Annotated in this window: 104 protein-coding genes, 1 tRNA gene, 1 other RNA gene and 1 riboswitch (2 of these 107 cut by a window edge); of the genes, 57 read left to right on the top strand and 49 right to left on the bottom strand. The window is 40.8% G+C overall.

Annotated features, from left to right (window positions below; translation table 11 throughout):
- The 6 genes in view from AB669_RS17220 to AB669_RS21630 are tightly spaced (at most 1 nt apart) and all read left to right on the top strand, a layout consistent with a single transcriptional unit that may run on beyond the window.
- On the top strand, nt 1-239 hold the 3' portion of the coding sequence (locus AB669_RS17220; RefSeq protein WP_047800583.1) for a methyltransferase domain-containing protein. Its footprint begins 469 nt before the window's first position; 239 of the gene's 708 nt are visible here — the last part of the coding sequence; the start codon falls outside the window, past its left edge; it ends in the stop codon at nt 237-239.
- Nucleotides 236-1,288, top strand: a complete 1,053-nt coding sequence (locus tag AB669_RS17215) for a type III polyketide synthase (protein WP_047800582.1) — start codon at nt 236-238, stop codon at nt 1,286-1,288. The genes AB669_RS17220 and AB669_RS17215 overlap by 4 nt, the downstream gene beginning before the upstream one ends.
- Before the next feature lies 1 nt (nt 1,289).
- Nucleotides 1,290-1,736 carry a 3-hydroxyacyl-ACP dehydratase FabZ family protein gene (locus AB669_RS17210; protein ID WP_047800581.1) on the top strand — a complete coding sequence of 149 codons (447 nt, stop codon included), beginning with the start codon at nt 1,290-1,292 and terminating at the stop codon, nt 1,734-1,736.
- Entirely contained in the window at nt 1,729-3,009 is a 1,281-nt protein-coding gene (locus AB669_RS17205) for a beta-ketoacyl synthase (protein WP_047800580.1), read from the top strand. Before AB669_RS17210 ends, AB669_RS17205 begins: the two co-directional genes overlap by 8 nt.
- Entirely contained in the window at nt 3,002-3,265 is a 264-nt protein-coding gene (locus tag AB669_RS17200) for a phosphopantetheine-binding protein (RefSeq protein ID WP_047800579.1), read from the top strand. The genes AB669_RS17205 and AB669_RS17200 overlap by 8 nt, the downstream gene beginning before the upstream one ends.
- Complete coding sequence (locus tag AB669_RS21630; protein WP_053058453.1) at nt 3,252-3,818, top strand: 4'-phosphopantetheinyl transferase superfamily protein; 567 nt, start codon at nt 3,252-3,254, stop codon at nt 3,816-3,818. The genes AB669_RS17200 and AB669_RS21630 overlap by 14 nt, the downstream gene beginning before the upstream one ends.
- Nucleotides 3,819-3,898: 80 nt before the next feature.
- On the opposite strand, the gene AB669_RS17190 is transcribed toward AB669_RS21630, so the two are convergent.
- Nucleotides 3,899-4,231 (bottom strand): import component protein, encoded by a 333-nt coding sequence (locus AB669_RS17190; RefSeq protein WP_047800578.1) that lies wholly within the window; start codon nt 4,229-4,231, stop codon nt 3,899-3,901.
- A gap of 229 nt (nt 4,232-4,460) precedes the next feature.
- Between AB669_RS17190 and AB669_RS17185 the strand changes: the two genes are divergently transcribed.
- From AB669_RS17185 to AB669_RS17175, 3 genes are all read left to right on the top strand, one after another.
- Nucleotides 4,461-6,305 (top strand): LuxR family transcriptional regulator, encoded by a 1,845-nt coding sequence (locus AB669_RS17185; RefSeq protein WP_197082428.1) that lies wholly within the window; start codon nt 4,461-4,463, stop codon nt 6,303-6,305.
- An 89-nt stretch (nt 6,306-6,394) separates the two neighbouring features.
- A complete protein-coding gene (locus AB669_RS17180; protein WP_047800762.1) occupies nt 6,395-6,964 on the top strand; it encodes a Crp/Fnr family transcriptional regulator in 570 nt (189 codons plus the stop codon).
- A 76-nt stretch (nt 6,965-7,040) separates the two neighbouring features.
- Nucleotides 7,041-7,904 (top strand): SDR family oxidoreductase, encoded by an 864-nt coding sequence (locus AB669_RS17175; RefSeq protein ID WP_047800576.1) that lies wholly within the window; start codon nt 7,041-7,043, stop codon nt 7,902-7,904.
- Nucleotides 7,905-8,074: 170 nt separating this feature from the next.
- On the opposite strand, the gene AB669_RS17170 is transcribed toward AB669_RS17175, so the two are convergent.
- The 6 genes from AB669_RS17170 to AB669_RS17145 form a co-directional block, all read right to left on the bottom strand.
- Nucleotides 8,075-8,260, bottom strand: a complete 186-nt coding sequence (locus AB669_RS17170; protein WP_047800575.1) for a hypothetical protein — start codon at nt 8,258-8,260, stop codon at nt 8,075-8,077.
- A gap of 40 nt (nt 8,261-8,300) precedes the next feature.
- Nucleotides 8,301-8,549 (bottom strand): hypothetical protein, encoded by a 249-nt coding sequence (locus tag AB669_RS17165; protein WP_047800574.1) that lies wholly within the window; start codon nt 8,547-8,549, stop codon nt 8,301-8,303.
- Between the two features lie 225 nt (nt 8,550-8,774).
- Nucleotides 8,775-9,422 (bottom strand): hypothetical protein, encoded by a 648-nt coding sequence (locus AB669_RS17160; protein WP_047800573.1) that lies wholly within the window; start codon nt 9,420-9,422, stop codon nt 8,775-8,777.
- A 464-nt stretch (nt 9,423-9,886) separates the two neighbouring features.
- Nucleotides 9,887-12,013: a xanthine dehydrogenase family protein molybdopterin-binding subunit gene (locus tag AB669_RS17155; protein ID WP_047800572.1), complete on the bottom strand. Its 2,127-nt coding sequence runs from the start codon at nt 12,011-12,013 to the stop codon at nt 9,887-9,889.
- A gap of 14 nt (nt 12,014-12,027) precedes the next feature.
- Nucleotides 12,028-13,008, bottom strand: coding sequence for a xanthine dehydrogenase family protein subunit M (locus AB669_RS17150; protein WP_047800571.1), 981 nt, complete (start codon nt 13,006-13,008; stop codon nt 12,028-12,030).
- A gap of 12 nt (nt 13,009-13,020) precedes the next feature.
- The gene (locus tag AB669_RS17145; RefSeq protein WP_047800570.1) at nt 13,021-13,803 is read right to left on the bottom strand and encodes a 2Fe-2S iron-sulfur cluster-binding protein; all 783 of its coding nucleotides are present in this window, start codon (nt 13,801-13,803) and stop codon (nt 13,021-13,023) included.
- Nucleotides 13,804-14,027: 224 nt separating this feature from the next.
- Between AB669_RS17145 and AB669_RS17140 the strand changes: the two genes are divergently transcribed.
- The 4 genes from AB669_RS17140 to AB669_RS17125 all read left to right on the top strand — a co-directional run bounded on the left by AB669_RS17140 (nt 14,028) and on the right by AB669_RS17125 (nt 17,530).
- Nucleotides 14,028-14,777, top strand: coding sequence for an SDR family NAD(P)-dependent oxidoreductase (locus AB669_RS17140; RefSeq protein ID WP_047800569.1), 750 nt, complete (start codon nt 14,028-14,030; stop codon nt 14,775-14,777).
- Between the two features lie 80 nt (nt 14,778-14,857).
- Nucleotides 14,858-15,442 carry a TetR/AcrR family transcriptional regulator gene (locus tag AB669_RS17135; RefSeq protein WP_047800568.1) on the top strand — a complete coding sequence of 195 codons (585 nt, stop codon included), beginning with the start codon at nt 14,858-14,860 and terminating at the stop codon, nt 15,440-15,442.
- Between the two features lie 94 nt (nt 15,443-15,536).
- Nucleotides 15,537-16,325, top strand: a complete 789-nt coding sequence (locus tag AB669_RS17130) for a hypothetical protein (protein ID WP_047800567.1) — start codon at nt 15,537-15,539, stop codon at nt 16,323-16,325.
- A gap of 194 nt (nt 16,326-16,519) precedes the next feature.
- Nucleotides 16,520-17,530 (top strand): zinc-binding alcohol dehydrogenase family protein, encoded by a 1,011-nt coding sequence (locus AB669_RS17125; protein WP_047800566.1) that lies wholly within the window; start codon nt 16,520-16,522, stop codon nt 17,528-17,530.
- A gap of 92 nt (nt 17,531-17,622) precedes the next feature.
- Here the strand turns inward: AB669_RS17125 and AB669_RS17120 are convergent, their stop codons facing one another.
- Entirely contained in the window at nt 17,623-20,691 is a 3,069-nt protein-coding gene (locus tag AB669_RS17120; protein WP_047800761.1) for a beta-L-arabinofuranosidase domain-containing protein, read from the bottom strand.
- A 226-nt stretch (nt 20,692-20,917) separates the two neighbouring features.
- Between AB669_RS17120 and AB669_RS17115 the strand changes: the two genes are divergently transcribed.
- The 4 genes from AB669_RS17115 (at nt 20,918) to AB669_RS17100 (ending at nt 23,521) form a co-directional block, all read left to right on the top strand.
- The gene (locus AB669_RS17115; protein WP_047800565.1) at nt 20,918-21,703 is read left to right on the top strand and encodes a carbon-nitrogen hydrolase family protein; all 786 of its coding nucleotides are present in this window, start codon (nt 20,918-20,920) and stop codon (nt 21,701-21,703) included.
- Nucleotides 21,704-21,791: 88 nt separating this feature from the next.
- On the top strand, nt 21,792-22,565 hold the full coding sequence (locus AB669_RS17110) for a DUF2490 domain-containing protein (protein WP_197082427.1): 774 nt from the start codon (nt 21,792-21,794) through the stop codon (nt 22,563-22,565).
- Between the two features lie 105 nt (nt 22,566-22,670).
- Nucleotides 22,671-22,982, top strand: a complete 312-nt coding sequence (locus tag AB669_RS17105; protein WP_053058452.1) for a hypothetical protein — start codon at nt 22,671-22,673, stop codon at nt 22,980-22,982.
- Nucleotides 22,983-23,005: 23 nt separating this feature from the next.
- Nucleotides 23,006-23,521 carry a 2'-5' RNA ligase family protein gene (locus AB669_RS17100; RefSeq protein WP_047800563.1) on the top strand — a complete coding sequence of 172 codons (516 nt, stop codon included), beginning with the start codon at nt 23,006-23,008 and terminating at the stop codon, nt 23,519-23,521.
- Nucleotides 23,522-23,606: 85 nt separating this feature from the next.
- On the opposite strand, the gene AB669_RS17095 is transcribed toward AB669_RS17100, so the two are convergent.
- Nucleotides 23,607-23,679: transfer RNA gene (locus tag AB669_RS17095), tRNA-Lys, on the bottom strand.
- A gap of 188 nt (nt 23,680-23,867) precedes the next feature.
- On the opposite strand from AB669_RS17095, the gene AB669_RS17090 reads away from it, so the two are divergent.
- From AB669_RS17090 to AB669_RS17080, 3 genes are all read left to right on the top strand, one after another.
- Complete coding sequence (locus AB669_RS17090) at nt 23,868-24,980, top strand: formylglycine-generating enzyme family protein (RefSeq protein ID WP_047800562.1); 1,113 nt, start codon at nt 23,868-23,870, stop codon at nt 24,978-24,980.
- 243 nt (nt 24,981-25,223) lie between these two features.
- Nucleotides 25,224-26,507 (top strand): sugar MFS transporter, encoded by a 1,284-nt coding sequence (locus AB669_RS17085; RefSeq protein ID WP_047800561.1) that lies wholly within the window; start codon nt 25,224-25,226, stop codon nt 26,505-26,507.
- Between the two features lie 161 nt (nt 26,508-26,668).
- Nucleotides 26,669-27,175, top strand: a complete 507-nt coding sequence (locus AB669_RS17080) for an HAD-IIIA family hydrolase (RefSeq protein ID WP_047800560.1) — start codon at nt 26,669-26,671, stop codon at nt 27,173-27,175.
- Between the two features lie 137 nt (nt 27,176-27,312).
- Here the strand turns inward: AB669_RS17080 and fsa are convergent, their stop codons facing one another.
- Nucleotides 27,313-27,972, bottom strand: a complete 660-nt coding sequence (gene fsa / locus AB669_RS17075; protein WP_047800559.1) for a fructose-6-phosphate aldolase — start codon at nt 27,970-27,972, stop codon at nt 27,313-27,315.
- Between the two features lie 87 nt (nt 27,973-28,059).
- Nucleotides 28,060-28,159, bottom strand: an RNA gene (ffs, locus tag AB669_RS21830) — signal recognition particle sRNA small type.
- A 424-nt stretch (nt 28,160-28,583) separates the two neighbouring features.
- Between ffs and gltB the strand changes: the two genes are divergently transcribed.
- The 3 genes from gltB to AB669_RS17055 all read left to right on the top strand — a co-directional run bounded on the left by gltB (nt 28,584) and on the right by AB669_RS17055 (nt 35,775).
- The gene (gltB, locus tag AB669_RS17065) at nt 28,584-33,083 is read left to right on the top strand and encodes a glutamate synthase large subunit (RefSeq protein ID WP_047800557.1); all 4,500 of its coding nucleotides are present in this window, start codon (nt 28,584-28,586) and stop codon (nt 33,081-33,083) included.
- 3 nt (nt 33,084-33,086) lie between these two features.
- On the top strand, nt 33,087-34,553 hold the full coding sequence (locus AB669_RS17060) for a glutamate synthase subunit beta (RefSeq protein WP_047800556.1): 1,467 nt from the start codon (nt 33,087-33,089) through the stop codon (nt 34,551-34,553).
- A gap of 130 nt (nt 34,554-34,683) precedes the next feature.
- Entirely contained in the window at nt 34,684-35,775 is a 1,092-nt protein-coding gene (locus AB669_RS17055; RefSeq protein ID WP_047800555.1) for a metallophosphoesterase, read from the top strand.
- Here AB669_RS17055 and AB669_RS17050 read toward each other — a convergent pair.
- A complete protein-coding gene (locus tag AB669_RS17050) occupies nt 35,768-36,916 on the bottom strand; it encodes a sensor histidine kinase KdpD (protein ID WP_047800554.1) in 1,149 nt (382 codons plus the stop codon). The two genes, AB669_RS17055 and AB669_RS17050, sit on opposite strands and share 8 nt — an antisense overlap.
- A 152-nt stretch (nt 36,917-37,068) precedes the next feature.
- On the opposite strand from AB669_RS17050, the gene AB669_RS17045 reads away from it, so the two are divergent.
- Complete coding sequence (locus tag AB669_RS17045; RefSeq protein ID WP_047800553.1) at nt 37,069-38,541, top strand: glycoside hydrolase family 130 protein; 1,473 nt, start codon at nt 37,069-37,071, stop codon at nt 38,539-38,541.
- Nucleotides 38,542-38,611: 70 nt separating this feature from the next.
- Here the strand turns inward: AB669_RS17045 and AB669_RS17040 are convergent, their stop codons facing one another.
- Nucleotides 38,612-39,727 carry a PLP-dependent aspartate aminotransferase family protein gene (locus AB669_RS17040; protein ID WP_047800552.1) on the bottom strand — a complete coding sequence of 372 codons (1,116 nt, stop codon included), beginning with the start codon at nt 39,725-39,727 and terminating at the stop codon, nt 38,612-38,614.
- Between the two features lie 122 nt (nt 39,728-39,849).
- Between AB669_RS17040 and AB669_RS17035 the strand changes: the two genes are divergently transcribed.
- The 4 genes from AB669_RS17035 to AB669_RS17020 all read left to right on the top strand — a co-directional run bounded on the left by AB669_RS17035 (nt 39,850) and on the right by AB669_RS17020 (nt 43,214).
- On the top strand, nt 39,850-40,344 hold the full coding sequence (locus tag AB669_RS17035; RefSeq protein WP_047800551.1) for a lipocalin family protein: 495 nt from the start codon (nt 39,850-39,852) through the stop codon (nt 40,342-40,344).
- 236 nt (nt 40,345-40,580) lie between these two features.
- Nucleotides 40,581-41,774: an aminofutalosine synthase MqnE gene (gene mqnE / locus AB669_RS17030; RefSeq protein ID WP_047800550.1), complete on the top strand. Its 1,194-nt coding sequence runs from the start codon at nt 40,581-40,583 to the stop codon at nt 41,772-41,774.
- 37 nt (nt 41,775-41,811) lie between these two features.
- The gene (locus AB669_RS17025) at nt 41,812-42,435 is read left to right on the top strand and encodes a histidine phosphatase family protein (protein WP_047800549.1); all 624 of its coding nucleotides are present in this window, start codon (nt 41,812-41,814) and stop codon (nt 42,433-42,435) included.
- A 38-nt stretch (nt 42,436-42,473) separates the two neighbouring features.
- The gene (locus AB669_RS17020) at nt 42,474-43,214 is read left to right on the top strand and encodes a menaquinone biosynthetic enzyme MqnA/MqnD family protein (RefSeq protein WP_047800548.1); all 741 of its coding nucleotides are present in this window, start codon (nt 42,474-42,476) and stop codon (nt 43,212-43,214) included.
- 63 nt (nt 43,215-43,277) lie between these two features.
- Here the strand turns inward: AB669_RS17020 and AB669_RS17015 are convergent, their stop codons facing one another.
- Nucleotides 43,278-43,595 carry an HPF/RaiA family ribosome-associated protein gene (locus tag AB669_RS17015; RefSeq protein WP_231582701.1) on the bottom strand — a complete coding sequence of 106 codons (318 nt, stop codon included), beginning with the start codon at nt 43,593-43,595 and terminating at the stop codon, nt 43,278-43,280.
- A 370-nt stretch (nt 43,596-43,965) separates the two neighbouring features.
- Here AB669_RS17015 and mutS point away from each other — a divergent pair, with 370 nt between their 5' ends.
- A complete protein-coding gene (gene mutS / locus AB669_RS17010; protein ID WP_197082426.1) occupies nt 43,966-46,545 on the top strand; it encodes a DNA mismatch repair protein MutS in 2,580 nt (859 codons plus the stop codon).
- 26 nt (nt 46,546-46,571) lie between these two features.
- Nucleotides 46,572-47,102, top strand: coding sequence for a C40 family peptidase (locus tag AB669_RS17005; protein ID WP_231582700.1), 531 nt, complete (start codon nt 46,572-46,574; stop codon nt 47,100-47,102).
- Nucleotides 47,103-47,259: 157 nt separating this feature from the next.
- Here AB669_RS17005 and AB669_RS17000 read toward each other — a convergent pair whose 3' ends face one another.
- The 3 genes from AB669_RS17000 to AB669_RS16990 all read right to left on the bottom strand — a co-directional run bounded on the left by AB669_RS17000 (nt 47,260) and on the right by AB669_RS16990 (nt 50,013).
- A complete protein-coding gene (locus AB669_RS17000; RefSeq protein WP_047800544.1) occupies nt 47,260-48,099 on the bottom strand; it encodes an SDR family oxidoreductase in 840 nt (279 codons plus the stop codon).
- Nucleotides 48,100-48,182: 83 nt separating this feature from the next.
- Nucleotides 48,183-49,016 carry an SDR family NAD(P)-dependent oxidoreductase gene (locus AB669_RS16995; protein ID WP_047800543.1) on the bottom strand — a complete coding sequence of 278 codons (834 nt, stop codon included), beginning with the start codon at nt 49,014-49,016 and terminating at the stop codon, nt 48,183-48,185.
- A gap of 82 nt (nt 49,017-49,098) precedes the next feature.
- Entirely contained in the window at nt 49,099-50,013 is a 915-nt protein-coding gene (locus AB669_RS16990; protein WP_369799775.1) for a helix-turn-helix domain-containing protein, read from the bottom strand.
- Nucleotides 50,014-50,191: 178 nt separating this feature from the next.
- Between AB669_RS16990 and AB669_RS16985 the strand changes: the two genes are divergently transcribed.
- Nucleotides 50,192-50,803: a TetR/AcrR family transcriptional regulator gene (locus tag AB669_RS16985; protein WP_197082425.1), complete on the top strand. Its 612-nt coding sequence runs from the start codon at nt 50,192-50,194 to the stop codon at nt 50,801-50,803.
- A gap of 226 nt (nt 50,804-51,029) precedes the next feature.
- Nucleotides 51,030-52,280 carry a beta-ketoacyl-ACP synthase II gene (gene fabF / locus AB669_RS16980; protein ID WP_047800540.1) on the top strand — a complete coding sequence of 417 codons (1,251 nt, stop codon included), beginning with the start codon at nt 51,030-51,032 and terminating at the stop codon, nt 52,278-52,280.
- On the opposite strand, the gene AB669_RS16975 is transcribed toward fabF, so the two are convergent.
- On the bottom strand, nt 52,281-52,931 hold the full coding sequence (locus tag AB669_RS16975; protein ID WP_047800759.1) for a YceH family protein: 651 nt from the start codon (nt 52,929-52,931) through the stop codon (nt 52,281-52,283). It abuts the gene before it with no gap.
- A 174-nt stretch (nt 52,932-53,105) separates the two neighbouring features.
- On the opposite strand from AB669_RS16975, the gene AB669_RS16970 reads away from it, so the two are divergent.
- From AB669_RS16970 to AB669_RS16950, 5 genes are all read left to right on the top strand, one after another.
- Nucleotides 53,106-53,729, top strand: a complete 624-nt coding sequence (locus AB669_RS16970) for a (2Fe-2S)-binding protein (protein ID WP_047800539.1) — start codon at nt 53,106-53,108, stop codon at nt 53,727-53,729.
- Complete coding sequence (locus AB669_RS16965; RefSeq protein WP_047800538.1) at nt 53,726-54,709, top strand: xanthine dehydrogenase family protein subunit M; 984 nt, start codon at nt 53,726-53,728, stop codon at nt 54,707-54,709. The genes AB669_RS16970 and AB669_RS16965 overlap by 4 nt, the downstream gene beginning before the upstream one ends.
- A 2-nt stretch (nt 54,710-54,711) precedes the next feature.
- Nucleotides 54,712-56,841: a xanthine dehydrogenase family protein molybdopterin-binding subunit gene (locus AB669_RS16960; protein WP_047800537.1), complete on the top strand. Its 2,130-nt coding sequence runs from the start codon at nt 54,712-54,714 to the stop codon at nt 56,839-56,841.
- Nucleotides 56,842-56,914: 73 nt separating this feature from the next.
- Nucleotides 56,915-57,967, top strand: a complete 1,053-nt coding sequence (locus AB669_RS16955; protein WP_047800536.1) for an NAD(P)-dependent alcohol dehydrogenase — start codon at nt 56,915-56,917, stop codon at nt 57,965-57,967.
- Nucleotides 57,968-58,076: 109 nt separating this feature from the next.
- Nucleotides 58,077-58,412: a Dabb family protein gene (locus AB669_RS16950; protein ID WP_047800535.1), complete on the top strand. Its 336-nt coding sequence runs from the start codon at nt 58,077-58,079 to the stop codon at nt 58,410-58,412.
- A 76-nt stretch (nt 58,413-58,488) separates the two neighbouring features.
- Here AB669_RS16950 and AB669_RS16945 read toward each other — a convergent pair whose 3' ends face one another.
- From AB669_RS16945 to AB669_RS16935, 3 genes are all read right to left on the bottom strand, one after another.
- The gene (locus AB669_RS16945) at nt 58,489-59,733 is read right to left on the bottom strand and encodes a homoserine dehydrogenase (protein ID WP_047800534.1); all 1,245 of its coding nucleotides are present in this window, start codon (nt 59,731-59,733) and stop codon (nt 58,489-58,491) included.
- Nucleotides 59,734-59,864: 131 nt separating this feature from the next.
- Nucleotides 59,865-60,923 carry a homoserine O-acetyltransferase gene (gene metX / locus AB669_RS16940; RefSeq protein ID WP_047800533.1) on the bottom strand — a complete coding sequence of 353 codons (1,059 nt, stop codon included), beginning with the start codon at nt 60,921-60,923 and terminating at the stop codon, nt 59,865-59,867.
- Between the two features lie 27 nt (nt 60,924-60,950).
- Nucleotides 60,951-62,282 carry an O-acetylhomoserine aminocarboxypropyltransferase/cysteine synthase family protein gene (locus tag AB669_RS16935; RefSeq protein ID WP_047800532.1) on the bottom strand — a complete coding sequence of 444 codons (1,332 nt, stop codon included), beginning with the start codon at nt 62,280-62,282 and terminating at the stop codon, nt 60,951-60,953.
- Nucleotides 62,283-62,568: 286 nt separating this feature from the next.
- A riboswitch (SAM riboswitch) is annotated at nt 62,569-62,679 on the bottom strand.
- A gap of 213 nt (nt 62,680-62,892) precedes the next feature.
- On the opposite strand from AB669_RS16935, the gene AB669_RS16930 reads away from it, so the two are divergent.
- On the top strand, nt 62,893-63,900 hold the full coding sequence (locus AB669_RS16930; RefSeq protein WP_047800531.1) for a hypothetical protein: 1,008 nt from the start codon (nt 62,893-62,895) through the stop codon (nt 63,898-63,900).
- Between the two features lie 52 nt (nt 63,901-63,952).
- Here AB669_RS16930 and AB669_RS16925 read toward each other — a convergent pair whose 3' ends face one another.
- A complete protein-coding gene (locus AB669_RS16925; protein ID WP_047800530.1) occupies nt 63,953-66,223 on the bottom strand; it encodes a glycosyltransferase family 4 protein in 2,271 nt (756 codons plus the stop codon).
- A gap of 140 nt (nt 66,224-66,363) precedes the next feature.
- Here AB669_RS16925 and AB669_RS16920 point away from each other — a divergent pair, with 140 nt between their 5' ends.
- On the top strand, nt 66,364-67,134 hold the full coding sequence (locus AB669_RS16920; protein ID WP_047800529.1) for a Ku protein: 771 nt from the start codon (nt 66,364-66,366) through the stop codon (nt 67,132-67,134).
- Nucleotides 67,135-67,195: 61 nt separating this feature from the next.
- Here AB669_RS16920 and dnaB read toward each other — a convergent pair whose 3' ends face one another.
- Nucleotides 67,196-68,761, bottom strand: coding sequence for a replicative DNA helicase (gene dnaB / locus AB669_RS16915; RefSeq protein ID WP_047800528.1), 1,566 nt, complete (start codon nt 68,759-68,761; stop codon nt 67,196-67,198).
- Nucleotides 68,762-68,957: 196 nt separating this feature from the next.
- Between dnaB and rlmB the strand changes: the two genes are divergently transcribed.
- Nucleotides 68,958-69,725: a 23S rRNA (guanosine(2251)-2'-O)-methyltransferase RlmB gene (gene rlmB, locus AB669_RS16910; RefSeq protein WP_047800527.1), complete on the top strand. Its 768-nt coding sequence runs from the start codon at nt 68,958-68,960 to the stop codon at nt 69,723-69,725.
- A gap of 82 nt (nt 69,726-69,807) precedes the next feature.
- Here rlmB and AB669_RS16905 read toward each other — a convergent pair whose 3' ends face one another.
- The 3 genes from AB669_RS16905 to AB669_RS16895 form a co-directional block, all read right to left on the bottom strand.
- A complete protein-coding gene (locus tag AB669_RS16905) occupies nt 69,808-70,020 on the bottom strand; it encodes a hypothetical protein (RefSeq protein WP_047800526.1) in 213 nt (70 codons plus the stop codon).
- A 157-nt stretch (nt 70,021-70,177) separates the two neighbouring features.
- Nucleotides 70,178-70,555 carry an SRPBCC domain-containing protein gene (locus AB669_RS16900; protein ID WP_047800525.1) on the bottom strand — a complete coding sequence of 126 codons (378 nt, stop codon included), beginning with the start codon at nt 70,553-70,555 and terminating at the stop codon, nt 70,178-70,180.
- Nucleotides 70,556-70,631: 76 nt separating this feature from the next.
- Complete coding sequence (locus tag AB669_RS16895) at nt 70,632-71,822, bottom strand: acyl-CoA dehydrogenase family protein (protein WP_047800524.1); 1,191 nt, start codon at nt 71,820-71,822, stop codon at nt 70,632-70,634.
- A gap of 112 nt (nt 71,823-71,934) precedes the next feature.
- Here AB669_RS16895 and AB669_RS16890 point away from each other — a divergent pair, with 112 nt between their 5' ends.
- Both AB669_RS16890 and AB669_RS16885 read left to right on the top strand, forming a co-directional pair.
- Nucleotides 71,935-72,303, top strand: coding sequence for a dihydroneopterin aldolase (locus AB669_RS16890; RefSeq protein ID WP_047800523.1), 369 nt, complete (start codon nt 71,935-71,937; stop codon nt 72,301-72,303).
- Between the two features lie 3 nt (nt 72,304-72,306).
- Nucleotides 72,307-73,716 carry an FAD-binding oxidoreductase gene (locus tag AB669_RS16885; RefSeq protein WP_047800522.1) on the top strand — a complete coding sequence of 470 codons (1,410 nt, stop codon included), beginning with the start codon at nt 72,307-72,309 and terminating at the stop codon, nt 73,714-73,716.
- Nucleotides 73,717-73,771: 55 nt separating this feature from the next.
- On the opposite strand, the gene AB669_RS16880 is transcribed toward AB669_RS16885, so the two are convergent.
- Nucleotides 73,772-74,212 carry a thioesterase family protein gene (locus tag AB669_RS16880; protein ID WP_231582699.1) on the bottom strand — a complete coding sequence of 147 codons (441 nt, stop codon included), beginning with the start codon at nt 74,210-74,212 and terminating at the stop codon, nt 73,772-73,774.
- A 116-nt stretch (nt 74,213-74,328) separates the two neighbouring features.
- On the opposite strand from AB669_RS16880, the gene AB669_RS16875 reads away from it, so the two are divergent.
- Together AB669_RS16875 and AB669_RS16870 are read left to right on the top strand one after the other, a co-directional pair.
- Nucleotides 74,329-74,763, top strand: coding sequence for an Hsp20/alpha crystallin family protein (locus AB669_RS16875; RefSeq protein WP_047800520.1), 435 nt, complete (start codon nt 74,329-74,331; stop codon nt 74,761-74,763).
- Between the two features lie 239 nt (nt 74,764-75,002).
- Nucleotides 75,003-76,319 (top strand): hypothetical protein, encoded by a 1,317-nt coding sequence (locus AB669_RS16870; protein ID WP_047800519.1) that lies wholly within the window; start codon nt 75,003-75,005, stop codon nt 76,317-76,319.
- A gap of 57 nt (nt 76,320-76,376) precedes the next feature.
- Here AB669_RS16870 and AB669_RS16865 read toward each other — a convergent pair whose 3' ends face one another.
- From AB669_RS16865 to AB669_RS22215, 8 genes are all read right to left on the bottom strand, one after another.
- Nucleotides 76,377-77,075, bottom strand: a complete 699-nt coding sequence (locus tag AB669_RS16865) for a LytTR family DNA-binding domain-containing protein (RefSeq protein ID WP_047800518.1) — start codon at nt 77,073-77,075, stop codon at nt 76,377-76,379.
- The gene (locus AB669_RS16860) at nt 77,072-78,139 is read right to left on the bottom strand and encodes a sensor histidine kinase (RefSeq protein WP_053058451.1); all 1,068 of its coding nucleotides are present in this window, start codon (nt 78,137-78,139) and stop codon (nt 77,072-77,074) included. The genes AB669_RS16865 and AB669_RS16860 overlap by 4 nt, the downstream gene beginning before the upstream one ends.
- A 136-nt stretch (nt 78,140-78,275) precedes the next feature.
- A complete protein-coding gene (locus AB669_RS16855) occupies nt 78,276-79,499 on the bottom strand; it encodes an ABC transporter permease (protein WP_047800517.1) in 1,224 nt (407 codons plus the stop codon).
- An 11-nt stretch (nt 79,500-79,510) separates the two neighbouring features.
- Nucleotides 79,511-80,257, bottom strand: a complete 747-nt coding sequence (locus AB669_RS16850) for an ABC transporter ATP-binding protein (protein ID WP_047800516.1) — start codon at nt 80,255-80,257, stop codon at nt 79,511-79,513.
- Complete coding sequence (locus AB669_RS16845) at nt 80,257-81,450, bottom strand: efflux RND transporter periplasmic adaptor subunit (protein ID WP_047800515.1); 1,194 nt, start codon at nt 81,448-81,450, stop codon at nt 80,257-80,259. Before AB669_RS16845 ends, AB669_RS16850 begins: the two co-directional genes overlap by 1 nt.
- 42 nt (nt 81,451-81,492) lie before the next feature.
- Nucleotides 81,493-82,785 carry a TolC family protein gene (locus tag AB669_RS16840; RefSeq protein WP_047800514.1) on the bottom strand — a complete coding sequence of 431 codons (1,293 nt, stop codon included), beginning with the start codon at nt 82,783-82,785 and terminating at the stop codon, nt 81,493-81,495.
- Between the two features lie 326 nt (nt 82,786-83,111).
- A complete protein-coding gene (locus AB669_RS16835) occupies nt 83,112-84,134 on the bottom strand; it encodes an LD-carboxypeptidase (RefSeq protein WP_047800513.1) in 1,023 nt (340 codons plus the stop codon).
- Nucleotides 84,135-84,526: 392 nt separating this feature from the next.
- Nucleotides 84,527-84,697: a hypothetical protein gene (locus tag AB669_RS22215; RefSeq protein WP_156166772.1), complete on the bottom strand. Its 171-nt coding sequence runs from the start codon at nt 84,695-84,697 to the stop codon at nt 84,527-84,529.
- Nucleotides 84,698-85,046: 349 nt separating this feature from the next.
- Between AB669_RS22215 and AB669_RS16830 the strand changes: the two genes are divergently transcribed.
- Nucleotides 85,047-86,342 (top strand): DEAD/DEAH box helicase, encoded by a 1,296-nt coding sequence (locus AB669_RS16830; RefSeq protein ID WP_047800512.1) that lies wholly within the window; start codon nt 85,047-85,049, stop codon nt 86,340-86,342.
- A 61-nt stretch (nt 86,343-86,403) separates the two neighbouring features.
- Here AB669_RS16830 and AB669_RS16825 read toward each other — a convergent pair whose 3' ends face one another.
- Complete coding sequence (locus AB669_RS16825; RefSeq protein ID WP_047800511.1) at nt 86,404-86,814, bottom strand: organic hydroperoxide resistance protein; 411 nt, start codon at nt 86,812-86,814, stop codon at nt 86,404-86,406.
- 357 nt (nt 86,815-87,171) lie between these two features.
- Between AB669_RS16825 and AB669_RS16820 the strand changes: the two genes are divergently transcribed.
- The 3 genes from AB669_RS16820 to AB669_RS16810 are packed head-to-tail and all read left to right on the top strand — an operon-like array spanning nt 87,172 to nt 91,013.
- Complete coding sequence (locus AB669_RS16820; RefSeq protein ID WP_156166771.1) at nt 87,172-89,577, top strand: gliding motility-associated C-terminal domain-containing protein; 2,406 nt, start codon at nt 87,172-87,174, stop codon at nt 89,575-89,577.
- On the top strand, nt 89,577-90,572 hold the full coding sequence (locus tag AB669_RS16815) for a PorP/SprF family type IX secretion system membrane protein (protein WP_047800509.1): 996 nt from the start codon (nt 89,577-89,579) through the stop codon (nt 90,570-90,572). Before AB669_RS16820 ends, AB669_RS16815 begins: the two co-directional genes overlap by 1 nt.
- The gene (locus AB669_RS16810; protein ID WP_047800508.1) at nt 90,573-91,013 is read left to right on the top strand and encodes a hypothetical protein; all 441 of its coding nucleotides are present in this window, start codon (nt 90,573-90,575) and stop codon (nt 91,011-91,013) included.
- Here the strand turns inward: AB669_RS16810 and AB669_RS16805 are convergent.
- Entirely contained in the window at nt 91,003-93,204 is a 2,202-nt protein-coding gene (locus AB669_RS16805; protein ID WP_231582698.1) for an FUSC family membrane protein, read from the bottom strand. The two genes, AB669_RS16810 and AB669_RS16805, sit on opposite strands and share 11 nt — an antisense overlap.
- 767 nt (nt 93,205-93,971) lie before the next feature.
- Here AB669_RS16805 and AB669_RS16790 point away from each other — a divergent pair.
- Complete coding sequence (locus tag AB669_RS16790; RefSeq protein WP_047800504.1) at nt 93,972-95,324, top strand: PhoH family protein; 1,353 nt, start codon at nt 93,972-93,974, stop codon at nt 95,322-95,324.
- Here AB669_RS16790 and AB669_RS16785 read toward each other — a convergent pair.
- Nucleotides 95,321-96,532 carry a TCR/Tet family MFS transporter gene (locus tag AB669_RS16785; protein ID WP_047800503.1) on the bottom strand — a complete coding sequence of 404 codons (1,212 nt, stop codon included), beginning with the start codon at nt 96,530-96,532 and terminating at the stop codon, nt 95,321-95,323. The two genes, AB669_RS16790 and AB669_RS16785, sit on opposite strands and share 4 nt — an antisense overlap.
- Nucleotides 96,533-96,856: 324 nt before the next feature.
- Here AB669_RS16785 and gyrA point away from each other — a divergent pair, with 324 nt between their 5' ends.
- From gyrA to AB669_RS16770, 3 genes are all read left to right on the top strand, one after another.
- Nucleotides 96,857-99,445 (top strand): DNA gyrase subunit A, encoded by a 2,589-nt coding sequence (gyrA, locus tag AB669_RS16780; RefSeq protein WP_047800502.1) that lies wholly within the window; start codon nt 96,857-96,859, stop codon nt 99,443-99,445.
- A gap of 25 nt (nt 99,446-99,470) precedes the next feature.
- Nucleotides 99,471-100,559 (top strand): tetratricopeptide repeat protein, encoded by a 1,089-nt coding sequence (locus AB669_RS16775; RefSeq protein ID WP_047800501.1) that lies wholly within the window; start codon nt 99,471-99,473, stop codon nt 100,557-100,559.
- Between the two features lie 99 nt (nt 100,560-100,658).
- Nucleotides 100,659-101,807: a lipopolysaccharide assembly protein LapB gene (locus AB669_RS16770; protein ID WP_053058450.1), complete on the top strand. Its 1,149-nt coding sequence runs from the start codon at nt 100,659-100,661 to the stop codon at nt 101,805-101,807.
- 173 nt (nt 101,808-101,980) lie between these two features.
- On the opposite strand, the gene hemF is transcribed toward AB669_RS16770, so the two are convergent.
- Nucleotides 101,981-102,874, bottom strand: coding sequence for an oxygen-dependent coproporphyrinogen oxidase (hemF, locus tag AB669_RS16765; protein WP_047800756.1), 894 nt, complete (start codon nt 102,872-102,874; stop codon nt 101,981-101,983).
- A gap of 146 nt (nt 102,875-103,020) precedes the next feature.
- Entirely contained in the window at nt 103,021-104,247 is a 1,227-nt protein-coding gene (locus AB669_RS16760; protein WP_047800500.1) for an MFS transporter, read from the bottom strand.
- 481 nt (nt 104,248-104,728) lie between these two features.
- Between AB669_RS16760 and AB669_RS16750 the strand changes: the two genes are divergently transcribed.
- From AB669_RS16750 to AB669_RS16740, 3 genes are all read left to right on the top strand, one after another.
- A complete protein-coding gene (locus tag AB669_RS16750) occupies nt 104,729-105,214 on the top strand; it encodes a DUF4442 domain-containing protein (RefSeq protein ID WP_047800498.1) in 486 nt (161 codons plus the stop codon).
- A gap of 9 nt (nt 105,215-105,223) precedes the next feature.
- On the top strand, nt 105,224-105,853 hold the full coding sequence (locus tag AB669_RS16745; RefSeq protein ID WP_047800497.1) for a helix-turn-helix domain-containing protein: 630 nt from the start codon (nt 105,224-105,226) through the stop codon (nt 105,851-105,853).
- A 68-nt stretch (nt 105,854-105,921) separates the two neighbouring features.
- Nucleotides 105,922-107,301, top strand: coding sequence for an MATE family efflux transporter (locus tag AB669_RS16740; RefSeq protein WP_047800496.1), 1,380 nt, complete (start codon nt 105,922-105,924; stop codon nt 107,299-107,301).
- Here AB669_RS16740 and AB669_RS16735 read toward each other — a convergent pair.
- The 8 genes from AB669_RS16735 to AB669_RS16700 form a co-directional block, all read right to left on the bottom strand.
- The gene (locus AB669_RS16735; protein ID WP_047800495.1) at nt 107,282-108,016 is read right to left on the bottom strand and encodes a hypothetical protein; all 735 of its coding nucleotides are present in this window, start codon (nt 108,014-108,016) and stop codon (nt 107,282-107,284) included. The genes AB669_RS16740 and AB669_RS16735 overlap by 20 nt on opposite strands.
- A gap of 38 nt (nt 108,017-108,054) precedes the next feature.
- A complete protein-coding gene (locus tag AB669_RS16730) occupies nt 108,055-108,738 on the bottom strand; it encodes a pseudouridine synthase (RefSeq protein ID WP_047800494.1) in 684 nt (227 codons plus the stop codon).
- Between the two features lie 33 nt (nt 108,739-108,771).
- Nucleotides 108,772-109,674, bottom strand: coding sequence for a histone deacetylase (locus tag AB669_RS16725; RefSeq protein WP_047800493.1), 903 nt, complete (start codon nt 109,672-109,674; stop codon nt 108,772-108,774).
- Nucleotides 109,674-110,534, bottom strand: a complete 861-nt coding sequence (locus AB669_RS16720; RefSeq protein ID WP_047800492.1) for a bestrophin family protein — start codon at nt 110,532-110,534, stop codon at nt 109,674-109,676. Before AB669_RS16720 ends, AB669_RS16725 begins: the two co-directional genes overlap by 1 nt.
- Nucleotides 110,535-110,540: 6 nt before the next feature.
- Complete coding sequence (gene kynU, locus AB669_RS16715; RefSeq protein WP_047800491.1) at nt 110,541-111,836, bottom strand: kynureninase; 1,296 nt, start codon at nt 111,834-111,836, stop codon at nt 110,541-110,543.
- Nucleotides 111,837-111,901: 65 nt separating this feature from the next.
- Nucleotides 111,902-112,390, bottom strand: coding sequence for a pyridoxamine 5'-phosphate oxidase family protein (locus AB669_RS16710; protein WP_047800490.1), 489 nt, complete (start codon nt 112,388-112,390; stop codon nt 111,902-111,904).
- A 50-nt stretch (nt 112,391-112,440) separates the two neighbouring features.
- Entirely contained in the window at nt 112,441-113,046 is a 606-nt protein-coding gene (locus AB669_RS16705) for a DNA-3-methyladenine glycosylase (RefSeq protein ID WP_047800489.1), read from the bottom strand.
- A 13-nt stretch (nt 113,047-113,059) separates the two neighbouring features.
- The gene (locus AB669_RS16700; protein WP_047800488.1) at nt 113,060-113,536 is read right to left on the bottom strand and encodes a GAF domain-containing protein; all 477 of its coding nucleotides are present in this window, start codon (nt 113,534-113,536) and stop codon (nt 113,060-113,062) included.
- Between the two features lie 81 nt (nt 113,537-113,617).
- On the opposite strand from AB669_RS16700, the gene AB669_RS16695 reads away from it, so the two are divergent.
- Both AB669_RS16695 and AB669_RS16690 read left to right on the top strand, forming a co-directional pair.
- Nucleotides 113,618-114,304, top strand: coding sequence for a DUF3291 domain-containing protein (locus AB669_RS16695; RefSeq protein WP_047800487.1), 687 nt, complete (start codon nt 113,618-113,620; stop codon nt 114,302-114,304).
- Between the two features lie 45 nt (nt 114,305-114,349).
- Entirely contained in the window at nt 114,350-114,601 is a 252-nt protein-coding gene (locus AB669_RS16690; protein WP_047800486.1) for a hypothetical protein, read from the top strand.
- Nucleotides 114,602-114,838: 237 nt separating this feature from the next.
- Here AB669_RS16690 and AB669_RS16685 read toward each other — a convergent pair whose 3' ends face one another.
- Nucleotides 114,839-115,343 carry the 3' portion of a queuosine precursor transporter gene (locus AB669_RS16685; protein ID WP_047800485.1) on the bottom strand. The gene runs 266 nt beyond the window's last position, so 505 of the gene's 771 nt are visible here — the last part of the coding sequence; its start codon lies off the right edge, out of view; the stop codon is at nt 114,839-114,841.

The following is a 115,343-nucleotide window of genomic DNA, read 5'->3' as shown; positions in this document are numbered from 1 at the left end:
GTGTATCCGTAGGTATAGTGGTAAACGACCTGGAGCGGAGCGGGATTGCCTACCGGCTTTTTACGGCTTTAAGTTTTGTATTCAGGTTGAACCACATGTCGAGGGAGGATGGTTTGGTTTCCATTCTGCGGGGATTTAAAAAGGCTGATTTAGAGCGATATGCAGCAGCTGTTCACCTCAGTTCGAGTATTGGCTGGCGATGGGCATTCAGGTATTTATGGGTTATAGAAACACGATGAGCGTAAAAATAAAAACAGTAAGCAAAGCTTTACCTGAGTTTTCAAGGACAACAGCAGAAATACTGCCTTTTCTGGATGTATGGTTGGCGGGACAAGATGAACGTTTCATCAGAAAAGTTAAAAAGATATTTGAAGGTGCTGCGGTTGATAAACGGTACTCCATCATGGCGCCTGAAGAGGTATTTTCTGATTTGAGTTTTGAAAAGCGAAATGATATTTACGTCCGCGAATCCATCAAGCTGGGTAAACAATGTTTGTCTGCCGCGTTGGAAAAGGCAAACTGGAAAGCTACCGATCTGGACTTTATCATTACGGTAAGCTGTACCGGGATCATGATTCCATCGCTGGATGCTTATCTGATTAATTCCCTTGGTCTTAGACAAGATGTTGTGCGCCTTCCGGTAACAGAAATGGGTTGCGCCGCAGGCGTTTCGGGAATGATTTATGCCAAAAATTTTTTAAAGGCAAACCCCGGAAAAAGAGCAGCTGTAGTTGCTGTAGAATCACCAACGGCGACATTTCAGCTCAATGATTTCTCTATGGCAAATATTGTAAGTGCTGCCATTTTTGGAGATGGTGCCGCTTGTGTCCTATTAAGTTCGGCTGAGTCAGACCAAGGCCCGGAGATGGTGGACGAAGAAATGTACCACTTTTACGAGGCCGAAGATATGATGGGCTTCAAACTCACCGATTCCGGGCTCCAAATGGTGCTTCATGTGGAAGTGCCTGAAACCATTGCCAGCCATTTCCCTGATATCATTCATCCTTTTCTGGCGAAAAACGGGTTGGATATTTCAGATGTCGACCACCTGATTTTTCACCCAGGTGGCAAGAAAATCATTCAGGTGGTGGAAGAACTTTTTGGTCGGCTTGGTAAAAATATCGACCAAACGAAAGCGGTATTGAGACAGTATGGCAATATGAGCAGTGCAACTGTGCTATACGTTCTACAGCAATATATGGAAAGCCATCCCGCCCCGGGCGATATAGGTTTAATGCTGAGTTTCGGTCCGGGCTTTTCTGCCCAAAGAATTCTTTTAAAGTGGTAGTATGACGAAAGATGAAATATTAAGCAAACTCCCTTATGGCCCGGGCTTTTTATTCGTTGGAGAGCTGCTTCATGTTGATGAAAACGGCGTAAAGGGCACTTACACCTTCGATCAGGGGCTTCTGTTTTACCAGTCGCACTTTAAGGCTTTTCCGGTAACCCCGGCAGTAATACTGACTGAAACTATGGCTCAGATTGGATTGGTTTGCTTAGGGATATATCTGCTCAGGGGAAACACTATTGGTGAAGGCACCGGACTGGCGATGACCTCGAGCTGTATTGATTTTATAAAACCGGTTTATCCCGGAGAGCAGGTTACTGTGATCAGCGAGAAAGTTTATTTTAGGTTTGATAAATTATCCTGTAAAGTAAGGATGGAAAATTCGATAGGCGAAACCGTATGTAAGGGTACAATATCAGGCATGTTAAAGGCAAATTCAAATGAATGAAAACAGGGTAGTGATTACGGGCCTTGGCGTTTGTGCACCCAATGGGACAACGGTTGGGGAATTTCAGCTGGCCATAGAACAGGGGATATCCGGCATCCGGCGTCAGCCTGAACTTGAAAGGCTGGGTTTCTCCTGTCAAATTGCGGGCCAGCCTGAGCTTAGCCCCGAGCGGATTGCGCAGTATTTCAGTCCGCTTGAAGTCAGAAACCTGGATAGCTCAGGCATCGTTTACGGCGTAATTGCCGGCCTGGATGCCTGGAAGGATGCGGGTCTGGAATTTGCCAGTGCTAACGAACCCGACTGGGACAGCGGCAGCTTTTTTGGTACCGGAACTTCAGGAATTGATAAGTTCAGGTGGGCCATCAACAAAATCGATGCGATGGAAATCAGAAAGCTCGGAAGCAGTGTGGTGGTGCAAACGATGGCCAGCGGCGTTAGTGCATTTATTAGTGGTAAGCTTGGTTTGGGTAACCGCGTCAGCACCAACTCGGCCGCTTGTGCCACCGGCACCGAAAGTGTCCTGATGGCTTATGAGCATATTAAAAGTGGCAAAGCAAAAAGGATGCTCGCAGGGAGCACCAGCGATAGCGGCCCCTATATCTGGGGTGGTTTTGATGCCATGAAAGTATGTACCTTCAAACACAACGATGCTCCGGAAACCGGAAGCAGGCCCATGAGTGCAAGGGCCAGTGGCTTTGTTCCGGGGAGCGGGGCAGGGGCTCTGGTTTTGGAATCCCTTGATAGTGCCCTCGCGCGGAATGCACGCATCTATGGAGAAATTATTGGGGGACATATTAATTCCGGCGGTCAGCGGGGTGGTGGTACCATGACTGCCCCCAATGCCGCGGCAGTGCAGCGTTGTATTACTGAAGCCATTAAGGATGCACATATTAAGCCGGGAGATATTGATGTGATCAATGGCCATTTGACGGCGACCAGTAAGGATGCATTTGAAATTGAAAACTGGAAATCGGCGTTAGGTTGTTCGAAAGATGATTTTCCTTTCATCAATTCGCTTAAAGGCATGATCGGGCACTGCATCAGCGCTTCTGGAAGTATTGAATGTGTTGCCGCCGTTCTGCAGTTGCACCGGGAATTCGTTTTCCCCAATGTAAACTGCGAGGATTTGAATCCGGAAATTGCTTCGTTGATCGCCGAAGACCGGATTCCCCAAAAGCGATTGAAAAAAAGCTTCAATATATTAGCAAAAGCAAGTTTTGGCTTCGGCGATGTGAATGCCTGTTTAATTTTTAAAAAATATCAGAATGGATAAACAAGAAATACTTACCGGTTTAAGGGATATCATTTCACTTTACACTGAAGAACAGGATGCATTGGATCACATCAGTGAGCAAACAGATTTTATTGCCGATTTAAAAATCAACTCAGCGAATCTTGTCGACATTGTTTTAGATATCGAAGAAAAGTTTAATATCAATATAGATAATGAATCGATGGCTAAAATGTTGAATGTGAAGGCTACAGTCGAAGTGATTGAAGACAAACTTGCTGAAAATGCTGGGAAATGATGTGGTAGATCTGAAGCTTGCCAGAAGGCGGAACAACTGGAGGAGAGCAAACTACCTTTCTAAAATATTTACGCCGGATGAGCAGCGGCTGGTTTACCATTCGGATTGCCCTGACCTGATGGTATGGCTCATCTGGAGTATGAAAGAGGCCGCTTACAAAATTGTAAACCGAAACACCGGACTTCGGTTTTTTGATCCAAAAGGTTTCCACTGCACTGTTCAGATACATGATTTAAAAGCCACTGGCTGTGTTGATTACCGGGGTGAACAATTCATGACCCATAGCGAAATCAATGAACACTATGTGCATACGCTGAGTTTCAAAACTGGTTCTGGCATTGAACAGTGCCACGTGGTGCAACGCCGAAATGCGGATGACTATGTGTTGAGTTTTAACCTGAAGCATAAAGGTTTAATGTTGCAAAAAAATAACAGCGGACTCCCTGAGATATTTATCAGGAAGACTCAAAGTCGTCACCTCGCCTCTGTTAGCCATCACGGCCGCTTTTTGTTTATTGCTTATCTCCACACTACAGAGGAAGTCGTATCTTAGTATAAAGCAGTCAGGCCGGGATGCGCATCGTTGGTAGCAAAGGCATCCCGGGCGACCAGAGAAACGTTAATTACACTCCTTTAACTGGCAAAGTTGAATTTGCCTTCAAATAGTTTCCCAATAAGGGGCAGGGGTTTACTTACTTCATTATTAGCGGCAACAATTCCTAATAACAGAAATACGAGTGTGGCCACACTTACGATCAGTGACAGAAAGTATAATGTAGGAACCAGGCTCACCACTACAGATAAAGCAATTCCCAAAATGAAGCTTAAAATAATCAAACCTAAAGATTGTCCTAAATGGTAATTTACCAATGGGTTTCTGTCTGCACTTTTTTTGTACTGAAGATAAGCTACCACCCATCCGATGATGGTAACGTAAGCCAAAATGGCCATTGTTTTGTTTGACATAATTTTGTTTTTTAAAATGATAGATATAAATTGATTGAGACAAAACTATTGGTAAGTGTGCTGATCACCAATTAAATAGCGTCTACATTGTGTCTACCTGCAAAAACCGGAGCGTCTACAAAATGTCTACAACAATATTTCGAATGGCTTGTTATCGTATATTCGTTTAATCCAGCTACCCATTGTTAAACAGATATTTGCTCTACAGATGTTGAATAAAATTTCCCTCTTGCTATTTATTTTTCTGATGACTTTTACCTTTCATTCTAACGCACAGAAACTCCTGTTAGATTCATTGGAAACCATATTGAAAAACGCCACAGCCGAACAAAAACCAGTTGCCATGGCAGAACTGGCAAGAGCCACCTACGAAACCAATCCTAAAAAGGCGCTTGAACTGGCCATAAGGGCCAGTTTGCAGGCAAAGAAATACGGAGATAAAGGAGTCATTACCTTTTGTTATGCCACTGCCGGACATTTGCTGATGCGAAGAGAACAGCAAAAGCGGGCAGCGGCTTATATTGACAGTGCATTGAGCACTGCGGAAAAATCTAAAAATAAACTTCATAAAGGTTTCGCCTGGTTACGAAAGGGTTGGCTTGAGCTGAATGAGGGCGACAACGAACAAGCGATGTCTGCTTTTATCAAGGCTGATAAGTTACTTCGGGCCAGCAGCGATCGCAAATCGTACAGTTACAGGGTGTTGATTGATCACTATGCTTCGAGTATTTATGCCTACGGAAGCGATACCTTGAAACAACACAAGTATGCCATGGCGGCAATACAAATGGCACAACAAAGCAAATATCCCGACGATTTTCAAATTGCCTATATGACGGTGGCACACAGTTTTTTTTCGGCCTTCGAGGTAAATGTATCCAAGCGCAATCTACTTGATTCTGCAATGTACTATTACAGCAAGGCTGCACAGGTATATCAGTTCAACCGGGAAAAAATCTTACTTCAAAGTAATGCATCCCTTACGGCCCTTAATATGGCCAATATTTACTTCAAATATTATCCGCCGCGGTTTGAAGATCGAGCCAGAAGATATGTAAATGATGCCTTAAATATTGCCAGGAAAACGAATATACAGGAAGTTATCGCCAATTGTTATGGCATACTGAGTGAATATGCCATGCGGAAAAAAGATTATCAGGCTGCCGAAAAGTATCTTTTGACGGGAATAACCGAGCTGAACCATGCATCACCAGGCGTGGATATCACCCGTTCCAGGATGATCCTGGGCTTAGCTAATCTTGCTGAACAAAGTGGCGATAAAGCCAAAGCGCTTGATTATTACAAACAGTATACTGATTACTATAAAAAAGTTTTTGATGCCCAGAAGCTGGCCACTGTTCAGCAACTTGAAGAACAATATCATGCTGAGCAGCGGGATCTGGAAATTTCCGGATTAAGGGAGCGGGCGAAACTTAACAGGCAAATCAACTGGTTGTATGTGGGTGTTGCTGCGGCAAGTATTTTGGTCCTGGCACTGCTGCTGGGCTTTTATCATTATAAGTTGAAAGCTTCCCAACAAAAAATACTTTTGTCGCTTCAGGAAAAACAGGAGGCCGAACTCAGGGCCTCCCTTGGTGAACAGGAACGGGAGAGAATTGCCGCAGAGCAAGCGCTGCTTCAGGACCGAACCGAGTGGCTGGAGCGGGAGTTACTTGCGGGAACCCTTAAAATAGAAGAGAAGAATGCCATTCTGGAGTTATTAAAGGATAAATCGAAAGATCTGAATACAGATGCTGCAGCGAAAACGATGGGACGGATTATCACCCAGAGTTTACGCATAGAGAAAGAAAAGGATGAGGAATATCATTCTATAGGAGATATCCATCCCGGTTTTTTTAGTGGGCTGCAAAAAAAGGCTGGGGAGGGTTTAACACGTCTCGATCTGAAATATTGCGCCTACATTTCAATGGGTTTTGATAACCGAGAAATTGCCAGCAGGTTAGGGATAGAAATTAAAAGCATACGTATGGCCAAGTACAGGTTAAAACAGAAGCTTGGGCTGGAAAAGGAACAAAGTCTGGATGTGTTTCTGCAATCTTTCGAAAACCGATAGTGTGTACCAATATTACAAAGGGGAAAACCGGATTGTGATTTTTTACCATTTGGTAAATGATAACGAAACAGATAATCCTATATTCGGTCATGAAAGCACTCACTGACTTCATTCTGCAGTTCGGCGATTTGAATCAACAACAGCTCGATCTTATTTTAAGTAAAGGCAAAATCATTGAGCTTAAAAAGGAAGAGTATTTTTCTGAAGCAGGAAAGGTACCGCGGCAGGTAGGATTTGTTCTCGAAGGCGTATTTCGCTTTTGTTACTATAATAACAAAGGAGAAGAAATCACCAATTATTTTGTTGATGAAGGAAACTTCGTAGTAGACAATCAGAAATTTGAATCGCAGGTAGAGGCTTCCGAATACGTTCAGGCCGTTACCGATGCCAGGCTGTTTGCGTTTACAAAGAAAGCCTGGGATGATCTTTCTGACACCATTGTTGGTTTTGAAATGATCAAAGCCAATGTGGTTAAAAAATGTTTAATGGTGGCTATGGAGCGGAGAAGTCCATTGGTATCCGAAGATGCCAAAACCCGTTACCTATCCTTTATTGAAGCCTTTCCTGCATTGTTAAACCGAATTCCGCTATCGCATGTTGCTTCTTACCTGGGGATCACGCAGCAATCGCTGAGCAGGATACGGAAAAATATCCGTTAGATCACTTTTTACCAAATGGTAAATTTATTTCGCCCACTGTTCACAACATTTGTCTCATTCATTTAAACAAAAAAAGATGAGCAGAAAAATAGTATTGATTACAGGAACAAATAGCGGTTTTGGCTGGCTGAGTGCCCAAAGCATTGCCGCTTTAGGGCATCAGGTTTACGCTACCATGCGAGATACCACCGGCAGAAATGCAGAGAAAGCACAATTGCTTTCAGCAGTGGAGAATATAACCGTAATAGATGTTAACGTTGGTGATGATGTGAGTGTTAAACAAGCCATTGATCAGATTATCGATCAGGAAGGATCCATTGATGTATTGGTAAACAATGCCGGTTATTCGATGAACGGAGTGGCAGAAAGCTTTACTTCAAATGATGTAAAAGGGCTGTTTGATATCAATGTTTTTGCGCCCTGGAGATTAATTAGGCAGGTACTGCCTAAAATGCGCAAAAAAGGCGAAGGACTTATTATCAACGTTACCAGCGGCTTTGGAAGAGTTTCGTTTCCTTTTGCTACCATGTATAGCGCTTCCAAGTTTGCGCTTGAAGGACTGAGTGAAGGCCTGCATTATGAATTAAGGCCTTTAGGTGTGGATGTAGCAATCGTTCAGCCAGGTGCTTTTCCTACGGAGATGTCGCAAAAGTATCACCCGGGTTCAGACGATTCGGTTACGGCGGGCTACAGTGCCATTGCGGAGGTGCCTGGGAAAATGATGGCCGCCATAGGCGGACTGCTTCAGGCGCACAATCCCAACCCACAGGATGTGGCCGATGCCATTGTGAAGCTGATCAATTTGGAAAAAGGTAAGAGACCATTAAGAACTGTTGTTGATCCCATCACCGGTGAATTGATTGAAGCTGCCAATCAGGCTGTTGCAAGTGAATATGGCAAAGGTTTAACGCTGTTCGGAATGGGAGAGTTGTTAAGATAGTATCTGGTATTTGCGAACCGCATTAAGTTGTTCTTGAAAATAGCAGGTTGCATTGATATTACATCGCTGGCGCACGCGTGAATGCCTGCGCCAGCTTGTCTCGATGTTTAACTAAAAGTCCGGCATGCTGAACCCATCAACCGCACCAATTTTGCCGCCACTTAAAGGGTTTATAAGCCAGTAATGATAGCTGACAATCCGGATATGGTTAATGCAATTTCAAAGATAACGTTGTCATTCAGTTTAAGGTTATGGCCTTTAGGGTTCGCATGAAATGGAATTTCCTGTTCATTCTCGTCTATAATCATTCCCGTTTGGTCTATGTTGTCAATGGAAATTATTCTTCCTTTTCTCATTATTAGTTGTTTTTAAATGTCATTGTCATCTTTGGAAAAACTACTTCTCCAGTGTTGAAGTGTGTAGTTCTGACGGTATCACAATACTATTATTAATTACCCTCACTACATCCCAACTGAGATTGTTAGCTTCATCCGGCCTTCCACATATCCGCACCTGAATTTGCGCGCCATTGTAGTGAGTCGAAATTTCCAGGAAGTCACTGTTTACATCGAGTGTACTCAAGAGTTTGTTAAATCGTTTTAACAGATTCTTGTATAAATCTTTATTTTCAGTTAATATTTTCATAGGGATAGTTATAGCTACTATGCAAAACGTATGCCTAATCATACAAATATCGGGTTTATTGTGAAATTTTAACAATAAAATATTTAACAAGGTGGAATATCACGGTTTAGCGTGCCTGAGGGCAGGTTCGATTTGATATTCGTCAACAGATAATTGGTAGCTAATTAACTTTTCATTATAAGAAAATGGTCCAGTTTTATCAGGTTTTTAGAATACCTAGTGTTTTCAAACTTTAGGACAACTCACATAAGGCTTTAGTTGCTTCACTAGATCCTTTACTTTTTTTTGTTCTTCGAGAAAACTTTCCATGGCTTCCAATACCATTAACACATCCTGGTTCTCTAAATTTAGAAATTTGAAACTACCCGCAAAGGAATAGTCCAAACGTGTTCGCATAAACTTCGGAATTTTATAACTGTCTACCGATAGTGCGCAGGCATAGTAATAAAGGCTTAGTAAAACAGAATCGTAAAAGTTGATGTAATAGAAAAGTACCCTTGCATAACTTTTGGTAATCAGGTCGTCGCGCATGATGGGCTGATAGCGGGTGGCTTCCCGCTGAACTTCCCGGTCGGCATAGCAATCCATGATTAATAATCCGTGCCGCAGTTCTATATCATCTGCTATCGGGAAGGAAATGCCCATGGTTTCATAGGAGCGTACTACGAATGGATCGTCAACGGTCTCGAAAAAGTCTGCATCCCGAATCAGGTTATCTTCATCCAGGTTATTTAAGTCGTAGCCATAATTTTTTAAGCTTTTTTTAAAAGTGAGGAATAAACAGAAATTGTAAAACTGGGTCTGTATATCGTTGGCGGTGATCAGTAGTGCCGCTATGCAAAGCTTGTAATCAAAGGGAGCGTTCTTATTCATCGTTTCTTTTCGCTGACACGGGATGGTGCGCAAGGTAAAAAAGATAATTTCGAAAAACAAAGATTGGGGGTGATATCCAGCATAAGTTTTCCAATGTTTAACGCTTGAACTATTGACCCTTTAGGGCACATCAACGGAACGCAGCTAGTGGTATCCTAGTGGTCTGGTAGTGGTTTGCTAGTGGTCTGCTAGCCATAAATGACTAGAAAACCGCTTTCACATACCTATTAAGGCCCTTTTTGGGTGGTAAATGCCTTTAGCGTAACCAAAAAGGAACTATTCTGGTTATCATCTTAGTATTTTAGAAGAACCATTTTGATTTAAGCGCATTTAATCAACTCATCATTTACAGCGATGATTCTTTGAATTTCGATCAAAATAGTCGAGATTGTATGGAATCAAAGCCATGATCCGTTTGGAGCTTCTCCTTTAGATAAAATTTTAGAACATATGCACAAAGAGACCTAAAGCAACTTATCTGGAGTGATTGGTAGTGATCGTACCCGCTTTCCTGTAGCATTGAATACAGCATTGGCAACTGCGGCAGCAACCCCGACAATGCCCACTTCACCGATTCCTTTTACGCCCATTTTATTTGGGATTAAATCTTCCTCATTGATAAACATGGCATCTAAGTTTCCGATATCCAGGTTGGTGGGTACATGGTAATCAGCAAAGGAGCGCGTAGCAAAATTTCCGTATCTGGGATCAATCACTGATTCTTCTGTTAAAGCCATGCCGATCCCCCAGACGTTTCCGCCGATAATTTGGGATCGGGCAGTTTTTGGGTTCAGTATTTTTCCGGCGCCTGTAACGGCCAGGAAGCGTGTTACCTTGACCATTCCGGTGATGCTGTTTACCCTTACTTCGGCGAAATTGGCATTGAAACTATGTGCGGAATATTTCTCGGCTTCGGCTGGTGCTTTCGAATCTGAACGGGTTTGAAAATCGGTAAAGCTTTCTGAAATCATGAGCTGTGCTGCGGTTGGGCGGACAAAAAACTGCTTGCCGGATTTAGCCAGTAATTCATCGGTGATTTTGATGCAGGCATCGTTAACGGCATTTGCGAAACTGGAGGCACCAACAGAACCAACTGAACCTGCGGCAGGGGGAAGATCAGAATCGCCAAGTTTAACGGTTATCTGGTTTACGGGTAAGCCTAGTCCGTCGGCAGCGGTTTGTGCCAGTATGGTATTTGTTCCTGTGCCCAGGTCGGATGCGGCAATTTCCACTTTGGCATGTACCACTTTGTTTTTAAGTGTTAGTTTAATAATTGCCGAACTGTCTCGCTGCCTGGCCGGGTAGGTTCCGCAGGCTACGCCATAGCCGATCAAATCATCACCGATTTTATTGGTGCCTGGTTCAGCTTTTCGTTTGTCCCAACCGAATGCTTTTGCGCCTTCTTGTAAACATTTTACCGTTGTTCTGGATGACCATGGTTTTCCGTTTGACGGATCTTTGGGCGGTTCATTTTTAATCCTTAATTCAATGGGATCCATTTTGAGTTTGTAAGCCAGCTCGTCCATGGCAGATTCCAGGGCGAAGCTACCGGTAGATTTCCCGGGTCCGCGGGTATAGGTGGGCAGTATGATGTTCATGGGCACTACCCGGTAAGTGATCAGGCTGTTTGGAACATCATACATAATCTTTGTACAATCGCCACAAGGTTCGATATATTCATCATTTATGGCGGTGTGGGATATGATTTCATGGGCAAGGGCAACCAGTTTCCCTTCTTTCGTTGCACCAATACTTAATTTCTGCATGTTTCGCTGCCTCAATCCTACAGAATTGAACATCTGTTGCCTGGTTAAGGCTAACTTTACCGGTCTGTTGACCATTTTAGCGGCCACTGCGGTAAGTACGAGGTTTGCCCATTGACCACCCTTTGAACCGAAACCACCGCCAATAAACGGAGAGATGATACGTACCTGCTCGGGTTTCATGTTCAATGTAGCTGCCGCTGCGGTTTGCGCGCCGTTAATGATTTGAGAACCGTTGTATAGTGTGAGTTTATCGCCCTCCCACATGGCCATGGTAGCATGTGGTTCCATGGGATGGTGATGTTCGATAGGGGTTTCGTATAATTCTTCTACAGTAACCTCCGCAGTTTTCATCGCTGATTTTCCTGCTCCGCGCACCTGATCGGCCAGCTCTTTTCCTTTAGGCATTGTTGGGGTTTCAGCCAGCTTTTCAAAATTTGTCTTTTCAGCTTTCTGGTTATATTCTACTTTTATGAGATGTGCAGCTGCTGTGGCCTGCTCAAAAGTTTCGGCAACTACTATTCCGATATGCTGGCCATGGAAGATAATTTCAGGTCCTTGTAGCAATGCACCACCTCTCAGTCCACCTTTGGTATTCAACCGGGGCGCGTTTTCATGAGTAATTACTTTGATCACGCCAGGATATTTTTCCGCCTCGGTACTGTCGATTTTTGTGATCTGACCGGCAGCAATGGTGCTTTTGAACAATACGGCATAAGCCATATTTTTAGCCGGATAGTCGGTGGCATAAGTGGCTTTGCCAGTGATTTTTAGTATGCCATCGATCCGGTCGATGCCTTTACCGATGGATTTGGTGCTGTTTTCCATGTTTGAGTGTTGAGTTATCCTTTAAATGCTAACTGGAGCGCATTGATCAGGGTTTTTCTGCCCATTTCTATTTTAAACCTGTTGTTGGGTAAGGCTTTGGCCGAAGCCATTTCAAGTTCTGCAGCTTTGGTGAAGTTGGCGATTGTAGCCGGCTTTCCCTTTAAAAAATCTTCAGCTTGTAACGCCCTCCACGGTTTATGTGCCACTCCGCCCATAGCCAGGTGGGCAGATTGAATGAGGTTTCCATTGAGGCTTAAACCTGCAGCAACAGAAACCAGCGCGAAGGCATAAGAATTCCGGTCTCTCACCTTCACATAGGCTGAATGTGCGGCAAGGCTGTTGTTGGGAATTTCAATTCCCGTGATAAGTTCGCCATGCGCCAGGCTATTGTCTTTTTCAGGATGGTTACCGGGGAGCAGGTGAAAATCTTTGAAGGGTATTAAACGTTCTGCAACACTGGTTTTCACTTTTACTGTCGCATTCAAAGCCGATAAAGCAATGGCCATATCGGAAGGGTAAACGGCCACGCACTGTTCTGACCAGCCAAAGATAGCGTGCATTCTGTTGAAACCTTCGAGTGCCGCGCAACCACTTCCAGGCACCCGCTTATTACAGGGCATGGATATATCATAAAAATAACTGCATCTTGTTCGCTGCAACAGGTTTCCACCATTGGTGGCCATATTCCGGATTTGTGCTGAGGCGCCGGCTAATATTGCTTTACTAAGCAATGGTAAGTGCTTACGGATCAGGGGATGATTAGCCGTTTCTGTATTTTTAGCCAAAGCGCCTAAATGAAACCCGGTGGCGGTGGCTTTAATTTCTTTCAGCGACAGGTTTCCGATATCGATAATTTCATTGGGAAGGGATACATGCTCTTTCATTAAATCGAGCAGGTTGGTTCCTCCGCCCAGAAAAGCAGCTTCTGGATTTTTAGTAAGCCTTGCAACCGCATCGCCGGGGTTAGTTGCCGAAATAAATTGAAATGGTTTCATAGTGAGGGGCGGTTAATCGGTGAATAGCCAGTTTTGTGGAACATTTTTACCGGTTTGAGCTTCTTTAATGGCTGCTACAATATTCGGATAGGCGCCACAGCGGCAAATATTTCCCGACATCCGCTCTGCGATCTCTTCATCCGAAAGGAGGATAGGTTTCGCATCAGCGCTGATGTGCGTTGTAGCAAAGCTTGCCTGACCTTCTTTTGCTTCTTTCATAAGGGCTACAGCTGAGCAGATTTGTCCAGGTGTGCAAAATCCACATTGAAAACCATCGTGTTTAAGGAAAGCGGCTTGCATGGGGTTCAGCTCATTTTCCTTTGCCAGGCCTTCAATGGTAATTACTGATTTCCCCTGGCAAGTGGCTGCTAAAGTAAGGCATGACAGTACCCGATGACCATCGACAATGACCGTGCAGGCACCGCACTGGCCATGATCGCATCCCTTTTTTGATCCTGTGAGACCTATTCTTTCCCGAAGGGTATCGAGTAGGGTCATTCTGGAATCGATAAGTATGCTTTTGGAGCTTGAATTAACTTTAAAGGTAACATTTACTCCATTTTCTATAGCATTGGGAATGAGGTCGGGAATTTCATCTGTTTCAACTGCCCGGGCAAATAGCTGCTCGGCACCTAACGCATAACTGGCCAGTAAGCCGGCGCTGGCTAAGCCCATGAGTTTTACGAAGTGGCGTCGGTTGAAACCTGATTGAATGACTTCTTCCAGTTCTTCGGGCATTAGATCGCCGAAGAGCCTGTGTTCTTCAGGGGTAAGCTGTGTTTTGTTTTGTTTCATGTTGCTGTTTTGAAGTTAAAACAGTTAAGATATAGTGAATTAGCAACTATATTGAGATTTAAACAACAGCAAGTAGCTTATGGTTTTGGTTTGATTAAAAAACTGGGAGCTTATTTTTGGATGCCATGCCCGCATAGGTTAATGTCATATTATTCTCAAACTTACCTTATTGTACTGATCGGTCTAATTAACTTATTATGTTTGTAGACCAATTGGTACAATATATGAAAAAATTAGAAAATAAGGTTGCTCTGGTAACAGGCGCTTCGAAAGGAATCGGGGCAGCAATAGCGAAACAGTATGCTGAAGATGGTGCAGCAGTGGTTGTAAATTATGCCTACTCCAAGGGAGATGCAGAAAAGGTAGTAGAGATCATTAGAGGCAAAGGTGGAAGGGCAATTGCTGTGCAAGGTGATGTTTCAATCGCAGAAGATGTGAAAAGGATTTTGGCAGATACAGTGGAGGCATTTGGCAGAATTGATATTTTGGTTAATAATGCTGGAGTTTATGAATGGGGTACTCTTGAATCGGTTACCGTTGACGGATTTCATCGCCAGTTTAACATCAATGTATTGGGTTTGCTTCTTGCCTCTCAGGCGGCGGTAAGTTATTTCGCAGAGAATGGCGGCAACATTATTAACATCGGATCTGGTGTATCGACATCTCAGCCGGCCGGGAGTGCTGTTTATACGGCAACAAAAAGTGCTGTAGACTCTATAACAAGGGTACTTTCCAAGGAACTGGGATCAAAGAATATTAGGGTAAATTCTATAAACCCTGGTATAGTTGATACGGAGGGATCAAGGGCAGGTGGGTTTATTGGAAGTGAAATGGAAAAGATGTTTGTGGGGATGACGCCGCTACAGCGTGTTGGAATGCCAGAGGATATTGCATTAATTGCTTCGTTTCTTGCTTCGGACGAGGCCCGTTGGCTGACAGGGGAAATCGTGTTGGCAAGCGGTGGATTGCGTTAGTATTTATGGTTATCCCGGTTTTTCCGGATTAATGAAATAAATCAATAGCTTTGTATGCAGATGCAAAGCTATTGATCATTATGAGAACCAAAGATTTTGATGAAGAAGAGATACTGAGGAAAGCTATCAATATTTTCTGGGAAAAAGGCTATCATGCAACTTCTATCCACGACCTGATAGAGGGGTTGGGAATCGGACGTTCCAGTATATACCACGCCTTTGGAGATAAGCATACGCTGTTCCTGAAGGCACTTGAACTTTATCAGTATGGTGGTACTGCCAAAATCGTTAAAACCATTGGCGAGGCACCTTCTTTGAAGCTCGGTATTCGTGCATTGTTAAACGGAGTTGTTGACGATATATACGTTGATAATTGTCCGCAAGGATGCTTTAAAGTGAATTCGGGAGTGGAGGTAGCCGCACAGGATAAAGCGGTAAATAAGCTGGTATATGATGACGACCTTCTTATAGAAAATGCGCTGTATCAGGCATTCGAGAAGGGGAAGCAAAATGGAGAAATCAGCGTCTCAAAAGATTCCCTCGCTCTCGCACGTTTTTTTTGTAATACGATTTCCGGCATGCGCGTTTATGCAAAATTCAGAACGGAAAGAGCTTTTTTTGAAGATATTGTAAAAACCGCACTTTCAGTGTTGGATGGTGATTGATTGAAGTATACTGTGTATTGTTGAAGGGCAGCAAACAATTTTGGTTTTTAAGACTTATCATTTGAGGATTATACTTCAACCATCATTGATTCAAATGAAACACCTAAACAAATATCTGCCTGTTGCAAATTTAATTGCACTGATCCTTACTATCGGGATAAACTATTTTTCAAACGCGGGATTGCTTAACGGAAATACAATGAAAGTAATTTCTGACCGTTACGCCAATTATTTCACACCAGCCGGGTACGCATTTTCGATCTGGGGCCTGATTTACCTCGGACTCCTGGGTTTTGTTTGCTATTCATTAATCAAAAGAAAACAGGCTGAAGTTGAATTTGTAGTGAATAAAGTCGGCTGGTTTTTTGTAATTTCCTGTGCTGCAAACTCCGTGTGGGTGATGGCCTGGCTGAGTGACTATATTGGGGCTTCAGTGGTCATTATGATAGTATTATTGCTAAGTCTTATCGCCATCATCAGCCGCACGAGGATGGAACTCGACGCGCATCCGCTCAAAGAATATGTTTTGATCTATTGGCCCTTCGCTTTGTATGCCGGATGGATAACAGTGGCCCTGATTGCAAACGTTTCTGCCTACCTTACTAAGATTAACTGGGATGGCATGGGAATTTCTGAAAATTATTGGGCTGTTATCATGATTGCTACTGCCGGGCTTGTCAATATTATTATGATACTTAACAGGAATCTGCGCGAGTTCGCCACAGTTGGAATCTGGGCATTGTTTGCCATTTCAGTCAGAAACCGCCAACAAGTGGGCACTGAGGCAGTAGTTTATGCCTGTTATATCACGATCTTTATTATCCTGATATTTATCATTGCCAATGGCATAAAAAAAGGTGAGCGGTCGATTGATCATATGTAACGAGACTAGCTTCGGAAAGTCCGTTCCCCACGTGCAATGGGTTAATCCCTCTCTTTAAAAATGACACACATTTAATGATTGATTGCAACATGATATGATGTTGTGCATTAACTTTGATCGAGAAGTTACATTTGAAGCGTGATCACTTCAATGCAGTATTGAAACGAGTTTGATGATTAGCTATATAAATGAATATGAAAGCAATAGGATTTAAAAAATCGCTGCCAATAACAGAGCAGGATAGTTTTATTGAATTTGAAACAGAGAAGCCGACGCCTGCAGGAAATGATTTGCTGATTAAAATAAATGCGGTTTCTGTAAACCCAGTTGATTTTAAGGTTCGCCAGAGCAGCGCGAAGGATAAAATACTGGACACGCCTAAAATTATAGGCTGGGATGCCGTGGGTGTGGTAGAGGCTGTGGGTGAACTGGTCTCGCTATTTAATGTTGGGGACGAAGTTTTTTACGCAGGAGATATTACCAAGCCAGGCAGCAATGCCGAGTATCAGCTAGTCGACGAGCGTATTGTAGGTAAAAAACCGGCAAACTTATCAGTTGCCGAAGCTGCTGCCTTACCTTTGACGGCGCTTACGGCATGGGAAATTTTGTTCGATCGCCTGCGCATCAATGAAAAAGATAAGGGTAAGTCCATTTTGATTATTGGTGGTGCCGGTGGTGTAGGCTCTGTAGCGATTCAAATTGCAAAGAAACTGCTGGGGTTACGGGTAATTGCTACCGCATCCCGTATTGAAAGCGTTGACTGGTGTAAAAAATACGGTGCTGATGTTGTTGTCAACCACCAGAATCTGATTGCAGAAGTGCGTAATGCGGGTTTCAATCAGGTTGATTTTATCATTGATTTTGTGGATGTAAATCAATATTGGGATGCCTTTGTAGAGTTGATTAAACCGCAGGGCAGCATTGGTTCTATTAGTGATCCGACAGCTGCAGTGAATCTTCGCCAGCTAAAAGGGAAGAGTGTGAGTTTCCATTGGGAATTAATGTTTACCCGTTCAATGTTTCAAACCGAAGATTTGGTTGAACAGCATCGGATTTTGAACCAGGTAGCAGTTTTGCTGGATAACGGAACGTTGTTAACGACTTTGAATGAAACCCTCAAGGGTTTTACCACGGCTAATTTTAAAAAAGCCCATCAATTACTGGAAGGTGGCGCTACCATTGGAAAAATTGTTGTTGAGTATTAAAATTTACATCTGTTTATACCAAACCATTCAATGTTTGGTATAAACAGTTCAGTGCGCAATAGGTCTTATTGTAGCATCCCGTACATTTTCTACTACTTCAAAGTAACGTCCAGGTACACCGAATGACGGCCGTAGGTTTCGTAAAAAGGTTTAAAAGCAACATCTCCCACGTTAAAATTTAAGGTTTTCGGATCGCCTGATATCGACTTGCTGATATCTGCAGCATCGAATGTAATTTTGCGCCATTCTTTTCGTGGTTCCGGTTCTTGCGCAGCGAGCAATATGGGGCCGTAAAATAAACTGGCAATGTTTTGCTGATCCATTACAGGATCAAGGTGAAACTGAAAGGGCATTTGAAGTTCAATTTTATCACCATTTTTCCATGACCTGCTGAGCTTGAGATAGGTGCCGGGTGTGGCAATTAGTTGTTGCTCTATTCCATTAATTTTTACCGTAAACCCTTTTGTGGCCCACTTAGGTACCCGCACATAAATATTGAACTTCCCGCTGCCATTGATAGTCAGAGCGGTTTGATCTTCATTTGGAAAATTTGTGGATTGTATTAATGTTACTTTTCTTTCATTCCAGTTGAGGGTAGAGGGGATAAACAGGTTAACATAAAGTGATTTATTGTCTTCTGATTTGAAATAAATAGAATTTTGAAGTTTGGTGCTGCTTTCTATTGCTGTACCGTTGCAGCAGGTGAATCCAGTCATGTCAGCATTACTAAATTGTTTAACAGATCCGGGTCTCAGGGATACATGGTAGGTATTCGCCGGACTGTCTTCGGCTACTGAAGCCAGGATATGGTTATACAAACCCCGTTCATAATAATCCATAAATGCTGGATTTTGGTTAACCATAAACAAGTCGCCCGTTAATTTCAGCATATTGTATGTAGCACAGGTTTCATTTTGGCCCCCTTCAGAAAATCCATTTTCATAAAGGGTAGATGGTTGAGAAACGAAGCATTCTGCATTGGCCGGGTTACGTGCACCCGCAACGCCGCCGATGCTGTACATGTAATCGTTTACCATTTTATACCAGAAGTTATCGGCAATTTTAAAGTATTCGGGGTTTTTGGAGGCATTGTACATCTCGATGCTTCCCACGATCTGTGGAATGTGCTGGTTAGCATGAAGTCCCCTGAAGATATCTACATTTTTAGCCAATCCGTTTGTATGGGCGGTATCACCATAAAATACTTTGATGTTATCAAACAGGGTTGCTGTGCTCAGGTATTTTGCCTTGCCGGTGATCCTGTACAGATGAGCCATGGACTCATTCATACCACCGAATTCGCCGGCAATGTAGGTATTCCACATTTTGATACGGGTTTCTGCAGGCAATGTACTTAAACGGGTATATACCCAATCGCCCATCCCTGAAGCAATTGCGAGTGCTTTCTTGTTGCCGCTTACCTCGTACACTTCTATCAAGCCTGCCAGTATTTTATGTAAGGTGTAATAAGGTGCCCAGATCTGATTTTTCTGACCACCGTATTTGGCGCCTTTTTCCAGCATAATGAACTGATCAGGAGGATAGGCGCTGATAAAGCCAGTTCCCCAGTTCCAGTAATCGTTTCTGATCCCTGCGTCGCTAAGGTCAGAATCGAAGGCTGACTTTCGGGGCCCGAAAGACACGGCCGCCGGATCGGCTACAAAGGCATCGCCGGTTTTCCTGGGTTTTCCTGATAGTTGTGAAAGTTGATACAACGTATTGACCATGTATTCCATTTTATTCCGAAAGTTTTCATGGAGGGCTTTGTCGTAACCAGTGCCCGCGTAGGCTTGTGCAATTGCAGTGAGATAGTGCCCGGTGGCATGCCCCCTGAGCTTGGTGTCCTCGCTATCCCAAACGCCCAAAGGAATGGCTCCCGCAGGTTGCTTTTGTCCGAAAGCATGACGAAACATGTATAAAAAAGAATTGGGGTCAGTATTAGCCAGTGTTCTGATGAACTTATCCCGGTTTTCCAGAAACTTCGTCTGGTGGTTTTGCTTATCTGGTTTTAAGCTTACCTGGTTTAAGGGAAAGGGCTGCAATTTGGAAACAACAGAATTAGAATGGTTTGGTTCGTATACTGTTACGAATGCTTTTGGCTGGAAATCCGTTCCTGGAACCTTCCCGGTAATCGTGTATTGGCCAGATTTCAGAACCGTTGTATTATCTGTGGGAGCTGGCCACAGTACCCTTACTTTAGGGCCCTTGATTTTATTCCGGTAGGTGCCGGCAACATAGGCTGGCAATCTGGGTAGATTTCCAATTTCAGTACTTACTTTCACATCGCCGACTGCACTAAGGTACGCATTGTAAAGCTGTGGAGTATTTGAAGGGAAAGCGGGTAAATCGTCTTCTTTTTTGGAGGAGGAATTCACTGTGGCGGCCTGTGTACTTCGCTCTGCATTAATGAAAATACCTTCAACCTGCTTAATGCTTAAAGGTACGCGGTAGATACGAAAATCATGCATCATGCCGTTTAAAGCCATTGATTCGGTTGTTTGTGATTTACCGATATACAGCGGTTTCTTTTTTCCGGATGTTGATCGGAAGGTATCAGTAAGGTCAATCGTCGCATCTTTAATTTCTCCTGCAGCTTTGCCATTGATATAGGTGACCATCGATTTTGCAGGCACATTAACAACAATGCAAACGAAAACCCACTTATTTTCATCAATGGGAGAAGAGACGATTTCCATAATTTTCTGACCTTTTCCGGGGATTGCCACTGTGAAATTTTTTCCGCTATTCGATCCCAGATAAGCTGCAAAAGATTTTTTTGGTGCTGTTTGCCCGAAATCAAATAAAGCCTGGCCATTGCTTTGTGACCGGAGGTAAACCCATCCGCATACCGTTAAGGATTCAAGGTCAGTCAGCACTTCGCCCGGAATGGTTAGAAAGGAATTGTTTCCGCCATTAATGGATAATACTGTGCCAAAGCGGTCGTCTTTAGCAATAGTGATTTCAGTGCCATTAATTTTGCCATGGTGATTATTTCTGGACCAATCTTTTACATCGCCATTGAACTGATACCGGGCGCTTAATCCCGTTTCTCCAATACCATCAAGTATTTGATCGCCGTTTTGTGCGTGAACGCTATTTACCGCGGCAATGGATGCAATAACTAAAAATAGGATACGGAACAGCAACTTCAGTTTTTTCATGTTTATCATTTTAACTACTTCTTTCTTATTGCCTGATTAAACGTTAACCGGGAGGCATAGGATTTAAACCGGCATGCGGGAAATGAAGTAATTTACTTTTGCAAATTGCATAAAATTAGATATTATGGACAAAGTTTAGACGCTTTTTTTTAGCTGATTTAACTCTGATTTTATCAGGATTGAGAAATGTTTTTATCTTGTACCCTTAAACTCTACTTACATACTCATGAGAATAGCTCTTGCTTCGCCACCCATTCCAAAATCTCTCGAAAATGCTTTAACTACCCTTACAGCACTTGTTAAATCGGCCGCTGAAAGCAAAGCGGAGATTATCTGTTTTCCGGAATCCTATCTTCCAGGTTACCCCGGAATGGGATACTCCGAAAGTGACCGGAGTGCACCTTCGCTCACCAGGGCGTTGGAGCAAGTAACTGCACTTGCCAGGCAAAATTCAATAGCCATCATCGTGCCTATGGATTGGCACAGCGAAGGTGGCCTGCAAAACGTAGCTTTCGTGATTTCTCCTGATGGGGAAGTGATCGGCCACCAAAGCAAAAACCAGCTGGATCCATCGGAAGATGAGATGTGGGTAGCCGGAACAGAAAGGCAATTGTTTGAAATCAATGGTGTAAAGTTTGGTATTTCCATTTGCCACGAAGGATTCAGATACCCGGAGTCGGTAAGGTGGGCTGCGCAAGCTGGTGCAGCGATTGTATTTCATCCACATTTCACGGGAAGTGATGAAACAGGAAAGGTGATTACCCGCTGGGGAGATCCGGACAGCCCCTATTATGAAAAGGCAATGCTCATGAGGTCAATTGAAAATACAATCTATTTTGCCAGCGTAAATTACGCTTCGAAATATCAGGAATCTGCCACATCGCTCATTGATCCGGATGGTAACTGCATCGCCTATCAAAATTACGGCGAAAGTGGCTTGCTTATTAGGGATATCGATATTAGCCTGGCAACGGGGAGGCTAGCTAAACGGTTTAAAAAGGAGTTGTATTAGGATAACAATTGAGGATTTATAACTGAATTGTTCATTATGCCAAACGTTTTAGTGATACACGGGTTGTATGGATAAAACGAAGCTATTAATGGGAAAACCGCTTACCGATAACCACAACACAGAGGATACAACTCACACCTGCTTGGCATCGGCAAGCATTTACCTGAAACGAAAGCTGTTATTTTTTGCAATCAGCATGTGTTGTTCTTTTTGTAGTTTCGGACAGGCTCCCGAATCACAGGGATGGCTTTTCATTACACATCAGCAAAAAATCGGAAAGTCATTTAAAATACTAGCCGATGTGCAGCTGCGTACTGCCAACCGCTATCAGTATTTGAATACGATGTTGCTGCGCACGGGATTAATGTATGACCTGTCTGAAAAGCATTCCATCGCATTAGGGTATGCATACAAGGGGGACTGGGAAAAGGAAGACTACAATGATGATAAGGCGTATAGTTTTGAAAACCGGATTTTTGAGCAGTTTATTTACAATTTTAAGTGGCATAAAACAGAGATGATGTTTCGCGGCAGGCTTGAACAGCGTTGGGTTAAAGCTGATGCAGTTCAGTTTTCCCAACGTGCCAGGGCAATGCTTGGCGCACAAATTCCCTTGCTTGCAAATCAGAATTTTTCAAGGGGAATTTACATGGGTTTGCAGGATGAATTGTTCTTGAATGTGATGAATAAAAGTAAGGTGAACGGAAGTGTTTTTGATCAGAACCGGGTATTTCTATCTTTTGGCTATCGCTGGAATAAGGCCATTGATACGGAACTGGGCTATCAACACTGGTATCAAAAGGAGGAAACCGGGCGCTATAACCGCCATGTTCTTCAACTACAGATTACCACCCAGTTTTAGCGTAGCAAAAAGAATGAAGGTTAGGATTCTAGAGATCTAATAGTTTTATAGGGGACTAAAAACATTGGTAGCAAAACTAATTGATTTCGTAAGTGTTCCAATATCATGGAAGAATCAGATGCAAAATCAGTAATTAGTGATGCAGTAGAAGCTTATACCATTGCGATGGGCGATGGCGAAACGCATACTTTTCATGTCAATATCTACCCCCATCACGCACAGTCAACTTGTAGATACAGTGTTTTCCAGGGAGAGAAATTAGTGGCTGCTTTAGCTCCGAACAGCCAGGGGTTTCTCTACATATGTCAGAATCCAGGTGATATCAGAGAAGATCTACTGGATCAGCTTTGTGAGGCTGTGGAATTGAGGCATCCTGACATCATTGATGACGATGATGAGCAGCCTGATCAATCTTAGAATTTTATTAAAGCAAATCTTTGATGCATACCTGCATTCTGACCGCCAGACTGGATAAAAAAAGCCAGACTTTTTTTGATGATAGGAGAAAGCTATACTTTCCAGCAGAAAGGAATTTTTTAAATGCCCATCTCACGCTTTTCCATAAGCTTCCTGATGATCCGGAGGTGCTGCTACAGCTGGAAAATGTTGTTCGTTATTCCTTCATAGCAAGGGTATATGGTTTGAAGAGTATCGGCAACGGGGTAGCTTATTTTATCGAAAGCAAAGAATTACAATTGCTGCACCGGCAGTTGCAACAGCAATGCCAGTCAATTCTAATCGCACAGGACAGGCAAACACTGCGTCCGCATATCACGATTCAAAACAAAGTAAGTGTAGAAAAGGTCAAAAGTTTGTTAACAACGTTAGAACCGACTTTCGAGCCGCTTAATATTAATATTGAAGGACTGGATCTGTGGCATTATCTGGATGGACCATGGTCTCATTACCGGTATTTCCCGTTTCAGCCATCAAACCCGATGTTAGATAAGGCTTAAATAAAAGTGTAATCAAATAGGGGGCAACTTTTACATTTAAAAGGGTATAGAAACAAAAAAACCTCACATTTCTGTGAGGTTTTTGTGATCCCGCTGGGATTCGAACCCAGGACCACTACATTAAAAGTGTAATGCTCTACCAGCTGAGCTACGGAATCTACTTTGTTTAAAAACGTTGTCCGTTTCCTTTAAAGTGATGCAAATATAGGGCTCTGATACATCTCCTGCAAATAAAAAAAACTAAAAAATGCTAAGTGTATTGATTTATAAGGGGATTAATTATTTGTGCTGGCTTTTTTAAAGTTATTTGATAATTTTAGCAACCTGAAATAGTCAATATTAAACTATGATTAAATTAAAAATACCAATATATATATCCTTAGTTGCTGTTGTGGTATCTTGTTCGAACAGGAAAAACGGTGAAGAAGTGAAGCGTAAGCAAGATTCTTTAGCGTCGTGTGAAAAAAATCTGCCTGCCAGGTTTGGTTCGGTTCGGGATACATCGAGCTTTGCCAGTAACAAAGTAAGCCATGAAGGTATGGTGTTAATTCCGGGGGGAGCGTTCACGATGGGGGCTTCAGATAAAGAAGGTAGAGATGATGAGTATCCGAAACATGAGGTTAAACTGAATTCATTTTGGATTGATGCAACAGAAGTGACCAATGCGGATTTCAAGCGCTTTGTGGATGGCACGGGCTATGTGACCACTGCGGAGAAGAAACCAGACTGGGAGGAAATGAAAAAGCAGTTGCCACCGGGCACACCTAAACCGGCAGACAGTATTTTTGTTGCGGCCTCTCTGGTATTTCATCAGCCGAAAGCCATTACCAGTTTAAACGATGCATCGCAATGGTGGAGTTGGGTGAAGGGAGCAGACTGGAAACATCCACACGGACCGAAAAGCAGCATTAAGGGAAAAGAAAACTATCCCGTGGTACACATTTCGTGGGATGATGCGATGGCTTACTGCCGTTGGGCGGGGAAACGCCTGCCTACGGAAGCTGAATGGGAGTATGCAGCGCGTGGGGGACTGAAAAATAATCTTTATCCCTGGGGAAACGAAGATATTGAAAAAGGAAAGGCTAAGGCCAATACCTGGCAGGGGAATTTTCCAATCACCAATACGGATTGGGATAAGTTTAATGGTCTTGCTGCTGTAAAACAGTTTGCTGCAAACGGCTATGGCTTATATGATATGGCTGGTAATGTTTGGGAATGGTGCAGTGATTGGTATCGTCCGGATTACTATGCCTCTTTAAAAGGCTTGGCTGAAAATCCGCAGGGTCCGAAAGACAGCTACGACCCTATGGAACCTACTGTTCCAAAAAAAGTTGTGCGCGGGGGATCATTCATGTGCAATGCATCTTATTGTAAAGGTTATCGGGTAACCTCCAGGATGAAGACATCTATCGATACAGGTTTGGAACACACTGGTTTCAGATGTGTCAGCACCGAATAATTTATTTAATAGATTACCAATTTCCTCGGGCATTCGCAACTTTTAGTATGGTAGGTAGGTGTTTGGGTTGATGTTTTGATATTGTTTACGTGATATTTTCATTTATATGCTTTTTTTATCGCTAAAAGCGCAGAATTTGGAGCTTAATTCTGTTAAATTAAAAATTAAACACACGTTTGCGTAATAAATTCTTAAAATATTTTTATAGTTTGGTGTTTTCAAATCAATCAAACCAAACGTTTTATGGCAATTACTGCGAATCAGGATCGAAAAGGTCCGAACCCTCTCGTTATTATCTGTGCGCTCTTCTTTATTTTTGGCTTTGTTACCTGGGCTAACGGAACGCTGATTCCTTTTTTTAAGTTATCATTTGGCCTATCTAACCTGCAGGCATTCTTTGTAACGTTCGCATCGTATATGGCTTACTTTTTTCTGGCGCTTCCATCCTCATGGATACTTAAAAAAGTGGGTTTTAAAAACGGCATAGTATTAGGCCTTGTAATTTTGGGTTTAGGTTCTCTGATATTTATTCCTGCTGCCCAAACCCGGACTTTTGGTTTGTTTTTGACAGGGATTTTTGTTCAGGGAGCAGCACTTGCTTTACTACAGACTGCCTCAAATCCTTATCTGGCGATTATTGGCCCGATAGAAAGTGCGGCAAAAAGGATTAGTATTGCCGGGATTTGCAATAAGGTGGCCGGGATGATTGTTCCGCTGGTGATGGGCAGTCTGTTCCTTAAAAACGCTTCAGAGGTTGAAAAACAAATTCAAAGCACAACAGGCATAGTTCATGAACAATTATTAAACGATGTTTTGGGTCGTGTAAATATGCCATACATTGTTTTGGCTATTGTTTTCTGTCTTTTTGCGCTTTTTGTAAAGTTCACCAGCTTACCAGAAGTAGAAGTAAAAGAAGATATTATTGATGAAAGCAAAGGGGCTGTAGTAACCCATACCAGCATATTTCAGTTTCCGCATCTTTTTCTGGGGGCACTTTGCATTTTTGTGTATGTTGGAGCAGAAGTAATGGCGGGTGATATCATTGGTATCTACGGACGTGAATTGGGCATTAGTACTGAGATAAGCGGAAAGCTAACATCTATCACGCTGTTTAGTATGCTTATTGGTTATATTATCGGTATTGTTACGATTCCCAAATACATCTCACAACAAAAAGCCCTGCGGATTTGTGCCATTCTGGGTATAGTCTTTACGGTTTTATCCTTTGCCATTTCAAGCTGGTTTGCTGTAATTTTTGTCGCCCTGCTTGGACTTGCCAACTCATTAATGTGGCCTGCGATATTCCCACTGGGTATTAGTCACCTGGGGAAATTTACTAAGATTGGTTCGGCCATTATGGTGATGGGGATTGCTGGAGGCGCTTTAATGCCACTTTTATATGCGTTTTTAAATGAAAAGCTACAGGTTCATTTTCAGCTGGCTTACTTATTAACGGTGTTGCCATGCTACCTATATATCTTATATTTTGCAATTAAAGGGCACAAGGTAGGATTGACTTCAAAATAACCGTTTCCTTAACGATAAGACATCAGGCGCTACAATATTGTAGCGCCTTCACTATTTCCTTATTTCGCTTGTTTTCTTTTGCCAGTAATTTTCGCTTATTTTGGCGAATAATCCGAAGGGGTGTTAATGGTGTCATTTTACCTCATTCGTTTTTCGTATTTATGAATAAAGCTATTTTCCTTGATCGTGACGGCGTGCTGAATCACGAAATTTATGACTATATCTGTCGTGTTGAAGATTTTAAAATTTTAGATTATCAGATTCCTGTTTTGAAGCGGTTTTTTGATGAGGGCTATTTATTAATTGTGATCACCAATCAAGGGGGGATTGCTTTAAAACGCTATTCTGAACAAGAACTGGCGATCATGCATCAGATGCTCAGAAATGCCTTTGTAGCTAAGGGTGCTGACATTGCCGGGTTTTACTATTGCCCGCATCATCCAACAGTGGGAGGAGAATGTAAATGTCGTAAGCCAGCCTCTGGAATGATTTTAGATGCGATTGATATGTACGATATTGACCCTGAGCAGTCTGTGATGATCGGCGATAAGCCAAGAGATGTAGAAGCAGCAAATGGGGCAGGAGTGAAGGGTATTCTGATTGAGCCTGATGAACAGATTGTATATGAAAAGGTGAAGGAAGTGATTGAAGGAGAGAAAAATTTTTAGCGGATTGCGCGAAATCTGAAAGGTTTTTTTACGTCACAAAAAAGGGTTTTAAATTAAGCGTATTGACTACCCTTAATTTAAAACCCTTTAATCTAAATTCATACTAATGATTGAATGTGAAACTCAGTCATTTAATTCTATTTTCCAGCTGCTTTAGCATGATCTGCTAAGAAAGTTGCTAAACCACTATCAGTTAAAGGGTGTTTCAATAAACCCACAATTGCTGCTAAAGGAGCAGTAATCACATCAGCACCTAATTTTGCACAGTTTACAATGTGCAGCGGGCCACGGATCGAAGCGGCTAAAATTTGGGTTTCGTATCCGTAATTATCGAATATCGTTCTGATATCCTCAATTAAAACCAAGCCATCGCTCGATATATCATCTAAACGGCCTAAGAATGGAGATACATAAGTAGCACCTGCCTTAGCTGCTAACAATGCCTGCCCTGCTGAGAAAATTAATGTACAGTTGGTTTTGATCCCTTTTGAAGAGAAATATTTAATGGCTTTAACACCATCTTTAATCATCGGAACCTTAACTACGATTTTCGGGTTTAAAGCAGCTAATGCTTCACCTTCTTTGATGATTTCGTCGAAAGTTGTAGAAATTACTTCTGCACTTACATTATCTTCAACGATATCGCAGATTGCTTTATAGTGATTAATAACATTTTCGTCGCCTGTAATGCCTTCCTTAGCCATTAAGCTTGGGTTAGTGGTTACACCGTCTAAAATGCCAAGATCGTGCGCCTCTTTGATTTGATCAAGATTTGCTGTGTCGATAAAAAATTTCATGTTTATAAATTCTTAAATATTTGAGTTTCGATGATTGAACCCTGAAGAATTTAATTCCCCCTTCAGGGGATTAAGGGAAAAGAAAAAAAAGGGCAAGCACCTTCTATCGCACCGCTACAACCTTCTACCCTTGCTATGTTCCCATCCTGGGGGAGTTCAAAGGGAGCTGGTCGTAAAAGACTTGCCCGGCACAAAGGTAGAAAAAGATGTTGTTCTGCAAAACCCATTTATTGTATTTTTCGATAATTATGGCTATCTTGTTGATACCTAAATTAATAAAATTTATCGGCGCTGATCGCAAATCCTTTCAAACTGGCAGTAACGACGGTTTTTTTGCTTAAAGAGTATTTATTTGTGAATTTAATTTTTGTAAATAAAGAAATTAATAAAACGGTTTAGTTAGAAATTGATCGAAAATACACTGATTTTTGTAGGATATTATCATTATTATTATTGCAAATTTAGAAGTTATTATTTGCTGAATTTTTAATTATCAGGTCAAAAATTGTTTAAAAACTAAAAGTTTTCCAAAAATTATAGCAACTCTGTAATTTAATAATCGTTTTTTGTATCTTAGTGTTTCCTATACACTAACAACTAACGAGCAAAGAATGGAACCAAACAGTGGATTGTACGATGCGCAATTTGAACACGATGCCTGCGGCATTGGGTTTGTTGCGCATGTGAAAGGGCGAAAATCGCATCAAATCATCTCCGATGCACTTACTATTTTAGAAAACCTAGATCATAGAGGGGCATGTGGAGCAGAACCAAATACAGGTGACGGTGCCGGTATTATGATTCAGTTACCTCACGAATTTTTTTATGATGAATGTTTAAAAGCTGGCTTTAGCCTACCTGAAACCAACAATTATGGTGTGGGTCAGCTGTTTATGCCAAAAGACATCCGGTCGAGAGAAGAGTGCAGAGAGCTGATTTACCGTGCTGCAGAGAAATTAGGGCTTGAAATACTTGGATTCAGAAAGGTTGATGTAGATACCACTGACATTGGCAACATGGCGCTTTCTGTAGAGCCTGAAATTGAGCAGGTATTTATTGCGCGTCCGTATGCCGTTAATCCGGGTGCAGACTTCGAGCGTAAACTTTATATTTTTAAAAATTATCTGATTAAGTTAATTACCAATACCGTTCATGGTGGTAAAGACTTTTATATTGTGTCGTTATCGGCACAAACCATCATATATAAAGGTCAGTTAACTTCTTTACAGGTTCGTACATATTTCCGCGACTTAAGTGATAAACGTGTGGTATCAGCATTAGGACTGGTTCACTCGCGTTTTGCTACCAATACCTTTCCTTCCTGGAGACTGGCTCAGCCGTTCCGCTTTATTGCGCACAACGGGGAAATCAATACCCTGCAAGGTAATTTGAACTGGTTTAGAGCTGGCGTAAAATCATTGGCATCTTCTTATTTTACACCGGAAGAACTAGATATGCTTTTACCGGTAATCGATGAAACCAATTCTGATTCAGGCTGTCTGGATAACGTAATTGAACTGTTGTTTCATGCAGGAAGAACCCTACCACATGTATTAATGATGCTGGTGCCTGAAGCCTGGGATGGCAATGAAGATATGGATCCGGTTAAGCGTGCGTTTTACGAATTTCACGCTACCTTGATGGAACCATGGGATGGGCCGGCTGCAATTGCCTTTACCGATGGCAAGCTGATTGGTGCAACATTGGATCGTAACGGTTTGCGTCCTTCGCGTTATGCCATTACCTCTGATGACAGGGTAATTATGGGTTCTGAAGCGGGTGCTTTGGCAATTGATCAAAGTACTGTTATTGAGAAAGGACGTTTAACTCCGGGTAAAATGTTTGTCGTAGACATGGAGCAGGGAAGGATTATTAGCGATGAAGAAATCAAAACCCAGGTTTGTAGCAAAAGCCCTTATGCAGACTGGATTAATCAATATCAGATCCGCCTGGAGGAATTGCCTGATCCACGTGTAATGTTTACCGGTTTATCGGAAGAATCTATATTTAAATACCAGCAGGTGTTTGGTTATAGCAGGGAAGATGTTGATTTGTTGCTTAAGCCGATGGCGATCGACGCTAAAGAGCCAATCGGTTCGATGGGTACGGATACGCCTCTTGCGGTTTTATCTAAACGCCCTCAGCATTTATCCAATTATTTCAAACAGCTGTTTGCACAGGTAACCAATCCACCTATCGATCCTATTCGTGAGAAGGTGGTGATGAGTCTGGCAAGTTTTATGGGAAGTAATGGGAATTTGCTCGACGAAAATCCAAAACAGGCGCACTGCGTAGCCATAAAACATCCGATATTAACCAATCAGGAATTAGAAAAACTAAGGAGTATTGATACAGGTGTATTCCAGGCGAAAACCTTACAGACTTATTTTAGGGCTGACGGAAAACCTGGTGCAATGGCTAAAGCTTTGGATCGTTTGTGTCGTTATGCGGTAGATGCCGTGGAAGATGGCTTTCAGGTTATTGTGCTTACAGACAGGGCTATTGATTCGGAGCATGCCGCAATGCCATCATTGCTTGCCGTTTCTGCTGTTCACCATCACTTGATCCGTAAAGGTTACCGTGGTGCTGTAGGTATTGTGGTTGAAGCTGGCGATATCTGGGAAGTGCATCATTTTGCCACCCTATTGGGATTTGGTGTTACAGCCATTAACCCATATCTGGCTTTGGAAACGATTAATGGTTTCCAGAAAGAGTCAGGCTTATCAGCAGAGAAACTAACGAAAAATTATATTTATGCTGTAAATAATGGCTTGCTGAAAATATTCTCTAAAATGGGAATCTCAACGTTGCAGTCTTACCAGGGTGCACAGATTTTTGAGATTTTAGGTCTGAATAAGAAAGTTGTTGATACTTATTTTACTGGTGCTGTTTCCCGTATTGGTGGATTAGGACTGGATGAAATTGCGAAAGAAACATTAATTAAACATCACCGTAGCTTCGGGCCGGTTACACAGACAGAAAATCTGTTGCCGGCAGGGGGGACCTACAAATACCGCCGTCGTGGAGAGGCACACCTGTTTAACCCGCAAACTATTCACCTGTTGCAAAATGCAACACGTAAAAACGATTATAATATTTTTAAACAATACTCCAAACTGGTAAATGAGCAAACACAGCAAGCTTATACCATCCGTGGATTATTTGATTTCAATTATAGTCGCCCTTCTGTATCCCTGCAGGAAGTAGAATCAGCCGAATCAATTTTGAAGCGCTTTGCTACAGGAGCGATGTCATTCGGATCGATTTCTCATGAGGCACACTCAACGCTGGCAATTGCAATGAACCGTATTGGTGGAAAAAGCAACACCGGCGAAGGTGGCGAAGATGAAATGCGTTATACCAAAATGGCTAACGGCGACAGCATGCGTTCGGCCATTAAACAAGTTGCATCAGCACGTTTTGGTGTAACCAGCTACTATTTAACGAATGCAGATGAACTTCAGATTAAGATGGCTCAGGGTGCTAAGCCAGGAGAAGGCGGGCAATTACCGGGAGACAAAGTGGATGACTGGATTGCAAAAGTTCGTCATTCTACGCCTGGTGTAGGTTTAATTTCGCCGCCACCGCACCATGATATTTATTCAATTGAAGATTTAGCTCAATTGATATATGACTTAAAAAATGCTAACCGTGCTGCACGAATCAATGTTAAACTGGTTTCTAAGGCGGGTGTTGGAACGATTGCCGCAGGTGTTGCAAAAGCTCATGCTGATGTAATTCTGGTCTCAGGCTTTGATGGCGGAACAGGAGCTTCTCCTCTTACCTCCATACAACACGCGGGTTTACCCTGGGAGCTTGGTTTGGCTGAGGCTCACCAGACATTGGTCAAAAATAAATTACGTAACCGTATTGTGCTCCAAACTGACGGTCAGTTGAAAACGGGCAGGGATATCGCTATTGCGGCTCTATTAGGTGCTGAAGAATGGGGTGTTGCTACGGCAGCTCTGGTTACGGCAGGTTGTATCATGATGCGTAAATGCCATTTGAATACTTGTCCGGTTGGCGTTGCAACACAGGATCCTGAATTGCGGAAATTATTTAGCGGTGATGCGGACCATGTTGTGAATTTATTTCACTTCCTGGCAGAAGAGCTACGTGAAATTATGGCTGAACTTGGTTTCAAAACAATTAATGAAATGATTGGTCAGGCTGATATTTTGAAAGTGCGGGAATTACCTGATGAAGACTGGAAGTTGAAATTCCTGGATTTATCGGCTATTTTGTACAAAGCTGAAAATAATGGTTTACCATTGTATAATACTGAACAACAGGATCATGGTTTGGCAAATGTTTTAGACCACCAGTTGATTGCAGCAGCGAAGCCTGCCATTACGAATAATGAACCTGTTTTCGCAAGCTTTAAGGTTATCAATACCGACCGTTCACTGGGTACCATGTTATCTAATGAAATTTCAAAAGTGCATTTAGGCGCAGGTTTGCCGCCTGATACCATCAATTTCAAGTTTGTAGGTTCGGCAGGGCAAAGTTTCGGGGCATTTAATACCCGTGGCGTTACCTTATCTCTAGAGGGCGAGGCGAATGACTACGTTGGCAAGGGTTTATCCGGAGCACGCCTGGCCATTTATCCTTTTAGCAATTCTACATTCGTACCTGAACAAAATATTATTATTGGTAACGTTGCTCTATATGGCGCAACATCAGGAGAATTATTTGCCCGCGGGAAAGCAGGAGAACGCTTTGCTGTACGAAACTCAGGTGCAACTGCCGTTGTTGAAGGTGTAGGAGACCACGGGTGTGAATACATGACAGGAGGTGAGGTACTGATACTTGGTGATACCGGAAGCAACTTTGCTGCCGGAATGAGTGGTGGTGTAGCCTGGATATACGACCCGAATACCACATTTGCACGCAGATGTAACAAAGAGATGGTAGATCTTGATCCATTACAGACGGAAGACGAGGAGCGCATTTTAGCATTGCTAAAAACCCATATTCGTTTAACAGACAGTAAGGTAGCTGAATTTATCTTAAGTGACTGGAAAACTCAGTCTAATCATTTTGTTAAAGTATTCCCTAAAGAATACAAAGCGGTATTAAGTAAAAGAGCATCACAAGTTAAAACTCACTAGGTTATGGGAAAAGTAACAGGATTTCAAGAATACGATAGAGTTGCGCCCACCAGAGAAGCGGTTGCAACACGTGTAAAACATTATGGCGAGTTCCTGAACGAACTGCCATCAGAAGAATTAAACAGACAAGCTGCCCGTTGTATGGATTGCGGCGTTCCATTTTGTCAATCAGGTTGCCCGCTGGGCAACGTGATCCCGGAATTTAACGAAGCTGTTTACCAGGCAAAATGGGAACTCGCTGCAAATATATTATTGAGTACCAATAATTTCCCTGAATTTACAGGTAGGATTTGTCCGGCGCCATGCGAGTCGGCCTGTGTATTAGGCATTAACCGCCCTCCGGTATCTATTGAGGAAATTGAAAAGCATATCATAGAAATTGCGTTTGAAAAAGGGTATATCAAAGCAAAAGCACCTTTAATCAGAACTGGTAAGAAGGTGGCTGTTATTGGATCTGGCCCTGCCGGATTGGCTGCTGCAGCTCAGTTAAATAAAGTTGGGCATGAGGTAACTGTTTTTGAGCGTGATGATGTTCCGGGTGGATTATTGAGATATGGCATTCCCGATTTTAAATTGCAAAAAAATGTGGTAGATCGCCGCATTGATTTGATGAAAGAAGAAGGTATTATTTTTAAGTGTAACGCCAATGTTGGTGAAAATATCGAAATCAGTACCGTGCTTCGCGATTACAATGCTGTGGTACTCGCCGGAGGATCTACCATCCCGCGTGATTTGCCGATTCCCGGTCGTGAAGCTAAAGGTGTCCACTTTGCAATGGATTTTCTGAAGCAGCAAAATAAACGGGTTGCAAAACGCGGAATCGTTGCGGAAGAGATTTTAGCCAATGGTAAAAACGTAATTGTTATTGGTGGTGGCGATACAGGCTCTGACTGTATTGGTACTTCAAACCGCCAGGGAGCTAAATCGGTTACGCAATTCGAAATTATGCCAATGCCACCTCAGTTACGCAATGCAAATATGCCGTGGCCTACTTACCCGATGCTTTTGAAAAATACTTCTTCGCATGAGGAAGGTGCTCAAAGAGCCTGGTCGGTAAATACGAAAAACTTTATTGCTGATGAAAACGGAAATCTGAAAGCTTTGAAAGTTGTCGATGTGGAATGGGAAATTGATGCTGCCGGACGGCCTATTTCATTTAAGGAAGTGGCCGGAACAGAAAGAGATCTTCCTTGCGAACTGGTTTTTCTTGCAATGGGATTTCTGCATCCGCAAAAAGAAGGGTTGATAGAGAAGTTAGGTGTTGAGCTTGACAACAGGGGGAATGTTAAAGCATCTGAACATACTTATCAAACCAATATAGCCAAAATTTTCGCCGCAGGCGATGTTAGACGTGGTCAATCGCTAGTGGTGTGGGCTATTTCGGAAGGCAGGGAAGCCGCGCGTAAGGTAGATGAATATTTGATGGGGGTAACTAAACTGGCATCAAGAGATGCAGTAGCTTACGCTTAAGATAGTTTATAGTTCTATAGTTCAAGGTCGCGACTCAGGTTGCGACCTTTTTTCATTTATAGTTTAGCCATGCTTTGTACAAATCCTGGTATGACCCAGATTGCAACATAAAGTTTAACATAAAAAGCAAATGCGCAAATTTTTACAACGTTTAATGGGCGACTGGGTAATTCGAATGTCGAACAGATTCGGCTCACGGCCTGATGCTGCACGCATCCATGATGCTTTAACAAAGCTTTTCAATACCATACAGGAAGAACCCGGTAAGCGTGGTTTGATTTTGGAAATGACCCGGGAACACAAGTATATTATCTTTTCCGATCAGCATAAAGGCGCAAGGGATTTTGCCGATGATTTCTCTTTGTCGGAAAAAAATTATTTATCCGCTTTGAAACACTACAATGCCGCGGGCTTTCATTACGTTAATCTGGGCGATAGTGAAGAGCTTTGGGAAAACTTGATGGAATCGGTTATCAAGCATAATAAAGAGACATTTGAGCATGAAAAATGGTTTATTAACCGGAATGCCTTTACCAAAATATTTGGTAACCATGACCTGTATTGGGATAATGATCCCCTGGCCGGATTCAATTTAAACCGGATTTATGGCAAAAAAATCCCGGTATACGAAGGCCTGATTTTGAAAAGCCAGATAGGGGATAACATACTTTGCATTTTTCTTACACACGGACATCAGGGGGATTTACAGAGTGATGGGAACTGGTTCAGTAAATGGTTTGTGAGTACCATATGGGCTCCATTACAATCATACCTTCAGATTAATCCAAATACACCAGCTTATGATAATCAGTTAAAAACTGTTCACAATAGTTTGATGTACAGCTGGCAGGCTGCGCAACATCATACTGCACTCATCACCGGACACACCCATCAACCCGTGTTCGCCTCGCTCACTCATCTGGAAAGGATTTATCTTAAACTGAAGGCAGCCACAACAGACAACGATCAGGCATCTATAAAGACATTAAATGAGGAGTTGAAAAAGCGTGTGAAAGAAGGGGATAAGGCGCCCGAATTTAAAGCTTACAGTCCCGGATACTTTAATAGCGGCTGTTGCTGTTTCAGTGACGGTGACATCACGGGAATTGAAATTGAATCAGGATTGATCCGCCTGATTAAGTGGTCGTTTCATAAAACCGGGTCTCCGGAACGGATATTACTTGAAGAAATGAAGCTGGAAGATTTAATGGAAGCTACTTAACCGGTAGCTCCACAAAGAATGTAGTACCCTGGTTTTTTCCCAGGCTTTCTGCCCAAAGTTTTCCCTTGTGCATCTCCACATACATTTTCGCAGCAATAAGGCCCAAACCATTTGAGGGCTCACCATTTGTTGGCTTTGTGCTGAGGGGAGCAAATTTAATGAAGAGGTGTTCCAGGTCTTCTTCAGAAAGGCCCTGTCCCTGATCGGCTATGGCTATTGTAATCAGGTTTTCGGTTCGTTCGCCTGTAATCGTAACGGTGGTATTTTGACTGGAGAATTTGATTGAATTATCCAGCAAGTGAAAGAATAGGTGACTTAATTTATTGGGGTCTCCAAAAATCTCCATTTGATTTTCAATGTCAACTACTATGGTTTGATTTTTGTTTTCAGCCGCTAACCTGAGGTTATTGATCGCAAGTACAAGGATTTCTCTGATGTCAATTTTTAACTTTTGAGGCTTGTAGGAACCCTTTACCTTTTTTGCGCCACTTAGAATTTCATTTAGATTCTGCAGCATTCTTTTCGACTGCAGGTTAATTTTTTCGGCAATAATACCTGCTCTCTCACTGATTTCGGGGATTCTACCTAAAAGTTCAGACTGGAGTGAAATCGTTGTCATCGGATTCTTTAAATCGTGAATTAATACATGCAGACGATCATCCTGAGCAGTCATGGTTTTTCTAACAGACATCCTGGTCTCGAGTTGATTGATCACCATTTCGGCGAGTTTTCTCAACATCTCAAGCTGACGGAGAGTTGTTGTTATTTCATTTTCTCCATAAAGGACAATAAAACCCATATGGTAACCTTCGGGAGATGTGAGGGCTTGGGTTATGAAAAACTGATTAGTTAAAGTTTGGTTCGGTAAAGCGTTGCTTTCATTTGCATTTGCAAGAGAAAACAATTCCATGATTTGATCAGCTGGCAATGGGAATCCGAATACCGACTTTAAAAATACCTCTCGTTCGCCAGCAAATCCAATAAAGGCATTAGGAACGTTGAATACCCCGGCAGACAGATTTACAATATGATCAAAAAAATGTTCTGCTGGGCTATCTATTATATCGTAATCATTTAATTTCTGCAAACGTAATTCTTCTTGGCTGGGAGCATTGTTAACTGAAGTATGATTGATATCCATTATAATTGACTACTGATTGATAGTGGCTTTAAAGGTAAAATAATATCATTAAATCACTAAATAATATAAACAATTAAGTAGTAAATTTAGTTAGTATACTATTGCAATTTGTTGTAAAAAGTATACCATAAACGCACCCAAATATTTAGATAATGAGGATATACATTGAACGTAAACCCGTTAAGGTTAACCCTGATACCAAACGGGTAATTGCCCGTTTTTTTTTTAACGGAGAAGAAAGAGCCCTTGAGGTAATCAGGAAAGTTTTAGAGTTTTCTGATGAAAAAGTTTTTTCGCTCATTTCGCCGATATTGCAGGAATATTCTAAACGTCACCGTAACATCACCAAGATTTTAAACAGGCATTGTAAAAAGCTGAAAAAACAGTTAGCGATTCTGAATGTGGACCTGGAAGATTTAGATCAGTATACCAGACTGTTAATTGGTGCATATTTTACCCATGAATATTCTATTGAATCTGCAGCATTTTTCAATCCCAGTATTGTTGATGATCCGGATCAGTCTGACCTGGTTGAGGGAGAAAAGCGTGTGATCATCAGTTTTAGGGCAGTAGGCGAAGGGCATATTTCCTCGATCGTTTTCAGAAGGGCATTAATTGATAAGCACAACAATATTGAGGTTTTACCAGTAGGAAATTATGTTGATGAGGCTGAAGTAGTTAAAAATGCCATTTATGTTAAAAAGTTATTCCTCAAAAAAGCTGCTTACGCGCAAATTGACCCCTCGGTTCTGGAAGAAATAGAAGCAAAACTAGATGAGAAGTTTGAATATACCAGCTTGAGTAATATCATTAAAGACTCAAAAAGTTTACATCAGGAAAATCCTTCACGCCTGATTGAATATGACAAAGTTCTTTGGTTATCGGATACTTATCATACCATTTCATTTTCAAAAGATACAGATATATCAGACCGTGTGATTTTTCCGATTTCCGAGTTTGAAAGAAAAGGTATTGAAGATGCGAGATTCGTAAAGTTTGTTAAAGATGATGGAAAAGTTTTATACTATGCCACCTATACAGCTTTTGATGGTTCACTGATTATTCCCAAACTGGTACAAACAGAAGATTTTTATGAATTTAAAGTGATTCCGCTGTATGGTGATGGCGCTCAGAATAAAAATCTGGCTTTGTTTCCCCGTAAAATAAAAGGAAAATATGTAATGATGAGCAGAATTGATGGCTGGAATAACTATTTAATGTTTTCGGATAAAGTAAATGTGTGGGAGAATCCTATACTGCTGAAACAGCCACGTTATGATTGGGAACTGGTTCAGATCGGAAATTGTGGCTCGCCTATTGAGACTGATAAAGGCTGGCTGGTGATGACCCACGGTGTTGGACCGATGCGGAGATATTGTATAAGTGTGGTGCTGCTGGACTTAGAAGACCCAAGTAAGGAAATCGGACATTTGAAAGAGCCGCTCATTATACCTAATGGCGATGAGCGCGAGGGTTATGTTCCGAATGTGGTTTATTCTTGCGGGTCAATCATCAGTAATGGTGAATTGATTATTCCTTATGGTCTTTCGGATTACAGCTCATCGTTTGCTACTGTTAATTTGGAATTGTTGCTAAACAAGCTTTTGGAAAACGGATCGGCATAAAATAACTTACCGGCTTTGTTTATGGTTGCTAACCCTGAAAAACGTTCGGGGTTAGCAACTTTTATAGTTTTTAGCCCAGTGCCTGTTCCAGATCGGCGATGATATCATAGACATGCTCCAGGCCAATGGAAATTCTTAGTAAGTTTTTGGGCGTAGTACTGTCAGGACCTTCAACCGAATAGCGGTGTTCTATTAAACTTTCTACCCCACCCAAACTCGTAGCCTGGGCAAATAACTGAACTTTATTGACTACTTTACTTGTGGCGGCCACATCTCCCTTTACTAAAAAGGACATCATTCCACCAAAATCCTTCATCTGTTTTTTAGCAATTTGATGTTGCGGATGCGTTTCCAGTCCGGGGTAAAATACTGCCTCTACCCGCGGATGATGGGCCAAATACTGAGCAACTTTCTTCGCGTTTTCGCAGTGACCTTTGATGCGATATGCCAGAGTTTTAATGCTTCTGCAAAGCAGAAAGCAATCAAACGGGGAGGGTACGGCTCCGCCTGTTTGCTGAATATTTTTGATCTTTTCCCAAAAATCATCTTTTTTTGCGGTGACTAAAATGCCACCCAAAACATCACTGTGTCCGCCAAGATATTTTGTGCTGCTGTGCAAAACAATATCGGCTCCAAGAAGAATGGGGTTTTGCAGTATTGGAGAGGCGAATGTGCTGTCGCAAACAAGTTTGAGCTGGTTTGCACGTGCTATTTTTGCTATTTCCTCAATATCAGTGATTTTTAAGAGCGGATTTGAAGGCGTTTCAATCCAGATCAATTGGGTGTTTTCTTTAATTTTAGATTTTATCAGCTCCAGATCTGTCTGATCAACAAAATCGAATTCAAGGATTTCGTTGTATATAGTTAGAAGCTGCTTTTTTATACCCCAGTACATGTCGTCAGGCGCGATGATGTGACTTCCAGGTTTTAATGCCTGAAATAAACTTAGCCCACAATTATTACCCGACGCGAAAGCTGCTGCATCTTCACCGTATTCTAATTTAGCAACAGTGTTCTCTAAAGCAGACCTGTTAGGGTTGCTTACCCGACTGTACATATGCCCGCCTGGATAACCGCCCTGCTCATCGCGAAAAAAAGTTGTCGATAAATTTATTGGAGGGGTAACATCTCCTGTAACATTTTTAACAAGATTAGAGGCGTGAATAGCAAGGGTTTCAGGTTTCATGATGATTATCGTTTTTATGGGTTGGCAAAAATGCAATTTAATAATTTGGCGCTAAATTAAGCTTGTTAATTGTTTTGGCAAGATTTATGTAATTAGTTTCCCGAAAATAAAATTAAACTAAAATGAAAAGATTATTTATAGCTATCGCGATAGCATGTTCTACTTTAGTAATGTTACAAAGTTGTTCTTCAACAAAAAACGCTACAACAGGTATTAATGGCGGTAGAGGTACTATCACGGGTACCTGGGTATTGAACAATGTCAGTTTAGAAGGCCTTCCTGATCAGGCAGTTCAGGGGCTGTTTGGAGAAAAATCATACAAGTGTTTTCAGGGCAGTACCTGGAAGTTAACCAATAGTGGTAACGGATCTTATACCTTACCTGCATCCAGTGCATGTGGTTCGGTAATGCAGACTATTTTTTGGTCAGCAACCCCTGCAGATGAAACTTTTCAATTTAAAAAAATCTATGAAGGCGATAAAGCGAAAAACGTTACTGAAGGTTATCGTTTAGTGCTTACCCAACTTTCTAAAGGAAGTATGGTGATGAAATCGCCTATCGAGTTTGGTGGAAAGACAGCTAATATTGTGCTGACATTTTCTCCTGACGCAAACTAAGCATTACCTACGAAAAACATACAGCGAGAACACTTCCGGAAGGAGGTGTTTTTTTTTGCATTATTAAAGGATTGATTGTTCCAGTTCGAGCGGTCACCCGTATTGATTTTAAAACCAGAAGTGAGGTTCTTCATGCAATTGAAGCGACTACTATACAAAGAACTATTAATGTTTGTTACAAGAAAATGATTTTCAAATCCCCTCAATATTGTATTTTTGTTCAAAATAAATCAGGAATGAATACAACTGAACAGGTTGAAAAAATATTAGCTGATACTTCATTATCAACTGAACTACAAAACATAGCACACAAGGTACTCCATCACGAACGCATTACATTTGAGGAAGGCGTGTACCTTTACGAACATGCAGAATTAGGTTATTTAGGCGTTTTGTCCAACTTCATCCGTGAAGAAAAGCATGGCGATCATACTTATTTTAATAGAAATTTCCATTTGGAGCCTACAAATCTCTGCGTTTACGATTGCAAATTCTGCTCATATTCCCGTTTAATTAAACAAAAGGAAGAAGGCTGGGCTTTGACCATGGATCAGATGCTTGACATTGTTAAAAAGTACGACAATGAGCCAGTTACTGAAGTGCACATTGTTGGCGGCGTTTTACCCCAGTATGATGTAGCTTTTTATACCTCTTTGTTTAGCGCAATCCGCGATCATCGCCCTGATTTACATGTTAAGGCATTAACACCTGTTGAGTATCATTACATATTTAAGAAAGCTAAAATTGACTATGCAGCAGGCATGAAGTTGATGAAGGAGGCTGGTTTGCAGTCGATGCCTGGCGGAGGTGCAGAGATCTTTCATCCGGAAGTAAGGGATCAGATTGCTAAAGACAAGTGTACCGGGGAACAGTGGCTGGCTATACATGAAGAGTGGCATAAATTAGGGATGAGGAGCAATGCAACCATGCTCTATGGTCATATTGAGGAATTTCACCATCGCGTAGATCACATGGATAAGCTACGTAATTTACAGGACAGAACGGGAGGTTTTCAGACTTTTATACCATTAAAGTTCAGAAATCAGCACAACCAAATGAGCAATGTTCCTGAATCATCAGTGATTGAGGATCTCCGGAATTACGCAATCGCCCGTATTTATCTTGATAATTTTGATCACATTAAGGCCTACTGGGCTATGATTAGCCGCGAAACTGCACAGCTATCGCTTAATTACGGTGTTGATGATATTGACGGAACTTTGGACGATACAACAAAAATTTACTCTATGGCAGGTGCTGAAGAGCAAACACCGGCGATGAGTACACAGGAGTTGGTTAACCTGATCAAACAGGTTGGCAGAAAAGCCATTGAACGTGATACTTTGTATAACGTGGTAACCGACTTTGAACATGTGGTATTTGAAGAAGAGAAAAAACCACAGTATTATAAATTACCGGTAATTAATTAATAATAGATGATTGAATCAGTCAGTCAATAAATTGAAAATGAAGCAAATTTACATCATCCGCCACGGCGAAACAGAACTCAACAGACAAGGAATAGTACAAGGCAGGGGTATAAATTCAGATTTAAACGATACCGGCAGGGCACAGGCTGAGGCTTTTTATCATACTTATAAAGAGATTCAATTCGATAAGATTTACACCTCAGATTTAAAGCGGACATGGCAAACGGTTCAGAAATTTATCGATTCGGGTTTACCGTGGGAGCGATTATCTGGACTCGACGAATTAGCCTGGGGTGTTTGGGAAGGCAAGTCAAATACGGAAGATTCCCGTGATGCCTTTCGTGAGATGTTAGAGACCTGGCAGAATGGTGACTATACTGCTCATTTTGAAGGTGGGGAAAGCGTGCAGGATGTTTACGAGCGCCTGAAGCATCCGATGGAAATCTTATCAACCAGACCGGAAGAAAAAACAGTAATGCTTTGTATGCACGGAAGGGCAATGCGGGTTTTTCTTTGCCTTTTACTTGGGAAACCATTAAGTGAAATGACTGAGTTTCCTCATCAAAATACAGTTTTGTACAAAATGGGTTTCGAGAACGGAAAATTCAGCGTGCTTGAATTTAACAGTGCAGTTCATTTGGATGGATTAGTGATTGAATAGGTATACGTTAGAAGTCTTGAATTATTACAATTATAACATTGGATAAAATAAAAATATCGGCTGTTGCTTACACCAACACCAAAGCATTTATATACGGAATTGAACACTCAGATATTATTAATAAAATTGATTTAAGTTTAGATATTCCTTCAGATTGCGCAGCTAAAGTAATTAGTGGTGAGGTAGATATGGGGTTAATGCCTGTCGCGGCAATTCCTCTTGTACCTAATGCAAATATCGTAGCAGATTACTGTATCGGCAGCGACGGGGCTGTGAATTCTGTATTCATTTTCAGTGATGTGCCTGTAGAAGCGATTAAAACCCTAAGACTGGATTCACATTCCAGAACATCAAATAATCTGGCCAAGGTGCTGCTTAAGTTTTACTGGAAACATGATGTAGAATTTACGACAGATACGAGCGTGAAAACAGATGCAATTGTTTTAATAGGCGACCGTACCTTTGGTAAGAAAAATGATTTTCCTTTTGTTTATGATATGGGTGAAGAGTGGAAAAATTTTACGGGATTACCCTTTATGTATGCGGCTTGGGTAGCTAATAAAGATATTCCAAAGGAATTTAAAGATGAATTTAATGCTGCATTAAAACTTGGTTTAGAACACAGACAAGATGTACTGAACGATCTTCCTCATACCGATAACTTCGATCTGGAAGACTATCTGTACCATAAGCTTCAGTTTGAAGTGACCGATGACAGAAAAAAAGCATTGAACATGTTTCTTTCGTTTATTGAAGAACTTGAGAAAGAGAAAGTTTAATCCTCACGAAATCTTCAGCACAGAAATGCCCCAGAAGTAATACTGTACTTTGGGGCATTTATTTTAATGTGATTTCAACTTTCCGCTGATGGTTTCTAATTTGCTCTTTAATTTTGTTAAAGCGCCTGCTATTGCTAAATCGTAGTTATTTCCAAGGTTAGTTACAGCAATTGGTTCCTTTCCTGTAATTTTAGCTTCAATCAAACAGCGCTTGTCATCTAATCCATCTTTACTGCCATTCTCGTCAGATAAATGTACTTCTAAACGGGTGATTAAGTCGGCAAAACGGCTTAAGGTATCTGTAATCTGGGTTTGAATTTTATCTTCGTATTCCTGATGTATTGTTAAATTTTTGTCGGTATTTAATTGAATCGTCATCATAAAAATATTAGGTTAAATTATATCTGATAACAGACAACTGGCGGAAACGTTTTGAAATTCCAGCCTTTACTGCTAATTAACTGATCTTGAGCTCGATTTTTTGCAGGTGTTGATTTGAAAGAAATTATCAGTCTCTGTGCATATCTTTACCATAATCAAGATAAATACATAGATTTCTTTCAAGATCAGCTATGCTATTTAATCTGACTGATTCTTTGTTTCTTCAGAGAAAAAATAAGAAACTTAACAGTCTAAAAAAAACTTTTAACTTTTCAACAAAACAACTATAAAATGGCTAATCGTACTATCTTTATAGCTTTGCAAATTAATTTCAGTTTTGGCTAAAGATACGAATAAAGAAACCCCGCTCATGCAACAGTACAACGCTATTAAGGCGAAGTATCCGGGGGCACTTTTACTTTTTAGGGTTGGAGATTTTTATGAAACCTTTGGCGAAGATGCCATAAAAACGGCCCAGATTTTAGGCATTGTACTCACCAGACGGGGTACTGGCCCCAATGGGGGAGCACTTGAACTGGCAGGTTTTCCCCATCACTCTCTTGATAATTACCTATCCAAACTGGTGAGGGCTGGCCAGCGGGTAGCCATTTGCGATCAGCTGGAAGATCCGAAAGCGACCAAGACCATTGTGAAACGTGGCGTAACGGAATTGGTAACACCAGGGGTAGCCTATGGTGATAATATCGTTAATCAAAAATCAAACAACTACCTGGCTTCGATTTTCTTTGATAAAATTCACATTGGCGTTTCTTTTCTTGATATCTCTACAGGTGAATTCCTGATTGCCCAGGGCAATAGCGATTATATAGATAAGCTTTTGCAAGGGTTCAAACCAACGGAAGTTATTTTTCAAAAATCGAAACGTCAGACTTTTATGGAACAGTTTGGCGACAGGTTCTATACCTTTGGGCTTGATGAGTGGCCTTATACTTCAGATTATGCTGAAGAAACGTTAACTAAGCATTTCGATGTTGCATCGCTTAAAGGGTTCGGCATCGAGCGACTTCAAAGTGGAATTGTGGCTGCCGGAGTTGTATTGCACTATCTTGGCGAAACTGAGCACCGGAATTTACAACATATTACCTCTATTAGCCGGATTGAAGAAGATCGTTTTATGTGGCTGGACAGGTTTACCATTCGCAATCTTGAACTGGTAAATTCTGCTAACGATAATGCAGTAACGTTGTTTGATATTCTTGATCATACCTGTACTCCAATGGGTGCCCGCCTGTTACAGAAGTGGATCATTATGCCACTGAAAGAATTAAAACCTATTCAGGAGCGATTGGGAATGGTTGATTTTTTTGTTCAGCAACATGATGTTCAGCAGGAATTTTTAACACACATCAAGCAAATTGGTGATATTGAGCGACTGATTTCTAAAGTCGGTTTACAACGTGTTGGACCTCGTGAGCTGGTGGCTTTAAAAAGAGCTTTAACTCATATTGATGCAGTCAAAAACCTGGCTGCTAATTCAAAAAATCCTTTTCTGATTAAAATTGCCGACCAGCTGAATCCGTGTATTGCTATTCGGGAAAAAATTGAAAGAGAGATTCAGCCAGAACCTCCGGCCTTGCTGATTAAAGGTAATGTGATTAATGATGGAATCGATGAAGAATTAGACCGTTTGCGTAAAATTGCCTTTGGTGGTAAAGATTATCTGGTGCAGATTCAAAAGCGGGAGGCTGAGGCTACCGGCATTCCATCCCTCAAAATATCTTTTAACAATGTTTTTGGGTACTATTTGGAAGTAACCCACACACATAAAGATAAAGTGCCTGAAGGCTGGATCCGTAAGCAGACGCTGGTTAATGCAGAGCGCTATATAACCCCGGAACTTAAAGAATATGAGGAGCAGATTTTAGGTGCTGAAGAGAAGATACAGGCTATAGAAATCCGTTTGTATAATGAGCTGATGTTTGAAACTGCGAGTTACATTAAACCTATACAGCTCGATTCTTTTCTAATTGCCCAGCTCGACTGCCTGCTTTGTTTTGCACAACTGGCAGAAAAAAACCATTACGTTAAACCCAGTGTAAATAAGGAAAAAGTGCTGGATATTAAGGGTGGCCGCCACCCGGTTATTGAAAAGCAGCTGCCTGTTGGACAGGAATACATTACAAATGATGTTTACCTGGATACCGAATCGCAACAGATTATCATGATCACCGGGCCAAACATGGCGGGTAAGTCAGCAATTTTAAGGCAAACTGCCCTTATTGTACTGATGGCCCAAATGGGAAGTTTTGTACCGGCAAAAGCCGCCGATGTTGGCCTGGTGGATAAAATCTTTACACGCGTAGGTGCCTCTGATAACATTTCTTCAGGGGAAAGTACATTCATGGTAGAGATGAATGAAACGGCCAGTATTCTAAATAATATATCGGATAACAGCCTCATTCTCCTGGATGAAATTGGCCGTGGTACAAGTACTTACGATGGTATTTCCATTGCTTGGGCAATTGCTGAATTTCTGCATCAACATCCCACATCCCGACCGAAAACACTTTTTGCGACCCATTATCATGAACTGAATGAGTTAGCCAACACAATGCCCCGCATTAAAAACTTCAACGTTTCGGTGAAAGAAATGACGAATAAAGTTATCTTTCTGAGAAAATTAGTTCCGGGAGGTAGTGAGCACAGTTTTGGTATTCATGTAGCTAAAATGGCTGGCATGCCACCGAAGCTGATCGGTAGGGCAAACGAGATTTTGAAAAAGCTGGAAATTGACAGAACTGAGGGGCAGAGCATCAAAGATAGCATTAAGAAAGTTCAAAATCAGGCTTATCAGCTACAGATGTTCGCAGTTGACGATCCTGTATTGGTCAAGATTCGTGATACACTGAATAACTTAGATGTTAATGCACTTACCCCCGTTGAAGCGCTATTAAAGCTTGATGAAATACAGCGCCTGATAAAAAATTAACGGATTCCTGTATAATTAACCAGGGAATGCAGAAATTGCTTAGAGAGATTGTGATGATAAAGACAAAATTGCTTTACTGTTATTGGATTGTTTTATTTTTAGTGGTCGTGCTAGCCTCTTGTGGTTCACGCAAATACATTGCTAAAAGCGATACGAAAGCCGCTAAAGCAGCTGACGCAATGGCTAACTTAAAGAGTAAACAGCTCTACAGGTTTATTACAGAGTGGACGGGTGTTCGGTACCGTTTCGGTGGCTTAGATAAGAATGGTATTGATTGTTCTGGTTTTGCATTTCTACTGGAAAAAGAAATATATGGAGTCACCTTGCCCCGAATTTCGCGCGATCAGGCCAGTTTTGTCAAGCGTAAAAACGTTGACAGTTTAAAAGAGGGGGATTTACTTTTCTTTTCTTTTGGCGGCAATGATGTTGATCATGTTGGCGTGTATTTGAACGGTGGCTTTTTTGTGCATGCAAGTACCAACAGGGGAGTGATTGTTGATGATTTAAATCTACCTGCTTACCAAAAGGTTCTGGTAAAGTCTGGTTCAGTTAATTAACCAATTATATTGTTCAGATCGTTATAGATTCTTTTATAAAGTGCGATCAGCGGGCTAATCCAAGGGGAAAGGGCAGCTTGATCGCCCAATACGACTGTTTGCGCCAGCAAAAATAAGAAAAGGGATAATTACTTATCCCTTTTCAATAATATTATCGTTAGTCAAAATTTGTAGCAGTAGCTAACGACTCCCAGTTTTTCATATCATTTTGTACATCGTTGATTTTTGCATTGGCAACAGCATAAGCATCCGGCCCTAGAAAAAGATGTAAGGGAGCAGTTTCACTTGCTGCAGCGGCAATTATAACATCAACAGCTTTAGCCGGATCGCCTGGTTGCTGGTTATTAATGTCGTTTTGGTGCGCAGCTTGCGAATCCCGTACTTCCTTGTATGCATTAATCGGATTTGCCGGAACTGCCAGGGAGCCCGATGTAAGAAACTCCGTTCTAAAATAGCCTGGTTCAACAACGGTTGCTTTTATGCCCAGCGACTTAACCTCTGCAGCCAGCGATTCTGTGAAACCCGATACCGCAAATTTGGTAGCGCAATATATTCCAAAACCAGGAAAGTTTCCGGAGAAACCGCCAATAGATGAAATGTTGAAGATATGTCCAGATTGTTGCTTCCGCATTTGAGGCAAAGCCTTTCTGATCACGTTTAGTGAACCAAAAACATTTATGTCGAAATTTTCGCGAGCTTCCTGGTCACTGAGTTCCTCCAGCGCCCCAAGCATTCCGTAACCAGCATTGTTAACCACCACATCGAGCTGTCCGAATCTGCTAATGGTTTGGCTAATGGCTTCTTCAACACTGCTTTCTTCAACCAGATTAACAGAAAGAGGCAAGAAGTTTTCATGCTTACCCACTGCCTTTTCCAAATCAGCTATGCTTCTTGACGTTGCGGCTACACGTTCTCCGCTAATTAATAATTTTTTTACCAGCGTTAGTCCAAGTCCCTTTGAGGCACCCGTAACAAACCATACTTTTATATTTTCCATGATTCTTGTTTAAAATTGTTTTTAAATGATTTTATATCGATTAAAAAGGTTTGAGCATGTCACAACCTTAATATGTGGCATTTTTAATAATCGGTAGATATGGTAATTGCCTTCCAATCCTGATACTCCTTTTTTAGTGTATCGATTTTAGCGTTTGCCCTTTGTAAAGCGTCATTCCCCAGGAGTAAATGTACAGGCGGGTGCGGCATACTGGCTAGTGAGATCATCGCTGCAGCAGCTTTTTCAGGATCACCGGCCTGATTGCCATTCATTTGCAGGTATTTCGCATGCATCTTGCGTACGTCATCATAAGCTTCAATAGGGTTCTTTGCCAGTAGGAGCGATTCTTCTGTTAGGAAACTGGTTCTGAATGCCCCTGGCGCGACGACGGTGACTTTAATGCCGAAACCTTTCAGGTCTTCGGCTAGTACTTCAGATAAGGCTATTACTGCTGCTTTTGTAGCTGCATATACCGACCAACCCGTTGCACCAGCGATGCCGGCAATGGAAGCAATATTGATGATATGACCTGAGCCTTGTAATCTTAGTTGTTTACTTACCTTTCTGATGACGTTAATAGTGCCGAAAACATTAATATTAAAGCTGTTCCTTGTTTCTTCATTAGTAAGCTCTTCGATACTGCCCCCAATGCCGTAGCCAGCATTGTTTATCACTACATCAATTCTTCCAAACCGGGCAACAGCTGCGTTTATGGCTTGTTCAACGCTTGCTTCGTCAGCAAGGTCTACCGCCAAGGGAAGAAATTGGTTAGAATCAGCATTTACGGCGCTAGCCAGATCGGGCAGATTTCTGGAGGTCGCAGCAACAGCTTGACCTGCTTTTAACAACTGGTTAACCAAACTTAAGCCTAACCCTTTGGAGGCTCCGGTTATAAACCAAACTTTTTTAAGTCCCATAATTTTATCCTTTTTGTTAAGACAAAATTAGGGCAGAATTTGAAGACAGTTATTACGTCAATCAAACTGATGCTTACGAAATTCAAACAATCCGGTATGATGTAGGGGTATGGCTGGTTAACTTTTTGAAAAAGTTGTTGAAGTGGGTAGGTTCTTCGAAGCCGAGACAATAACCGATTTCTGAAATGTTCCAGTCTGTATGCTTAAGCAGCGCTTTGGCTTCGCTTAATAAACGTTCTGTTATATAGTGTGTTGTCGTCTTTCCTGTAGTCTCTTTGATAGCCCGGTTGAGGTGATTTACGTGAACAGAAAGTTGAGCGGCATAATCCTTTGCCGATCGCATGGTGAAGCGCTGGGAAGGATTTTCAATTGGAAACTGGCGTTCGAGCAGTTCGGTAAACACTGAGGTGATACGCGAATTTGCGTCAGGATGTTTATAAAGTACTTCCGATGGATTAGTCTTTAATGCAAAGTGCGTAATTTCAGTTGTGTAATTTCTCAGCAAATCGTATTTATAGATGTAATCGCTATTAATTTCATCCAGCATTTTTGAAAATATCGCCGAAATGTGTGCGTCCTGTTCATCATTCAGAACGTACGCTGGTTTGCCGCCCAAGGCAAACATAGGCAAGTCGCCAATCTTTCCCCGTATCTTTTCATTGAAAAAAGCTTCTGTGAAAATACAGAAATAGCCACGGACGTCGGTAATTTTGCCGCTCGCCAGTTCCCAGGTATAGGGTACCAACGGATTAAAAAACATAAGGGCAGTGCCATTTATCTCCACGCTTTTGTCGGCGTAGTGATAAATATTATGTCCGCGATTCAACGCGATTTTATAGAAATCCCGCCTGCTGTAGTTCATTGGAGGTTTATCATCGCCAAGGCAGTCTTCCATTCTGAAAACATTAAAGTGTCCAATATCTTTTTGTAAAGTGTCTGGAAGGAAATCAAATTTCTTCTGGTAGAAGTCTGCAAGGCTTTCAATTGTACTCATCATTCAAAGTTACAAAATTCAAACTAGTAATAAAAAAGGCATTACCTGCAGAAAAAATTTGTAGAGCATCTGAATAGAATACCTACGCCAGTTCAACTCTGAAATTAAAAGGAGATTACCATGATAAATTAACTTGCATGTAATATACCGATCGGTATATATTTGTCGGATCAAATTAATCATGATGACAAAAGCAGAGCAGACAAGAAATTTCATTGTTGAAAAAACAGCATCGATCTTTAATACGAAAGGTTACGCAGGTACTTCGCTGAATGATATTACTGCAGCAACCGGCTTAACGAAAGGCAGTATTTACGGCAACTTTGCGAATAAAGACGAAGTAGCACTTGCTGCATTTGACTACAATTTCGCTAATAACGTTTCAAATATTGAATCGGAAATGAGTAATAAGGGAACAACCAAAGGGAAACTATTGGCATACGTAAGTATCTATGAGCGCTTTTTATTTAGTGGGATTTCAATAGGGGGTTGCCCGATTTTGAACACCGCCACCGACGCAGATGATACCCATCCCGCCTTGCGTGAGCGGGCTATTAAAGCAATATTGGCGTGGAAAAAAAGAATTATTGCATTGGTAGATGAAGGGATAATTAGTAAGGAAATCGACGAAGCGCATGATCCTGAACAAATTGCGTTGACGATCATTGCAATGATAGAAGGTGGTATCATGATATCAAGATTAACGAATAAAGCAGATTATTGGAGCCTGATTATGGATTCTTTAAAAAAGTACATCAACAGCCTTGACCTTGCCAACCTATGCTGTAAGTAAGGCGGCGCTTCACTCTTACACTACATCTTTAAGATTGAGTTTGGAAGGTACACCTGTAAAGGTATTTAATTAATGCAACCTAATTTGATTATGCCGTTAGGGAGAAGTTTTGTGCTAATTATGCGATAATAAGGATAGGAATTGGCACCTTTGCGGCGATAAGTAAAATGCATTGTGTTTAAATTGATGCATAGCCTGCACGCAGGAGAAAATTAAAAATAATAAAATGAAACGAGTAGTCGTAACTGGATTGGGGGCTATAACCCCGCTTGGAAACACAGTAGAAAACTTTTGGAAGAATATTTTAGATGGTAAAAGTGGCGTCGGGCCAATCACTAAATTCGATACCAGTAAATATAAAACCCATTTTGCTGCTGAAGTGAAAGATTTTGACGCAGCTTCTTTCATTGATAAAAAGGAAATAAAAAAGTACGATCTGTTTACCCAGTATGCCATCGCTTCAACTGATCAGGCCATTGCAGATGCGGGTTTAGACTTCGCTGCTATGTCAGATGATGAGCTTGCTGAAGTGGGTGTGATTTGGGCAACGGGAAATGGAGGTATCTCTACCTTTGAGCAACAGCTGGCAGAATTTCACCAGGGCGATAAAACGCCAAGATTTAATCCATACTTCATTCCAAAAATGATAGTGGACATTGCGGCTGGAGTAGTATCTATTCGCCATAAACTTCGTGGTCCGAATTACTGCACCGTATCAGCATGTGCGTCTTCGAACACGGCTATCATCAGTGCTTTTGATACCATCCGTTTGGGTAAAGCAAATGTTATGGTTGCCGGAGGTTCTGAAGCGGCAATCACAGAGGCTTCTGTGGGGGGCTTTAATGCAGCACAGGCACTTTCAAAACGCAATGACAGTCCTGAAACCGCATCACGACCATTTGATGTTACACGTGATGGATTTGTAATGGGTGAAGGGGCAGGAGCATTGATTCTTGAAGAGCTCGATCATGCTTTAAACCGCGGAGCAAATATCTACGCAGAAATTGTAGGCGGTGGGATGGCTGCCGACGCTTATCACTTAACAGGAACCCATCCGGATGGAATTGGCGCAACCCTGGGGATGAAAAAAGCCTTAAGTGACGCAGGAATATCAGCTGATAAAATCGATTACATTAATGCGCATGCAACATCTACGGGTTTAGGCGATATTAGTGAACTTGTAGCTGTTAAAAATGTTTTCGGCGATTTGCCTGTTGTTGTTGGGGCATCAAAATCTATGACCGGGCATTTACTCGGTGCAGCGGGTGCCGTTGAAAGCCTGATTAGTATTCTGGCGATAAGAGATGGAATAATCCCTCCAACAATCAATACGCAACAGCTGGATGAAAAAATTCCCGAAGGACTTAACATTATTCTTGGAAAACCGATTAAAAAGGAAATCAATTATGTTCTTAACAATACCTTTGGTTTCGGCGGGCATGTTGCCAGTACAATTTTTAAGAAATACGAAGCTTAATTATTTGTCCATTAAAAGATTAACTACTTCTTTTAATTCCTCTAATTCTTGCTCTAATTTTAAAATACGATTTTCCAGTTCTTCATTGGGCTGGAAAATTGCTGTTTGAAAGCCTTCCTGCTCAGTCTCCTGAATTTCGGCCTGTTCTCCAAGCAGATGTGTAAACCTGGCTTCTTTTTGTCCTGCTTTTTTTGGAAGCAGCTTTGCAAATGCAGGTTCCTCGTCTGTTAATTTCTGTAGTTGCCCCACTATTTCCTCGATGCTCTCAAACTCATATAAGCGACCTGAATTACTGTTGATTTCACCGGGCGTGAGCGGCCCCCGCAAAAGTAGCAGACAAAGTATTGACAGTTCTGAGGGCACAAGCGGATAGACGATACCCATATTATGTTTGTATTTGATTACCCTGCTTGAACCGCCGGTTGCTGTGGAAATGAGTCCTTTGATCTTAAGCGAATTTAAGGTTAATGTTACGGTTTCTTCATCATAGTTTACAACCGGGTTTCGCGAGCTTTTCTGATTACACGCGGCGGTTAAGCTATTTAATGTCATTGGGTAATAATCTGGAGTGGTTCTGCTTTTCTCAATCAATGACCCTAATACGCGTTGTTCTTCTGCTGATAAGTCAGGTAGCGGCTTAATATCTTCCATTCGATAAAAATATATAAAGAAGCCGAATCCCGAAATTAATTTTATCAAAAAATGGATGGTGAGTTTCATAAATATTACACAGTAGAATTATTCTAAATTCATCAATCAGCCTTTTTTATCACATGGATTGACGAACTTTAAAACCAACAACATCTCAACAAAACATTTTTATCTATGCAACCATCTGATAAGGAATTTAATCCCGGCGATAGCCGGCGGGATTTTCTCAAGAAGAGCTCATTAATTACAGCGATTGCGCTAACTCCAGCTGTAGCGGTTAAAGCCGCAGAAAGCCAGGCAGATGAACGTTTCGCTGAACTGTTTGAAAAAATTCCATTGAATATAACGGTTAATAATAAGGCTTTTAAAACTTCTATTGAGCCGAGGGTAACGCTGCTGGATTACCTTAGGGAAGAACTTCACTTAACCGGTACGAAGAAAGGCTGTGATCACGGTCAATGTGGTGCATGCACAGTTCATATAGATGGCGAACGGGTAAATTCTTGCTTAAGTTTAGCCGTAATGAATGAGGGAAAAAAAATCACGACAATCGAAGGTTTGGCCAATGGCGAGGAACTGCACCCTATGCAGGCTGCATTCATTAAGCACGATGGATTTCAATGCGGATATTGTACACCCGGTCAGATTATGTCGGCAGTTGCCTGTGTAAATGAAGGACATACCGGTACCCGGGCAGAGATAAGCGAATATATGAGTGGAAATATTTGCAGATGTGGCGCTTATCCCAACATTGTTGATGCCATTATCGATGTGGTGAAAGGAGGTTCGAAACCATGATCAATTTCCAGTATCTACGTACTACCTCAGCGAAATCGGCTTTGAGCCTGATCGCAAAGGACCAGAACTCAAAGTTTATTGCAGGTGGAACCAATCTAATCGATCTGATGAAAAGGGGGGTATCTTCCCCTGAGAAACTGGTGGATATCAATCACGTGCCCTTAAAACAGATTGAGATGCACAAAGACATGATCATCATTGGCGCCCTGGCATCTAATACTGCTGTTGCAGAACATGAAATTATTAAAGATCATTTGCCGCTATTGGCCATGGCTTTAAACGCAGGCGCATCGGCCCAGTTGCGTAATGTTGCTACTGTAGGTGGTAATATGATGCAGCGCACCCGCTGTGGCTATTTTTATGATACTGAGATGCCCTGTAATAAAAGGCAGCCAGGTTCGGGGTGTGGTGCTGTTGGTGGGTTCAATAGGATGCATGCTATTTTCGGGACTTCAGATAAGTGCATAGCCGTTCATCCTAGTGATATGTGCGTTGCCTTAACAGCCCTCGATGCCACAGTAGTAATTGCCGGCCCTAAAGGAGAACATAAGATATTGTTTAAAGACTTTCATCGCCTGGCAGGAGATACGCCTCAGTTAGACAATAATTTAAAGGCAGATGAAATGATTGTGCGGCTGGAAATTCCTTTGAACAGTATAGGCAGAAATTCGCATTATCTAAAAGTAAGAGATAGGGCATCATATGCTTTTGCGCTGGTTTCGGTAGCTGCAGGACTGGAAATAGCCAATCATATTGTAACTGATGTTCGTTTGGCTATGGGAGGTGTTGCCCATAAGCCCTGGAGGCTAACTGCTTCGGAGGATTTTTTAAGAGGTAAAGAAGCATCGCTCGAAAATTTTGAACAGGCAGCAAAAATAGCCATGAAAGATGCAAAAAGTTTTGGAGAAAATGATTTTAAGCTGGTGATGGCACCCAACACAATTATTGAAGCGTTAACCCTTGCAAAATCTAAAATTTAACTATGCAAACAGCTATTTTGAAAGATCAGAACGATCGCGTCGACGGCATTGATAAAGTTATGGGAAGGGCGAAATATTTTGCCGAATATAACTTGCCTGGCCTAACTTATGGTGTGCTGGTTACCAGCACAATTACAAAAGGAAAAATCAGCTCATTTGATACCAGGGCTGCAGAAAAAGCACCTGGGGTAATATCGGTGATTTCTCACCTGAATAAGCCATCTGCCCCGGCTTATGAACAGGACGGGGGACCGGCAATGAAGATTTTTTATACAGATAAAATATTCTTTAACGGACAACCCATCGCTATCGTAGTAGCAAATACATTTGAAAGGGCAACTTATGCTGCTTCATTAGTTAAAGTAGGATACGAAAAGGAAGATTTTAACACTGATTTCGAAAAGGCTGTAAGCAATACGAAAGCAAAGAAACTTCAGGGTCAGCCTGATTATAAACGTGGAACAGAGAATGCATATAAAACTGCTGAGGTAAAAATTGAAGCGAACTATCATTTGCCAATTGAAACGCACAACCCGATGGAGTTGCACGGCATTATTGCTGATTGGCGCCCTAATAATCAGCTCACTGTATATGCCAAAACCCAGGGCGTAAAGGCCACTCAGGGAGCGATAGCCAATGTTTTTAAAATACCTGTAGAAAATATTCAGGTAAATTCTGAATTTGTTGGCGGCGGCTTTGGTATGGCTTTGCGTACCTGGCCCCTTGAAATCGCCACTGTTATGGCGTCAAAGCATATTGCCAGGCCGGTAAAAGTAGTGATTACCCGTATGCAAATGTTTACCATGGTTGGTAACCGTCCGGCCGCGATTCAAACCATTGGTTTAGGTGCCAAAAAAGACGGGACTTTAACAGGCATTACTCATCGTGCATTTGGTGAAACATCTGCCTATGAAAACTTTACAGAGGGCGTTGTTAATATGGCTAAATTCATGTACCAGTGTGATCATGTGAACACTCAATATACTGTTGTTCCGGTTGATTTAGGTGTACCTATCTGGATGAGAGGACCAGGTGAGGCTACGGGCGCATTTGCTTTGGAAAGTGCCATTGATGAAATGGCGCATGCCCTGGATATGGATCCGCTTGAGTTTCGGATCAAAAATGATCCTGAGAAAGATCAGCAAAGAAATAAGCCATTCTCAGATAAAAATATTAAAGAAGCTTACCGGGTTGGTGCAGAAAAGATTGGTTGGAGCGAACGGAAGAATAAACCCGGAAGCCTGGTTAATGGTCAATGGAAAACAGGCTTTGGGGTTAGCATTGGTGTATTTAATGCCAACAGAGGCAGAGCCAGTCTCAAAGCCATACTAAAGTCAGATGGAACCTTATTGATGCAGAGTGCAACGAGTGATATTGGACCGGGAACCGGAACTGGCATGTCGCTGATTGCCAGTAGAATACTATCTATACCTGTAGAAAAGATTAAGTTTGAGCTAGGAGATTCCTCATTACCTCCTGCACCAAGTCAGGGAGGGTCGGCCACGCTTTCTACAGTAGGGTCGGCAGTAAATGATGCCTGTGTTTCCCTCAAATCAACTATCGCTGAACTTGCGGCCAATTCCAATATGGATGCCACTGCAAATTTCGTTGATGTATTAAAAAAGAATAATCTGCCATCTATCGAGGTCACTAAACAAAGTCAGGCAGGAAAGGAACGCGACGAATATTCCATGTATTCTTTTTCTATTCACTTCGTAAAAGTAAAAGTGCACAGCTTAACCGGGGTAGTTAAGGTAGATAAAATTGTTTCTGTTGGCGATTCAGGAACCATTGTAAGTCCGAAAACAGCGCGTAGCCAGATGGTAGGCGGAGCGGTAGGTGGCGTAGGTATGGCGCTTACGGAGGAATCCGTGATAGATCATCGTTATGGGAGATATATCAATAATAATTTCGCTGATTATCACGTTCCCGTTAATGCCGATATCCCGGAGATAGAAGTGCACTTTATCAATAAACCTGATCCTTATATTAATCCCATGGGTGCCAAAGGAATGGGTGAAATTGCCCTCATCGGTTTTTCTGCGGCTGTTGCAAATGCCGTATTTAATGCCACAGGAAAAAGAATCAGGACTTTGCCAATTACCCCTGATAAGATTTTGACATCTTCCTGAAAGATGTCTTAAATGAATCAGATATGACGAAGCTTAGGCCTTTATCCTTTAGCTTTGGCCAAATTTTAATAATATGATAGCTGCAAAAGGATACGCTGTTCACAGCCAAACCGATAAATTGGCTCCATGGAATTTCGAAAGAAGAAATGTAGGGCCTAAAGATGTTTTAATTGATATTTTATATAGCGGAATTTGTCATTCCGATATCCACCAGGTTCGTAGCGAATGGGGGCCGGCACGTTACCCGATGGTTCCAGGGCATGAAATTGTTGGCCGGATAGCTGATGTTGGCGCTGAAGTAACTAAATTCAAGGTCGGACAGCTGGCGGGGATTGGGTGTATGGTAGACAGCTGCAAAGAATGTCCGACTTGCAAAGGTGGTCAGGAACAATTTTGTGAGAAAGGTGAAACGGTATGGACTTACAACAGTGTAGAAAGAGATAAAAAAACACCTACATATGGTGGGTACTCGAATAAGATTGTTTGCACAGAGGAGTTTGTAGTAAGTGTTGCCGATACGTTGCCATTGGCTGGTGTAGCGCCGTTGCTTTGTGCAGGGATTACAACCTATTCACCGATCAAACGATGGGGCATTACTGAAGGTCATAAAGTTGCCGTTCTTGGTTTGGGCGGATTAGGTCACATGGCTGTGAAGTTTGCTGTTGCTTTCGGCGCAGACGTTACGGTACTGAGCACATCTCCTTCTAAAGAACAGGATGCCAAAAAACTGGGTGCGCATCATTTTGTGATCACTAAAGACCCCGAAGAACTGAAAAAATATGCTAAGCATTTTGATTTTATTATCGATTCGGTATCCGCACCTCACGACTATGAGATGTATCTGAAACTTTTAAATGTGAATGGTGTACATATTTGTGTCGGTTTACCTCCAGAGCCTTTAAAATTCCCAGGTTCGGCTTTAATGCATGGCAACAGAGCGCTTACTGCATCGAGTATTGGTGGAATAGCTGAAACTCAGGAGATGCTGGATTTTTGTGCTGAACATGATATTGTTTCAGAAGTAGAAGTCATTAATATCAATTATGTAAATGAAGCTTATGAAAGGGTATTAAGCAGTGATGTGAAGTACCGTTTTGTAATTGACATGGATACGGTTGAAGGATAAGTTTTAATCCTTACTGGTAACCATTTATAATATTATCTTAAAGCAGTATTTTAGAATACTGCTTTTTTTGTCGGCAATCATTTTTATATTTAGGATATATTTAATACAGATGATAGAAGATCTAAACGATAAAGGGAAAATCCAGCATTTTGTAATGTTTTGGTTAAAGCCACAGTTGAGCAAGACAGAAGTGCTTGAATTCGCGAATTTTTTTGAACGTCTGAAACCAATTAAACTCATCAAAACCTTTAGTTACGGGTTAGCAGCAAATACACCGGTTCGTCCGGTAACAGATAATTCATTTACCTATTCACTTACATTAACTTTTGATTCTATTGCAGATCACAACGCCTATCAGGAAGATAAGGTTCACCTGGATGCAGTTGAAGCATTTTCGAAAAACTGGTATCGCGTTGTGGTACATGATACCGTGATTTCAGTTTAGCTATACGCAAAAGGTCGGAATCGCTCCGACCTTTATGCTTAACAACAAAACAAATAAAAAAATTAACCTTAAAAAATTATATCGAAGCCAGGTCGGCTGAAAATACATTTTCAGCAACTTGCTCCTGCTTATAGATCTGTCTGCCAGTATAAGCTACAAACGTGGTTTTATCTAATAAAAGGTCCCGATTTTTAATCAGGCTTCCCAGGCTTACTGTTCCGATAATATATTTGTATTCATTTGCAGCATATCGCTCACTGATGTCATCAAACTCAAGCAAATGTACCAGCGCTTCGTCTGCATAACGTAGATAAATTTCCAGTAAGATATCTTCCGTATGATTGACCTTATTTTCTGAGTGATATTTTTTATACTCATAACGATAATCATACCTTAATGCTGCAATGTCTGAAAGAACTGCAGCACCTGTTGGATGTCCGCCCGCTCCCTTGCCGAAGAAAAATTGTTTGTCGGCAAATGCTGCCTGTACCGTTACAGCATTATATTCATTTTCAACATTATAGAGGAAATCATCTTTGGCTACGAGCTTAGGAAGAACGTAGGTAACTACATCGCGGGTATTCACTTTACGTGCAGTAGGTACCAGTTTAATTTTAAAGTTTTTCTCCCGGGCATACTTGATGTCGTGCTGGGAAAGGTTTTGAATGCCTATGTTTAAGATAGCATCTGGATTTATAAATAGACCATATGCATGTGAGGTGGCAATGGCTAATTTGTACTTCGGATCATATCCACCCACGTCAAGAATAGGATCTGTTTCAGCAAAACCTAAATCCTGAGCTTCTTTTAAAGCTGCGTCATAACTTTGATTTTCATTAAAAATTTTCGAAAGAATGTAATTCGATGATCCGTTGAAAATGCCACTCAATGCATGGAACAATTCGTTATCATAATATTCTTCCAGGTTTCTGATAATTGGTATACTGCCGCAAACTGCACCTTCGTAAAGTAAAGATGTTCCATGTTCTTGCTGTAAGGCGACTAATTCTTCCAGGTGTGTAGCGATCATCTTCTTGTTAGCCGAAACCACATTCTTGCCATTCTTTAAAGCAGTGGTTACAATTTCGTATGCAGCGTCTGCATCATTGATCAGTTCGACAATGGTGTTAATTTCTGAATTATTTAAAATCTCATTCCGATCTGTTGTAAATAAATCCTTATTTAGGGTGCGCTTCTTCTTCGGGTCTTTGATTGCAATTTTAATGATTTCCAGGTTCAGGTTCTGGCTCTGGATAATATCCAGTAAACCCTGTCCTACAACTCCAAAACCAAATAAACCTATTTTTAAATTCTTACTCATGTTGTTTTATTGTATCAGATAGCGGGCATCCAACTCGAGAGTACCTTGACTGTTTGACTGGTATGCCGCTGAAATGTTTTTTTGTTTAATTTATGGTTATAATTTTCTCTTTTAATCGCCTGGTTATTGACTTAAGCGGTGTGTTGCAGCTTAATGATTCTCTTGTTTCTGCTTTCTTTAATAAATGTCCCGATGATATTGGTTAAGGCATTTGTTTCAATTAAAAAGCCGTCATGTCCATATTGAGAACTGATGGCGGCGAACTCCGCATTTTCAATATGATCAGCCAGGTATTTTTGTTCAGAAATCGGAAACAAAAAGTCGTTCTCGATACCGATTACTAAGGTGTTTGATTTGATTTGTTTCAATGCTTCAGCGATACTCTTCCTGTTGCGCCCAACATTGTGGCTGTCCATTGCCTTTGTGAGATAGTAATAGCTATAGGCATTAAAGCGGTTGGTTAATTTTTCGCCCTGGTAATTCTGGTAAGATGATGCACGGAAGTGATCGGTTTTCTCATTTACACTTTCAACCTGTGTACTTCCATATGCATTATAGGTTCTATAGCTCAGTAATGCAATACTCCTTGCTGTTTTTAACCCTTTCAAGCCACCGCCCGGCTGATTCGCATAAAAGGTCCTATCGCTGGTAATGGCCAGGCGCTGACTTTCATTGAAAGCAATTCCCCAGGGAGAATGCACTGCGTTTGTGGCAACCAAAATCAGGTTCTCTATTCTAGCGGGTTCAGAAATGGCCCATTCTACGGATTGCTGTCCGCCCAGCGAGCCCCCGATTAGGAGTTTAATATCTTCGATGCCCAGGTGTAAAGCAAGTAACTGATGTGCTGATACAAAGTCCCTGATGGTAAACTGCGGAAATGACAGATAATATGGTAATCCGGTGGAAGGGTTTATACTTAGCGGGTTTGTGGTGCCATAGTTGGAACCCAATACGTTGGCGCAAATGATGTAGTGGTCATTCGGATTAAACAAGGCGTTTTGACCAAACAAACCTTCCCACCATTCAAAAACATCGGCATTAGCTGTTAATGCATGGCAAACCCAGATGACATTATCCTTATTGCTGTTTAATTTGCCATAAGTTTGATAAGCGATTTGCAGATTCCGGATTTTCTTGCCGTTTTCTAATTTGAATGCTTTGTCGTAATGATATGTTGAAACTGTGCTCATTGTAAAATGTGATAGGAGAAACTTTAACTAGGCCTGTAGTGAATCAGATGATAAATTGATGTTTATCGCAGCAAATGCCTGTTCAAAATCAGATTTGATATCGTCGATGTGTTCAATACCTACAGAAATCCTTAGGGCATTAGGTTTAACCCCCGCGGCTAACTGTTCTTCTTCACTTAATTGTTGATGGGTAGTGGCTGAGGGCTGAATAATTAGCGTTTTGGCATCGCCAACATTAGCAAGGTGTGTAACCAGCTTTAAACTATTAATTAATGCTGTTGCCGTTTCCTTTGATCCGTTTAGCTCGAAAGATAAAACTGCGCCAAAACCATTACTCAGGTATTTTTTTGCCAGATTATTGTATTTGCTGCTAGGCAGGCCGGGGTAGGAGACTTCTTTAACTGCAGGATGGTTTTCCAGCCATATAGCCAGTTCAAGGGCATTATCAACATGCCGCTGAACACGAAGGGACAATGTTTCCACACCTTGTAAAAGAAGAAATGAATTAAACGGGGAAAGCGCCGGACCAAGATCTCTTAGTCCTTCTACGCGTGCACGGATGATGAACTGAATATTTCCAAATGGACCATCAACACCAAACGCATCGCTGAAAACCAAGCCATGATATCCCTCGGATGGCTCACTGAACTGAGGAAATTTTCCATTCCCCCAATTATAATTACCGCCGTCTACAATCACTCCGCCAATACTTGTCCCATGTCCGCCTATCCATTTAGTGGCAGATTCGACCACGATATTTGCACCATGCTCCAAAGGTTTAAATAGATAGCCTGCGGCTCCAAAGGTATTATCAACGACCAAAGGTAATTCATATTTTCTAGCTATTGCGGCAATTTGCTCGAAATCAGGCACACTGAATGCAGGATTACCAATGGTTTCTAAATAAATTGCTTTTGTCTTTTCCGTAATTTTTTCTTCGAATTCTTCAGGTCTGTCTGGATTAGCAAAGTCTACCTGAATTCCCAGGCGTTTAAAAGCAACCTTAAATTGGTTGTAAGTGCCACCATAGATATGTGATGAGGAAACCAGACTATCGCCAGCTTCCAAAATATTATTCAATGCAATAAACTGCGCTGCCTGGCCGGATGCTACCGCTAAAGCGGCAACGCCTCCCTCTAATGCGGCAATACGTTTTTCAAAAACATCGTTAGTCGGATTCATAATCCTACTGTATATATTACCAAACTCTTTTAACGCAAATAAGTTAGCACCGTGCTCGGCACTTTTAAAACCGTAAGAGGTGGTTTGATAGATAGGAACAGCTCTGGACCCGGTTGTCGGATCTATTTCCTGTCCTGCGTGAATTTGTAATGTTTCGAATTTATATGGAGCTGACATTTCTGAATTGTTTGAATGAGTGAGTATTTAATTTAAAGGAGGTGGATAATGATTTGATCAGTAAAGATCATTATGCATAATCCATTCAGGTTGCGTATCCTGGTATGCCAGGACCTTCCAGTTTGAAACAGATACAAAAAGGGAAGATTTATAAACTTATTGCATGCAACAGCACATACAAGTACTCATTCTAGGGGTATTGCAAAGCAAAGAAATAGCGGTAATGTATGATTTACTTAACTTAGATTCGCCCCGCGATTGAAGATATAATGTTTTCATCAGTTAAAATTTATATTTCCAAATAACACCATGTTAATTGGTCTGGAATTGGCACCTTCTCTTTCTGAGGGTTGCCAGTGGGTCTCTGAGCCAGTCTCTCGCCACTTCTTTATAAATCAATCCGATTAAGATTGACTTTTATTTAGCTCGTCTGCCAAATAATATTTCAAATATCAGAATTAAAAATTAAATGACAAAATTAAATTCTGAAAATTATTCATTCATATGATCATTTGCAGATTGTTGAGATGCTTTTAAACTCACGGTTCCAGTGTTAACAAAAAATTAATAGTTAAAATACTATGTTTGTGTTACCTATAATCTATTCATTATGAAAAACATTAAAAAAATTTGTTTTGCCATGCTCTTTATGGTGGCAGGATTCAGTAAATCTAATGCTCAGTTCGGTGGTTTGAAAGACAAGTTGTTACAAATGGGAGCCGCTAAAGGTGCTAAAGCTTTGGGCGTAGATCAGCTATTAAAGCAACCCGCAGCAATTACAACTTCTTTTGAAGATGTAGATAGGGAAGGGGAAAAATTGCCGGAGTTCAACTCAGGAGTAAAATTTCAACCTTTATATTTATTGCCAAAAAATTCTGAAGGAGGATACGTTTTATGCGAAGGCTTTTATGAGATGACCAATAAAAGCTATTGCTTGAAAGCAGGAACATTTGCGCCATCAAAAGGCGATGGATACATGTTTGCACCTGTACTAGGACCAAAAGAAGAAGTTGTTGTAGCTATTTTGAAAAGCGCAGAAAAACATCCTGAGGTAAACCAACATGATATTCAGTCACTGTTATGGACCATCATCGCCAGAACTAAATTTGCTGACTACTCGGGATCGGTAAAAGTTACCGCACTTCAACTGCTCAGCACAAAGCAGCTAACCCAATTAGAGGGTGGAGCACTTGGAATATTGCCTTTTGATGTGATGGAAAAAGCAAAAGATCAGCTTCCATCTGGGGTTCGCACCGTTTTTGAGGCAGAAAATAACATTCGCCAACTGGTTTCATCCGGCAACTATACCTATGCCGATCTGGAGAAATATGCAATTGTTGCAGGTATGGCGCCTCCCAGATCCGACGTCCCAAGCGGTATCTGGACAAAACATCCGGATGGATATTATATTCGATATTTTCCCTCAGGATATGCAATCACAAAGGTTCAGGTATATGTACCTAAAGAGCTAATGGCAAATGGGCAGAAAATTATATATGATGCAGCGGGCGACATTGCCTGCCCTGCGAATACAGCGTCACAGCGACTGGCTCAAACAAACGAGCCATTAAATGCAGATTATTCAATCAGAATAAACACAGCCTGCAACCCAAAATAAATAAAAAAGCCTGTCTTACGTAGGCGAGACAGGCTTAAATAGTAATATTCTTTTAACTAACTTTCCCTTGCTCTACCAGGGGGGAAGACAGCGTTTGGTATTCTGATTCAGCTGCTTTTAACACCGCCAGGTGAGATATAAAGTAAGCCAGTGTACTCTCTGCTCCCTGATTTCTATTTACGCTATTGAATTGAAGACCATCAGCACAGCCATTTGTTTCAAAGTCATATAATGGGATGTGTAAACTATTATTGCCTAGAAACCATTCATAACTGGTGTGCATGAAGCTCAAATACTGATCATCTTTGGTGATCTCAAAAGTTTTTGCGTAGAGTAGTACCATCGCCATGGTTTCAATTGCCTGCTGATCGTAGATTGGATTTTTACCATGTTTCTTCATCCAACCGGCATTGCCGACCGGATTTAAATATCCGTTTTCAAATGAAAAAGTATTTAAGAAAGCAATACTTTCCATTGCAATACGATAAGATTCAACATCACCAGTAGCTTCCGAATGATATAAAAGTGCCAGTGGCAGAATGGCATTATCATAAGTCAGGATATCTTCATACCAATGCCATTCTCCATCTTTATTTTTAGCGTAGGCTTCTTTCAAAGAATTTGCCAATCTGTTTATTTCTCCGATTAGCAACTCATCGCCTCGGTGTACAGATAAATAATGAGCCAATCCTATAATGGTATTCGCCATGCCACGCAAATATTTCAGATCCTTAAAATGCATAATGGAGTGCGAGAATAATTCCCTTCCGAACTCCCGGTAAGAATTATTTGGAGCTGCAGATATCAGGTATCCGAGCGACCAGATTGTTCTTCCAAAAGAATCCTCAGAGCCCACTTCATCCAGGTAATTTCGATTGAAACTTAAAAAATTTCTAAAATTACCATCTTCACACTGCATGTACTGGATGAAACTCAGATATACAGGCATTAGTTTCACAGCCTTTTGGTTTTTATCTTGCTCGTAGGCCATCAGCGCCATAATTAACGCCCTTGCATTGTCATCTATACAATATCCCTCTTTCAAATTGGGAATGCCAAAACGTGCATGCTGAATAATCCCGGTATCATCTGTTAGCAATGAAATATGGTTCAGGTTCAATGCAGGCATTCTTTCCACATCGATAATAGGCGGGATGGAACGCTTAGGTTTCCTGTCATCTGTAAGTGCACTTTCAAGTGTTTCCAAATATACATTTCCAATTTGTGGCCAACGTAAATTCAAGCCATATTGGTAGGCGTTATTTTTCAGTTTAAGGTGCTTTTGTTCGTCATTCAACAGTTCCTTCAGGATTTCGGCAAGCTGCTTATCATTTTTAAAGTCAAACAATCTCCCTCTATCATCTGCCAGTAATTCCTGTGCATGCCAGTATGGTGTAGAAACCACAGCTGCACCGGCGCCAACCGCATATGATAAAGTTCCGCTGGTAATTTGTGCCTCATTTAAATAAGGCGTAATGTACAGATAACAAGCGGTAAGGTATTGATGTAATTCATCCTCAGATACAAATTTATTAACAAAAGCGATGTTTTTCTCTACTCCCAGATCTTTAGCAAGTGTTTTAAGGCTATCGCGGTATTCTTCTCCATTGTGCCTTACCACCCCTGGATGTGTGTTTCCGAGAATCACATATAATACTTCTGGATGTTGCTGGACGATACTTGGAAGGGCTTTAATAACAGTTTCCAGGCCTTTATTTCGGCTGATTAGACCAAAAGTAAATAATACTTTCCTTCCTTTAAATAACTCGCTTCGTGAAACTTCATTATCCATCAACGGTTCCAAATCCGGAACGCCGTGCTCGATTAATTTAATAGCAGTTTTTGGAATCTGATAGATGCTGGTCAGAAATAAAACTGCTTTTTTACTCATCACCACTATTTTCGAGGATTTTGCAGCAATTTCTTTGATAATAGTTTGCTGCATGAAATTCGGTTCTTTTAAAACCGTATGTAAAACCGTAATAAATGGCTTCTTCAATCTGTTGATAAACGACAATAAAAATACGCCGCTATTGCCACCATATATACCAAATTCATGTTCGATGATACAGGTATCAATCTGACTGTTATTGATAAAATCTGCGGCTTCTATATAATCCTGTTGATTCTGTTGTCTGATTACAAATTTAACTTCTTGCGGGTATGCATGTTCATCAAGACTTTCAGATTCGTTCAATGCAACAACAAAACTTTCGCTGGCTTCATAGGAAGGATTTAAACTTAAAGCATTAACTAAATTCTGATTAAACGTGGCTAATCCACATTCACGTGGCGGGTAGGTGGAAATATAGGCGATCTTCATATGTACTTTTATAGATTAAATGCACATTAACAACATATTTATTGGGTAAATGGTTTTAAAATAAGCCGTTTAATCAAAATAAGAGTAAAACAATATGTTTTAAGTACATGTTATTCATGCACATTTAAATATATTAGCTCATGAGATCAATTTGGAAAGGTTCAATTGGCTTTGGTTTAGTAAATATTCCGGTTAAATTATTTTCCGGTGTACAAGGCAGTCATCTGGATTTGGACATGCTAGATGAACGCGATCATGAAAAGATCAGATTCCAGCGGGTAAACGAGAAAACCCACAAAGAGGTTCCTTTTGATAAAATTGTAAAGGGTTACTTTCTAAAAGACAGGTATGTTATTCTGGATAAACATGATTTTGAAGAAGCTTCGCCAGAGAAGACGAAGATGATTGAACTGGAAAATTTTGTTGACATGAAAGAAATTAATCCTGTTTACTATGAAACTTCCTATTACACCGAACCTGAAAAACAAGGTAGAAAGGCTTATGCATTGTTACTGAAGGCCCTTGAAAAATCCGGTAAAGCCGGTATTGCGAGGTTTGTGTTGCGCAATACTGAAAACTTGTGTGTTATTCATCCCATGCAAGGCGTTATTGTAGTCACGAAGATCAGATTTGAACAGGAAATCAGAAATTTATCGGAGATTGAAAAGGTAGAAGACATCACCATTACTAAAAAAGAAATGGATGTAGGGTTGGCTTTGATTAAGCAGTATACTTCGAAATTTGACCTTAGTGCGTTCAAAGACGACTATAGTGATGAATTACTTAAAATTATCAAAGCTAAAGCAAAAGGTAAGCGCGCCACAGTTAAGAAAATGAAACCACAGAAAGCATCGGGTGATGATCTTTACGAGCAATTGATGCAAAGTTTAGGAGCAAAGAAAGGAGCTTAAAAAATCATAAAAAAAGGAAAAGTTTTAGCTTTTCCTTTTTTGTTATGATACCAGCTGAGTATTAAAATGGTGGATCATCATCATTATATTCGTCCATTTTTGAAGGACGGATAATCACATTACTTTGTTTCTCAAAATCCTGAGAGGGATACATGCCCGCCGACGGATCAGCAGCTGCAAATGAAGTAGGAGCAGCAAAATCTTCTTCTAAATCGGCAAACTTTACAAACTTACCAATGAATCGTAAGGGCACAATGCCAGTTTCACCATTACGGTGTTTAGCAATGATTACCTCACCTATACCGGCTTGTGAGCGGCCCTGCTCGTCTTCGGTAATACCATAATATTCCGGACGATAAAGGAAAAGTACCATATCGGCATCCTGCTCAATAGATCCCGATTCACGTAAATCGGATAACATGGGGCGTTTACCTTGCAGTCCGGGTCTGCTTTCTACAGCACGACTCAACTGCGATAAAGCAAGCACAGGAACATCCAGCTCCTTGGCTACAGATTTTAGTGCCCTTGAAATACTACCGATCTCCTGCTCACGATTACCGCCACCTTTACCGCCTTCACCTTTTCCATGCATGAGCTGAAGGTAATCGACAATAACCAATTGAATATCATACTGGGACTTTAATCTTCTGCACTTTGCCCTGAACTCAAAAATATTCAAAGCAGGGGTATCGTCGATAAGCAGTGGAGCTTCCGTTAATCTGCCGATTTTACTATGTAGCTGCTGCCATTCCCATTCCTGTAAATTTCCTTTTCTAATTTTTTCCTGTTCAATTTCTGCCTCTCCGGCAATTAAACGATTCACCAGCTGGACTGATGACATCTCCAATGAAAACACCACGCAGGGCTTCTGGAAATCCACAGTGGCATTTCTTGCACAGGTAAGTACAAAAGCGGTTTTTCCCATCGCCGGACGGGCTGCTATGATCACTAAATCCTGTTTTTGCCATCCACCTGTAATTCTGTCCAATCCGGTAAAGCCCGTAGGCACTCCAGTTAATCCATCAGTCTTGGTTCTTAGTTCTTCCAGATTTGCAAGAGATTGCTTGATGATATCCTCCATTTTCTGAGTATCCCTGCGGAGGTTGTTTTGGGCAATATCAAAAAGTCCTTTTTCTGCGTGATCAAGAAGATCGAAGATATCAGTTGTATCTTCGTAAGCGTTCGTAATGATGTCTGTAGAAATCCGGATCAGTTCACGCTGTATATATTTCTGGGAAATGATACGGGCATGAAATTCAATGTTAGCTGCGGAGGCTACACGATTAGTAAGATTGGTAATGTAATATGCGCCGCCAACCATTTCAAGTGCACCCATTTGACGTAATTCAGATGTCACCGTTAAGATGTCTACCGGTTTTGATTTCTCAAACAGCATATGTATAGCTGCAAAAATCTTCTGATGGGCCTCATGATAAAATACCTCAGGTTTCAGAACATCGATTACAGCTGATAGGGCATCTTTTTCAAGCATCAGCGCACCTAACACCGCTTCTTCCAAATCCAGTGCCTGGGGAGGTAATTTTCCCATTGAGCTTACCGTATTGCTTAGTCTTGCTTTGCGCGCTGATATGCTGTTTTTTCCGCCTTGTTCGTTATCCATACTCATTTTACAAAAGTAGTTAAATTTTGACGCGATTGGCTGAACAAGTTACTAGCTGTTTGTTAACAAATTGATCGCGAATAAGATTTGTTTATAGGGTTTTCCATCGTTCAACACTTTGTGAGCTATAAATCGTTAATAAAGGGGATATAGATTATGCCTGAAGCATTAAATTGAATACTTTTGTAAAATATTTTGAAACATGGATAATTTTAGAAGACCGCAGAGAGCAAAAGAAAATAATGAATTTGTATTTGGTATCAGAGCCGTAATTGAAGCCGTAAAAGCAGGTAGAGATATTGAAACCATTTATCAGCAACGCGGTTTAGGCGGCGAACTGTTTCTTGAGCTTAAAGCACTTTTAAAAGACACGCTGATTCCGTTGAATTCTGTACCAGTAGAGAAGCTGAACAGAATGTCAACCAAAAATCATCAGGGAGTGATTGCTGTTATCTCTCCGATCACCTACCAGAATATTGAAGATATCGTTCCTGCCATTTTCGAAAAAGGGGAGGTTCCACTAATTTTGGTTCTGGATAGTGTAACCGATGTGAGAAATATGGGGGCTATTGCACGTACCGCTGCGTGTGTAGGTGTGCACGCCATTGTTGTTCCCTTGAAAAACGCAGCTCAGATCAATGCTGATGCCATAAAAACATCGGCTGGTGCACTGTTTAGCATCCCGATTTGCAGACATTCCAATCTTCATAAAACTTGTTTGTTTTTACAGGATAGTGGATTACAGATCGTAGCCTGCACAGAGAAAACAAATGATTTGATTTATGCACCTGATTATACCATGCCAACTGCAATTGTAATGGGTTCTGAGGATGAAGGGATTTCAAATGAGTTACTGCGGGTAGCAGATCATTTAGCCAAAATTCCTATGAATGGGAAAATTGAGTCGCTCAACGTCTCTGTTTCTGCCGGTGTAATTTTATATGAGGCTGTGCGACAGAGAACAGTGTAAAGCAAAACAAACGCTGCTAAGAATACAATACATAAATAGTAATATTGAGAGAAGGCCATCTGATTTGTCAGATGGCCTTCTGCTATTTCTTTCTAGAAGTAACAAATACAACAACCCCGGCAATCAGTATAATTCCCCCGGCATAAGGTGGCCAGTTTACGCTTTTCTCTCGGTCAGCAGATATCTGTATTGGGCCAGCGTCCACAATCTTTTCCTTTTTTGTATAGCTGAAACCTGTCCACACCAACATGGCAATGCCAATTACGATTAATATGAGGCCTATAGTTCTGTTCATAGTTTTATTTCTTGAACAATTATACGTTTTAGATTGTTTTGAGATGACTGGCCTACTAAAATATTTCGGGCAAAATTGATGAGGGCTGTTCTGCCCATAGCGATTGAAATGCCCGATAGCTAGATGATAAATTGCTTTGATTGAACGTAATTAATATCTATTCATCAAAGAAATCTACTAATCCTCTGAGGTAGTATTCTTCAATACCTTCCGTAAAATCTTTATAATCTTCATCAGGAATATTGGTTTGTTTATACTCAAGTGATGTGCCTTTCTTATCCTCATGAAGTTTAATGGTTACGATTGATGGCTCACCATCCTCGCCGAAATACCATTGTTGTACAATTTTTTTATTTGGTTCAAATTCAATGTTTTTCCCAACGATATCTCCATCCCAGAAAGAAAATTCTGTACCTGGTTTTTCCTCAAATTCTACCTCCGCACCTGTCCACAGCTTGATACTTAAATCTTTTGTAAGCGCCAGATAAACTTCTTCAGGAGGTGCAGGGATGTAGGTGTATTTTTTAAAATCCATGAGCGATGTGCAAAATTTATTATATAATGTAAATTTAATATTTGGTAAAAGCTAGCGATTGCAAATATAAGCGATACTACTTAAAAGCATTTAATCCGGTTACATCCATACCGGTAATTAACAAGTGTATGTCATGAGTCCCTTCATATGTAACCACTGATTCTAAGTTCATCATGTGACGCATAATGGAGTATTCGCCAGTAATCCCCATGCCGCCCAACATTTGCCTCGCATTTCTGGCGATATCTAAAGCAATTTCTACGCTATTTCGTTTTGCCATGGAAATTTGTTCGGCAGTAGCTCTGTTTTCACTTTTTAATGTACCCAGTCGCCAAACCAAAAGCTGACCTTTGGTTATTTCTGTAATCATTTCTGCAAGTTTCTTCTGTTGTAGTTGAAACCCACCAATCGGTTTACCAAACTGTACTCGTTCCTTTGAATAGCGTAATGCCGTATCATAGCAATCCATACCAGCGCCAAGCGCACCCCATGCTATACCATATCGCGCTTGATTTAAACAACCTAAGGGACCTTTTAATCCACTAATTTCGGGGAAAATGTTTTCTTTTGGAATCTTAACATTATCAAAAACAAGTTCACCGGTTGCCGATGCACGTAAACTCCATTTGTTGTGAGTTTCGGGTGTAGAAAAGCCTTCCATACCGCGTTCTACAACCAACCCGCGTATTTTACCGGCTTCATCTTTAGCCCAAACCACCGCGATATCAGCAAAGGGCGCATTACTGATCCACATTTTAGCCCCATTCAATAAGTAATGTGTCCCCACATCCTTAATATTCGTAGCCATTCCCCCGGGATTCGATCCATGATCTGGTTCAGTTAAACCAAAACAACCCATAAGATCGCCACTTGCTAATTTTGGCAGATACTTTTTGCGTTGTTCCTCACTTCCATACGCATAAATCGGATACATCACTAAAGAGCCCTGTACTGATGCCGTAGAACGAATACCAGAATCTCCTCGTTCAATTTCCTGCATCAATATGCCATATGAGATGTAATCCAGACCCGCACCGCCATATTCAACAGGAATAGTCGGGCCGAAAGCACCCAGATCTGCTAATCCTTTAATCAGATGTTTAGGAAATTCAGCTTTCTGGGCATAATCTTCTATTACAGGGCTAACCTCTCTTTTAACCCATTCTCTGGCTGTTGCACGAATTAATTTATGTTCTTCTGTTAGCAACTCGTCCAATAAATAATAGTCTGGCGCCTCGTAAAGGTCTTTTTTTACTGATTTGCTCATCTTCGTTTTCTAATCTGGTTATTCAATCGGGTTCATTTCAAAGGTAACAATTTACAACAATGGGCATGAAATTCATTAATAAAAATTTAATTTAGCGGCATACAAAATACAAATGGCGAAACTGGAACAAATTGTTGCTTTAAAAGCCGTGAAATGCTTCGCATTGCACGGCTACTATCCAGAAGAACAGCTGACTGGAAATCACTTTATTGTGGATCTGGAAACCCGTTTCAATCCGCAGGGCTTCGACGACGATCTGAGTGAAACGGTAAATTATGAGGATCTTAATGCCATTATATGTGCAGAAATGGAGAATACACAAAAGCTTTTGGAGACCGTTCTCAATAATATCATCTCAAAAGTTGTTGACCTTTATCCCTTTGTTGATGGGGTGGATGTAAGTATCAAAAAATTAAATCCACCAATGCCAGGACAAATCGGCCATTCTTTTGTTAAATTATCCTACACCTCAGACATTTAGAAAATGAGCTTCACCAAAATTAATACTGAAATTTTAGCCGAGATTCAGCTGGCTTTAGGCATAGAAAAGGTATTTACCGATGCAGATAGTCTGGACCAGTATAGTCATGATGAGACGGAAGATTTGCGTTATCAGCCGGAAATTGTGGTGAAACCTGTTTCGGTTGAGGATGTATCGCAGCTGTTGAAGATCTGTAACAGCCACAATGTTCCGGTAACTCCGCGTGGAGGGGGGACAGGATTAAGTGGTGGCGCCTTACCAGTATACGGAGGTGTGTCTTTGTCAATGGAAAAGTTTAAATCAATCATTGAAATTGATATTAATAACTTACAAGCTACCGTTGAACCCGGCGTAATTACCGAAGATTTCATAAACGCCGTAGCAGAAAAAGGTCTGCTTTACCCCGTTGATCCGAGTAGCAAGGGTTCATGTTTTATTGGTGGAAATGTTGCACATGGTTCCGGTGGACCGAGAGTAGTCAAATACGGTACTATTCGGGAATATATACTTAACCTGGAAGTGGTTTTACCTAACGGAGAAATCATCTGGACTGGTGCCAATACCCTGAAATATGCTTCTGGCTATAACATTACGCAGCTAATGATAGGCTCTGAAGGTACCTTAGGTGTTGTTACAAAAATTGTGACCAAGCTTTTACCCAAGCCTACTCAATCCGTTTTAATGATGGGCTCCTTTAGTACCAACGGGGATGCCTGTGCTGCGGTCTCCGCTATTTTTAGGGCTGGGGTAACGCCCTCCGCATTGGAATTTATGGAGCGAAAAGGAGTAGAGTGGGTGATCAAATTCGATGACATCAAATTTGATTTGAAGGATGGGGTAGCCGCTTTACTGATGATCGAATTTGATGGTGATGATTTAGATGATATTTTTAAGAACTGCGAAAAAACCAACGTGGTGTTGGAAGAGCATCATTGTACAGAAGTGTTATTTGCTGATACCGCCACACAAAAAGAAGAACTTTGGAGAATGCGCCGGACAATGGCCGAATCTGTGAAGGCGAACTCCGTATATAAAGAAGAAGACACTGTTGTTCCGCGTGCAGCGTTACCAAAGCTGATCGGCGGCATCAAAGAAATAGGAACTAAATATGGATTTGAAAGTGTTTGTTATGGGCATGCAGGTGATGGTAATCTACATGTAAACATTATTAAAGCCGGAATGAGCGATGAAGACTGGAAAGATAAATTAAGCTTTGGTATTGCAGAAATTTTTGAACTCACTGCCGCACTGGGAGGTACCTTATCAGGTGAACATGGCATTGGGTTGGTTCAGAAAGACTTCATGCCCATTAAATACTCCGAAATTCACTTGAATTTAATGCGCGGTATTAAGCGTGTGTTTGATCCGAATGGAATATTAAATCCAGGTAAAATCATGCCGGATACCAACTAATTATGAAGACTGCACACATGCAGAAGATCTGTGTGCAGTCCTTTTAATCAATATCTTATGATTCTAGCTGCTCGAATCCGAGCATCTTTCTCTTTTCAGCCTCTGGAATAGTTGTTGGCTTACCTGTTGCATAGTCGATGGCAATGCATACTGTTTTACCTTTGCTGCAAATTTCTTCTTCGGTCCCTTTTATCTTGACAATCTGGTATTCGAGATCGAAACTGGTATTTCCAATTCTGGATGTCTTCACATGAATAGCTATTTTATCATGCATTACCACTGGTGAAATATAATCAAGTTCGGCATGGGCAATTACAATTCCAGTTTTCTTCCAATCCCAATGAATAACCTCTTCCCAATACTTTGTTCTGGCAATTTCAAGGTAGGTGAAATAAACAGAATTGTTTACATGTCCCATCATATCAAAATCAATGAAGCGTAAATGAATGTTCGTTTTGAAGTTAAATTTGTCCGAAAAGGCTCTTATGTATGACAAATTGTCTTTTGATTTTGATTTGTTTTGCCAAAATGTCTTAAAAATCATAAATATTTGGTTTGGTATGTAAGTTGAATGAAGGTTAATATCAAATTAAAAAATAAAGAAAAAGAGATATGACACTAGTAAATTTTAACAACAGAACACGCAACACAGCTCCTTATTTTAACAATGTTTTCGATTCATTGTTTAGCGATGCGATCACTAAAAATAAAATGGTTGATAAATCGCCCAATGTAAACATACATGAAAACGGGAGTGCTTATGTAATTGAGTTGGCCGCTCCTGGTTTGAAAAAAGAAGATTTTCAAATCAACCTGAAAAAAGATACACTTTCAGTTTGGGCAGAAGTTAAAAAGGATGAATCCCAGGTTGCAAAAGATTTTACCCGTAAAGAATTTGACTACAGTTCTTTCGCAAGGTCGTTTAATCTACCAGAGCAAGCTGACGGAGATAAAATTACTGCTGAATATAAAGATGGTATCTTAAGCATCAATATTAGCAAAAAGGACAATACCGCATCACTGCACAAAGAAATTGTGGTATCGTAAATAAGATATTCCATGAGGGGATTTTCATAATAGTTTAGGTTTTTATTGTGGATCCTGGAAGGGCCGAAGGAGAGATAAGTGGTGTAGAATTGCCCTTAGGTTTCACAATTATTGAGGTTTAGGTTTATAAGGTTGGTATCGGATGATATCAACCTTATTTTTTTGCCTGCAGTATTTAGACTGATTTTAAGTTGAATTCTTAAAACTGCCTTAACATCAAAATTTTGTACTTTTGCCGCATGGAAAGAGAAATTCTGGATACTAAACGCAAAGCATTAAAAATTAATCTTGACCCTAGAATTTATGGTACTTTCGCCGAGATTGGGGCAGGACAAGAGGTTTCACGGAACTTTTTTAATGCTGGCGCAGCATCTGGAACGGTAGCCAAAACCATGTCTGCCTACGATATGACTTTCAGTGATGCAATTTACGGCGCCGAAGCAAGCGGCCGCTATGTAAGTCAGAACAGACTGCTGCAAATGCTCGATCACGAATTCGGACTGCTCAATGAACGATTATCTGGTGAAAAGTACGAAAGCAGAACGTTTTTTGCTTTTGCCGATACGGTTACTACTTTAAATTATAAACGTACCAATGAGCCACATGGGTGGGTTGGACTTCGTTTTCAAAATGAACCTGGCGGAGCGCCGAATGAAATTTACTTCCACGTTCGTTTATTAGATACAGATGTGAGTATGCAACAACGGGTGTTGGGCATCATTGGTGTAAATTTACTTTATGCCGCATTTTACCACTATCAGGATCCCAAGCTAATGGTGGAATCGCTGGCCGATAACCTCACCATTGGCTCAGTTGAAATTGACCTGATTTCAGTTAAAGGTCCTGCATTTCCTGGTGTTGACAATATACTTCTTAATTTGTACATGATAATGAAGGATTTCTCAGCAGCAGCAATCTTCGATGCAGACGCACATCCGCGTCAGGCTAAAGATTTATTATATAAAAAAGATATCATGATTCTGAGGACCAAGTATGGACAGAAATCATTGCCAAACTTTAATTTATTTAATAAAGCTACAGATCAGTTTAAACGTACCAATAAAGTTGAGGATACTAATCTGGCCGTTATGATTGAAGTGTTATTAACAAATGTTTTAACAGATGATCAGGAGACGCCAGATGATATCGATCTGGAAGCGGTGGCCAAACGTACCCAAGACATGTGTGACACGGGGAATATTGTGATTGTATCTAACTTTACCCGCCATAACAGACTGGCGAAATATTTGGCCCGTTGTAAGCCGAAAAGTGTGGGGCTAGCCACAAACATCAATAACCTTAAATTTGTGTTTAATTCTACCAACTTCAGGGGCGAAAATTATTCCGGACAGCTTTTAAGTTATGTGAATGATATGTTTAATACCAATGTACGCCTCTTTGCTTACCCTTTCCTGGATAAAAAAACCAACGAAGTAATTACAACGGCAAATATGCCCATTACACCCGAAGCCAAACCATTATTTGATTTCTTACTGATAAACGGCTACATTACTGATATCAAAGATTACAGCGAAGATGAAGTAAAAACTGTGTAACAATTCGGAGTATTCGTCTTAACAGTATGCAAGTGATGCCCAGTGGGTTAAGGCAGTTTATTTTATTAGCCGTTCAATTACACCTTTGAAGCTATCGCTAACGGGAAGCTCTTTTTCGCCTACAAAAACCGCATTTTTACGTATGGCGGTTATCTTTTCAATATTCACAATAAAGGATTTGTGAATTCTTTCAAAATTACCCGGTAACTCTTCTTCCATGGCTTTCATACTCATGCGAACTATAGCAGCCTTCGGACTTGTAAAAGTATGAATCTGAATATAATCCTTTAAACCTTCTATATAAGTGATTTCGGCAAAATTTACCTTCATTAAGCTGTATCCAACATTAACAAACATATAATCTTGCTTAGGCTGATGATGTTGCGTGGCAGGTTGCTTAAGCTCAAACAAATCCCTGGCCTTATTACAGGCTTTCATAAAACGATCTAACGATACTGGTTTCATGAGGTAGTCTACAACGTCGAGCGCGAATCCATCAAGGGCATATTGTTTATAGGCAGTAACAATGATAACCATGGGCTTATTAACGAGGCTTTGAATAAATTGAAGGCCGGTAATTCCTGGCATCTGGATGTCGATAAAAATCAAATCGATGGGCTGTTCCTGCATGATCTTATTTGCAGCAAAGGCATCATCACAACTTGCTACTAACTCCAGAAAAGGGATACTACTAATGTTATCTGCCAGTAGTTGCAGCGCTAATGGTTCATCATCAATGGCCAGGCATCTTATCATATCGCTAATTTTAAAGTTAAGTTTACATTGAACCATCCATCATTTTTCTCAACAGCCAGGTGGTGGTTATTTCCATACAATAAATTGAGCCTCCGTGATACATTTGCTAACCCTATACCGGATGCCGCATCTTTTACCTCGTGTTCATCCAGACTGTACTTATTTCGAACCACAAAAGTCAATTTTTCGTCTTCGGTTTTCAAGTCAATAAAAATCTGGGGATTTTGGATCATGCCTACCCCATGCTTAAATGCATTTTCGATAAAAGGAATTAACAACATGGGCTCAATTTCGTCAAACTCACTTTTAATAGCAATATTTGTTTCAATAGACACTTTCTTCCCAAACCGTTGTTTTTGCAAATCAATATAAGCCTGCAGGTATTCTGTTTCTGTTTTAATAGAAACTTTTTCCTCATCTGTCTCATAAAGCATATACTGCATCAGCCCGGATAGTTTCATCACTGTGGGTTCCAGTTCATTGCTTTTTAAGCGTACCAATGCTACAATGTTGTTTAATACGTTAAAAATAAAATGCGGGCTAATTTGTGAACGAAGGAAGGATAGCTCAGTTTTCATGTTTTCCTGTTCACGCTGCAAAACCCGTTTTTCTTCGCTGATTCGGTCAGAAACCATGGTAAACGCTGTACTGGCGGCAATTGTTAACAAGAAAGTTGGCGTATTAAACCAAAGGGTTCTACCTAAGTTAAAGTCTAAATCAGGTAATAAGTTACGGAACAAGAGGGCATGGATTGTTATCGCCATCAACAAAGAGGCAACGAAAAATAAAGCATAAAGCAGGTATTTTTTTCTGTAAAAAAAAGCTGGAATCAGAATCATGCTGTTCAGATAGAAAATGGCTATCCAGTAGAAGTAACTGATGAAATTAAGTCTTATAAATTGGGTTTCTTCATAATGAGTAAGCGAACGGGGAGGCCTTCCTCTGTTTACATTTAGAATATACGGTAGTGTAATCAGCACTACCCATACTAAAATGTGCAATGTCAATTTCATCCATTTGTTTGAAAAGTTAATGGTCATTGTTTTTGGTCTGGCAGTCTGCATGGCTAAGTTATTATTTATTCTCTTTTAATGATGATTTGGGATATGAAATAATTTCCTTTGACCACTTTTGCCATAGCAACGGAGTAGTGTATCGGGACAAGTAGTCTCTCAACCTACAAGCCCCGATACTGGATTGCTACTCGTATCTTAATGCATCGATCGGATCTAGATTTGATGCTTTCTTAGCTGGATAATAGCCGAAGAAAATACCGGTAACGGCACATACAATAAAGGAAATAACAATTGAGGATTCGGAAATGAGGATTGGCCAGTTCAGGAAGAAAGAAATGAGGTAAGCAGAACTTACACCCAGAATTACCCCTATAATACCGCCGGTGATACTGATTAAAATTGCCTCTATTAAAAACTGCATTAAAACATCTTGTCCCCGGGCACCGATTGACATACGTAAACCGATTTCCCTGGTACGCTCTGTAACCGATACGTACATAATATTCATTATGCCTATACCACCTATCAAAAGTGATATACCCGCAATTGCAGTCAACAAGACCGTTAACATACTACTTGTCGAGCTGATGGTACTGATCAGTTCAGCCTGTGTACGTACTTGGAAATCATCACTTTCTGCTTCCGTTAATCTATGACTTTCTCTAACCGCATCAGATATTTCGGTTGTAGCAGCGTCACTGCTGGCTTCAGTAGTTGCCGATGCATAAATGCTTTGCAGATAGTTTGTTGCTGTAATTCTTTTTTGAACTGTGGTATAAGGGGCCAGGATAATATCATCCTGGTCTTGTCCAAAGTTACTTTGTCCCTTTGCCTCCAGAACGCCGATCACCTGAAAAGGAATGCTTTTGAACCGGATAATCTGGCCAATCGGATTACTTCCATCAGGGAAAAGGTTATCAATAACCGTTTGCCCCAGGATACAAACCTTTGCGAAGCGCTTTACATCTTTATCTGAAAACAAAATTCCGTCTTTCAACTTCAACTGCCGGATTTTGATATAATCAGTGCTTACCCCGGTGATGGTAGTAGGCCAGTTATACGCACCTTTAATCGCCTGCCCGCTGGTAGATACTACAGGAGATAAACCATTGATGTTTTTTGACTGTAGTTTTTCAATGGCGGTGACATCTTCCATCTTCAAAGTCTGTATGCTGCTTCCCTGTAAACGAACGCCTCCGGGCTCGTTACTTTGCGGCATAATGGTGATCGTATTAGAACCCATTCCCGAAAGTGACGACCTGATGCTTTGCTTCGAACCTTCACCAATTGCCATCATGGCAATTACCGCTGCAACCCCGATGATTATGCCCAGCATGGTTAAGAATGCACGGAGTTTGTTTCGCTGCAATGCTAAGAAAGCAATTCTTAATAAATTTAAAATGGCCATGTTTTCATTAATTAATAATCATCTGACTCCGGCAAACTGTCTAAAGCTTCCCTTGCCGAGCGCTGATTGGTGTTTATACTGTCCTTTTGTATTTTTCCATCTCTCAGCATAATTGTTCTGGTGCTAAATGCGGCGATATCAGGCTCGTGTGTGACAAAAACGATGGTCTTTCCCTCCTTATTCAATTCTTGCATCAATGCCATAATTTCGTATGACGTACGGGTATCCAGGTTTCCCGTTGCTTCATCAGCCAGTATCATCACCGGATGATTAACCAATGCCCTTGCTATCGCCACCCGTTGCTGTTGTCCACCCGAAAGCTGACTTGGCGTATGATCAAAGCGCTCTGCTAGCTTTACCGATTCGAGTGATTTTATCGCCCTGTTTTTTCTTTCTTCTGCAGAGATGCTTTTATTGTAAAATAATGGCAATTCTACATTTTCCAAAGCCGAAGTTCTGGGCAAAAGATTGTAAGCCTGGAATACGAAACCAATTTTTGTGTTTCTTAATCCGGCAAGTTCATCACGGTTTAAACTCTTTACGTCAACACCGTCAAGCAGATAATCGCCATCGCTCGGTTTATCTAAACAACCTAGAATGTTCAGGAGTGTCGTCTTACCCGATCCGCTGCTGCCCATGATGGTTACAAACTCGCCCGCCTTGATATCGAAAGTGATACCTTTCAGCGCCCGCACCGTTTGGTCGCCCATCACAAACTCACGCTTCAAATCCTTTATATCTAATATTTTTTGTTCCATTATTTTTTCCTGTTGCCGCCCGGACGTTTGGGCATGAAAGGACTCGATTGAGCCTGACTTGCTGCTTCTCTTTTGCCCATGGCTTGTGAACCCGTAATAATAATATCCGATGATGTTAAACCTGATATAACTTCAATGTGAGTATTATCATTTAAACCTGTTTTAATCTTTTTCTGAACCAATTCGTCTGCGCTTTTCTGTACCCAAACATAGGCTTCATCTGCAGCGGCAGGCTTTTTATCCGCATTAACCCAGGTCATTTTGTACTTGGCATTCAAAGTTGAATCGGGACTATATTTAGCTGCCTTAGCTGATATAAGCAACGCATTATTTACTTCTTTAGTGAAGATGGTAATGTTCGCAGTCATTCCGGGCTTCAGCTTATTATCATTATTAGAGGTATTAATGATAGTTGTATAAGTAACTACATTGGATGATATAGTCGGGTTTAACCTGATTTCCTCAATAGTTCCTTTAAAGGTGTCATTCAAAAAAGCGTCTACCGTAAAAGTCGAACGCTCACCTTTAGAAATATTACCTACATCGGCCTCATCTACCGACGCTTCAACCTGCATCTTGGTCAAATCTTTGGCGATGCTAAAGATGGTAGGCGTACTAAAACTGGCTGCAACCGTTGTACCTTCACTTACGCTTCTGGATAGTACAGTTCCATCAATAGGAGAGTAGATACTGGCAAGTGACAAGTTTTTCTGTGCTGAAGCCAGCTGCGCTTTAATACTGTTTACTGAGGCTTTAGCGGCGTTAATGGTATATAAAGCATTGTCATAATCTGCCTTACTAACCGCACCAACCTTGTATAAGTTGCTTTGTCGGCTAAAGTTACCTTGTTGATAAACCAAGGCACTCTGTGCGCTCACCAGATTAGCCTGGTATTGATTTACTGATGCTTCGAACAGCGTTTTATCAAGTTCAGCCAGTAGTTGCCCTTTTTTTACCTTTGAGTTGAAATCGGCATACAGCGTTTTAATTGTTCCTGATACCTGGGTACCCACCGCGACGGTATCAACTGGCTGAACTTTACCTGTTGCTGTAACGTTTTCAGAGATATAACCTGTACTTGGTTTTTCCGTTTGAAGCACAACAACCTGCTCCGTTTTTCGGAGGGCGAAGTACCAGACGGCAAAAGCTGCTATTGCTATGCCGATGATGATAAATATGGTTTTCTTCTTCATGATTAAATATTAAATTGATCCGGCAATAGCCATTACCATGTTTTAATTAGTTATTGGAACTCCTGTATAAAAATTATATATTTTGGTGTATAAACTGGCCGTATATTTTGCCTGAACGAAAGCCTGCAACGCCTGCACATATAAATTCTTCTGCTGGAGATTCTCAACGATGTTATTAGTGCCTTCCTTTAAAGCCGCATTTGAAATTCGCAGCGCTTCACTGGTATAGGTGAACTGTTCCTGAGCAGCTGCAAACTGGCTATTGGCGTTTTGTACATTAATGTAAGCCCGCTCCACATTCTGCGTGAGCGTGGTTTTTGAATCTAATAGCGACAAACGAGCCTGTTCAATATTAATATTCGCTTTCGCCACATTGGTCTTTGTTACTCCTCTATCGAAAATCGGTATAGATAATGTCAGCCCCAGATTCTGATAAAAATTGTTGTTAAGCTGATACGAATAACTACCTGCACTATTGTTGCTATATCCGGTATACAGTGAACCGCCCAGGCTCAATGTTGGCCTTAAGGTCGATTTGGCTTTTGCCAGTTCAATATTCTGAAGCTGAATGTTTAGTTCTCCGCTTTTGATTTCAGGTCGCGTTCTCAATGCTTTATCCTGTGCCGACGCCAGGTTATCTAAAACCTGTGGTGTTTGTACAGAATCGGCACTGACTTCAAACGCTTCTGAAGTGGGAATTTGCAGCAATTGTTTCAGTGTTAAGATATTTTGTTGCAAAGTGTTCTGAGCTGCAACTAAAGTATATTTATCATTTGCATAAGTAGCTTGTAATTGTAAAAGGTCTTTCTTCGCGATCGTGCCAAATTTAAATTGTTGCGCTGATTGTTTTACCTGTGCTTCACTTGTCGAAAGTAGATCCTTAAGGTAAGTGATATTTTCTCTCGCCAGAAGAATATTTAAATAGGCTTGCGTGATGGATATGGTAATGTCGTTCTTTGCCGCCTCAACAGATAAGTTCGCCGTTTTTACACTTAGTTCTTTTGCTTTAATATCATTTTTTAAATAGCTTCCATTATATAACATTAAATCTGAGCTTAGCCCTAAGCCACTGGTGTTCTGCAACCCGGATTTATAATTCGTTATCGCCTGGGATACATTACCAGTCAGATTTGGAAGAACAGCAGATTTGGATGCGATTAAACTTTGCCCTGCAGTTTGTGCTGTTAACTTTAGCGTATTAATGCTGATATTTTTTTCCTTTGCGTATTCAATAGCCGTTTTTAAATCCCATACTTTTGGAACTTCCTGCGCCTTCGTTATGTACGCGACAGCAAGGAGCGTAAGGATAATAATATATTTAATGTATTTGCTCATGGCGAATAAATTTTGTGTCGTTTTATGATCTGATTAACACAAAAATATATCCTCAAAGCATGTCAGTTTTTCAAATGAGACACAGGGACGAATTGTTGAGACGTAAGTCTAAAATTATGAGATATCGGAATGATGATGTACATCACTTTGCTGTACTCTTATTCGTTAGGGTGAGCGATTTTTGTATAATTGGAGTTAAGAGATTTCAGTTTTGGATGTTTTAATAGTTGTCCACCTGAATTCAAGTGTCATTGGCATGCACGGCTTAAGACAGGCTTTAGACGAAGATTTGAAATGGTTGATCTAGTGGTTCGAATAGCACTTACTTAAAGCGAAAGCAATTGCGTCCCGGATTCATTAACAGTTACACTATGCTTCAATCCACACCTTAATGCAAAGTTGTTTCTTTGATGTCCAACCGGAAAGTCAAAAGCAATTGGATAGTTGTATTCCTTAACTTTTTCAAGAACGATGTCGTAAACGTCTTTACCGAACTCCTCGCCGGCGTCATCAGGTTTCACTTTGAACCCACCAATAATCAGTCCGCGAAGGTTTTTCAACTTGCCGCTTCGCTTTAAATTCCATAGCATTCTGTCGATACTGTAAAGGTATTCCCCGGTATCTTCAATGAAAAGAATTTTATTCCTCGTATCTAAATCTGAGTTGCTTCCTGCCAGTGTCTCAATAATGCTTAAATTTCCTCCAACCAGAATCCCTTCAGCCTTTCCGTAGCGGTTTTTGGAGTGAGCAGGTGCGTTATAGTGCATTTGAGCTCCTGCTAAAGCATTCTTTATTGAAAGAATAGTTTCAATTTGTATCGGCTCCGCCTTCACCCAATCACTTGGGAAGCTATTGCACATTTTAGAATGGATAGATGCTATTCCATAATTTTTTGCCAGGTGGCAGTGAAGAACCGTGATATCACTGAATCCGATAATCCATTTGGGATTTTTTCTGAATGAAGAGAAGTCCAGTCGGTCAATAATCCTCACAAAACCGTACCCTCCACGGGCACACATAATCGCTTTTAGGTTAGGGTCATCAAGCATAGTCTGAAAATCCGACAGGCGCTCTTCATCAGTTCCGCCATAAGTATAGTCGCGCTTGCCAATGGTTTTACCTATCTTTATATTAAAACCCCAGCTTTGCATCTGCAAAACTGAAGGCTGAATCTCTTCTGGCGATATGTATCCCGCGGGACTGCTGATTCCTATTTCATCTCCATTTTTGAGGTATGAAGGAACCTTAAAAGCTGAGCTTTCTTCTGCATTCGTGCGGGCCAGTATTTTAAAATTAGGAAAGAGAATCACAGATGCAATAAACGAAGAAAGGAAATGTTTTCTTTTCATTCTAATCAAAAAGGATTAATTTAAGCTAATATAAGATTAAATTTTATGGACCAAAAGAAAAGGGATTTATATCCATAAATCCCTTTTTTAAACCAAACAAATTAATCTGTAAAAGATTAGTATAATGTGAATTATATAAGTAACCAGGATTCAAAAAAAAAGTTTTAACATTTCAGAAAAATTTGCCAAAAGTTGAAAAAAGTTAAGGCTATCCCTCGCGGATAGCCTTTGCTAACAACAAAACAAATATAAGATAACCAAATCTTACCTGACTTTGAGCAGAAATCAGGGAAAGTGATATGAAAACACTTAGTGGCCTAGTAATGGATTCGAACCATTGTGTAAAAGTTTATGAAACTTCAACCTTCCAATCGGTCAACTGGCCGTGCATGCTAAACAGGTTTAAGCGATAAAAAATCTTTCAGTTCTATAATCTCCTCCCGAATAATCGTATCTTCATCTTCGAGTGCTCCACGCTCATTTCGCTCGATATCCAAATCTTTGACAGAATTTGCAAAAATTGGATACTCCTCAATTGCCGGGTATTGAAAATAGATTGACATGATCTCCTGCGTTTAATTGTTTAACATATGATTTAGTTATTGATTAAGGTTCAGCAAATATATAAATAAGAATATAATATCTACCTATTTAGTAGTCTAATTTTGAATATATTTTGTAATTTATTGTTTATCAGTGAATTATTTTTTTATAGGTGCCTCCAAATCCGCATTTATAGTTGAAATTGAGGTCGCAAATCTTCTGAAATAGCTTTTTCATAATAACGCATTATGGCTAATAAGATTGATATTCAGGCTGTTTCTCACTATTCTTTTCTTCACATTCAATTCATTTTCTGAAAAGCTAATTATTTTAAGGATATTTGCATTTTAAAACATTAACATAGTACACGTGTCATTAGATAAATTAAAACTAAGTAAGTCGCTTGTTGCTTCAATGACTGAAGCAGGATTTCTGGCTCCTAAGGAAATTCAGGCAAAATCAATGTCCAGAATTTTAGGGGGTCATGATGTAATTGCAATTGGGCCGGAAGGAGCAGGGAAAACAACAACTTATGTTTTAGCAACATTGATGAAGTTAAAGTATGCTTTCGAGGAAGCGCCAAGAGCTTTGATTCTTGTTCCTGATATTGAGCATGTTGACCATGTACTGGATCAATTCAAGTTACTGAACAGGAACAGCACCTTCAGAATTTTAGGGATTGACAGTCGTGGAACCATAGACAATCAAATGAATGAAATCACAGATGGATGTGATATTATTGTTGCAGTACCGGACCGTGCACGTGCCCTATATCTCAAATTGGCATTAAACACCAATAAAATTCAGTTGTTTATTGTAGATAATGCTGAGCTGATCGTTAAAAAAGGTTTACAGTTGCCGGTTGTAGAATTGGCTAACAGCGCATATAAATCTCAACATCTTGTATTTACAGAACTGATGCATTCAAAACTTGAGCACATGATTTCACCATTCATGAAAGATTCTGCGACAACAATAGAAGTTGATGATATTGGTGAAAAACAGGCAGAGGTTTACCCTCAGATGTTATATCAGGTCCCAAATTTCAGAACCAAGCTTAATCTCCTTACCATTTTACTCGATGATAAGGATGTGTTCGATAAAGTTGTTGTATTCGTAAATACGCGTTTAACAGCACAGACTGTTTTCAAAAACTTCGAAAACAAACTTGAAAACGCTGTGAGTATTTATCGCCCTTTGTTCTTTGATGATTTTGGATTTGACGAAGTTGAGGATTTCAAGGACAATGACCAGTCAAGAGTATTAATCGTAGCCAATGAAAATGCCGGCGAACTGGATATATCCGGAATTCCGATTATTCTTCACTTTGATTTACCTGAGCAAAAAGAAGTGCTAATTCATCGCATAGTTAAACAAGGAGACGATGAAGTTGTAGCCATCACTTTTTCTACAGATATTGAATTAATCGAGGTGAAGAAGATAGAACAGGCGGTAGGTGAGCGCATGGAGGTAATGGAGTTGCCAGAAACACTTACAATAGCGGATGTGGCTCCAAAAACAAACAAAAAGAAACATGGTGAAGAAGATACTTCCGATCGTGGAGCAGCTTTTCATGATAAAAAGACCAGTAACCTGAAAGACTATAATTATAGTGCTGGCATGAAAGCTAAAATGACCTGGAAGAACAAAAAAGGGCTATCCTAAAATATTATATTCAAATTTTGTAGAAAAGGAACGCCACTAATTGTCAGCGTTCCTTTTTTTATTATACTGCCGTAACCCGAACCTCTATATTTCCCTTAACGGCTTTTGAATATGGGCAGGCTCTGTGCGCCTTATCTGCAAGTTGTTGCGCTTCGTCATGCGATATAGCTGGTATATGAACATCCAGATCTGCTGATAACACAAATGAATTTCCATCTTTATTGAAGGATACGAGCACTTTAACTGAGGCTTCACTAACATCTACACCATCACGTTCAGCAACTGAACCTAAGGCGCCCAGATAGCAGGGACCCCATGCGGCTGCGAATAATTCTTCAGGATTCGTAGCGCCACCCTGACCTCCGAGTTCTTTTGGTTTTCGAAGTTCGAAATCCAAAATCCCGTCTCCCGACTTAACATGACCATCTCTTCCACCCGTAGCTGTTACTTCAGCCGTATATAGCTTTTCCATAATTTTCTTAATTTTTTAATGCATAGTCAATAACAAACCGGCGCCTGCATTGTTTAGTTTTTGACCTATGCCGTTAGTGTTCACTTCATTTTATGAGCATTTCATGTAAAAAAGTGATATCCGGTGCAGCAGTCTTGGGAATCATAAATGAGTGTTACTTTGAAGAAGGATAACTCATAGGATTCTGTAAGTCAGTAGGTTGTTTTGTATAAGTTGAATTTACATAGACTTGATTTTTCACAACATTGATATTGTAATATATCATTTGGTGTAAAAAACATCTGTCTTCTATTGACACTAATACGCTGGATATACTAAAATAATATTTTTACATCATAACTATTTAAATCGTTCCCGTTGATTAAAAGAGTTTTTTTAGTGTTACTCGTTGCCAGTATAGCGATGGTGACCAAAATGTATGCGCAATCCTGTCCGGAGAATATTGGTTTTGAATATGGAAATTTTCAGAACTGGAAAATCTATGCGGGTTTTACAAACGACAAAGGTGTTATGACGATTAATCAGATTGACAATCCGGTGTCGGGAAGGGAGAATATTGTCACAGATAAAGATGCAAGAGACATATATGGTGGATTTAAGCTGGTACCTGAAAATGGAGGGAACTTTTCGGTTAAGCTGGGAAACAATGGTACCGGCGGTCAGGTTGACCAAATCTCTTATCTCATAAATATTCCTGCCAACAGGCCAGAATTCACGTTAACCTACCAATACGCTGTAGTACTGGAGGATCCTAATCATTTAAACGAAGAACAACCCCGTTTTATAGCACGGGTAAAAGATCTCGAAACCAATCAATACATACCGTGTGCTTCATTTGAATATGTCGCCACCTCAGATCTTCCCGGATTCCAGAAGGCGAAGTCTAACGCAACGGTGATATATAAGGAATGGACCCCGGTAACCATCAACCTTTCCGGTTACCAGGGAAAACAGTTGCTGATTGAGTTCATAACTTCCGATTGTACACTTGGTGGCCATTTCGGATATGCCTATGTCGATGTCAATAACCTTTGCGGAGAATTGATCGTAGGAAATACTTATTGCAAAAGAACAGAGGAATTGAGCATGTCCGGACCAAGTGGTTTTCAAACCTATACCTGGTATAACGAAGACCGTTCTGTTAAATATGGATCAGGACAATCCATTACGATAAAGCCCACCCCAGCCGAAGGTTCCAAAGTTATTCTTGATGTTGTTCCCTATACCGGTTTTGGTTGCCCAAGCTCCATAAGTACAGTCATCCATAGTGTCGATTATCAAGTTCAGGTATCGGCACAAAACAGGGTTTGTCAGAATGCTGAAATTGATCTCACCAGTTCATCTTTTATCCTGAATAAACTTGCCAGCTTTACCTATCTGGCCTACTCCGATAAAGATTTAACACAGCAATTGACGGGTTCCACCAAAATCTCTCAAAACAGTACCTTCTATATCAAAGCAACCAATTTTAGCGGCTGTGAAAGCGTGAGCCCCATTCTTATTTCCGTGTTCGATATGGCCGATATCACCGTAAAAAACCCTGATCCTGTCTGTTATAATGAAACTGTAGACATTACGCTCGATGGGTTATATTCAAAGTCATCAGAAATCACACGGAGTTATTTTGCAGATAAAGAAGCCTTAAAACCAATCGAGGATCCTAAGCACATCAAAACATCAGGTACCTACTACGTGAAGCTGACAACCAACATGGGCTGTAGCAAAATATTACCTGTTCAAGTGAACATTAACCCTTTTCCTGTTCTTAAAATCACAAATCCTGCTGCAGTTTGTTTCCCTTCGGTTGTTGATATTACCAACAGCAGTGTTTTTGAGGGGAGCGACGATACTTTTAGTTACAGCTTCTATCAGGATGAAAACCTCTCTATTCCGTTAACAGAAAGCAAGAGCATAACCAAAGGCGGTAATTATTATGTAAAAGCAATAAATTCAAGAGGATGTATGGTTAGCGGTAAAATTGTGGTGATCATTAACGAGCTGCCGGTACTTTCAGTCAAAGATCCAGGCGCCGTTTGCTTTCCGGAGAAACTTGATATCACAGATGCCAGTTTGTACAACGGAAGTACTGAAAAACTAAACTACAGTTATTACTATGATGAAGCACTGCTGAACAAAATCGGAAATCCAAGGGCGATAAGCCAAAGCGGAGTTTATTACATCAAAGCGGTTAACGCTTCAGGATGTTATGCTACAGGAAGTATTAACGTAACAATAAATACCCCACCAACCATAGTTTTAAATAAGCCTAAAGCAATCTTTGATTCGGAATTTGTCGACTTGACCGCCGCGAACATTATTAAAGGAAGTAAAGATTTCGAAAAAGTGAGCTACTTTGAAGATGCCTCTTTAAGACATCCATTGTTAAATCCATCTAAAGTGAATAAGGCAGGGATTTACTACATTGCACTTCAGAATGAAAAGGGATGTATAGTTTCTGCACCAATAGAACTCGACATTCTTCCAACACCAAAAATCATTGTGCCTACAGCGTTTACTCCCTATAAGGAAACGAACAACAGACTATATCCTTTTCTGGTAAGTGTTCAGAAACTAACCAGCTTCAAGGTCTTTAATAAATGGGGAATCTTGGTATATCAAACTGAAACATTGGCTAACGGAGGATGGGATGGTCAGTTTAAAAGTAAAATGCAACCTTTAGAAACCTTCTCCTGGTTTGCAGAAGGAGTAGACACTTTTGGAGGTAAAGTTCAATCGACAGGAAAAACCATATTAATATTATAATGAAAGGAGCGGTACTTATTTTATTAATTTCTTTCGCAACGTTGTCTTGCACTGCTCAGGATCCAAAGTTTTCGCAGTACTTCGCAGCGCCATTAACTTTAAATCCAGCATACACGGGCTTTTTTGATGGCGAATACCGTATAGCTGCAAACACCCGTCAGCAATGGGGAAATTTAGGAGATCCTTATAACACGTACAGCGTTTCCGGAGATGTAAAGCTGGTTGAAGATGAAAACTTTACCAATAGTGTCTTCAGTTTAGGATTAAGTGGGTTGTTTGACGAATCTTTTAACAAAGCGCTGAAATCACAGTATATCAGTGCCAGCTTTTCTTATTACCAGTATCTTGATGTTGAGCATAAATTTAAGTTTGGCCTCGCGCCACAGGTATCTTATGTATCCAGGTATCTCGACTACAATAAACTCACTTTCGCATCACAATATAGCGACGGTGGATTCGATCAGTCCATGCCGAATTACCTGGATATTAAGAATGATAAAACCACTTATTTTGACCTGGCTATAGGCGCTAATTTTTCTGCGAACTTCGATCGTACAAGCTTTGCTTTCGGCTATGCGCAGTACCACTTGAACAAGCCTCAGGAAAGTTTACTAACCAGCGGTAGCGAACTTGTCGCTTCAAGGAAAACGGCTACGGCAAGCATGCTATATCTGTTAAATAATAACGTTGATCTTAACCTCACAGGTGTTTATAACGTTCAAAAGAATAACAATGATGCAATCATGGGAACCGTAATCGGACTAAAGCCTAATGAAGACACCAAGATGAAGCTTAATTTTGGCCTGTGGTATAAATTTAATGAGGCTTCGTTCTATCCTTATCTTGGGGTAGGGATGGGCAACATCAGCGCCGGAATAAACTATACTGTTTATGGCAACAAGCTGCTCAGTGCTACACCGCGTACCTATGAACTGTCTTTCATTTACCGTCACAATAATTTCAAGGGATTTAAGGTTCCATGCCCAAAATTCTAAATGATGAAACATATCTTATATACACTTTTATTAATCTTATCTGGTACAATTGCAAATGCTCAACAGCGCAAAATAAGTATCGACTACCAGTATTTTCGAGATGTTAAAAATTATTACGCATACGATTTATTCCGCTACTCAGGCAGTCCCGACAATCAGGTAATGCTTAATTTCACCACAAATGCTGCATTCAAAAAAATAGAGAAGATTTACATTGTGGCTGGTGATGTGGAGATTAAACTTAAATTCAGACAAAGGGATGAAGTAGTTAAATCTGATAATCCCGAACAGAAATTTTATCCGGTAGCTTTTGATATAGATAACCTGTTAGAGAATAAGCTGGACTGTCAATCCCGGATTGTTTTTAAGCTGGATAATAATATTTCGTACACTTTACCGTTCAACGGGTGTAATGCATTGCTTACAAAACCTAAATCTTGATTTTTGCGGATAATTTATAAAGGTCGTAAGCCACCTTCTGAATCAAATCAAATTGTTCAGGCACTAAATCTTCACCCTTTTTGATCATGAGCCCGCTATCACTTATTCTGATTAAAGGAACATTATCTGTTGTAGTTTTATTGAGGTTCAGGTTCTCGATCGCCATGTCAAACAGATAGTCTGTATTTCCCGACAATGGTTTTAGGGCATCAAAATTATCGAAAATAAATTCATGTTCTTTATTGTACAGCGATAGGGTAGCAATATAAGACGACAACAAATGATTTAAAGTAGTGAATTGATGCACTTCTTTAATGAACAACTGTTTGCTCTTAGGTTCAGAAAACATTCTTTGAAATAAGGAAGCCAGATTGGCTGTGCTTACGTAAACTTCCTTTCTCGCTAGCTTGTAGTCCGTTCTGTTATAATTTTTCTCAAAGTACAATCTGGCTACCTGCTCGTAATAGGCTTTATTGGCTTTCAGTATATTGATCATTGCTTCCTTCAGTTTCTCATGTTCCCAGGTTGGAAACAGTGAGTAGCTCGCCAGCAGCGCAATACCAGATCCGATAAACGTGTCATAAATTCTTTCCCGCGCCAGTGCAATGGACCCCATACCCAAAAAATCAAATAGGATCAGGATATAAGGGGTCATGAAAAGCACACTCACCACGTAGTTTTTTCGCTGGAAACTGTAACTTCCGATCATGCAAATCAGTAAAATGACAAACAAGGTATGGCGATCGTCGATATAGGTAAGTACACCCATACCTACAAACGCCCCAATGGTTGTGCCGATCAATCGCTGATAATTGCGCTCTTTTGTGAGGCTGAAACCCGGTTTGGAAATCACAAGAATCGTAAGTAAAATCCAGTAACTGTGCGAGAAATTCAATACCTCTGCCACAATAAAACCGAGCATCATAACAACAGTTACCCTTAGCGAGTGCCTGAAGGTAGACGAACTATAAGTCAGGTTGTCTTTAAAAATATCGAAGTCAAATTTTTGGCGGGTAATAAACTTGTCCTTATCTACTTCAGCCTGACGGATATCTTTGCTGGTTCTGATTTTAAAATAACTGTAAATGGTTTTAACCCTGGCTAGAATATTTTCAATATTTACTTCAATGTTTTTAAGAGCGATGATGCCTATTGTACTATATTTCTGGTCAGTATTCTCTCGCTCAAGCTGATTAATCTTAATCTTTAATCGCTCAATTTCAATTAACAACCGTTTTGAAAGATTGGGCTTTCCACCACTTTTAAGTGCAAAGGCAATATCATCAAGTGCATAAGATATTCGCTTAATCGCCATCTCATAATCTTTCAGAATACCAGCTTTGTCAAATTGTTCGTGGAGCTGCTGGTAATTGTAATATGTCGACATTACCTGCTCAAACAAATCAACCATATCTACAAATACCAGGAGTAGAAAACGCCCTTCAGGACTTGAATCCCTTACAATTTCCCGCGTTCTGAATAATAGCTCCCTTACAGCATCCTGTTTCTCATGTACAGAAACCTGCAGCTGAAGCAAATCAGCATAGGTCTTGTCATAATTGGTGTTTTGATGGTAAAACTTCGCCTTTTCCCTTAAAAATTCCGCTACTTCCCATATTGAATCGCTTAATGATTGCTGAAGTAAACGGAAGGGGCGTAGCCTGTAAACAAAATAACTTAAGCCCGTATACCACACGCTTCCGGCCAATACCAGAAAGGAGTGCCTGATCACGTCTTGCCAGGGTCTGATATCATCGATGCTTAATACAATAATCAGTAACACGGCCGTACCAACAGATGCCGCTCTTACACCGTAAATATAGAACATCGAGAAGATAAAACTCGAGGCTGCCAGTAACGCTGCAATGAAATAATGGTTTTTATTGGTTAAGCCTGTTAAAATGGAGAATACAAAAATCAGAACCGTTGTAACCAGCATTGCATTGCGTCTGTGAACCATTGGCCCCGGAGTGTCAACAACACTCACACATAGGGCACCCAGGGAAAGTGTCATGCCATATTTAAGCATTCCAAACTGAGCCAGAATTAATGAAGGTAGCAGCACACCAATAGTAATGCGTAACCCATCCGCGAAATACGTACTCAATAAAAAATCTTGTATATTTCTAATGGGTTGCCTGATCTGCATGGTACAAAAATAACATAATACCATCGCTTTTTGTTGGCGCAAAAATTTAACTTTTTACTGAATTCTCAGTTTTTAAGCAGAAAACTGTTAAAGCGCTGATTGTCATGTTGATAAAATTTGTTAGTAACCCAAAGATCCAGAAATGTGAACAACAGACCTGATATTGGTTTAGAAGCATTGATGACCGGTTTTTTTTGTTTAAAGTGTTGATAAACAGCAAATATTGGTGAATAAAATTGTTTATAAAACAAATGCTTTTTTATTTGCTTTTCTACAGCAAGTGTACTAAATTAGATCATATCAAAAACGAAGTACTTTGAATTCTGAAAACGTCCAAAAGAAATAAAGAGCCGAAAGGCCCCTATCTCGGACAGTTTACATAGGAAAACAATCAACTGAAATGGTTCAAACCATTAACAGCATATGGCTTATCTTCGGAAAAGCATATTAGAGATTGCACAGGCCTAAACAGAGATTATCGAAAGCTAAGCAGTTTAAGGACTTAATAGACGGAGATAAATTTTCACGTATCGCAAAAGCTTTAAGCCTAACGATAACGGAAAGATCAGCGTATTTAAAATTTGATGCCTTAATCGAAGCTATGGCTTACATTGAGGTTAAAAACGGGGAAACTGAATCGAAAGAAAACAGGCCCCGTTTTTTATTTATAAAGCGTTTTGTCGCTCTCCATAGCACTTCGATCGCATGATGCCGAGGGTTGTGAAAATCCGTAGCCATTTACAGAACTGATGATAACTTAATTCTATTATATCACAGGTAATTCTCTCTGTAAATCACTAAATTTACTTATGGCTAAAAAAAGTAAATCAGATTCTAAATCCGCTAAAAAGATTTTTGTACTGGACACTTCCGTTATTCTTTACGATCACAATGCGCTAAATAATTTTCAGGAGCACGATGTTGCCATACCCATTCAGGTTCTCGAAGAACTGGACAACTTTAAGAGCGGTAACGATACCCGAAACTTTGAAGCACGCAGCTTTATAAGACTGATCGATAAAACGTCAAAAGAAAAACTCATCAGCGATTGGATCTCAATGGGTGCTTCTGGTTCTGGAAAATTTAAAGTCATACTGAATGAGAAACCTTTAAAAGTTGATGCAGAACAGATTTATGGAAAAGGCAAAACCGATCATAAAATTTTAAACGCTGCTTTAAGTTTAAGAGAAGAGAACCCTGATAAGAAAGTTGTTCTGGTTTCAAAAGATATTTGCCTGCGGCTGAAAGCCAAAGCCCTCGATTTATTTGCAGAAGATTACGAAACAGGCAAAATCAAGAATGTTGATGAGCTATACGCCGGTAAAACAGAATTACTGAACTTTGATATCAATATCGTTGATCAGCTGAAACATGATAAGGTAATTGAAGTACACGATAATACACTGTCCCTTAAAACTGGAAATCACTTTTATATACTGAAGAATAAGCGTAAATCAGCAAATGTTTTCTATAATCATCAGTTAAAAACATTCTCTTCCGTTTCAACTGATGCCATCTTCAGGATTAAGCCAAAAAATATCGAACAGGCATTTGCCATTCACGCACTGCTCGATCCGGACATTAGCCTGGTAAGCATTCAGGGCAATGCCGGAACAGGAAAAACGTTGCTCGCTATTGCCAGCGCACTTGAGCAGCGTAAAAACTTCAGGCAAATATTTGTAACCCGTCCAATCGTTTCATTAAGCAACAAAGACATCGGCTTTTTGCCAGGAGATGCAAAATCAAAAACAGATCCTTTTATGGCTCCCATCTGGGATAATTTACGCTTCATTAAGGAACAGTTTATTGGCGACGATAAGATGTCTGGGAAAATTGATGAGCTTATTTCTTCAGAAAAAATAGCCATTGCACCGCTGGCATTCATCCGTGGACGAACCCTCACCAAGATATTCTTCATTGTTGACGAAGCACAAAACCTGACACCACACGAGGTGAAAACCATTATCTCCCGGGCAGGCGAAAATACAAAAATCGTATTTACGGGTGATATCTATCAAATTGATACACCGTACCTGGATGCGGAAAGTAACGGACTTTCTTACCTGATTGAAAATGCCAGGAACCATCCGCTATATGCACACATCACCTTGCAAAAAGGTGAAAGAAGCGAACTGGCTAACCTGGCTAATGCCTTGCTTTAATGATATTTTCTTAACGACCTAAGCGCTATGAATAATCCGATTAACGTCAACACAGCACTAAGTATAAATGGTGCGCCCGGAAAATACACCGGCGCCTTACTTTCTATAAAATAGGCAAAAATATGTGTCATTGCCCAGGGTGCAAATATTGCAGCGAGACTTTGCAAACCCGTTAAAACGCCCTGCATTTCGCCTTGCGCATTTGCCGGAATCTGGTTCGATATTAAACCCTGCATGGCCGGTCCGCCGATTCCAGCAAGCCCATAAGGAAGCATAAAGGCAAACATCATCCAGCCTTTCGTTGCAAAAGCAAAAGCCACAAAGCCGATCACATATAATATCAAACCAAAATAAACCGCTTTTTTATCTCCGATTTTAGGCAAAATGATCCTGATCAATCCACCCTGTACAACACCAATCACCAAACCAACAAAGCCGAGGGAGTAACCCACCCATGAAGCATCCCAGTTAAATTTTTCCATAGTATAGAATGTCCAGTTCGATTGGACGGAATGACTGGCGAAGTAAAGCAGAAACAAAGTAATCATCAGTCCCAGTAATGCCGGATACTTTCCGATACTCCTTAATGAGCCAATTGGATTTGCCCTTTTCCATTCAAAAGGTCTCCGTTTTTCAACAGGTAAAGATTCAGGTAATATAAAATACCCATACAGCCAGTTAATTAGAGACAGTGCTGCTGCAACCATGAAAGGCACCCTGGTACCAAAATGACTAAAGGCGCCCCCTAAAACCGGTCCTAAAATAAAGCCAACACCGAAAGCAGCGCCAACCAGACCAAAATTTTGCGCCCTTTTTTCAGGTGCCGACACGTCGGCAATATAAGCCTGGGCGGTGGTAAAGCTGGCTCCGGTGATTCCGGCAATAATTCTGCCCACAAACAGCCATATAATGGAAGGAGCGAAGGCCAGGAAAATATAATCGATGCCAAGTCCGAATAATGAGCTTAACAAAACCGGACGTCTGCCAAAGCGATCACTTAAGGCACCTATAATAGGAGAAAAGATGAACTGAACTGATGCATAGGCCAAAGTCAGCCAGCCGCCATACTCAGCAGCCAATCCAAAGCCTCCGCCCGTAAAATCTTGTATAAGTTTTGGCAAAACCGGAATGATAATCCCGAACCCCGTGAAATCAATCAGGAGGGTTACCATAATAAAGCTCATTGCAGATTTCGTTTCTTTTGCCATTATCGTAAAGGTTTGAAACAAAAGTATCAGAATTAGTTTAAATTGTAAATTTTAGTTCCATAAACCCTATTTAAGCTTACTGGTATGCCTAACCTGAAATCTACCTCTATTATCAACCCGGTCTTCACGCCATCCAGTTTTTTTTAGAATACGAAACGCCTTAAACTGGCCTTCAGTAAATTAAAATCTTGCCGGAGTTGAAAAACCTATGTCGAAGGCCAAAACTTTTCCACAATGCCTTATTCCGCTATATTTTTGCTAAATTCGCAAGGTTATATAATACCCTTTTTTAAAAGTCGTCTTCAAACACGAGAATAATAATTTATGGCAGAAGATTTAGAGAATCAACAAAACGACAAAATCATTCAAATTAATATAGAGGAACAGATGAAGTCGGCCTACATTGATTATTCAATGTCGGTAATCGTATCAAGGGCTCTGCCTGATGTACGCGATGGATTGAAACCTGTACACCGCCGTGTGCTTTATGGGATGTTGGGCTTAGGTGTTACCAGTGGTAAGCCTTATAAAAAGTCCGCTCGTATCGTTGGTGAAGTTTTAGGTAAGTATCACCCTCATGGTGATGCCTCAGTATACTTTACTATGGTTCGTATGGCTCAGGATTGGAGTTTACGATACCCAATGGTCGATGGACAAGGTAACTTTGGTCACATTGATGGTGATTCGCCGGCAGCAATGCGTTATACAGAAGCAAGGTTCAGTAAACTTGCCGAAGAAATGGTTGCCGATATCAATAAAGATACCGTTGATTTCCAGTTCAACTTCGATGATACGGAACAAGAGCCTACAGTGTTGCCTTCAAAAATCCCTAACCTACTGGTTAACGGATCTTCAGGTATTGCAGTAGGTATGGCCACAAACATGGCTCCTCACAACCTTACCGAAGCCATTAATGGCGTAGTGAACTACATCGATAACCGCGACATCACTGTTGAGGAACTGATGAAGTTTGTTAAAGCACCTGACTTTCCTACCGGGGGTATTATATACGGTTATAATGGTGTGAAAGAAGCATTCGAAACGGGCCGCGGAAGAATTGTAATGCGCGCCAAGGCTGAAATCGAAAGCATCAAAGATCGCGAGGTTATCATTGTTACTGAAATCCCATATCAGGTAAACAAAGCCCAGATGATTGAGCGTACAGCTGAATTGGTAGGCGAGAAGAAACTGGAAGGTATTTCAAACATTAAAGATGAATCAAATAAAGATGGTATCCGCATCGTTTACGAAATTAAACGCGATGCAAACGCCTCAATCGTTTTAAATAACCTATATAAGTATACAGCCCTTCAAACCTCTTTCAGTGTAAACAACATTGCACTGGTAAAAGGTCGCCCGCAGTTATTGAATCTGAAAGATTTGATTACTCACTTCGTTGATCACCGTCATGAAGTAGTCATTCGTCGTACCAAATTTGAATTAGCTGAAGCAGAAAAACGCGCACATATATTAGAAGGGTATTTAATCGCTTTAGATCATTTAGACGAAGTAATCAAATTAATCCGTGCATCGGAAACACCTGATGAAGCCCGCTTAGGCTTGATGGAGAAGTTTGGTTTGAGCGATCTGCAGGCCCGTGCCATTCTGGATATGACGCTTCGTCGTTTAACAGGACTGGAACGCGATAAGATTAAAGAAGAATATGCTGAACTCATGAAAACCATCGATTATTTAAAATCTGTACTTGCCGACGAAGGTTTGCGTATGCAGATTATTAAAGATGAGCTCGAAGAAGTGAAGCAGAAGTTTGGCGACGAACGCAGAACGACTATTGTTCACTCTGCCGAAGACATGAGCATGGAAGATTTCATCGATGATGAAGAGGTAGTGATTACCATTTCTCACGAAGGATATGTGAAACGTACCCCAGCTACTGAATTTAAAGCGCAGGGTAGAGGCGGTAAAGGCTCTAAAGGCAGTACTTCAAGAAACGAAGATTTTATCGAGCACATGCTCGTGGCTACAGCCCATAACTACATGCTCTTTTTTACCGAAGCAGGAAGATGTTTCTGGCTTAGGGTTTATGAAATTCCTGAAGGATCAAGAACAAGTAAGGGGCGCGCCATTCAGAATATCATCAACATTCCAAAAGATGAGAAAATTAAGGCTTACATTAAAGTTAAGAACCTTAAAGACCAGGAATACCTGGAAAACAATTTCATCATCATGTGTACTAAAAAAGGTACCATCAAGAAAACTTCTTTAGAAGCTTATTCACGCCCACGGGTAAATGGTATTAATGCAATTAATATTAATGATGGTGATGTTTTATTAGAAGCATGCTTAACCACCGGTGAAAGCGAGATTGTAATGGCTTTACGCTCAGGCAGAGCCATTCGTTTCAACGAAAAAACTGTTCGCCCTATGGGTAGAACGGCTACAGGAGTGCGTGGGGTTAGATTAGCAAATGAGCAGGATGAAGTTGTTGGCATGATTGCTGTTAACAGTCCCGAGGTAACTGTATTGGTAGTTTCAGAAAAGGGATATGGTAAACGTACAGATATTGAAGATTATCGCGTTACAAACCGTGGCGGTAAAGGAGTAAAAACCATTAACGTTACAGACAAAACGGGGCAATTAGTTTCAATTAAAGACGTTACTGACAGTGAAGATTTAATGATCATCAACCGTTCAGGTATTGTAATCAGAATCCCTGTTTCAGCTTTAAGGGTTATGGGCCGCGCCACTCAGGGTGTACGCTTAATATCATTAAAAGGTGATGACGAAATTGCTTCAGTAACCAAAATCGATCACGAAGAGGATGAAGAGGAAACAATAGATTTAGAAGGCGTGTTGGTACAAGATGGGGAAGAGGTAGAGGCGGATACCACAGACGCAGATGAAACTGATGACGAATCTGAGGCCGATGACGAAACGGAAGAAGAAAATTAACTAAATTAAGATTAGAATAAAAATTATGAAAAGAGTATTTCTAGGTATAATTTTAGCAGGAACAGTAAGTTCTGCATTTGCTCAGAAAAGTGAAGTTAATGCAGCCAAAAGCAATTGGGGTATCACTCAGTTCATGTTGCAAAACCAAAAAGGCCCTCTAGATAAGAAATTGGAGTCTATTAAAACTGGTTTAGCACATACTGACAAAGCAATTGCTGACGAAAAATCGAAAGTAATGCCAGAAGCATGGTCATACCGTGCGTTATTCGCATCATCTGCCGCAATCATTGATTCTACCAGTACAGCAAATGCCGATGCCAACATCAAAATCGCTCAGGAAGCCATCGAGCAAGCTAAAAAGTTAGATGCAAAAGGTTCGGAAAAAGACAATATCGCTTTAGCTGAAACTAATGTGACCAATGCGATCAGAAACGGTGGGGTAGTGGCATATAACAAAAAAGATTACAAAACGGCTTACGAGAAATTTGTAGCAGCAACCGTGATCAATCCTCAAGATACTTCTATGTATTTAAATGCTGGTATCGCTGCCAGAAACATCGAAGATTATCCGGGAATGATTACGCAGTTCAAGAAAGTAATCGCGTTAAATTCTCCGCAGTCGAAAGATTTGTATTCAGAAATCATCAGCACCGTATTAAGTAAACAAAAAGATACAACCGCTGGATTGGCTTTAATTAAAGAAGCTACAGCAAAATTCCCTGATAATACGGATTGGATCAAAACGGAAACCCAGATTTATATCGACAGGGGAGATGCTGCCAAATCAGAGCAAATGCTTATTGCTTTAGCTGCGAAAGAACCTAATAACCCTAATTATCAGGTACTATTAGGAAATATTTATTTCTCTCAGGCGTTGAAATTACAAAACGAAAGAAATAAAATCGATCAAAAGAAAGTAAAAGAGTTCAATGAAGTAACCGTTAAAATGAACGCTTTATTAGATAAATCTTTACCTTTCTACAAAAAAGCATTAGATATCGACGGTAAAAATCAGGGCGCATTGGAAACACTTAAAACCATCTACGCTTTCAGAAATGATACTAAAAACTACGATGACATCAAAAAACGTTTAGACGCACTTCCTAAACAATAATTAAACTGATCAGTCAAAAAAAGAGCTCCGAAATTTCGGAGCTCTTTTTTTTATGTTTATTTTTATGGTTTATTAAGATTTTACCCATTTCAGTACGATATGCAAAATTCCTTTAAAACAGCAGTTGCGGCAGTCTTATTTTTATCCTCCCAAACAGTGATGGCGCAAAAGAGCCAGATTCTTATTGCACGAAACTCAGTGGGCAAACTACAGGCATCTATCGCCAATAAGGAAGATTCAAAAAAACAGCTCAGTATTGTTTCGGATGGATTGAAAGCAATTGAATCTGCAGAGAAGGACAGTAAAACAATGAAGTGGTCTGAAACATGGTCTATCAAATCTTACTTAACATCATTTGCCGCACTAATTGATACTGATGCAGCTAACTCAAACAAATTCTACGATGCCGCAATCGAGGCCATTAATAAAGCAAAATCTTTAGATAAATTCGACGACAATTCTGGACTCATTAAAGCCTCTCGCCACAATATTCTCATTAAAAAGCAATACAAGGCCAATGAGGCCTATTTTGCAAACGACTTTAAAGAGGCATTTACCGATTTAAAAGAGGTAAGTGATAGCTTTCCTGCAGATACAACTCTGGCTTTAAATACCGCAATCTGTGCGTATCAGATACAGGCTTACGATGAAGCATTAAATTACTTCAAAAGAGCTAAAGAAAATGGAATAAGAAATGCAACGGTATTCCAGAAAATGGCACAAATGTATGTGGTAAAGTCTGAAAATGAAACTGCAATCAAAACATTGGAAGATGGCCTGGCGCTAAACTCTTACAACCGTTTACTTACCAATGATTACATTAACTTGTTATTAGATTCCGAAAATTTCAGTAAAGCCCAGGGTTTAATTGAAAATAACTTAAAAGTAGAAAAAGGAAATAAACTGCTTTATTTCTTATATGGTTACCTGCAACAGTACGGAGGAAACAACTCCACCGCAATATTGGCTTATGATAAAGCTTTATCCAGTGATCAGAATTATTTTGACGCGCTATACCAGTTAAGCCTGGCGTATATCAATTCAGCTAATGAAACACTAAAGAAAAGCGAAGCTGACAAGGCCACAAAATACAACGGACTCATTGATCAGGCACAATATGCTTTGCAACGTGCCAATGAAATCAATCCCAACGATAAGAAAACTGTTCAGTTGCTTATCGAAATCTATACCAGGAAAAAAGCTACCGATAAAGTGCAGGAGCTTAACCGGAAATTACAGGAACTTTAAATTTCATTAAACTCACCGACAAAAAGAGTAGGTGTGATAATAATCAACTTAACATAATGTTAATTATGAGTCCTTATAATATATTATATGAAAGGGGGGCTTTCGCCATATACAAAAAGCCGGCTACCACATAATCGTTAACCGGCTGTTTTGTATATATTCTTATTGCAAACTTAAATCCAGTTGATTCCCTTTTTAAGCAGTTGCAGTGTTTTGTATTCTTCAGAATCAACAGCTGGTTGTACATTGTAACCCCAATTGGCTTGTGGAGGCAAACTCATTAAAATCGATTCAATCCGGCCATTGGTTTCAAGTCCAAATTTAGTACCTGAATCATATACCAGATTAAATTCCACATAGCGGCTTCGCCGCTGATATTGCCAGTCTTTTTGAATCTCAGTAAACGATTTGTCGCGGTTTCGATCAATAAGCTCAGTATAAATAGGCAAAAATGTTTCTCCGATATTGGCAGAAAAATCCAGAATTTCTTCCCAGGATAAATTGGTTTGCTCAGGTTTTAACCGGTCGTAAAAAATTCCACCAATGCCCCGGGTTTCCTCACGGTGTTTAATATAAAAATAATCATCAGCATGCTGCTTGAATTTAGGATAGAAATCCGGATTGAATTCGTCACAGGCATTTTTTAATTTGTGATGGAAAAAACGTGCATCATTTTCGAAAACGTAATGAGGTGTTAAATCGATGCCGCCACCAAACCAGCGGGTTTCCTCATTTAATTCAAAATACCGAATATTCATGTGAATAATCGGCACCAATGGATGGTTTGGGTGAATCACAATGGATACTCCCGTCGCAAAAAAGTCGTCTTCAGTTACGTTAAAAGCTTTTTTTATCGCCTCCGGTAGCTTGCCGTAAACAGCTGAAAAATTAACTCCGCCTTTTTCAATAATTGACCCGTTTTGCATGATACGGGTGCGGCCGCCTCCCCCACCAGTTCTCTCCCATAATTCTTCCTCAAATTTACCCGTGCCGTCGGCAATTTCTAATCCCCTGCAAATTTCATCCTGAATTTGCCTGTAACGTGCTGCAACTTCTTCTTTAAACATCGCTGATCTTCTATCTGAAAACAAATCTAAAGCTATTCCACTACCAAATTTCATTTATATTTAGATAGTACATTTAATTGACACAGCAATAACTGCCTCGCAAACAGGTAAATTTTAGTTGACTATCTCCAATTGCGCATAAAAACCTATTCTTCCAGGTAATTTAAATCTTTATTGAAACTTTCTTTCAAAGATACCACCGATATCATGGCAATAACGGTTACGATCGCCATTAAAATAAAGCCTGCAGTAACAATATTATACTGATGAACGAAAAATTCGAATAAGACTGTTATCGGAATTAATGCGCCACGCACGAAGTTCGGGGCGGTTGTGGTAACGGTCGAACGGATATTGGTTCCAAACTGCTCGGCAGCAATAGTGACGAAGGTTGCCCAATAGCCAACGGCGAAGCCCATAACTAAACAAATCAAAATAAAGTTGCTTTCGGTAAGGTCTTTACTGGTAAGGTATAATATAACGGTTAACACCGATAGCGTCTGGAAAATTAAAACTGTCTTTTTACGCGACTTCAGTAGTTGTGCAAGGAAACCACAAACAACATCGCCAACAGCGATGCCAAAATAGGTGTACATGATACCGGTGCCGGCATTCAGCACATCTTTCGCACCCAATGCTTTGCCTATTTCCGGGCTTTGAGTAACCAGGATGCCTACAATAAACCAAAGCGGTAAACCCAGGCATATACAGGCCAGGTATTTCAAAAACCGCTTGCGATCAGAAAAAAGCATAAAGAAATTGCCTTTGGATACGTCTTCATTCTGCTCTGCGTGTTTAAACATGCCTGATTCAAAGGTGCCAACACGCAAAAGCAGCAGCAGTAATCCCATTCCACCTCCAACAAAATAAGAGGTTTGCCAGGTAAAGTGCTTGCCTATTGTAGCTGCCGCTGCCGCACCAAGCAAGCCTATCCCTGCCACAACCATCGTACCGTATCCCCTTTTTTCTTTGTCCATGGTTTCCGTTACCAGCGTAATACCGGCACCCAGCTCACCCGCAAGGCCGATACCAGCGATAAACCGGATAATCGCATAATTGTGTACATCAGTAGCAAAACCATTAGCGATGTTCGCCAGCGAATACATTAAAATAGAACCAAAAAGTACTTTGATACGGCCGAACTTATCACCGATAATACCCCACAATAGTCCGCCTAATAAAAGGCCAAACATTTGCATATTAATTACATACTCTCCGTCTGTTCGCATCTGTTCTGGAGAAACACCGATGTCTGCAAAACTTTTTAGTCTGACTACAGAAAATAATACTAAATCATAGATATCTACGAAGTAACCAAGGGCGGCTACAATAACTAAGAAAATGACGTTTCGGCTGGTGGTTTTGGAATTCATTTAAATACTTGGTTTAACCGCTGAAAGTACGAATTAGCGCAAATATTTAAAATAGATTATTAAAATAAAAAACCACTCCTGGTTGGGAGTGGTTTTCGTATTTCCTACATTGGAGGCATTTTCTTTGTTGTGTCTGGTGGCATCGTCTTCGACGTGTCAGGAGGCGTTGTCGTTTTTGTCGTATCCATCGGTGTGGTAGTGGTCGAATCCGTCATAGTACTGTCTGATGAACCAGCCATATTTTTAGACGAATTGCATGCTGATGTGGCAATCATTAAAGTACCAGCAAAAGCAAGACTTAAAATTATTTTTTTCATAGTTTTTATTGTTATCTGTATTGCTTAACAACCTAAGTGTCATTTGGTTTTAATTTTTTGTTCATCCGGTAATAAAACTGCGACATAAAGTCGAACGATAAATATGACATAAACATCATCCCCAAAACTTTAAAAGGTGATAAAACTTTCTGATATTAGTAAGTATGATGATTTCTCAAAACACACTCAAATGGGTAATGCGTTTCTATCCGCCATTATTCTTTCAGCGCATTTGGGTGCAGAAGTTTGATGAAGATTTTCGAAGCTGTACAGTAAAAATCAGCAAAAGCTTCTTAAATAAAAACTACAACGGCTCTATTTTTGGAGGAACAATTTATGCTGCTACAGATCCTTTCTATGCACTTTTATTCGATCAACTCATGCAGCGCAGGGGTTTTAAAGTTAGAGTATGGCTCAAAAGCGCTTCCATTCAATACCTCAAGCCAGGCCGCTCTAATCTTTACTTTACCATTCGCCTTACCGATGCAATGGTCGCTGAAGCTGAAGAAGCTTTAAAAACCGATGGAAAGTTTGTCAAGGCTTACCCAATGGAAATCACAAATAAGAATGGTGAGCTTTGTGCCACCGTTATGAACGAAGTTTATGTCCGGAACCTGCATCAGGGCGAAGAGCCAAGTGTTGCTTATTGATATGTAATTATGCCGAGTATTAAAAGTTTGATTCTGCAGGGCGAAGGTGTCAGGCTTGATTTTAAGAAAACCATAACCAACACCGAAAAAATTGCCAAAAGCTTAGTTGCCTTTTCCAATAATAAGGGAGGTAAATTGCTCATCGGGGTGGCTGATGATGGATCGATAAAAGGTGTAAAATCCGAGGAAGAAGAAAAATACATGATCCTAACCGCTGCACACCAGTGTTGTAAGCCTGCAATTGAGCCATCTTTTGAAGAGATTTACGTTGATGATAAACTCGTTTTGGTCGTTAATATTCCCGAAAGTGACACCAAGCCGCATTATGCAATAGATGATCAAAAAAAATGGTGGGCATATATCCGCATTGATGATAAAAGCGTGCTGGCAAGCAAAATTATAGTCGAGGTGCTCAAAAATGAGCATAAAGACAATGGGGTACTCATCTCCTACTCTGAAAACGAAAAGAAATTGTTGGAGTACCTGGATAAAAATGAGCAAATCACGCTGAAGGAGTTTAGTAAACTACTTCGCTTATCATACAGGAAAGCCCAGAAAATTCTCGTCAACCTCGTTTTAACCAACGTAATCAAAACCCACACTACAGAAAAAGAGGAGTATTTTACGGCTGTAAAATAATCCATAATGTAACTTACTTACATCTGTCTGTCTTTTTTGATACTTAAAAAACCGACCTTTGCAGGCTTATGTTAGCAAAATTCTATTCCAGATATAAACCTTATTATAAAGAAAATCTACATTTAGCCCTGCCAATCGTCGGCTCACAAGTGGGACACACCCTTGTGCATATGGCCGATAGCGTTATCGTAGGGCACTTTACCGATACAACACAGCTTGCTGCCGTATCGCTCGTAAATAGTATTTTCATCCTCATTATGGTAATTGGATTAGGGATCTCCTATGGCTTAACTCCGCTTATTGCCCAGGAACATGGCCGCCAGAATGATGAGGAATGTGGCAGATTGCTTTCCAATAGTTTAATCATTAATGTATTTGTTGGCATTATACTCTACATGCTTGTCCACTTTGGAGTGCTGCTAATCATCGATCACCTGGGCCAAACACCTGCCGTGGTTACCTATGCGAAACCTTACCTGGGGCTGCTCTCCGTTTCCATTATTCCTTTATTGGTTTTCCAGACTTTTAAGCAATTCGCAGAGGGACTAGGATTTACCAAACAGGCCATGTTCGTATCTATATGGGGTAATGCAGTAAACATTATCCTCGGGATCGTATTTGTAAAAGGAATGTTCGGCATCAAACCTATGGGCGTTAGTGGTGTAGGTTTGAGTACATTAATCGACAGACTTTTAATGGCAACGGTAATGGCCATTTATGTATTAAGGTCAAAACATTTCAAAAAATACCTTGCTGGTTTTAAAATTACATTCATTGATAAATTAAGGGCAATGAAGATTATTAAAATTGGTGCTCCTGTAGCGATGCAGTATTCTTTCGAGATTAGCGCTTTTAGCGGCGCTGCCGTGTTAATCGGTACAATCGGTGCAGTGGAGCAGGCAGCACATCAAATTGCCATCAGTCTCGCTGCAATGACTTATATGATTGCAAGCGGCATTGCGTCAGCGGCCACCATCAAAACCGGGAATAATTTTGGGAAGAAGAATTTCGCCGATCTTCGGAAATCGGCAATTGCAAGTTATCATGTCGTTCTCCTTTTTATGAGCTGTACAGCCATCATATTCGTTTTGGCGCATCAGGTTTTACCGTTCATATACACCGAAGATCTGAGTGTGGTGAAAATTGCAGCACAACTGCTCATTATTGCAGGTTTCTTTCAGCTTTTTGATGGTACCCAGGTTGTGGGTTTGGGTGTACTCCGCGGTATCGGAGACGTAAATGTCCCAACAATAATTACTTTTCTGGCTTATTGGGTCGTGGGTATTCCCGTAGGTTACCTGTTAGGTTTGAAATTTGGACTAGGCGTTAACGGAATCTGGTATGGTTTAACAATAGGATTGTTAACCGCATCGGTACTCCTCTTTCTAAGGTTTCAAAATAAAACAAGAATGCTTAATGGCGACACCATTATTTTCCCCCAACATTAACCACTACACCAACTGTAAAAATTGAATTACCTGCAGTCATATAATCCCTGTTTTTAAGGCCTATATTACTACTGGTAGTATATTGTAGCTGAATGTTTTTGCTCAGGCCCATTCTGGTAAAGAAAATCGGCTCAAAGAAAATATTGTCTTCCTTCGGCAGTACAATTCCATTCAGGAAAAACCTGTCCATCTTCACATGGCTGATCCTTAAAGCTGTGCCGTAATTGATGGGAAAATCCTTGCCGAAAAGATGTAGATTGTTTTTACGTTTTGAGCTGTAGTTCACCTGCAGAAATGATTTGCGGTAGTCTACTTCCTGAAGCTCAGAACTCACCAGCACATCATTTTTAAAGTCCCGGTTAGTAATATCACTCCACCCTTTTCCCACACCACCATAAATTTCAATAATCCGGTTGTTGTCCGGCCCAAAGGTGTCAAAATAACCTCCGCCAATTTCAATCAGCTTGTGGCTAAAATCTTTACTTCTGCGCTCACTTTGCATAGTAGAGCCACTGGCAAGTATTCCGATATGATCAGAGATAGCATATGCCCCATTAATACTGGCATTTCCTTTTAATGAAATGTGTCCGCCACCACTAAATTCACCTTGCTTGCTAAGCATCGGTGTATTTGGAACATTGGGCATGTAAACGGAAGAACAACCCGAAGCAAAAAGCGCTAATACCGGAATAGCGAAACGTAAGTATTTATTCATAGATGTTTTATAAACAGCATTTCGAGAGAAAAATTGTGCTAAAGTTTCATTTTCATCAAATCCATCACCCTTTTAAATTCATCATGAAGATTAGCCTGGATATGTACCTGATCTCCTGTCTTCGGATGGAGAAAACTCAACTCTGAAGCATGCAGCAACATCGTCGTCATGTCCCACTTTTCCAGGAACAATTTGTTTTGCTTATTGCAACCATGCGTTCGGTCGCCAATTATGGGATGGAAAATATGACTAAAATGCCTTCTCAACTGGTGCATTCTGCCGGTTTTAGGGTTGGCTTCCACAAGAGAATATCTGGATGTGGGATGTTTACCCATGGGAACATCAATCTCGGCCCGCTGCAAGGTTTTAAATGCCGTAAATGCCTCTTGCATCGTCCCATTCTCCTTCGCCAGCGGATGATCAATATCCATTGCATCAGGTGCGTAGCCCCGGAGTATGGCCAGATATTTCTTGTTCGTTTGTGTATTCATAAATTGCTGTTGCATAGCAATTTCGGTTTCTTTATCAAAAGCAAACAATAAAATTCCACTTGTCTTCCGGTCTATGCGATGAGTGGGGTTAACATGCCTTCCAACCTGGTCACGTAGCATTTGAAGCGCAAATTCCGTAGCGTCTTTTGCTATGGAGGATTTATGCACCAGTAGCCCGTGTGGTTTATTAATAGCGATTAAATGCTCATCCTGATAAACGATTTCCAACATGCCGCGAAGATAATCATATTTTGGGCATCAAGCCTACTCAAATAAATCAAAAGCCAGCCGGTACGTGTTACAGTGCGCATCCACAATATCTTTGATATCTTGCGAATAACCACCACCCATACTGATTTGCATGGGCAGCGCCTTCGTTTTACAGTACTGAAGAACAATCCGGTCCCGCTCCTTACAACCATTTCGGCTTAGCGAGAGTTTGCCCAGCTTATCGGTGGCCAGCACATCAACGCCTGAAAGGTAGAAGACGAAATCCGGTTTTGATCGCTCGAATGCTTTTTTCAAATTACTTTCCATAATCGAGAGATATTCCTCATCCTCAATACCATCATTCAATGGAACATCAAGATTTGAAACCTCTTTTCTAAATGGAAAATTTTTGTCTCCATGTACCGAAAACGTAAAAACACGGGGCTCTTTGGTAAAGATCTCTGCAGTCCCGTTTCCCTGATGTACATCTAAATCGATAATTAAGATTCGCTTGGCTAAATTTTTATCCAGCAGGTAATTAGCTGCAATTGCCTGGTCGTTAAGCAAACAAAATCCCTCACCCCAATTGCTGCCGGCATGGTGGGTGCCACCCGCAACATTAAAAGCAATTCCAGCTTCCATAGCATACCTCGCTCCCTCAATCGTACCCTGTGCAATCATCAGCTCCCTTTCCACCAGCTTGGCGCTCAAGGGAAAGCCGGTTCTGCGCTGGTCTTTAGGTGATAATGTTAAATCACGAAGCTGCTCCCAATAGTTTTTTTCGTGCGTCAACAGGATCGTTGCCTCATCAACAAGTCCCGGCTGAAACAAATGTGCCTGTGATACGGTTCCCTCATGCAGCAATTGTTCAGGAATCAGCTCATACTTTAACATCGGAAACCGATGCCCCTCAGGAAGCAGATGCGCGTAAATGGGATGCCAGGCAATCTTAATCATTAACTTAAAATCTCCTCCACGTGTTTCTCAATATTGTTGCAAATGGTGTCCACAGGCAGGTCATTTGCATCGTATCCAAACGGATCTTCTATTTCTTCAGCTATCAGCTCCAAACTAGCTAATACATAGAGGATAAAAGGCACAATTAATACCAGGTAATACCCCAGACTGAATACCCATCCGATTGGAATGGTAAGCACATAAATGAAAATAAATTTCTTGATAAATGCACTGTAAGAAAAAGGGATTGGTGTATTTTTAATTCGTTCACAGCCACCACATATATCCGTGAACTGATTCACATCAGCAGTCAAAACAATTAGCTGCTCCTGCGAAATGTGCCCTGCAGCAGTCAAATCGTAAAGCCTGGATATCATGCTGCTCGCAATCTGGTTAGGGATATGCTTCCCTTCAGTTACCTCAATCAGAAAACTGTTCTTTCCAAAGTATTTCTTTTCACGCATGTGTTCCTTTAAAGCAAAAGCATATTTGGGTATACCATATTCAAAAAAGCGCGTATCCTCTTCAGGAAGTTTCAGAGCTTTGATTTTCATCGCAAAATTCCTGCTCACATTGGTTAGTGCGCCCAGGAGCTTACGGCCATCCCACCAACGATCATATGAGGTATTGGTTCTGAAAACCAGGAGCATCGAAATTACAAAGCCAAGCAGGCTGTGCATCATGCCGATATTGCTTACATAGTCGCTTTTGGATAATTTAAAGACATGAAGTTCCAGAAACGAAATCACCCCCGAAAAACCCGCTACACTCAGCATCAGCGGCCACAGTTTTCTGAAAGTATCCGCTTTATGGATATGGAAGATAAAAGTAAACCAGTCTTTCGGATTATAGTTGATCATCTTGTGTTATTGAAGATTCAATACTTTTTTTGTTACGGCAAGCAGTGCCTCTCCCGTCAGGTAAATATCCTCAAAAGAATTGTACAGGGGAATTGGGCTTAAACGAATCACATCCGGCTCCCGCCAGTCTCCCAGAATATGATTTTCAAACAGCCCGTCAAAAATAAGTTTCCCTTTTTGCTTTGCAATGATGGATAGCTGCGCCCCCCGGGCACTGCTGTCTTTCGGAGTGATAATTTTATATTGCTCCGTTCCAATTGCTGTATTAACCTGTTCTATAATGAATTCTAGATATTGGGTTAAAGCAATACTTTTAGTTCTTAATGGTGCTATAAACCCTGCATGCTCAAAAATTTGCAGAGATGCATGGTAGAGCGCCATCGGCATCACCTGGGTACAGCTCACCTGCCAGCCGTCGGCTCCGGCTTCAGGAATAAAACCTTTGGTCATTTTAAAACGCGTATTTTCCTGGTATCCCCACCATCCTGCAAAACGGTTCAGTTCCGTGTTGCCAAAGTGCTTCTCATGAACAAATATCCCGCTGATTCCCCCGGGGCCTGAGTTCTGGTATTTGTATGAACACCAGCAGGCGAAATCCACATCCCAGTCATGCAGTTTAACAGGTACATTTCCTGCGGCATGCGCAAGGTCCCATCCTACAATTGCACCAACCGAATGTCCCGCCTTTGTGATGGTCTCCATGTCATACCATTGACCAGTGTAGTAATTTATGCCACCAAAAAGCACAAGGGCAATTTCCTTGCCATTTGCTTCGATTTGTGTTACAATATCTTCTGTTCTAAGATTGTCCTCGCCTTCCCTTGGAAATACCTCTATAATCGCTTCTTTCGGGTCAAATCCGTGAAATCTCACCTGACTTTCAATAGCGTATTGATCGGATGGAAAAGCACCACCCTCCATTATAATCTTGAAACGTTTCTGGGTAGGACGATAAAAACTGACCATCAGTAAGTGTAGATTCACTGTCAAGGTATTCATCGGACATACTTCAGCAGGTAAAGCTCCAACAATCGGCGCCATCAGTTTTTTCAGTGCTTTGTGGTAAAACATCCAGGGTTCATCGCCGTCAAACCAGCCTTCAACCGCGTAGTTTGCCCAATTGTCAAGTTGCTTGACTAAAACATCTTTAGAAACTTTAGGTTGAAGCCCTAAAGAATTACCGCATAGGTAGATAAAATCCTTTCCCTGGTGCTTCGGAAATAAAAACTGCTCCCGGAATGCGCTTAATATATCAGCCTGGTCCAGGCTTCTGGCAAAGGCCAGATTGTTTTCTAATTTCATCGCCCCAATAATACAAAAAAAGCAGGTATTGTTGCCAATCCTGCTTTTCAAAGGGTATCTTTTGTTTAAAACTTTAATGTGTCATGTTTTCCCATGTCCGGGGTATCGCCGGTAACTACTGCTTTTAATATGCTAAATAAAACCACGATTTTGGATGACGATGCATCCCAGTATTCTGCTTCTTCTGGGGTTACCTTAATCAAGATCAATCGTGGATCTTCAATTCCGTCAGGAAACCAGGCTTTGATAAAAGGCGAGAAATAAGCTTCCTTACGTACTTTATCGTCCACCAGCTCAGCTTTGCCTTTTACAGTAAGATAAGTGTTTTTAGAGGGTTCGCTATAGGCCAGCAGCACGTTGTTGTCTTTAGAAATTTCCTTTGATTTTAGGGAGTATTCATTTGTATAAAACCAGATACTGCCGTCGTCTTCTATTTTCGCTGTGCCCATTGGTCTGCTGCCAAACTCATCTTTGGCAGAAAATGTAGTAAACATGCAGGTGCGGACACCCTCTGCCATTTCTTTTAAAATTGATATGTTTTTCTCGTTTTTCATTTTATGAGGTATTTAAATGAATAACAAGAGTGGATAGGAAATGTTTGATTCTAAACCTTATTCGGCTTGCTTACAAACTTATTGCCTTTTACAAAGAATCTCCAGGGCAGTAGCGCATGCTCTTTCGCATAGGCAATGCCCACACGTGGTGTTGCAGCAATATCTTCCTTCCCATATTCAATCTGATGATCTTCAATCCATACTTCCGCCCCGGATAAATCTTTTTTGTTAAAGGTACTGTTGATACCCAATGCTTTAGCTGCCGATCCCGGTCCTGACGATATTGCTGCTTTGGTTGCAGGCATGTTCCTCCTCTCCTCCATAAATTCCTTGCCAATCAGCGGCTCAATTGCCCTGATCAAAACCGCGTGCGGATCTCCTTCAATTGACGTTATCACATTGAATAGATGGTGCATCCCATAGCAAAGGTATACATAGGCTATTCCTCCGCTTTGATACATGGTTTCTGTACGGTTAGTTCTACGCCCACCGTAGGCATGTGAAGCTTTGTCATGGATTCCAAGATAAGCTTCTGTTTCAACGATAACTCCGGCAGAAACCTGACCATCGATATTCGTAAAAAGCACCTTACCCAGTAAATCCTGCGCTACACCTACAGCATCCTCATTCAAATAATAGTCTGCAGAAAGTTTCAATTGATATAGTTTTTTACTTTAGTAAAATAGAGATAACCTGTTCAAGATAAGTCTGATCTGTTTCATCAAAATGGTTCAGGAACTCACTGTCTACATCCAGCACGCCGATTACTTCATGACCTTTAATAAGCGGTAGAACAATTTCAGATCTTGATGCCGATGCGCAGGCAATATGCCCCGGGAACAGATCAACATCTGGAACGATTAGTGTTTTAGCCTCTTTCCACGACGAGCCGCAAACTCCTTTACCTTTTTGGATCCTCGTACAGGCCACAGGCCCCTGAAACGGACCCAATACCAGCTCGTCCGCTTTAACCAGGTAAAATCCTACCCAAAACCAGCCGAACTGCTCCTTCAGTGCAGCGGTAACGTTAGCCATGTTGGCTACAAAATCCGTTTCGCCATGCAGCAGTCCCTCAATTTGCGGAAGCAACGACTCATATTGCGCCGCTTTTGTTGTATTTCTGTTTATGATTAAATCTTCTGCCATAATCATCAAAGTTAAGAAATAACCGGGAGTTTGCTATCCTGCTTAATTTGTTTAGTTTTGACCGCTTATTCCATTTCTTACATGATCGTAGCATTAACCATAACTAGATTCAAAAGCCATTATATACCCTTTGCTTTCTTGGGGATGGCGCTGCTGCGTTTGCCGCTGTGGCTTAATGGTAAATGTGGTTTTTGGAAACTCATGGGGAGTGGTAAAAATGCGCAGGTAGATCTCGGGCCCGATTTCAAACATTGGGCATTGCTCACCACCTGGGCGAACCGCGGCGATTGCGATCACTTTTATCAGCATGCTTTCCCTGTTAAATGGTTCCGTAAATTTGGTGCAGAAGAGTTTACGATATTACTCAAGCCTTTATCTGCTCATGGTAAATGGTCAGGAAAACAGCCGTTTATATTTGATAAAACTCAAGAGAAGCTGTCCGGTCAAATAGCAGTCATCACCCGTGCAGCCATTCATTTGGGGAAGGTTAAAGAATTCAGAAGTAATGTCAAACGGGCGGCTGAAGCCATGCGTAAAGCTGATGGTTTCGTACTTTCCGCGGGTATAGGTGAAAACCCATTTTTAGATCAGGCAACTTTTTCCATTTGGGAAAGCCCCGAAGCCATGAAGAAGTACGCTTATCAATCATTCGACCATTCCGATGTGATCAAACTGACCAGAGACCGTAAATGGTACAGTGAAGAACTCTTTGCCCGTTTTGCTGTCATAGAAAGCACAGGTACGCTAAATGGTCAATCAATAAGTTAAATCCATTCACAAATTCACTCAATCAATAATTCAATATCAAACACTATGAGAGTCATCGCCGAACTTCCACATCCCGAATGTAAGATTTCCATCTTTTCCATGAACCAGAAATTCATCATTAAGTTTGAACAGGGTACTTTTGAGCAAAGCTACAAACTAGCCGAACTTGATCTGAGTGGTGGCGGTGTAAATGATGTATTCGAGATTCTTGACGAAGAATTTATTGCCACGGTAATTGAACGGTTTAAATTAATGCGGACTGACTTTACGGCGGCTTATAAAAGACATCAATATTAGATGTAACCAATGTTAACTACCTGATTTTCAGTTTTTAATTCTGGTGTTCAAAATATTATTCTGCGATTAGGGCTATTAAAGGTTGTAACGCCATTCAATATTCTCTAAAAACACTTTAGATGACTTTTCTTAATCTCCTGGATCATAGTAGTATAAATAAATGCACAAAATAATATTCTGCTATTGATTTTCGCCAAATATCTTTTACTTCTTCTTTTGTCTAAATAGAAATATACCTTAACCCCGACCAGCCATATCCATTAATTTCCGGGCTAAATCTTTTCCCAGGTAGCCATCAATAATAGCATGAACGATATAAAGAATCGGAGTCATTAAAATAGCCACGATAAATTTATAAGCATAATTTACCAATCCTATAGCTGCCACCATTTGCCAGCTATAGTGGTACTGTGGGTTTAGATAGAAGGCAATAAAAATAACCACAAAGCTATCTATAAGCTGAGATACTAACGTAGAACCAGTTGCCCGTAACCACAATGCCCGCTCCCCTGTTATCTTTTTAATTCTGTGGAAAATTAAAACATCCGCAAGCTGGCCCACAATGAAGGCGATTATCGAACCGACGATAATCCACATACCCTGACCAAAAATTCCTGCAAATGCGTTGTTCATGTTCAGGTCCTCACCATTTATTTTCTGGTGTACCCAAAAATCTGCAGCACTTAAATGCATAGATCCCCAAACCACTATAAATGCGAAGGCAATCAGCACTGATGTAAGT

It is taken from the genome of Pedobacter sp. BMA, assembly GCF_001027745.1.
Taxonomy (GTDB): domain Bacteria; phylum Bacteroidota; class Bacteroidia; order Sphingobacteriales; family Sphingobacteriaceae; genus Pedobacter.
The sequence above is the reverse complement of the archived record's forward strand: the minus strand, read 5'-3'. Positions and strand labels throughout refer to the sequence as shown.

What these genes read in the sequence shown, in the direction of transcription:
- hemF (WP_047800756.1), bottom strand. Translation starts at nt 102,874, where the DNA reads ATGTTTAAAGAAGAAGTTGCAGCACGTTACAGGCAAATTCAGGATGAA.
- AB669_RS21630 (WP_053058453.1), top strand. Translation starts at nt 3,252, where the DNA reads ATGCTGGGAAATGATGTGGTAGATCTGAAGCTTGCCAGAAGGCGGAAC.
- AB669_RS16960 (WP_047800537.1), top strand. Translation starts at nt 54,712, where the DNA reads ATGCAAACAGCTATTTTGAAAGATCAGAACGATCGCGTCGACGGCATT.
- gltB (WP_047800557.1), top strand. Translation starts at nt 28,584, where the DNA reads ATGGAACCAAACAGTGGATTGTACGATGCGCAATTTGAACACGATGCC.
- AB669_RS16975 (WP_047800759.1), bottom strand. Translation starts at nt 52,931, where the DNA reads ATGGAAGATATTAAGCCGCTACCTGACTTATCAGCAGAAGAACAACGC.
- AB669_RS17025 (WP_047800549.1), top strand. Translation starts at nt 41,812, where the DNA reads ATGAAGCAAATTTACATCATCCGCCACGGCGAAACAGAACTCAACAGA.
- AB669_RS16855 (WP_047800517.1), bottom strand. Translation starts at nt 79,499, where the DNA reads ATGGCCATTTTAAATTTATTAAGAATTGCTTTCTTAGCATTGCAGCGA.
- AB669_RS16970 (WP_047800539.1), top strand. Translation starts at nt 53,106, where the DNA reads ATGCAACCATCTGATAAGGAATTTAATCCCGGCGATAGCCGGCGGGAT.
- AB669_RS16935 (WP_047800532.1), bottom strand. Translation starts at nt 62,282, where the DNA reads ATGTCAGCTCCATATAAATTCGAAACATTACAAATTCACGCAGGACAG.
- AB669_RS17190 (WP_047800578.1), bottom strand. Translation starts at nt 4,231, where the DNA reads ATGTCAAACAAAACAATGGCCATTTTGGCTTACGTTACCATCATCGGA.
- AB669_RS16885 (WP_047800522.1), top strand. Translation starts at nt 72,307, where the DNA reads ATGAGCTTCACCAAAATTAATACTGAAATTTTAGCCGAGATTCAGCTG.
- AB669_RS16840 (WP_047800514.1), bottom strand. Translation starts at nt 82,785, where the DNA reads ATGAGCAAATACATTAAATATATTATTATCCTTACGCTCCTTGCTGTC.
- AB669_RS17060 (WP_047800556.1), top strand. Translation starts at nt 33,087, where the DNA reads ATGGGAAAAGTAACAGGATTTCAAGAATACGATAGAGTTGCGCCCACC.
- AB669_RS16850 (WP_047800516.1), bottom strand. Translation starts at nt 80,257, where the DNA reads ATGGAACAAAAAATATTAGATATAAAGGATTTGAAGCGTGAGTTTGTG.
- mutS (WP_197082426.1), top strand. Translation starts at nt 43,966, where the DNA reads ATGCAACAGTACAACGCTATTAAGGCGAAGTATCCGGGGGCACTTTTA.
- AB669_RS16720 (WP_047800492.1), bottom strand. Translation starts at nt 110,534, where the DNA reads ATGATCAACTATAATCCGAAAGACTGGTTTACTTTTATCTTCCATATC.
- AB669_RS16875 (WP_047800520.1), top strand. Translation starts at nt 74,329, where the DNA reads ATGACACTAGTAAATTTTAACAACAGAACACGCAACACAGCTCCTTAT.
- AB669_RS16965 (WP_047800538.1), top strand. Translation starts at nt 53,726, where the DNA reads ATGATCAATTTCCAGTATCTACGTACTACCTCAGCGAAATCGGCTTTG.
- AB669_RS17045 (WP_047800553.1), top strand. Translation starts at nt 37,069, where the DNA reads ATGAGGATATACATTGAACGTAAACCCGTTAAGGTTAACCCTGATACC.
- AB669_RS16740 (WP_047800496.1), top strand. Translation starts at nt 105,922, where the DNA reads ATGTTAGCAAAATTCTATTCCAGATATAAACCTTATTATAAAGAAAAT.
- AB669_RS16815 (WP_047800509.1), top strand. Translation starts at nt 89,577, where the DNA reads ATGAAAGGAGCGGTACTTATTTTATTAATTTCTTTCGCAACGTTGTCT.
- AB669_RS17205 (WP_047800580.1), top strand. Translation starts at nt 1,729, where the DNA reads ATGAATGAAAACAGGGTAGTGATTACGGGCCTTGGCGTTTGTGCACCC.
- AB669_RS16945 (WP_047800534.1), bottom strand. Translation starts at nt 59,733, where the DNA reads ATGAGTAAGAATTTAAAAATAGGTTTATTTGGTTTTGGAGTTGTAGGA.
- AB669_RS17080 (WP_047800560.1), top strand. Translation starts at nt 26,669, where the DNA reads ATGAATAAAGCTATTTTCCTTGATCGTGACGGCGTGCTGAATCACGAA.
- AB669_RS16775 (WP_047800501.1), top strand. Translation starts at nt 99,471, where the DNA reads ATGAAAAGAGTATTTCTAGGTATAATTTTAGCAGGAACAGTAAGTTCT.
- AB669_RS16925 (WP_047800530.1), bottom strand. Translation starts at nt 66,223, where the DNA reads ATGAAGATCGCCTATATTTCCACCTACCCGCCACGTGAATGTGGATTA.
- AB669_RS16955 (WP_047800536.1), top strand. Translation starts at nt 56,915, where the DNA reads ATGATAGCTGCAAAAGGATACGCTGTTCACAGCCAAACCGATAAATTG.
- fabF (WP_047800540.1), top strand. Translation starts at nt 51,030, where the DNA reads ATGAAACGAGTAGTCGTAACTGGATTGGGGGCTATAACCCCGCTTGGA.
- AB669_RS16825 (WP_047800511.1), bottom strand. Translation starts at nt 86,814, where the DNA reads ATGGAAAAGCTATATACGGCTGAAGTAACAGCTACGGGTGGAAGAGAT.
- AB669_RS17150 (WP_047800571.1), bottom strand. Translation starts at nt 13,008, where the DNA reads ATGAAACCATTTCAATTTATTTCGGCAACTAACCCCGGCGATGCGGTT.
- AB669_RS16870 (WP_047800519.1), top strand. Translation starts at nt 75,003, where the DNA reads ATGGAAAGAGAAATTCTGGATACTAAACGCAAAGCATTAAAAATTAAT.
- metX (WP_047800533.1), bottom strand. Translation starts at nt 60,923, where the DNA reads ATGAGCACAGTTTCAACATATCATTACGACAAAGCATTCAAATTAGAA.
- AB669_RS17135 (WP_047800568.1), top strand. Translation starts at nt 14,858, where the DNA reads ATGAGAACCAAAGATTTTGATGAAGAAGAGATACTGAGGAAAGCTATC.
- AB669_RS16760 (WP_047800500.1), bottom strand. Translation starts at nt 104,247, where the DNA reads ATGAATTCCAAAACCACCAGCCGAAACGTCATTTTCTTAGTTATTGTA.
- mqnE (WP_047800550.1), top strand. Translation starts at nt 40,581, where the DNA reads ATGAATACAACTGAACAGGTTGAAAAAATATTAGCTGATACTTCATTA.
- AB669_RS16690 (WP_047800486.1), top strand. Translation starts at nt 114,350, where the DNA reads ATGAGAGTCATCGCCGAACTTCCACATCCCGAATGTAAGATTTCCATC.
- AB669_RS16745 (WP_047800497.1), top strand. Translation starts at nt 105,224, where the DNA reads ATGCCGAGTATTAAAAGTTTGATTCTGCAGGGCGAAGGTGTCAGGCTT.
- AB669_RS16750 (WP_047800498.1), top strand. Translation starts at nt 104,729, where the DNA reads ATGATGATTTCTCAAAACACACTCAAATGGGTAATGCGTTTCTATCCG.
- AB669_RS17000 (WP_047800544.1), bottom strand. Translation starts at nt 48,099, where the DNA reads ATGGAAAATATAAAAGTATGGTTTGTTACGGGTGCCTCAAAGGGACTT.
- AB669_RS17035 (WP_047800551.1), top strand. Translation starts at nt 39,850, where the DNA reads ATGAAAAGATTATTTATAGCTATCGCGATAGCATGTTCTACTTTAGTA.
- AB669_RS17155 (WP_047800572.1), bottom strand. Translation starts at nt 12,013, where the DNA reads ATGGAAAACAGCACCAAATCCATCGGTAAAGGCATCGACCGGATCGAT.
- AB669_RS17085 (WP_047800561.1), top strand. Translation starts at nt 25,224, where the DNA reads ATGGCAATTACTGCGAATCAGGATCGAAAAGGTCCGAACCCTCTCGTT.
- AB669_RS17120 (WP_047800761.1), bottom strand. Translation starts at nt 20,691, where the DNA reads ATGAAAAAACTGAAGTTGCTGTTCCGTATCCTATTTTTAGTTATTGCA.
- AB669_RS17200 (WP_047800579.1), top strand. Translation starts at nt 3,002, where the DNA reads ATGGATAAACAAGAAATACTTACCGGTTTAAGGGATATCATTTCACTT.
- AB669_RS16950 (WP_047800535.1), top strand. Translation starts at nt 58,077, where the DNA reads ATGATAGAAGATCTAAACGATAAAGGGAAAATCCAGCATTTTGTAATG.
- AB669_RS16930 (WP_047800531.1), top strand. Translation starts at nt 62,893, where the DNA reads ATGAAAAACATTAAAAAAATTTGTTTTGCCATGCTCTTTATGGTGGCA.
- AB669_RS17145 (WP_047800570.1), bottom strand. Translation starts at nt 13,803, where the DNA reads ATGAAACAAAACAAAACACAGCTTACCCCTGAAGAACACAGGCTCTTC.
- AB669_RS16860 (WP_053058451.1), bottom strand. Translation starts at nt 78,139, where the DNA reads ATGCAGACTGCCAGACCAAAAACAATGACCATTAACTTTTCAAACAAA.
- AB669_RS17090 (WP_047800562.1), top strand. Translation starts at nt 23,868, where the DNA reads ATGATTAAATTAAAAATACCAATATATATATCCTTAGTTGCTGTTGTG.
- AB669_RS17165 (WP_047800574.1), bottom strand. Translation starts at nt 8,549, where the DNA reads ATGAAAATATTAACTGAAAATAAAGATTTATACAAGAATCTGTTAAAA.
- AB669_RS17130 (WP_047800567.1), top strand. Translation starts at nt 15,537, where the DNA reads ATGAAACACCTAAACAAATATCTGCCTGTTGCAAATTTAATTGCACTG.
- AB669_RS16770 (WP_053058450.1), top strand. Translation starts at nt 100,659, where the DNA reads ATGCAAAATTCCTTTAAAACAGCAGTTGCGGCAGTCTTATTTTTATCC.
- AB669_RS17015 (WP_231582701.1), bottom strand. Translation starts at nt 43,595, where the DNA reads ATGATGACGATTCAATTAAATACCGACAAAAATTTAACAATACATCAG.
- AB669_RS17040 (WP_047800552.1), bottom strand. Translation starts at nt 39,727, where the DNA reads ATGAAACCTGAAACCCTTGCTATTCACGCCTCTAATCTTGTTAAAAAT.
- AB669_RS16735 (WP_047800495.1), bottom strand. Translation starts at nt 108,016, where the DNA reads ATGAATAAATACTTACGTTTCGCTATTCCGGTATTAGCGCTTTTTGCT.
- AB669_RS16845 (WP_047800515.1), bottom strand. Translation starts at nt 81,450, where the DNA reads ATGAAGAAGAAAACCATATTTATCATCATCGGCATAGCAATAGCAGCT.
- AB669_RS17055 (WP_047800555.1), top strand. Translation starts at nt 34,684, where the DNA reads ATGCGCAAATTTTTACAACGTTTAATGGGCGACTGGGTAATTCGAATG.
- AB669_RS17110 (WP_197082427.1), top strand. Translation starts at nt 21,792, where the DNA reads ATGGGAAAACCGCTTACCGATAACCACAACACAGAGGATACAACTCAC.
- rlmB (WP_047800527.1), top strand. Translation starts at nt 68,958, where the DNA reads ATGGATAATTTTAGAAGACCGCAGAGAGCAAAAGAAAATAATGAATTT.
- AB669_RS16905 (WP_047800526.1), bottom strand. Translation starts at nt 70,020, where the DNA reads ATGAACAGAACTATAGGCCTCATATTAATCGTAATTGGCATTGCCATG.
- AB669_RS16835 (WP_047800513.1), bottom strand. Translation starts at nt 84,134, where the DNA reads ATGAAAAGAAAACATTTCCTTTCTTCGTTTATTGCATCTGTGATTCTC.
- AB669_RS17115 (WP_047800565.1), top strand. Translation starts at nt 20,918, where the DNA reads ATGAGAATAGCTCTTGCTTCGCCACCCATTCCAAAATCTCTCGAAAAT.
- AB669_RS17125 (WP_047800566.1), top strand. Translation starts at nt 16,520, where the DNA reads ATGAAAGCAATAGGATTTAAAAAATCGCTGCCAATAACAGAGCAGGAT.
- AB669_RS22215 (WP_156166772.1), bottom strand. Translation starts at nt 84,697, where the DNA reads ATGTCAATCTATTTTCAATACCCGGCAATTGAGGAGTATCCAATTTTT.
- AB669_RS16990 (WP_369799775.1), bottom strand. Translation starts at nt 50,013, where the DNA reads ATGATGAGTACAATTGAAAGCCTTGCAGACTTCTACCAGAAGAAATTT.
- AB669_RS16700 (WP_047800488.1), bottom strand. Translation starts at nt 113,536, where the DNA reads ATGGCAGAAGATTTAATCATAAACAGAAATACAACAAAAGCGGCGCAA.
- AB669_RS16790 (WP_047800504.1), top strand. Translation starts at nt 93,972, where the DNA reads ATGGCTAAAAAAAGTAAATCAGATTCTAAATCCGCTAAAAAGATTTTT.
- AB669_RS17140 (WP_047800569.1), top strand. Translation starts at nt 14,028, where the DNA reads ATGAAAAAATTAGAAAATAAGGTTGCTCTGGTAACAGGCGCTTCGAAA.
- AB669_RS17005 (WP_231582700.1), top strand. Translation starts at nt 46,572, where the DNA reads ATGCAGAAATTGCTTAGAGAGATTGTGATGATAAAGACAAAATTGCTT.
- AB669_RS17100 (WP_047800563.1), top strand. Translation starts at nt 23,006, where the DNA reads ATGCATACCTGCATTCTGACCGCCAGACTGGATAAAAAAAGCCAGACT.
- AB669_RS16695 (WP_047800487.1), top strand. Translation starts at nt 113,618, where the DNA reads ATGATCGTAGCATTAACCATAACTAGATTCAAAAGCCATTATATACCC.
- AB669_RS17050 (WP_047800554.1), bottom strand. Translation starts at nt 36,916, where the DNA reads ATGGATATCAATCATACTTCAGTTAACAATGCTCCCAGCCAAGAAGAA.
- AB669_RS16895 (WP_047800524.1), bottom strand. Translation starts at nt 71,822, where the DNA reads ATGAGCAAATCAGTAAAAAAAGACCTTTACGAGGCGCCAGACTATTAT.
- AB669_RS17160 (WP_047800573.1), bottom strand. Translation starts at nt 9,422, where the DNA reads ATGAATAAGAACGCTCCCTTTGATTACAAGCTTTGCATAGCGGCACTA.
- AB669_RS16900 (WP_047800525.1), bottom strand. Translation starts at nt 70,555, where the DNA reads ATGGATTTTAAAAAATACACCTACATCCCTGCACCTCCTGAAGAAGTT.
- AB669_RS16710 (WP_047800490.1), bottom strand. Translation starts at nt 112,390, where the DNA reads ATGAAAAACGAGAAAAACATATCAATTTTAAAAGAAATGGCAGAGGGT.
- AB669_RS16730 (WP_047800494.1), bottom strand. Translation starts at nt 108,738, where the DNA reads ATGTTGGAAATCGTTTATCAGGATGAGCATTTAATCGCTATTAATAAA.
- AB669_RS16920 (WP_047800529.1), top strand. Translation starts at nt 66,364, where the DNA reads ATGAGATCAATTTGGAAAGGTTCAATTGGCTTTGGTTTAGTAAATATT.
- AB669_RS17210 (WP_047800581.1), top strand. Translation starts at nt 1,290, where the DNA reads ATGACGAAAGATGAAATATTAAGCAAACTCCCTTATGGCCCGGGCTTT.
- gyrA (WP_047800502.1), top strand. Translation starts at nt 96,857, where the DNA reads ATGGCAGAAGATTTAGAGAATCAACAAAACGACAAAATCATTCAAATT.
- AB669_RS17180 (WP_047800762.1), top strand. Translation starts at nt 6,395, where the DNA reads ATGAAAGCACTCACTGACTTCATTCTGCAGTTCGGCGATTTGAATCAA.
- AB669_RS16810 (WP_047800508.1), top strand. Translation starts at nt 90,573, where the DNA reads ATGATGAAACATATCTTATATACACTTTTATTAATCTTATCTGGTACA.
- AB669_RS16985 (WP_197082425.1), top strand. Translation starts at nt 50,192, where the DNA reads ATGATGACAAAAGCAGAGCAGACAAGAAATTTCATTGTTGAAAAAACA.
- AB669_RS16995 (WP_047800543.1), bottom strand. Translation starts at nt 49,016, where the DNA reads ATGGGACTTAAAAAAGTTTGGTTTATAACCGGAGCCTCCAAAGGGTTA.
- AB669_RS16865 (WP_047800518.1), bottom strand. Translation starts at nt 77,075, where the DNA reads ATGATAAGATGCCTGGCCATTGATGATGAACCATTAGCGCTGCAACTA.
- kynU (WP_047800491.1), bottom strand. Translation starts at nt 111,836, where the DNA reads ATGAAATTAGAAAACAATCTGGCCTTTGCCAGAAGCCTGGACCAGGCT.
- dnaB (WP_047800528.1), bottom strand. Translation starts at nt 68,761, where the DNA reads ATGAGTATGGATAACGAACAAGGCGGAAAAAACAGCATATCAGCGCGC.
- AB669_RS17170 (WP_047800575.1), bottom strand. Translation starts at nt 8,260, where the DNA reads ATGAGAAAAGGAAGAATAATTTCCATTGACAACATAGACCAAACGGGA.
- AB669_RS16785 (WP_047800503.1), bottom strand. Translation starts at nt 96,532, where the DNA reads ATGGCAAAAGAAACGAAATCTGCAATGAGCTTTATTATGGTAACCCTC.
- AB669_RS16890 (WP_047800523.1), top strand. Translation starts at nt 71,935, where the DNA reads ATGGCGAAACTGGAACAAATTGTTGCTTTAAAAGCCGTGAAATGCTTC.
- AB669_RS17175 (WP_047800576.1), top strand. Translation starts at nt 7,041, where the DNA reads ATGAGCAGAAAAATAGTATTGATTACAGGAACAAATAGCGGTTTTGGC.
- AB669_RS17105 (WP_053058452.1), top strand. Translation starts at nt 22,671, where the DNA reads ATGGAAGAATCAGATGCAAAATCAGTAATTAGTGATGCAGTAGAAGCT.
- fsa (WP_047800559.1), bottom strand. Translation starts at nt 27,972, where the DNA reads ATGAAATTTTTTATCGACACAGCAAATCTTGATCAAATCAAAGAGGCG.
- AB669_RS17215 (WP_047800582.1), top strand. Translation starts at nt 236, where the DNA reads ATGAGCGTAAAAATAAAAACAGTAAGCAAAGCTTTACCTGAGTTTTCA.
- AB669_RS16725 (WP_047800493.1), bottom strand. Translation starts at nt 109,674, where the DNA reads ATGATTAAGATTGCCTGGCATCCCATTTACGCGCATCTGCTTCCTGAG.